Below are 115,343 nucleotides of genomic sequence, written 5' to 3'. Positions count from 1 at the left end.
CGACCTCATGCGCATCATGCGCGGCGAGCCGATCGGCACCCTGGTCGACACGCGCCGCTAGCGGCCCGTGCACTGGCGCGCTGCGGGGCGCTGCTATACTCGCGACCGTTTCCGGCTGCCGTTGCGAACCTCGCCCCATGCTCGACACGATCAAGAAGGATGCGCAGACGCGCATGCACAAGAGCGTCGAATCGCTCCGCCACGAACTCACGCGCCTGCGTACCGGGCGCGCCAGCACCGCGCTGATCGAACCGCTCAAGGTGCCCTACTACGGCACCGACACGCCGATCACCCAGGTTGCGAGCGTGGCGATCGCCGATGCGCGCTCGATCACGATCACGCCGTTCGAGAAGACCATGGTGGGGCCGGTGGAGAAGGCGATCCTGGCCTCGGATCTCGGCCTCACCCCGACCACGGTCGGCCAGGTCATCCGCATCAACCTGCCCGCCCTGACCGAGGAGCGGCGCAAGGAACTGTCCAAGCACGTTGCCCACGAGGGCGAGAACGCCAAGGTCGCCGTGCGCAACGTGCGCCGCGACGCGCTGCACCAGGTCAAGGAGCTGGTCAAGGACAAGCAGATCAGCGAGGACGACGAGCGGCGCGCCGGCGAGGAAATCCAGAAGTTCACCGACAAGTTCATCAAGGACGTGGACGGCGTGGTCAAGGCCAAGGAAGACGAGCTGATGGCGATGTGAGGGGACGCTGATTGGCAATTCGTGACCGGTAGCAGCGGACGCGCGCGGGCACTCGACGAGTGCCGCCGCCAACACCCCTCACGCGTTGCCCACCGCGCCGCCTTGTTGCCGATCACCAATCACGGATCACCATGTCCATCCCTCGCCACATCGCCATCGTCATGGACGGCAACGGCCGCTGGGCCCAGCGTCGCCACCTGCCGCGCAAGTTGGGCCATCGCGAGGGGCAGAAGGCGGTACGCGCGACGGTCGAGCATTGCCGCCAGCGCGGCGTGGCTGCACTCACGCTGTTCGCGTTCTCCAGCGAAAACTGGCAGCGCCCGGGCGATGAAGTGCATGCGCTGATGCAACTGTTCGTGAAGGCGCTCGACAGCGAGGTCGACGAACTGCACCGCAACGGCGTGCGCCTGACGTTCATCGGCGACCTCGACCGCTTCGACGCCGAGCTGTCGGCGCGCATGCGGGCGGCGATGGCGCGCACCGCCGGCAACGACGCACTGCGCCTCAACGTGGCCGTCAACTACGGTGGACGCTGGGACATCGCGCAGGCCGCGCGCGGCATCGCCGGCGCAGCGATGCGTGGCGAGATCGCGCTCGATGCGATCGACGAGCTCACGCTGGCGCCGTGGCTGTGCCTGGCCGACCAGGTGCCAATCGACCTGTTCATCCGCACCGGGGGCGAACTGCGCGTGAGCAACTTCCTGCTGTGGCAGCTCGCCTACGCCGAGCTGTACTTCACCGACACGTTGTGGCCCGATTTCGACGCCGCCGCGCTCGACGCCGCCATCGACGCCTTCGCGCAGCGCGAACGTCGCTACGGCCACACCTCCGCGCAACTGCGCGCCACCGGCTGAGCGACGTGCTCAAGCAACGCACGATCACCGCACTCATCCTCGCGCCGCTGGTGGTCGCCATCATATTGATGGCGCCGAACTGGCTGTTCGCACTGGTCGTCGCCGCGCTGTTCCTTGGCGCGAGCTGGGAGTGGACGCTGCTCGCCGGCATCGGCAGCGCAGCGGCGCGCGGCGGCGCCGTGCTGCTGGTCGCGGCGCTGATCGCGCTGGCCTGGCCATTGCACGGCACTCCCGGCGCCGCCGGCGTGATCGCGGTCGGCCTGCTGTGGTGGACGCTGTCGCTGCTGTGGCTGCGCCACTTCGCCTACGCCGCTGCGCCGACGCGCGAGAACACCGCCCTCAAGTTCGCCGCCTGCATCGTCGCGGTAGTGCCAGCCTGGCTCGCGCTCGTGCAGCTGCACGCGCAGTCGCCGCATGGCCCGTATTGGGCGCTGCTGGCGATCCTGCTGGTGTGGGCCGCCGATACCGGCGCCTACTTTGCCGGCACCCGCTTTGGCCGCCGCAAGCTGGCGCCGCGCATCAGCCCCAACAAGACCTGGGCCGGGGTGTGGGGCGCGTTCGCGCTGGCTGGCGCGGTGGCACTGGTGGGCGGCGGTCTGCTCGGTTGGCGCGACGGCTGGCTGGTCGCCCTGCTCGGCGCGGCCCTGCTCAGCGTCGCCGCTTCGATCGTCGGCGATCTCGTCGAGAGTCTGCTCAAGCGCCACGCCAACGTGAAGGATTCGGGCGCCCTGTTCCCCGGTCATGGTGGCCTGCTCGACCGCGCCGACAGCCTGCTGGCGGCACTGCCGGTGTTCGCCGCCGGCAAGATGCTGCTCGACCTGCTGCGCCAGCCATGAGATCGCTCGCGGTCCTCGGCGCGACCGGCTCGATCGGCGCCAGCACGCTCGATGTGGTCGCGCGTCACCCCGCGCGCTACCGGATCGGCGCACTGGCAGCGCATCGCAACGCCGCCAAGCTGGCCGAACTGTGTGCGCAGTTCCGTCCCGAGCTCGCCGTCATCGCCGATCCAGCCTGCGCCGCGGAGCTGCGCGCGCGCCTGCACGCACTGGGCGCGAGCTGCCGCGTCGAAGCCGGGCCGGCTGCACTGGTCGAGGCTGCCACCGGCGCGCATTGCGACACCGTGGTGGCGGCGATCGTCGGCGCCGCCGGCCTGCCCTCGGTGCTGGCCGCGGCACAGGCGGGCAAGCGCCTGCTGCTGGCCAACAAGGAAGCGATCGTCATGGCCGGCGCCCTGCTCAAGGCCGCGCTGCGCGAGGGCGGCGGCGAGCTGCTGCCGCTCGATTCCGAGCACAACGCGGTGTTCCAGTGCCTGCCGCGCGAGCGCCACTCGCTGGCCGCGGCCGGTGTGCGCCGCATCGTGCTGACGGCCTCGGGCGGCCCGTTCCGTGGCCGCCGCCGCGACGAGCTGGCCGCGATCACGCCGGCGCAGGCCTGCGCCCACCCGAACTGGAGCATGGGCCGCAAGATCTCGGTCGACTCGGCCACGCTCGTCAACAAGGGATTGGAGGTCATCGAGGCCCACCACCTGTTCGATGCCGCGCCCGACCAGATCGAGGTGGTGGTGCACCCGCAGAGCCTCATCCATTCGCTGGTCGAATACGTCGACGGCTCGCTGCTGGCCCAGCTCGGCCTGCCCGACATGCGCACCGCGATCGCCTACGCGCTGGCCTGGCCCGAACGCATCGATGCCGGAGTCGGCGCGCTCGACCTGGCGGGCGCGGCCCGGCTCGACTTCGAAGCGCCCGACCTCGCCACCTTCCGCGGCCTGGCGCTTGCCTATGCCGCGCTGCGCGCGGGCGGCAGCGCGCCGATCGTGCTCAACGCCGCCAACGAGGAAGCAGTGGCGGCCTTCCTCGACGGCAGGCTCGGCTTCCTCGGCATCAGCGAGGTCATCGAGCGCTGCCTCGACGGCCTGCCGCCGCAGCCCGTGACCGACCTCACGGCCGTCCTTGACGCCGATTTAACGGCCCGTCGGCAAGCGGTCCGTATCATTGGCGAACTGTCGGCCTGAGCTGCGCGCATGAGTGAATTTTTCGGTTCGGTCTGGTGGCTCATCGTCACACTCGGACTTCTCATCACCTTCCACGAGTACGGCCACTTCGTGGTCGCGCGCCGCTGCGGGGTCAAGGTGCTGAAGTTCTCGATCGGCTTCGGACCAGCGCTGTGGAAGCGCTACGACCGGCACGGCACCGAATTCGCGATCGCTGCAATCCCGCTCGGCGGCTACGTGAAAATGCTCGACGAGCGCGATCCCGACGCGGTGGTGGCGCCGCAGGAGATCGCCGGCGCCTTCAACCGCAAGTCGCTCGGTGCGCGCATCGCGATCACCGCGGCCGGACCGGCCTTCAACCTCATCTTCACGGTGGCCGCGCTGTGGCTCATGTTCGTGATCGGCAAACCCGATTACCAGCCGGTCATCGGCCACGTCGGCGGCGTCGCGGCCAGCGCAGGGCTCGCCGCGGGCGACCGCATCAGGACCGTCGATGGTCGCCAGATCGACAACTGGACCGATGCCGGCGACCGGCTGGTGGCGGCCGGCATGGCGCACCAGGACGTCACGCTCACGCTGGCCCGGCCCGACCACAGCGAGCGCACGGTGACGTTGGCGCTGTCGAAACTGCCGGCCGACCTCGACCAGCAGGCCATCTACGACCGCATCGGCCTCATCCCGCAACAAATGGCGATCCCGCCCGTGGTCGGCGAGGTCGCACCCGACAGTGCCGCGGCGCAGGCCGGCCTGCGCAAGGGCGACCGCCTCGAAAGCATCGCCGGCGAGCCGATCGGCGACTGGCGCGAGGTGTCGCGCGCGGTCACGGCGCATGCCGCGGCGGACCGGGCGCTCGCGCTCGTGGTGCGGCGCGGCGCGCAGACGCTGACGCTGCAGGCCACGCCGCGCCCCAATCCGGCCGCCGGCACCATCGGCGCGCCGCCGTGGCTGCTCGGCATCGGGCCCGAGCCGATCGAGCCGCATTACGACGCCACGCTGCGCTACAACCCGCTGGCGGCCATTCCGCGGGCGCTGGCCACCACCTGGGAGCAGACGCGGCAGACGCTGGGCATGCTCGGCCGCATGGTCACGGGCCAGGCCTCGCTCAAGAACCTGTCGGGCATCATCACGATCGCCGAGGTCGCCAACGCGTCGGCCCAGCTCGGCCTGGCCTGGTTCCTCAATTTCCTCGCCCTGATCTCGCTCAGCCTGGCCATCCTCAACCTGTTGCCGATTCCCATCTTGGACGGCGGCGCGCTGCTGTATTACCTTATCGAATTGGCAAAGGGCAGTCCGGTCAGCGAACGCGTGCAGATTGCCGGGCAGTATGTCGGACTGGTGCTGCTGGTCGCCCTGATGGGGCTGGCGCTCTACAACGACATCCTGCGGCACGTGTCCTGACCTGCCGCTGCGCCGAGCAATCCCCGCCAACAACAACGATGCACCGGACCACGGCGATCCCGCCGCGGGCCTGCCAATGCCCTGACGGAATGTGACGATGAAGCGTGTTGCCGCCCTGTTTCTCCTGGCCTTTCTGGCCGCCAAGAGCGCTTGCGCGTTCGATACCTTCACGATCTCCGACATCCGCATCGACGGCTTGTCGCGCATCGCGCCCGGCACGGTGTTCACCTACCTGCCGGTCGAGAAGGGCGACACGCTGACGCCCGAACGCGCCGAACAGGCGACCCGCGCGTTGTACAAGACCGGCTTCTTCAACGACATCGCGCTGGCCCGGCAGGGCGACATCCTCGTCATCACGGTCAAGGAGCGGCCGCAGATCAGCAAGATCGCGATCCGCGGCAACAAGGACATCAAGGAAGAGGACCTGCTCAAGGGCCTCAAGGGCATCGGCTTGGCCGAGGGCGAGGCGTTCGATCCGCTCAAGCTCAGTGAAGTGCGCAACGAGCTCACCCACCAGTACTACAACCGCGGCAAGTACAACGTGTCGGTCAAGACCAGCACGGTCAACCTCGACCGCAACCGCGTCGAGATCGCGATCAACATCGCCGAGGGCAAGGCCGCCAAGATCAAGCACCTCAACATCGTCGGCAACACCACCTACAGCGACAAGCAGATCGAGGGCGACTTCGAATCCTCGACCAGCAACTGGACATCCTGGTACAGCAAGGACGACCAGTATTCGCGCGAAAAGCTGTCGGGCGACCTCGAAAAGCTGCAGTCCTACTACATGGACCGCGGCTACGCCGATTTCGACGTGGAGTCGACCCAGGTCAGCATCAGCCCCGACAAGCGCAAGATGTACGTGGTCGCCAGCATCAAGGAAGGCGAGGTCTACAAGATCAGCGACATCAAGCTGACCGGCACCCTCGTGCTGCGCGAGGAAGACCTGCGCAAGCTCATCCAGGTCAAGGATGGCGAGGTGTTCTCGCGCAAGAAGGTCGAGCAGTCGGTCGATGCGATCACGGCCGCGCTGTCGAACATCGGCTACGCGTTCGCCGACGTCAATCCGCTGCCGGCGATCGACAAGGAAACGCGCGAGGTCAGCCTCAATTTCTTCATCAACCCCGGCAAGCGCGTCTATGTGCGCCGCATCGTGTTCAAGGGCAACCTGCGCACCGAAGACGAGGTGCTGCGCCGCGAAATGCGCCAGCTCGAAGGCTCGTGGTACTCGCAGGCCGCGATCGACCGATCGCGCATCCGCCTGCAGCGCCTGGGCTTCTTCAGCAAGGTCGAGATCGACACCCCCAAGGTGCCCGGCAGTGACGACCAGGTCGACGTGACGGTCAACGTCGAGGAGCAGAACTCGGGCCAGTTCACCTTCGGCCTTGGCTACTCGCAGGTGCAGGGTCTCATCATCAGCGCCGGCGTCACCCAGAACAACTTCTTCGGCACCGGTGACCGCGTCTCGGTCAACGCCCAGCGCAGCGCCTATCTGCAGCGCTATTCGCTGTCGTATTACGAGCCGTATCTCACCGACGACGGCATCGGCCTGGGCTACGACATCCAGCACAGCAAGTTCGACGCCGGCCAGAGCAACCTTGCGGCCTACCTCAGCAGCACCGACTCGTTCGACATCTACCTCGGCTTCCCGATCACCGAGGCCGACACGATCAATACCCAGATCGGCGTCAACAAGACGTTGATCACCGGGTCGACCTACCTCGGCACGCCGCAGCCGATGATCGACTACCTCGATAACCTCGGCCACCGCACCTTCCACACCTGGAACATCCAGTTGTCGTGGGCCCATGACACCCGCAACCGCTACTGGAACCCGACGCGTGGCTCGCTGCAGTCGGTGTCGCTCAACGTGACGCTGCCCGGCTCCACGCTGCAGTACTACAAGGCCACCTACCAGTTCGCGCAGTACCTGCGCATGACCGATTCGCTGACGTTCTACGGCCACTTCGCGGTCGGCTACGGCGACACCTACAAGGATCCCAAGAGCGTGCTGGCCAACCCCGACACCATCGGTCACGAGCGCTACATGGCCAACCTCGGCGGCCTGCCGTTCTTCGAGAACTTCTACGCCGGCGGCGTCTCCGACGTGCGCGGCTTCCGCGACAACACGCTCGGCCCCTACTACGCGTGGGCGCCGGACATCTGCCCGCCCAGCGACAAGAACTGCCGCTGGTCGCTCGGCGGCTCGTTCAAGACCACGGCCTCGGCGGAGATCATCTTCCCGACGCCCTTCGTCAAGGAGAGCAACGACAGCACCCGCCTGTCGGCCTTCGTCGACGTCGGCAACGTGTTCAAGAACAACCTGTGCACGGCGACCTACTGCAGCGAGTACCGGAGCTGGAGCGCCGACCAGCTGCGCGCCTCGGTCGGCATCTCGTTCCAATGGCGGGCGCCGGTCGGGCCGATCGTGATCAACATCGCCAAGCCGATCCGCAAGAAGCCCGGCGACGACACCGAAACGATCCAGTTCATGTTCGGCAACACGTTCTGATCGTCGTACCATTGCCCGCAGCGTTGGCAACGAGGACAGACCGGTGGTGCAGTCCGCCCTTACAGCCCGCCGGTTGCGCACAGCCTGCCTCTGCTTGCTGCTGACCGGCCTGTGCAGCGCATGGGCGCAGGCGCCGGCCAGTGCCCGCATCGGCTACGTCGACATGAAGCGCCTGCTCGACAACGCACCGCAGATCGTGGCCGGGCGCAGCAAGCTGGAAAGCGAGTTTGCCGGACGCGACGCGTCGCTCAAGGCCGACGAGAAGCAACTGGCCGAGCTGCGCGCCAAGGCCGCTGCCGCACCGACGCCGGAACAGCAGCGCGAAATGGATGCGCTGGAGCGGTCGATCAAGCGCCAACGCGACAGCCTGCGCAACGAACTCAAGGCGCGCAGCGACCAGGAGCTCGACAACAGCTGGCGCGAGATCAATGACGCCGTGGTCAGCTTCGCGCGCGAACAGGGTTACGATCTCATCGTCGCCAGCCCGGTCGTCTACGCCAGCCCACGTGTGGACGTGACCGAGCGGATCCTCGATCGCCTGCGCCGCCAGTCGGCCAAGGGTGGCGCGCAGTGAGCGTGCAGCCGGCGCTGGGCGAGATCGCCGCGCGATTCGGACTGCGCCTGGTCGGCGGCAGCGCCGAGCAGCCGATCAGCGGCGTCGCCACGCTCGTTGCCGCGGACGCCAGCCAGATCGGCTTTCTTGCCAACCCGCGCTATCGCGCTCAGTTGGCCGCCACGCGCGCCGCAGCCGTGATCCTGCGCGAACCCGATGCCGCCGACTGCCCGCGGCCGTGCCTCGTCGCAGCCGACCCCTACGTCGCCTTCGCCCACGTCGCGACGCTGTTCGAGCCGGTCGCGACGGCGCCGGCCGGCATCCATCCCAGCGCGATCATCGCCGCCGACGCCCACGTCGACACCAGCGCCAGCATCGGCCCGCTGTGCGTGATCGAGGCAGGGGCACGGATCGAGGCTGGCGCGACGCTGGGCCCGCACTGCAGCGTCGGTCCGCGCTGCGTGGTCGGCGCCCAGTCGCGCCTGGTGGCGCGCGTCACCCTGGTGCAGGACGTGCGCCTGGGCCGCCGCGTGCTGATCCACCCCGGTGCCGTGCTCGGCGCCGACGGTTTCGGCCTGGCCTTCGAGGGCGACCACTGGATCAAAGTGCCGCAGCTCGGCGGCGTGGTGATCGGCGACGACTGCGAGATCGGCGCCAACACCACGATCGATCGCGGCGCGCTCGGCGACACCGTGCTCGAAGAGGACGTGCGCCTCGACAACCAGATCCAGATCGCCCACAACGTGCGCATCGGTGCGCACAGCGCGCTGGCCGGCTGCGCCGCCGTGGCCGGCAGCGCCAGCATCGGACGCTACTGCCTGATCGGCGGCGGCGCTGGCATACTCGGCCACTTGAACGTTGCCGATCGGGTCACGGTCACCGCGATGAGCCTGGTCACCCATTCGATCCGCGAACCGGGCGAGTACTCGTCAGGCACGCCGATCCAGCCCAACCGGCAATGGCGCCGTAATGCGGCGCGCTTCAGGCACCTGGATGAGATCGCGCGACGCCTTGGCGTCGGCGCAAAGGACCGTACCGAATGAACAAGTCGCTGGCCCCCGTCGAACTTCCGATCCACGTCGAGCAGATCGCGGCCCTGCTGCCGCACCGCTATCCGTTCCTGCTGGTCGACCGCGTGGTCGGCCTCGAGCCCAACCAGCGCATCAGCGCCCTCAAGAACGTCACGTTCAACGAACCGTTCTTCCAGGGCCACTTCCCGGGTCATCCGGTGATGCCGGGCGTGCTCATCATCGAGGCGATGGCGCAGGCTTCCGGCCTGCTCATCACGCTGTCGGGGCACGAGTCCAAGGGGCCGGTCGTGTTCTACCTGGTCAAGGTCGACAAGGCACGCTTCAACCATACGGTGGTACCGGGTGACCAGCTGCGGCTCGAAGTCGAGCACAAGCGCTCGGTACGCAACATGAGCCAGTTCTGGGGCCGCGCCCTCGTCGATGACAGGGTCGTGGCCGAGGCCGAGATCCTCTGCGCCGAGGTTCCCGCGTGAAGGTCCACCCTAGCGCCCAGGTCGATCCTGGCGCGCGCCTCGACGACGGGGTCGAGATCGGTGCCTACAGCGTGATCGGTGCCGACGTGACGATCGGCGCCGGCACCACGATCGGCGCGCACGTGGTCATCGAAGGGCCCACGCGCATCGGGCGCGACAACCGCATCTTCGCGTTCGTCTCGCTCGGCGCAGCGGCGCAGGACAAGAAATTCGCCGGCGAGCGCACCGAGCTCGTGATCGGTGATCGCAACACGATCCGCGAGTTCGTGACCTGCAACCGCGGCACCGCCGGCGGCGGCGGCGTCACCCGCATCGGCCACGACAACTGGCTGCTCGCCTACAGCCACATCGCCCACGACTGCCAGGTCGGCGACCACTGCGTGTTTTCCAACAACGCCACGCTCGCTGGCCATGTCGAAGTCGGCGACCACGTCATCGTCAGCGGCTTCGCCGGCGTGCACCAGTTCTGCCGCATCGGCGCCCATGCCTTCATCGGCATGGGTGTGCTGCTCAGCGGCGACGTGCCGCCGTTCCTCATGGTCGCGACCGATGCCGATACCCAGGGGCGGCCGCGCGGCATCAACAGCGAAGGACTCAAGCGGCGCGGGTTCGACGCCGCGCGCATCGCCGCGATCAAGCGCGCCTACCGCACGCTGTATGTCGGCGGCACGCCGCTGGCCGAGGCCCGCGCGCAGCTCGCCGAGCTGAGCCGTGACAGCGCCGACGTGGCGCAGATGCTGGCCTTCATCGATGCCGGCCAGCGCGCGCTCGCGCGCTGAAGTGCAGGCGATCCCCAGGCGCACGGCCCGCGCCGTCGCAGGCGCGCGGCCGATGCGCCGATGGCGACGCACGGACGCGGCAACCCGCAGCGCCAGGCACGCGCTGCCTCAGCGCGCGAATGGCAGGCGACCGTCGATGCGGCTGAACCTGCAGTGGGCGAGTTCGCCGCAAACATCGCCATGCCGGTGCGACCGCCTCCCGGCGCAGGCCGCGCGTTCCACCCGCCGTCGCTTCGCCGTTGCCGGTGCGGTCCGTGTTCAGCGATCCGACGGCGCCAGGCGCCCTTGTGCCGTCTTTGCCGCCGACCGCGATGACGCCGCCGGTCCGTCGCTTCGGCGTGGTCCGTTATCATCAGCGGATGCCCGAGTCCGCCCCGCCCGCGACGCCCCGATGCTTTGTCCTCGTCGCCGGCGAGCCTTCCGGCGACCTGCTTGGTGCGGGACTCATTCACGCGCTGCGCGCGCGTTTCCCCGACGCGCGCTTCGCCGGCATCGGTGGCGAACAGATGATCGCGGCCGGGCTGACGAGCTGGCACCCACTGAGCCGGCTGTCGGTGATGGGGTTGGTCGAGGTGCTGCGCCACCTGCCGGGCCTGCTCGCGATCCGTCGCGATGTCATCGCCCGCACGCGCGCGCTGCGGCCCGACGCCTTCATCGGCATCGACGCACCCGACTTCAACCTCGGCGTCGAGCGTCGCCTCAAGCGCGCCGGCATCCGCACCGTCCACTACGTGAGCCCGTCGGTATGGGCCTGGCGTGAGTCGCGCGCGGCGAAGATCGGCGCCAGTGCCGACTGCGTGCTGTGCCTGTTCCCGATGGAACCGCCGATCTACGCACGCCACGGTGTCGATGCGCGCTTCGTCGGCCATCCGTTCGCCGACGCGATGGCGCTCGATCCCGACCGCGGCGCAGCGCGGACCGCACTCGACCTGCCGCCCACCGGACCCGTGCTGGCCCTGCTGCCCGGCAGCCGGGTGGGCGAGATCACGCGCCTCGCGCCCGATTTCCTGCGCGCGGCGCAGCGTCTGTGCACGGCCCATCCCGCGCTGCGCGTCGTCGCGCCGATGGCCAACGCCGCCTGCCGCGCCGCCTTCGAACACGCCCAGCGGCAGGTGTGGCCCGATGCCGGCGCCGCGCTCACGATCCGCGATGGGCACGCCCGCGAGGCGATGATCGCGGCCGATGCGGTGCTGCTCGCCTCGGGCACGGCCACGCTCGAGGCGATGCTGGCCAAGCGGCCGATGGTGGTGGCCTATCGCATCGCCGCGCTCACTTACCGCATCGTGCGCCTGTTCGGCCTGCTCAAGGTCGAGCGCTACGCGCTGCCCAACATTCTCGCCGGGCGCGATCTGGCACCCGAATTCATGCAGGACGACTGCACGCCGGCCGCGCTGGCCGCCGCGCTCGAACCGCTCCTGTCGGGCCAGTGCGACGATGGCGCCCTGCAGGCCCAATACCGCCGCCTGCACCTGGCCCTGCGCGGCGACGCCAGCGCCGGCGCCGCCGACGCCATCGCCGGCCTGCTGGCGGCGCGCTGAACGCGGCGCGGCGCCGGCCGCTTCCGCTGCGCACCGGTTGACGCGGTGCGCGGTCATGGCACGATGCCGCGCATGCCTCGCAGCACCCCATGAACGCGCCCGCCCCGCGCCGCCCGCACGCCCTGCGCGTATTCGCCGCGCTCGCGTTTGCCGCGCTGGTCGTGCTCGGCCCGCTGACCGAGAACACCGGCAGCGAAAAACTGTTCGCGCTGAGCGTGGTGCTGGCCACGCTGCTGCTGCTGCTGTTCGCCTCGGCCCGCATCGCATTCGCGCTGATGTCGGTGAGTCTGCTGTTCGGCGCGATCGAACTGGCCGGTGTGCTCAAGTTCAAATACCTGACCACGCCGCTGCTGGCGCCCGACCTCGAATACTTCGTCAACAGCGGCACGCTCGAAGTGTTCTCGCACTATCCATTGCTGCTCGCGGTCGGCCTGGCGACGCTGGTGCTCGTGCCGCTGCTGCTCGTGATCACGTTCCGTTGCGAACGCGCCGCCCTGCTGCCCGCGCGCCCGCGCGCGGTGCGCGCGCTGGTGCGCGTGGCCGGCGCCGCACTGGCGGCCTGGGGTCTGACGCTCATGCTGTCGGCCGATGGTCCGTTCGCCGGCGTGTTCAACAAGCCGATGTGGATCACGGTCAACGACAAGAGCTTCATCACCGACTTCCTGACCTCGTTCAACGACACCGTCATCAACGAACCGGTGATCCCGCCCGACGTCGACCGCAGCATGAGCTGGAAGCTCGATCGACCGCTGCAGGCACCGGCGCAGGCGCCCGACGTGGTGCTCGTGCTCGAGGAAAGCACGTTCGACCCACGCATCCTCAAACTGTGCACGATCGCCCAGTGCCGGCTGCCGATGTTCGACGCCGACAAGCAGACGCGCGCGCACGGCCTGCTCACCGTGCACACCTTCGGCGGCGGCACCTGGACCAGCGAGTTCTCGGCCTTGACCGGCCTCGCCCACACGCTGTTCGGCAACGCCGGCCTGTATGCGCCCTACAACCTCGCCCCGCGCGTGAGCTACACGCTGCCCAAGGCGTTCCAGCACGCCGGCTACCGCGCGATCGCGCTGTACCCGATGAGCGGCGATTTCCTCAACGCACGCAACGCCTACGACTACTACGGCTTCGACGCGTTCTACGATGGCACCGAGTACGGCCTGGGCTGGGACAGCCACGATGCCGACCTGTTCAAGGTATTCGAGCGCGTGTACGGCGACGAGAAGCGCGCCCATCCCGACACGCCGCTGTTCGTGTTCATGCTGACCCTGCACCAGCACGGTCCGCACATGAAACCGCTGGCCGAGTTGCCGGCGCCGTTCGACCAGCCGCTGTTTCCGGGTCGGTTCAAGCCCAGGGCGCTCGACGACTGGCTCAATCTCAACCTCGGCAACTACCTGCAGCGCCTGGAGGAGTCCAATGCGATGCTCGACCAGTTGCAGAAGCTGCTGTTCGATGGCAAGCGTCCCGCCGTGTTGGCGCATTTCGGCGACCATCAGCCCTCGTTCGACGGCGCCATCAACGAAATCCCCAAGCAGGTGCCCAAGGCGGCCGGTCCGGTCGCGAGCTGGGTCACCTACTACATGATCCGCGCCAACTACCCGGTACGCGCGCGCTACGACTACCCGGTGCTCGACATCGCGTTTCTCGGCTCGCTCGTGCTCGACGTCGCCGGCGTGCCGAAGGATGCGTTCTACCAGGCCAACACGTTGCTGCGCGAACGCTGCAAGGGCCGCTACCTCGACTGCAAGGACAAGCGCACCGTGGCGTCGTACCACGCCTGGATCTTCAGCACGCTGGGCGACCTGCATGAAAACCCCTGAACCGTGTGCGCCGACGCGGGCCACCATGGCGCGCATCGCCGGCGTCGACGAAGCCGGCCGTGGCCCGTTGGCGGGCCCGGTGGTGGTTGCCGCCGTGATCCTCGATCCGAGCCGGCCGATCGCGGGGATCGCCGATTCCAAGGCGCTCGATCCGGCGCAGCGAGCCGCCTTGGCGCCGCTGATCCGCGCCCATGCATTGGCCTGGTCGGTGGCGGTGGTCGACACCGACGAAATCGAACGCCTCAACATCCTCGGTGCCACGCTGGCCGGCATGGCGCGCGCGCTGGCCGCGCTGGCGCCGGCGCCCTCGCTCGCGCTGATCGACGGCAACCGACTGCCCAAGTCGTTGCCGTGTCCTGCCCGCAGCGTCGTCGGCGGCGACGCCAGCGAACCGGCGATCGGCGCCGCCTCGATCCTGGCCAAGACCACGCGCGATGCACTCATGTGCGAACTCGACGCGATTCACCCCGGCTACGGTTTCGCCCAGCACAAGGGCTATCCCACACCCGAGCATCTGGCCGCACTCGAACGCCTTGGCCCGTGCCCGATCCATCGCCGCGGCTTCGCGCCGGTGCGGCGTCTGCTCGCGCCAAGCCTGTTCGCGGAACCACTCCGCTAGATCCGCGTCCGCAGCGCGGCGGCAACCGGCGCGATGCGTGCCGCACATGTGCGATGTGTCACGCCTGCGACGTCACCTGCGCACACACCTGGCCACGCGGCCGACTCTGAACTGTGCCGCGGAGCACGCGCCGCGTCCTCGTGCACCGACCGGCGCGCGTTATGATGCGGGCTGCAGGCTGCAGCGACGCCACGGTGCACGCGTTGTCGCCAGCAGCACACGGTTGCGATGCGTGGAGTGCACTTGGACAAGGAACATTCGCCCGCTCCGGCTTGGCGGCGCCTGCTCGCGGCGGCCATCGCCGCCACCGCGTGCTGGTTCGTCGTGGTGCGCCTGCTCGAACTCGAGCACGACGTGGCTCAACAGGCGTTCTGCCTTGCGGTCATGGTCTGCACCGCGGTCCTGTCGGGCGTTGCCGCGGGCCGTCCGGCCTTCGGGGTGCTGGTCGCCTCGCTTCTGCTTGGCGTGATCTGGCTTGCCAGCTCGCTCAAGGTCGCCTATCTGCGCGAAGCCCTGCTGGCACCGGACCTGCGCTATCTGGCCGCCACCTTCAGCAGCGAGGTGATCGCCCACTATCCGGGCATGCTGCGCAAGAGCCTCATCGCGCTGCTCGGTGGCGGCGCGCTGGCGACCCTGCTGTGGCGCCTGGAATCGCCCGGCCTGTGGCGGGCACGGCGGCGCCGGCGGCGCCTGGGCATGACGTTGCTGGCGAGCCTGCCGCTGGCGGCCTGCCTGTGGCCGCGCGGACCGTTCACCGATGTGTATGCGGTGCCGACGTGGGAGTTCATCAGCAACGGCGCCCGCAACCCGATCACCACCTTCATCAGTTCATTCTCGCGCATGGAGCTTGTGCTGCCGGTGCGCAGCAGCGGCGGCGATCGCGCGCAATGGCAGCTGCCGGCAGCGGTCGCGCCGCAGGCCACCGGCAACGCACCCGACATCGTCGCCGTACTCGAGGAGAGCACGCTCGATCCGCGCCAGTGGGCCGCGTGCACGAGCCCGCGCTGTCGGTTCGACCTGTTCGAACCCGATGCCGCCACGCGCGGCTACGGTGACCTGCGCGTGCACACCTGGGGCGGCGCCACCTGGACCAGTGAATTCGCCTTTTTCGCCGGGCTGCCGCACACGGTGTTCGGCGCCGCCGGCATCTACGCGCCCTACAACATCGTGCCGCGCCTCGCCTACAGCCTGCCGCGCCAGCTCAAGGCACTCGGCTACCGCACGATCGCGATCTATCCGATGGGCAAGGAATTCGTCGGCGCGGCAACCGCCTACCGCGACTACGGCTTCGACGAATTCCACGATGCGAGCGAACTCGGGCTGCACTGGGAGAGCACCGACAGCGACCTCATGCAGCACGTGCAGGCGCTGTACGCGGCCCGCCGTGGCACGGCGACCGGCCCGCTGTTCGTGATGGTGCTGACGATGCGCCAGCATGGTCCGCATGACTACCCGCTGGCCAGGTTGCCGCCGCCGTGGAACGAGCCGCCGGCGCCGCAACTGGACGAGCGCGCCAACCGCAACCTCGGCACCTACCTCTATCGCATGCACCAGTCCGACCTCGCGCTGAGCCAGTTGCGCCAGTTCCTGTTCGCGAGCGGCAACCCGGTGCTGCTGGTGCACTTCGGCGACCATCAGCCCTCGTTCGACGGGCTCGAGCAGACGCTGCGCCGGGCCCGCGTCGCAGCGTCGCCCGCCGCCGCGCTGTACGACACCTATTACCGCATCGACACCAACTTCCCCGCCGCGCCATGGTCGCCGCCGGACGAACTCGACCTGGCCTTCCTCGGCGGCGTCGTGCTGCAGCAGGCCGGCCTGCCACTGGATGACTACTTCCAGGCCAACGCGGTGCTGCGCGAGCGCTGCCGCGGCCTGTTCGACGCTTGCCCCGCACCGGTCCTGGCCGACTACTTCGGCCATGTCTTCGACGCCCTGCACCTGCTGCAATAGTCGCGCCGTCAAGCCTTGTCCGCGGCACGCCGGGAAACTACGCTGGCGATTCCCCCCGGCGCCGCCATGAATCCCTCGTTCGTCCACCTGCATGTCCACAGCGAGTATTCGCTGGTCGACTCGACGATCCGCATTGGCGAGCTCGTCCAGGCCTGCGCGCGCGCGGACATGCCGGCGGTGGCGCTGACCGATCAGAGCAACCTGTTCGCGCTGGTCAAGTTCTACCGCGCGGCCGAAGCCGCCGGCATCAAGCCGATCGCCGGCTGCGACCTGTGGCTGGCCGACCAGGACGATGCGCAACGCCCGCAGCGCCTGCTCGTGCTGTGCCAGGACCACGCCGGGTACCTCGCGCTATCGCAGCTGGTCTCGCGCAGCTACGTCGAGAATCGCCACGGCGAACGCGCGCTGGTCGACCCGCGCTGGTTCGACGAACTCAACGCCGGCCTCATCGCCATCGCCGGCCAGGACAGCGATATCGGTCGCCTGCTGCTGGCCGATCGCGACGCGGCCGCGCTCGAACGCGCCCGATGGTGGCGCACGCGCTTCCCCAACCGCCTGTACCTGCAGGCCACCCGCATCGGCCGCCCCGACGAGGAGGCGTTCCTGGCCGGCGCGCTCGAGCTCGCAGCGCGCCTGGCGCTGCCGGTGGTGGCCAGCAACGAGGTGCGCTTCCTCGCGCGCGAGGACTTCGAGGCCCACGAGGCGCGCGTATGCATCCACGCCGGGCGCGTGCTCGCCGATCCGCGCCGGCCACGCGAGTACACGCCCGAGCAATACCTGAAGTCGCCTGCGCAGATGGCGCAGGCCTTCGCCGACCTGCCCGAGCTGCTGCACAACACGGTCGAGCTGGCCAAGCGCTGCAACCTCGAGCTTGCGTTTGGCACCTACCACCTGCCGGCATTCCCGGTGCCCGAACCACACACGCTCGACAGTCACATCCGCGCGCAGGCCCAGGACGGCCTTGCACGGCGGCTGGCCAGCCATCCGTGTGCACCCGGCTGCAGCGAGGATGCCTATCGCGAGCGGCTCGTGCGCGAACTCGACGTCATCGTGCAGATGGGCTTTGCCGGCTACTTCCTCATCGTCGCCGACTTCATCAACTGGGCCAAGGACAACGGCATCCCGGTCGGCCCGGGCCGCGGCTCGGGCGCCGGCTCGCTGGTGGCCTATGCGCTGGGCATCACCGACCTCGACCCCTTGCGCTACGGCCTGCTGTTCGAACGCTTCCTCAACCCCGAGCGCGTGTCGATGCCCGACTTCGACGTCGACTTCTGCATGGAGCGACGCGACCACGTCATCGACTACGTGAGCCGCAAGTATGGCCGCGACCGGGTCAGCCAGATCATCACCTACGGCACGATGGCGGCCAAGGCCGTGCTGCGCGACACCGGTCGCGTGCTCGGCATGCCCTACGGCCAAGTCGACCGCATCGCCAAGCTGCTGCCGCGCATGCCGCTCGACCTCACGCTCGAGGATGCGCTGGGGCGCTCGGACAAGGCGCAGCGGGAACCCGAGCGAATCGTGGCCGAGTTCCGCGATCTGTACGCCGACGACGAGGAGGCGCGCGAACTCGTCGACCTCGCGCTCAAGCTCGAGGACCTCACCCGCAATGCCGGCAAACACGCCGGCGGCGTGGTCATCGCGCCGGGGCCGCTGCACGAATTCGCGCCGCTGTATTCGGAAGGCGGCGATGGCGTGGTCACGCAATACGACAAGGACGACGTCGAGGCGGTCGGACTGGTCAAGTTCGACTTCCTCGGCCTGCGCACGCTCACGATCATCGACTGGGCCGTCAAGGCGATCAACGCCGCGCGCGCGGCGGCGGGTGGCGCCGAGCCACCGCTCGACATCATGGCGCTGCCGCTCGACGACCGCGCCGTGTTCGACCTGTTCCGCAAGGCCAATACGGTGGCTGTGTTCCAGTTCGAATCGCGCGGCATGCAGCGCCTGCTCACCGATGCGCGCCCCGACTCGTTCGAGGACCTCATCGCGCTGGTGTCGCTGTACCGGCCTGGGCCGATGGAGCTGATCCCGAGCTTCTGCGCGCGCAAGCACGGGCGCGAGGCGATCGAGTATCCCGATCCGCGTGTCGAACCGATCCTGCGCGAGACCTACGGCATCATGGTCTACCAGGAACAGGTCATGCAGATGGCGCAGATCATCGGTGGCTACTCGCTCGGCGGCGCCGATCTGCTGCGCCGCGCGATGGGCAAGAAGAAGGCCGAGGAAATGGCCAAGGAGCGCGTCAAGTTCCGCACCGGCGCCGCCGCCAACGGGCTCGACGAAGCCAAGGCCGACGCGATCTTCGACCTCATGGAGAAGTTCGCCGGCTACGGCTTCAACAAGTCGCACGCGGCCGCCTACGCGCTGGTCGCCTACCAGACCGCGTGGCTCAAGGTGCACCACCCGGCGGCGTTCATGGCCGCGGTGCTGTCGGCGGACATGGACGGCACCGACAAGGTCGTCAATTTCATCCACGAATCGCGCGCGCTGGCGTTGACGGTCACACCACCGCACGTCAACGCCTCGAACTGGATGTTCGAGGCGATCGATGCCCGCACGATCCGCTACGGCCTCGGCGCGGTGAAGGGCGTGGGCCATGCCGCGATCGACAACATCGTCGGCGTCCGCGAGCAGGGCGGCAATTTCCGCGACCTCGCCGATTTCTGCGCACGCGTCGATCCGGGCAAGGTCAACAAGCGCGTGTTCGACGCCCTGCTGCTGGCGGGCGCGCTCGATGGCCTGGGCGCCAACCGCGCCAGCCTGGCCGCGCAGTTGCCCGAAGCCGTGCGCGCCGCCGAGCAGCGCGCGCGCGACGCGCAGAGTGGCCAGTTCGACATCTTCGGCGCGGCGCTCGGCGCCGTCCCGAGCGCGCTGGCGCCGCCGCCCGTGACTGTCGACGAGTGGCCCTTGGCGCAGCGCCTGGCCGGCGAGCGCGACACGCTCGGCCATTACCTGTCGGGCCATCCGACCGATCCCTGGCGCGAGCTGTTCGCTCGCATCGCCACCTGCGCGATCGGCGCCATCGACAAGCACTACCGCCCCCCGCGTGAAGGTCGCCTGCGCGTGTCCGAGATGCCGGTGTTCACGCTCGCCGGCAGCGTCGTCGGCATCCGCAAGCAGGGCGATGCACGGGTGTTCGCCGGCATCGAGGATGCCAGCGGCCATGTCGAGGCCGTGCTGTATGAAGAGGCATGGCTCCAGTTCGGCGCCCTGCTCACGCGCGATGCGATCCTCGTGTTCGAGGGCGCGCTGAGCTTCGACGACTACATCAACGGCTATCTGCTGCGCGTGAACTCGGTGCTGACCATCGACGAGGCCTGCGCGCGGCGCGCGCGCCTGCTGCGGCTGCGCCTCAACGGCATCGATGCCGGCTTTGCCGCGCGCCTGCGCCATGCGCTCGATGCCCATCTCGGCGGCAGCACGCCGGTGCAGTTGCACTACCGCAACGCCAGCGCCGACGTCGACCTCGAACTGGGCCCCGAGTGGCGCGTGCATGCCAGCCACTCGCTCGCCGAATCGCTGCGCAGGCTCGACGGCGTCAGCGACGCGGAACTCGTGTTCGGGTGACCGGCCACCGCGCGGCGCCCCGCGCCGGCGGCCGCGGCCGCCACGCTGCCGGTGTGGCCGGATCGGACCGCGCGCCGTTGCCGAGGATCACCGGCGCCAGGCCCGCCACCGGCAGCAGTCCTGCGCCAAACGGGCAAGTCGTTATACTTGCACCCTTTGCGCGGCCGGCCGACCACCAGCGCCGCCCGTCCACCGCGAACCACGGCGAATGAACCCGAACTTCCTCGATTTCGAACAACCCATCGCCGAACTGGAAGCCAAGCTGCAGGAATTGCGCAGCGCCAGCCGCGGCCACGCGCTCGACATCGACGCCGAGGTCGCCACGCTGCAGGGCAAGCTGCGCGCCAAGACCGCCGAGATCTTCCGCAATCTCACGCCCTGGCAGGTCGCGCAGATGTCGCGCCATCCGGCGCGGCCCTACACGCTCGACTACGTCAAGGTCATGTGCGACGAGTTCCACGAGCTCGCCGGCGACCGCGCCTATGCCAACGACGCCGCCATCGTCGGCGGTCTGGCGCGACTCGGCGGACGCAGCGCCGTGATCATCGGCCACCAGAAGGGGCGCGACACCAAGAGCAAGATCCGCCGCAACTTCGGCATGCCCTATCCCGAGGGCTACCGCAAGGCGCTGCGCCTCATGCAACTGGCCGAACGCTTCCGACTGCCGATCCTCACCTTCATCGACACCCCCGGCGCCTACCCCGGCGTCGGTGCCGAGGAGCGTGGCCAGAGCGAGGCGATCGCACGCAACCTGCTCGAGATGGCGCGCCTGCGCGTGCCGATCATCTGCAGCGTGATCGGCGAAGGCGGCTCGGGCGGCGCGCTCGCGATCGGCGTCGGCGACGTCACCAACATGCTCGAGTACAGCACCTACTCGGTGATCACGCCCGAAGCCTGCTCGTCGATCCTGTTCAAGACACCCGAACGCGCGCGCGATGCCGCCGGCATGCTGGCGATGACCGCGCCGCGGCTCAAGGAGTTCGGCCTCGTCGACAAGGTCATCCGCGAACCGCTCGGCGGCGCCCACCGCAACCCACGCGGCATGGCGATCCGCCTCAAGGCGATCCTGCTCAACCAGCTCGACGAGCTCGCGCGCATCGGCGAGCCGGCCCTCATCGAACGCCGCTACCAGCGCCTGCGCGGCTACGGCGCGGTCACGGGCGGCTGAGCCGCGGTTCTTCACGGCCGACGCATGGCTGCGGCTGCGGGAGGCTTCTCTTGCGCTCGGTGGTCAGCAACGTTTCCGTTACCGGGAAGTAGCCCAGCACCCGCCGGGGCTTGGCAACCCGGCGTCGCGTCGGCGACCGGGCGGGTGACACGATCATCGGCGAGGGGGCGGCGCGGATCGTCACCCTGGTCGAGCGCAAGACCGGCGTCGTGCGTCTGCGCCGGGTGGCCAACGGCGAAGCCGAACCGACGATGCGGGTGATCCTGCACGCGCTGTATCCGCTGCGCGGGCGCGTGCATGCGCTCAGCCGGGACAACGGCCGCGAGTTCGCCGAACACGCCCTGATCGACATCGCGCTGGAGGCGAGAAGCCAGTTCGCCGACCCCTGTTCGTCGTGGCTGCGCGGCAGCAACGAGAATACCCACGGTCTGCGGCGCCAGTGACTGGCCAAAGGCTGCGATCTGGCGGTCGTGACGAACGATCAGCTTCAACCGATCGAACGTCGATTCAGCCACGGGCAGCGCAAGCGGTCAGGCGATCGCAAGCCTCAGGCCATGGTCGAGGCGTCCGTCAAACGTGGGGCACTTCGGCGTTGAATCCGCCTTCTTGCGACGCCGTGGACGGAACCGGCAGGATGCGGCGACGCGCGCGCCCGATGTGGCCGGCTATGATCCGCGCATGCATCCCCTGCCCCATGCCGTGACCGCATTGCTGATCCTCGACCCTGTCGAGTGGGCGCGCGTGGGCGCGCCGGGCCCGGGCAGCGACACCCCCGCTTGGCGCGTGGTCGCACGTGGCGACTGAGGGACACGCCCGCATGCCGGCACGGTCGATGGCGTTGCAATCGCGCGATGCCGAACTCACCGCGCTGACCGGCCTGCGCGGCTTCGCCGCGTTGTGGGTGGTGGTCTACCACGTGTGGGTCGAGGCCACGCCCCGCCTCATCATGCTCGGACCGCTCGATCTCACGCCGCTGTTCTCGGCGGGCTGGGCCGGCGTGGACATCTTCTTCACGCTATCGGCCTTCCTGCTGAGCCTGCCCTACGCGAGCCGTCAGCTTGAAGCGGCACCGCGCCCCTCGCTGCGCACCTACTGGCTGCGCCGCGTGCAGCGCATCCTGCCGGCCTACTACGGGCAGCTCGCCGTGCTCATCGCACTGGCGGCCGTCGCCGGCATCGGCAGCGTGCCGACGCTCGGCCAGTTGCTCGGCAACCTGTTGCTGCTCAACAACCTCGGTCCATTCGGTGCCGCACCGATCAATCCGGTCACCTACACGTTGTCGATCGAGTTCGGGTTCTACCTGCTGCTGCCGCTGCTCGCATACTGGCTGCGGCCCGGGCGCTGGTGGTGGCTGGCGCTGCTGGCGATCCTCGTCACCCAGGCCTGGCGGCAGCTCGTGTTCCCGCTGGTGGCGCACGCCGAGGTGCCGCTGCGCGTGATCGCGCTCGAGCAGATGCCGGGCCGGCTCGACCAGTTCGCCGCCGGCATGCTGGCCGCCTATGCCTATACCTGCGCGGTGGCCCGCGGTCGCCCGCTCCATCCGGGTCGCAACGATGCGTTGTTCGTCGGCGGCATGGCATTGCTCGCGGCCCTGCTGTGGGCGTCGCACTACACGATCGGCAGCTATTGGGAAGGCCACCCACTGCTGTTCACCTGGCACGGCCTGGCCGGGCTTGCCGTCGCGCTCATGCTCTACGCTGCCGCGCGCGGCAGCCGCGTCGCCAGCGCCTTGTTCGACAACGCGCCGCTGCGCAGGCTCGGCCTGATCAGCTTCGGCGTGTACCTGTGGCACTTTCCGGTCCTGCACTGGCTCGGCAACGCGCACGCCTTCGACGCGATCAGCGGTTACCGCCTGCCGTGGATGTTGCCGGTGGTGCTGGGCCTGGCCTGTCTGCTCGCAGCGCTGTCCTACCGCTGGCTCGAACTGCCGGTGCTGCGCCTGGGGCGACCGCGTTCAGCGCGGCCACAGCTCCACACCGAGATGATCGCCGCGCCCGCCGCTGCGCCAGTCGAGGACGCCGCGCGCTCCCGCTGAAGGTCACCGTGTTGCGTTCATCATCGTCCCCGCAGCGCCACCTGCACTGCGTCGCCGCCGCACTCCTGGGCGCGTGGCTCGCCGGCGCGCCGGCGGCAGCGCCCGGCGCGGCCGCAGCCACCGAGGAGGAAGCCGTCGTCGATGCCGCTTCGCTGATCGAGCCGGCGCTGCTGTCAGGGCCGGGCTTCAGCGTCGATCCGCATGTCGAACTGCGCGGCTACATGGCGCACTTCACGCTCGACACGCGCCTGGGCACGCTGCAGGCGCCGAGCGTCGAGATGCTCACCGAGCGTGAAGCCGAGCTGCCGGCACTCGAACGGCTCGATGCGGCCACCCACAGCGAGGCGTTCGTGCGCGCCGCCGGCGATCGCCTCGGCCACACGGTCGAGTCGCTCGTCAACATTGCGCTGCATCCGGTCGACACCGTGACCGGACTGCCAGTGGGCGTCGCGCGCTACCTGCGCGATCGGCTCGTGCGCCAGGCCAACCAGGCGCAGTCGCTGACCGATCGTGCGGCGCGCAAGCTCGGCAACATCGGCGAGCCGTTTCCTGCCGACCAGGGACCGATGACGCAGGCGCGCGACGGCGATGCGACTGACGCGCCTGCCGCGCGCCGCAAGACCTGGTACACCCGCATCGCGCGCGAGGGCGAGCGCTACGTCAAACGCGAACTCAAGTTCAACACGGTCAAGCGCGACATCGCGCGGCGCCTCGGCATCGATCCGTATTCGACCAACCCCCAGGTGCAGGAGCGGCTGGTGGCGTTGGCCTGGGTCGGCAGCGCGGGCAGCTTCAGCGCAGGCGCCGCGCTCGACGCCGTGGGCGGCGTCGGGGCCGACATCCTCGCCAAGGGTGGACAGATCGACGAGATCGTGTGGCGGCTGTCGCCCGACGACCTGCGCGCACGCAACGCAACGCGCCTGCAGGCGCACTGCCGCGATGCGCTGCTGGTGCGCCAGTTCGTGCGCCGCGGCGCGTTCTCGCCGACGCTGCAGACCGCGCTGGTCGATGCACTCGATGCGCTGCAGCCCGCGACCGGTTGCGACGCCTTCCTCGAACTGGCGATGAGCGCACGCAGCGAGCTCGAAGCGCGATTCCTCGTCAATGGCCTGGCGCTCGTGCACAGCGCACTGGGCGCCCACGCGCACGGCGGGCACCTGCTCACGATCGGCGCGGGGTTCGCCTTCAGGGCCGATGACGGCGAACTGCTGCTGCCGCTGGCGGTGGATCGCCTGAGCTGGACCGATGATGCGGCACGCTACTTCGCGCTGGCGCCACTGCGCGAGGGCCGCCGCCGCGTGCTGATCGCGGGCGACGCCACTGCGCTGGCCGCCGAGCGGCTCGCCGAACTGGGCTGGCGCGTCGAGCTGCGGGCACCGCGAGGGCCGAACACGACGCGCGCTGCCGCCACGGCGGACCGCTAGGCCACGCAAGCGCAATGGCCGGCAGCATCACCACGCGGCGCGCAACCGCCGGTACCCGCGATGCGGCCATGGTGGCCGTGCGCGCTGGCGCACGGCATCCACGCGACGCGGCGCTGCCGGCGTGGACTGTCGGCCTTTGCGCCGCCGATGGCAACGGTTTTATGATCCAGCTCACGTTCGATGGTGGGCGGGCGCATTGCGACCTCCAGTACCGGACAGGGGACCACCCGCATCGATCGCACAGCGTCCGGCGCTGCTCCGGTGGGCCATCCGATCCACACACGGAGCTCGTCACGATGCGCCGACCCAACTCGATTGCAGGCCTGTTGTTGTCGCTGACCGGAGCGGCATGCGCCGCGCAAGCCGCGCTGGCAGCGCCTGCGGATACCTGGAACGTGTCGCTCGAGGCGCTGTCGTGGCGCCTCAACGACAGCCCGATCCCGTTCCCGATCATCAGCGACGGCATCATCGGCGCACCCGGCACACAGGTGCTGCTCGGCGACGAAGCGCTGTCGACCGGCACGCACCGCGGCGCACGGCTCGGCATCGGCTACGCGTTCGATGCGCAATGGGGCATCGAGGCCAGCGCGTTCGGCCTGCAGTCGCGCCGCGTCGGCGGCGGTGTGGCATCGTCGGGACAAGTCGGCTCGGTCGACCTCATCCTGCCCTACATCGACGCCATCACCGGCGAGGAAGCCGGCAGCGAGCTGTCGCAGGCGCAGATCTACCGCGGCAGCGCCTACCACGAGGTGCGCGACCGCCTGCGCGGCGCCGAGCTCGACCTGCGCTGGACCGTCGCCGCCGACGAGGCCTGGCAACTCGACCTGCTGGGCGGCCTGCGCCATCTCGATTTCCGCGAGAGCTGGACGCTGGCCACCGAGAGTCCCTACCTGCCCGCCTTCGAGCCCGACGTGTGGCAGACGCTCGACCGTTTCGACAGCCGCAACCGCTACTACGGCGTGCAGGCCGGCCTGCGCGCGCAGGCCGCTGCGGGACGCTGGTTCGGCGTGGCCAGCCTCAAGGCCGCCGCCGGCACGATGCGGCAGTCCACCGACGTGCAGGGCAGCCTGCGGACCAATGATTTCACTGCGTTCGGCGCCACCGAGACCTTCGTCGGCGGCTACTTCGCGCAACCGAGCAACATCGGCCGACACACGCGCAGCCAGTTCGCGCTGGTGGGCGAAGCCGCGCTCGGGCTGGGTCTGCGCCTGGGCGATCACGCCACGCTGGGTCTGGGCTACAGCCTGCTGCAGGCCGACAAGGTGCTGCGCCCGGGCAACCAGGTCGACCGCCGGATCAACCCCACGCAGAGCACCTCGTTCACCGAGGACCCGGCGCCGACGCCGTCGGGTCCGCTGGCACCACAGTTCACCGCCCACAATTCCAGGCTGCGCGCGCAGGGCATCAACCTGCACTTGGCCGTCAGCTTCTGAGGGGGATATCCATGAACACCGCAACGACGCTCAAGCTGGGCCTCGCCCTGGCCATGGTCATGCTGTTGCCTGCAGGCTCGCGTCCGGCCTTCGCCGCGGACGCCGATACCTGCGCCGGCGGCGTGCTGCAGGCCGGCAGCGGCGGCGATCTCGTCGTCACCGCGCCCTGCGCGGTCAAGGCGGGCAACTATCAGTTCCGCGATGTGCATGTACTCGCCGGCGGCACGCTGAGCTTCGAGGATGCGCGCATCGAGTTCTGGGCCGCCAACATCCTCGTCGAGAAGGACGGCAGTCTCGTCGCCGGCTCGCCGAGCGAGCCGATCGGCACTCATGGCGGCCAGCTCGCGATCCACCTGTGGGGCGCCGACCAGACCGGCGGCGACCGCAACCGGCAGGGTCGCGGCGTACCTTGCCTGAGCGATGACAAGGGTCAATGCGGCGTGCCCGACGACATCTGGAACGCCAATCGCGATGCGATGGGCATGCCGGTGCCGGTGAGTCAGGCGCGACCGATCTCGGCTCTGGCCTCGGCGGCGAGCTACCCGCGCTACGGCGACGAAGCGGCCATCGGCAACGACTACTTCTACGCCTACACCCCGCTGCCACTCGATGGCGCCGACAACCCGACGCATGGCAAGGGCTATTTCGGCTACAAGGTGCTCGGCGTATCCTACGGCGGCACGCTGCAGTTGTTCGGCCGCAAGGGCGCCAGCTACGCCAGCCCCGAATGCGCCGCGGCGCCAAGCAGCAGCGGCTCGAGCTGGGCGCGACTGGATGGCTCGACCGCGATCGGCGCCACCCAGATCAAGCTGGATCGACCGCTGCGCCTGCAGGCCGGTGATCACATCGTCGTCACCAGCACCGACTACGTACCGGGTCATTCCGAAGAAGCCGTCGTCGCCAGCGACGTCGAGTGCAGCACGCAGGTTGCGCTGCAGGCGCCGCTCAAGCACGCCCACAATGGCATCCGCTTCGCGCTGTCGACGGTGCCGCAGGGTGTCGGACTCGATGCCACGCTGCATGCCAACGGCGCCGAGGTCCGCGCCGCGGTCGGCGTGCTCACGCGCAGCATCCGCATCGTCTCGGGTGGCGACACGCTCGATGCCGACTTTCCGCCCGAACCGACGCTGGGCTCGAGCGGCCCGGGTTATTCGTTCGGTGGCCACGTGGTGGTGCGGCAGGGCTTCAAGCGCTTCCAGATGCAGGGCGTGGAGCTGCGCCAGCTCGGCCAGGGCGGCCGCATGGGCCACTATCCGCTGCACTTCCACCTGACCCGTTGGGCGCCGTCCGACACCTTCCTGCGCGACTCCTCGGTCAACGAGTCGATGACGCGCTGGATCGTGCTGCATGGCGCGCAGAACCTGCGCCTGGAGCGCAACGTCGGCTGGAAGTCGATCGGCCATGGCTTCTATCTCGAGGACGGCACCGAAACCGACAACAAGTTCATCGCCAACCTCGGCGTGTTTGCGCGCGCGGCGGTCGACAACGTGCAGAACCCGCGGCGCATTCCCGGCATCCTTGCCGCGCCCAACCTGCACCTGAGCATCGGCGAGAACGTGCCGTTCCGTTCCGACTACGACCACCCGACGGTGTTCTGGATCATGAACGGCTGGAATGATTTCGAGGACAACATGGCGGTGGGCGCCGGCACCTGCGGCGTGTGCTACTGGTGGCTGACCAGCATGAACAGCGGCATGTCGCGCAACATGAAATGGACGTCGTACGCATCGATGCAGGCGCCACGCAACGGCGATCCGCATGATCTCAATCGTGCCGGCATGGTTCCACTCAAGTCGTTCACCGGCAACACCTGTGCCGCGGCGATGACCTCGTTCCAGACCGTGACCGGCACCGAAGCCTGCCAGGGCATCGGCCCCGGCGATGCGCCCGAGCCGCACCCGCTCAATCTGGAACCGGTCAAGAACCCGCTGGCCGGCAACCAGGGCGATACCGGCTACTACCCCACGCTCGACCCCGGCGGCGGCCACTTTCCCACCCAATGCACCTCACAGGACTGCAGCACGCAGCCCGCGCGCTGCAGCGCCGGCTCGCCAGCCGATTGCATGGTCACGGTGCTCGACCGCTACACCACCTCGTTCAACTGGGCCGCTTTCAACTTCGCTGCGATCTGGTTGCGGCCACAGTGGTATCTGGTCTCCAACAGCGTCATCACCGACGTGCAGCAGGCGGGCCTGACGATGGTCACCGGCGGCGGCTACAGCGAATCGGATGTCATCCCCGGTCACTGGGCGCTGGTGCACAAGAGCGCGTTCATCGGCCACACCCAGGACGGCAATCCGTATGCATCGAGCGGCAGCGCGTTCAATCCGAACGGCCTGCATTGCGCGATCGATGCCAACGGCAACCGGCCACCCAATTTCTGCCTGTCGATCGACGAGGGCATCTCGGTGCAGACCAGCAATTTCGGCATGTACCAGCGCCTGTTCAGCGTGTATGACGGCCCGGCCTACCAGGACTCCAACGCCTACCTCAACATCAAGACGCTCGACATCGACGACTGCAAGCCGTTCGTCGACCGCGCCAACAAGGTGGGCCGCTGCGATCCCGACATGAGCAACCGCAGGGCGCGCCAGAGCGAATGGCTGGCCGGTTCGCTGCTGGGCCTGCCCAAGGTCGGCAGCGGCGCATCGGCGCGCTGCTACATGCCCAACGCAGCGATCGGCTGGAAGCAGCCCAATGGCTTCTACTATCCGCCCGCGTTCCATTCCAGGAACCTGTACTTCGACAAGGTCGACATCCGTCATTTCGTGGTGACGCCGCTGGTCAAGGAAGGCAGCCTGATGACCGACTTCGATGCGGTCGAACAGCAGTACTGCAGCTACAACTCAAAGTTGTTCGCGGGTTTCGCCGGCAACGACCGCCAGACCGTGCTCAACGACGATGACGGCACGCTGACCGGTTACGTCGACACCACGGTGATCAACAAGGACGACTTCTTCGCCGCGCCGATCGATGCCACCCAGTGCATGTCGGCCAACAGCTCGCGCACCAGTCCGTACCAGTACGTCACCACGGTCCTCTATCCGGCCTGTGCCAACAACGGCACCTGCGCGCTGGCACCGCAGGGCAGCAACATGAACTGGAACTCCGGCGACTGGAATCGCGCCTGCACCAACGAGGACTGCTTCGGCGTGCCGCTGTGGCGGCAGAACCAGATGCCGATCGCCGACCATGGCCTGGCCCGCAGCATCCGCATGATGGGCCAGGAGACCGGCCAGCGCAGTTCGCTCACGGCCAACCACGGCACCTACTACATCGACACCGCGGTGTCGAAGAAGCGGCAGTTGTCCGAGGATGGCTGCCTGCGCCGCAACGACCCGACACCGTGCGTGGTGAACGTGTTCAAGCCCGGTGAGAGCTACTACCTGTTCCTCGTGTTCGCCAAGCCCGACACCGAGCAGACCTACCGCTTCTACGTCGGCGAGAACACCGATTTCGATCCGGCCAGCATCAAGATGGTGAAGGCACGCATTGGCGTCAATCCGATCGTCTTCGACGAGAGCCTCGGCGCGCTGCCACCGGGCCGCGCGCGCTGGCTCAACGGCGACAAGGCCACCGCGCGGGGCGTGGTCGAGGTCAGCCTGCGCATGGACGACCTGCCCGGCGCGGTGGGTCTGTTCGATCAGGGACGCAAGGACAAGTGCCAGCCACGAACCTTCTGCACGCTCGATGCACGGTCGCAATGCGTGGGCGTGGATCGCGCCAACGATGCCGTGTGCGCCTGGGCCGGCGCCGACCAGGACTGCCCTGCCGGCGGCTGTTTCGGCATCAAGTTCACGCTGCCAGCCGGATTCCAGACCCTCGAAGCCGGCGCCACCGATCCGCGGCCACCGGCGCAGTGCGTGCAGAACGCAGCGCCCTGGGATCACCCGTTGCAGCAGCTGGGCCAGCCCTATCCAGGTGATGTCTGCCCGCAACGCGCCGATGACCTGCCGCACGACTTCTGTGCGCGTTGAGATCGCGGCGGACGCGCAGCCGTGACAGCGAAGCGCTCCCGCCGCGACTTCATCAAGGCCGGCGCCGCCGCCCTCGGCGCCGCGCCGCTGGCCGCGCTCGCAGCCGAACCGGCCGACGCCGCGCTGGCCGCGCTCGACCCGGCATCGATCGTGGCGCGTTTCGCCGCCCTGCCCGGCGATGTCGGGTTCGAAATCCGCGTTCCCGCGGTGGCGGGTGGCGACGATTTCGTCGCGCAATTGCAAGCCGATCGGCGCCTGTTCTGCGCCAGCTCGCTCAAGACCTTTGCCCTGTGCGAGGCCTTGCGCCAGCACGACGCACCCGATGTGGTCGCGCAACTCGAACAGCGCGCGCTCATTCTCGATTCGAGCATCTGGTCGTTCGGCAGCCCGATCTACAACCCACCCGACCTCTACGGCATGGTGTCACTGCGCAGCGCGCTCGAAGCGATGATCCTGCGCAGCGACAACACCGCCACCGACATGGTGTTCAAGGCCGCCGGCGTCGCCAACATCCGCCACTTCATCGCCGCCGCGGGCCTGGCCAGGACGTCGGTGCCCGACAGCACACGCGCGTTGACCGGCTACCTGTGTGGCGCGCCCAACTACGCCTCGCTCGACTGGGAACAACTGCTCGCGGTGGCGCAGCAACCGATGATCCATCCCTTCCTCAACGACGTGCAAAGCCTGGCCTCGTCGGCAGGCGACTTCGTGAGCTACTACGCGCGCGCATTGCAGGGTGAATTCTTCGCGCACGCACAGACGCTGCAGGAGTTCCGCCGCATCCTCACGCTGTGCGACTACATCTACCTCATCCCGCTGCCGCTCGGTGCGAGCGCCTGGGGCAAGAGTGGCAACGCCGACATCGAAGGCTTCCACGCACGCTGCTTCGCCGGCGGCATGTACAGCCACGGCCGCTGGATGTATTTCGCCTTCGTCATCAACTGGTATGCCCAGGCGGCGAGCGATCCGGCCACGGTGGACGCCTGGCGGGCGGCGATCGAGCAATCGCTGGCGCAGTTGCAGGGCGCGCTTGGTGGCCAACGGCCGCAGCTGGCGCCACCCCTGCGCGCGCCGCCCACCACCGGCTCTGCGCACCGACCGACCTAGGCACAGGCGATCGCACGCGGCGTGCGGGCCGGGCAGCGATCACTCGCCTCCGGCGGCGGCAGCATCGCAGGCAGCAGTTGGCGCGTCACCATCCGCAGGGACGCGCCGTCATCGCCCGTGCGCACGAAGCGCGGTGCTTGCCTCCGCCGCGCGCGCAACGCTCCGCGCGGCGGTGGAGGCCAGTCCGGTGCGCCCGTGGCAACGGTGCACCTGTCAGTGTCGGGCCGGCGCCTTGGTCTTGGCGCCCGGCGCGGCCAGGCCACGACGTTCGAGCAGCGGCTTGATGTCGGGCTCGCCACCGGTGAAGTCGCGGAACAGGTCGAGCGCATCCTTGCTGCCGCCGCGCGAGAGCAGCGTGTCGCGGAAGCGGTCGCCATTGGCGCGGGTGAGGCCACCGTGCTGCTTGATCCACTCCACGGTGTCGGCATCGAGCACTTCGGACCAGATGTAGGAGTAGTAGCCGGCGGCATAGCCGCTCATGATGTGGCTGAAGTACGGCGTGCGGTAACGCGGTGGCACGGGAGCGTAGGCGATGCCGTCCTTGGCCAGCGCGGCGGCCTCGAACGCCATCACGTCGGCGGCGGCCGGCACCGCCGCAAGCTGCTGGATCTGGTGCCAGTTCTGGTCGAGCATCGCGGCGCCGAGGTACTCGGTGGTGCGGAAGCCCTCGTTGAACTGGGCCGCGGCCATCACCTTGTCGAGCAGGGCCTTGGGCATCGCCGCGCCGGTCTGGTAGTGGCGCGCGTAGTTGGCCAGCACGCTTGGCCAGTCGGCCCACATCTCGTTGACCTGCGACGGGAACTCGACGAAGTCGCGCGGCACGCTGGTGCCGGCAAAGTACGGATAGGTCACGTTGGAGAACATGCCGTGCAGCGCATGGCCGAACTCGTGGAACATCGTGCGCGTCTCGTCCCAGGTCAACAACGTGGGCTCACCCGCGGGTGGCTTGGGTACGTTGAGATGGTTGGCCACGACGGGCTTGGTGCCGAACAGGCGGTTCTGCTGCACGTACGCGTTCATCCATGCGCCGCCACGCTTGGAGGGACGCGCGTACATGTCCTCGATGAAGATCGCCAGTTGCGTGCCGTCCTCGTTGTACACGTCGTAGACGAGCAGGTCCGGCTGGTACACCGGCAGGTCGGTGCGCTGCTTGAAACGCAGGCCGTAGAGCTGGCCGGCGGCGTAGAACACGCCGTTTTCGAGCACGTTCTTCGCCTCGAGGTACGGCTTGAGCTGGGCTTCGTCGAACGCGTACTTGGCCTTGCGCACCTTCTCCGCGTAGTAGGCCCAGTCCCACGGCTCGAGCTTGAAGCTCTTGGTGCCCTTGGCCTTCTGCTCGCGGTCGATCATCTTCTGCAGATCAGCGGCCTCGCGCCTGGCGTTAGCAACGGCTGCCGGCGCAAGTTCGCCGAGCATCTTGTTGACGGCCGCGGTGGTCTTGGCGGTCTGGTTGGCGAGGCTGTAGCTCGCATAGTCGGGATAGCCGAGCATCTGCGCCCGCTCCAGTCGCAGTTTCATGATCTGCGCCACGATCGCGGTGTTGTCGTAGTCGTTGCCGCGACTGTTGCGCGTGACCGACGCCTCGTGGATGCGCTGGCGCAGCGCGCGGTTGCTGAGGTAGGTTTCGGGCGGCTGGCCGGTGGTGTTCTGCAGCGCGAGCACGTATTTGCCGTCGAGCTTGCGCGCCTTGGCCGCCTCGGCCGCGGCGGCGATGGCGTCGGCCGGCAGGCCGTCGAGTTCTTCCCTGCTGTCGACGACGATCGCCGAGGCATTGACCTCGGCCAGCACGTTCTGGCTGAAGCGGGTGCCGAGCCTGGCCAGTTCGGCATTCATCTGCTTGAGGCGTGCCTGTTCGGCCGGCGCGAGCTTGGCGCCGGCGCGCACGAAATCATCGTAGTAGCGCTCGACCAGGCGCGTGCCCTCGGCGTCGAGACCGAGCTGGCTGCGTCGCTCGTAGAGACTGGCCACACGCGCGAACAGCTTCGGATTGAGATAGATCGCGTCGCGATGGGCCGCGAACTTCGGCGAGTAGTCGGCCTGGATCGCCTTGCGCGCGTCGTTGGTGTCGGCACCGACGAGGCTGAAGAACACGGTGGTGGCGCGATTGAGGATCTGCCCGCTCCGCTCCATCGCGATGATGGTGTTGTCGAAGCTCGGCGGCGCCGGGTTATCGACGATGGCGCCAATCTCCTGCAACTGTTCGGCCATGCCGCGATCGAAGGCCGGCCCGAAGTGCACGTCCTCGATCTGGTCGAACTGCGGATATTCCAGCGCCAGCGGACTGGGCGTGAACAGCGGATTGGCTGCCGCTTCCGGCGCAACCGGCACCGTCGCCGCGGCGGCCTGGTCGGGTTTGGTCGGCGCCTGGCACGCAGCCAGCGCGAAAGTGGCGAGCGCTGCCGCCAATGCCACCGAGAGTGCTTGTTTCATGATGCCGAAGTTCCCAGTCGTCAGGAACCGGTGAGCGTACAAGAAGCCCACACCCAAGGCCCGTGACGAAAGGCATGGCCGCCGGGCCGTCCGTGGCCCGGCCTGCCGCAGCGTGCAACGCTGCTAGTCAACGTCGATTTCCAGACCGCCGACGATGCCGGCCACGAGGTTGTACAGCGCCGCGGCGATGATGCCGCCGATGAAGCCCATCACGCCGTACATGATCGGCAGGAAGATCAACGCGCCAATGCCACCGATGAAGCCCATGCCCAGACCGGCTCCGCCGTGATTGCCGGCAGCGCCGAGCACGCCCCCGAACATCGTGCCGAACACCAATGCCATCACCCCGAACAGCAAGCCGAACAAAGCCAGGAAGCAGCCCTGGAAAATGCCGGCCTTGAGTACCCCGATGCGTTTGATGACCATCATGCCCTCCATTCGCCCACGATCGACACGCGGCCGCGTGCCCCAGCCTGCGATAGTGGCTGCCGGCACCGCCGTCGGCAACCGCCGCGGCTGACGTGGCGGCGACGATGGCGGACAATGGCGCCCTCCACTGCTGCCGGAACCACCATGGACTACGCCGCCCGCCCGCGCCTTGAACGCGAACTCGACTCGATCCGCGACCAGGGCCTGTACAAGACCGAGCGCGTGATCACCACGCCGCAGGCGGCGCAGATCCGCACCAACGGCCAGCAGGTGCTCAACTTCTGCGCCAACAACTACCTGGGCCTGGCCGACCATCCCGACATCATCGCGGCGGCCAAGGCCGCGCTCGACAGCCATGGCTTCGGGCTCGCCTCGGTGCGCTTCATTTGCGGCACCCAGGATCTGCACAAGCAGCTCGAGGCAACCATCGCCCGCTTCTTCGGCAGCGACGACGCGATCCTCTACACGAGCTGCTTCGACGCCAACGGCGGCCTGTTCGAGACTCTGCTCGGCGAGGACGACGTGGTCATTTCCGATGCGCTCAACCATGCCTCGATCATCGACGGCATCCGCCTGTGCAAGGCCGAGCGCCGCCGCTATGCCAACAGCGACATGGCGGAGCTGGAACGGCACCTGCAGGAGACGCAAGGCAAGCGCACGCGTCTCATCGCCACCGATGGCGTGTTCTCGATGGATGGCTTCATTGCCCGTCTTGACGAGATCGTCGCGCTGAAGAAGAAATACAACGCCCTGCTGATGGTCGACGATTCGCACGCAACCGGCTTCGTCGGCCCGCACGGGCGCGGTTCGGCCGAGCTGCATGGCGTGATGGACGAGGTCGACGTGTTCACGTCGACGCTGGGCAAGGCGCTCGGCGGCGGCTCGGGCGGCTTCACCACCGGTCGCCAGGCGATCATCGACCTGCTGCGCCAGCGCTCGCGGCCCTACCTGTTCTCGAACACGCTGCCGCCGCCGCTGGTCGCGGCCTCGATCAAGGTTTTCGAGATGCTGTCCACGGGCAGCGCGCTGCGTGATCGCGTCAATGCCAACGCGGCGTATTTCCGCGAGCGCATGAGCGAGGCCGGCTTCGACCTCAAGCCGGGCCGCCATCCGATCGTGCCGGTCATGCTCGGTGACGCCAAGCTCGCGCAGCGGTTCGCCGATGAACTGCTGGCCGAAGGCATCTACGTGATCGGCTTCTTCTACCCCGTGGTACCGCAAGGCCAGGCCCGCATCCGCACCCAGATGAGCGCGGCGCACAGTCGCGAGCAGATCGACCATGCCGTCGCGGCCTTCATCAAGGTCGGGCGCAAGCTCGGCGTGCTCAAGGCCGGCTGAGCGCGAGCCCGGTCCGTCAAAATGTGCGTCAGGCCCGGCCGCTGCGGGCCTGCTTTGCTAGAGTAGGTCCGTCAAGTGCTCGTCAGGGGGGCGAGTCATGGCCAACGCACGGACCCAGTTCGACTATCTGGCCTCATACCTGCAGCGCCGCGATGAGCGTGTGCGGCTCGGGCGCATCGCGATGCACCATGGCCTGCTGTTCGAGCACCATCCCTTCGTGATCCTGTATCGCAACAGCGTCGCCTTCCGCGTCGCCGGGCGCGCGCTCACGCAGGCGCTGGCATTGCCCGGCAGCACCGGCTTCGACCCGCTCAAGCCCGACGAACCACCCCCGGGCAAGCCGGGCTGGGTGCTCGTGCCGGCCGCGCACTGGGCGGCCTGGAACCGCCTTGCGATCGATTCGATGCACTGCCTGCAGCGTGCGCAGGACCATCATGTGTCCTGGCAGGTACCGCCGCCGCCACCCGAGCCGGCACCGACACCGCCGCCCTCCACGCCCAAGTCACTGGCCGAGCGCGTCGCTGCGATCATGAAATCGGGTTTCAGCTTCGGGCTCGCCAAGTCCGATCATTGAAGCGGGCGCGCCGGCGCCGCGGCTCACCGTTCGCTGAACCCGCTGCGCCCGGCCGCGGCAATCTCCTCGGCATCGACCGCAGCGACGCGCGCGGTCGGCGGCCCGTGCTGCAGCCAGTCCGCCAACTGCGCCAGCGCGGCCGCACTGCCTTCGGCGATGACCTCGACGCGGCCATCGGCGAGGTTGCGCGCGTGGCCCGCGATGCCGAGCGCCAGCGCCTGCGCGCGCGTGGCAGCGCGAAAGTGCACGCCCTGCACGCGACCCGCCACGACATAGCGCCGCGCCGCGATCACCGTGTCTTGCCCACCTCGATCACGCCGGCGAGGTCCTTGCCGTCGATCGGCCCGGTGAAGGTCTTGGCCACGCTGCCGTCGGGCGCGATCACGTAGGTGACCGGCAAGCCGCGCGGCGCGGGGAAGTCGGCCGGAGGATGGTCGAGGTCGACCTGCGCCAGCGGATAGACCACCGGATGGCTGGCCACGAATTGCTCCAGTTCGCTGCGCTCGACATCGTCCCAGGCCAGGCCGATCGCGGCCACGTTGTCGTGCGCGGCGACGAAGGCCGACAGGTCGGGCATCTCCTTGATGCAGGGCGAGCACCAGGTGGCCCAGTAGTTGACGATGACCCATTTGCCGCGCTGCGCGGCGAGGTCGAAGCCGTGGCCGTCGAGCGTGGTGATCTTGAGCTGCGGCCGGGCCGCGCCGGCCGCGCCGACTGCAGCCGCGACCAGCAGCGCGCACGGCAGCATGGCACGCAACAGGGATTTCATGTGGACTCCGCGATCGTGGTGGACGGCGATGATGCCACCCCGCGCGGTGGCAGCGGGAACAGCGCCGCCAACGGCACCTGCAGCACCTGGTCGGCGTGCGTGCCCAGCGCGTCCAGCAGCGGCGTCGCCGGACCGGCGACCAGTCCGTTGGGGTCGGCGCCATGCAGCGGCAGGCGATAGCGGCCGTCCTCGTACAGTTCGGCCAGCGTCACCGTGGCCAGGTCGCGTGCCACCACCCACTCGCCGACCTCGCTGCGGCGGATCACGCCGGCGCGCTGCAGATCACCGAGATAGCGCTGCAGCAGGTCATCGGTCAGGAATGGCTCGTTGCGCAGCAGGGCGCTGCGATGCAGGCCGCGCCCGTCACGCTGCGCGGCAGCGAAGTGGCCGAGCACGCGCAGCAGGCCGGCGAATTCCTGCCCGGCGGGCAGGCGCTGTGCCTGCGCGCGGTATTCGAACGCGCCGAGCGAAGCCGTGATCGAGGCCCCCAGCAGCACGACGAGCCACGACAGGTAGATCCACAGGATGAAGATCGGCACCATCGCCAGCGCGCCGTAGATCTGCTGGTAGCTCGCATACTGGGTCGCATACAGCGCAAAGCCGCGCTTGGCCGCCTCGAACAGCACGGCCGCGATGAGCGCGCCGACCACGGCATAACGCAGGCGCACGCTGCGGTTGGGAATGACCACGTAGGCCGAAACGAGCGCGGCGAACACGATCAGGGTCGGCAGTGCCGACAACACGTGGGCCTTGATCGAATACTGCGCCTCGGCGGCGTCGATGAACGGCAGCGCAAACAGGTACGAGCTCACCGCGAGCGCCGCCACCAGCAGCAAAGGGCCGGCCGTCAGCGCGGCCCAGTACACGAGGAAGCGCGCACCCGCGCTGCGCGACCCGGACACCCGCCAGATGCGGTTGAACGCATCCTCGATGCTCATCATCAGTGCGATCGCACTGAACAGCAGCACGAGCACGCCCACCACGGTGGCCTTGCTGGCGTTGTCGGCAAACTCGGTGATGTAGCCCTGCACCGTGCTGCCGGCCGCCGGCACGAAATTGTCGAACACCCACGCCGTCAGGCGCCCGCGCCAGTCGGCAAAGCCCGGAAAGGCGGCGAGGATGCCGAGTCCGGCCGCCGTCAGCGGCACCAGCGCGAACACCGTGGTGTAGGCCAGCGCGCCGGCGGTCTGCATGCAGCCGTCCTCGACGAATCGCGTCCAGGTGAAGCGCAGGAACGCCAGCACGCGCTCGCGATCGCGCAGGGTTCTGGCAAACTGCCGCAGCGGCTCAAGCATGCCGCGAGCCTAGCAGATTGCCGCATGCCGGCCCCAGCGCAGCGCGGGTCGGAGCGCGCCGGCCACCATTGCGCAAGGAGTACCGTCCGTGATCGCCACCACCACCCCGTCGCGCCGCCGTTGCCGCGGCCGGCCGTGCCGTGCCATCGCCGCCGCATCACGCCGGCGGCGGGCATGAAGTCCGAACGACTCGCGCTCGCGGCTTGGCTGGCTCTCATCGTGCTGCAGCCGGCGTGGTACCTGTGGCTGGCGCCGCCGGCCAGCGGGCAGTCCTGGTTTGCGCTGCTGCTGACCCTGCCGCCGCTGCTGCTGCCGTTGTCGGCGCTGCGCCGCAACCTCGGTCGCGCGCTGCTGTGGGCCGGCATCGTCGCGCTGTTCTATTTCTGCCACGGCATCGTCGCGGCGTGGGCGGTGCCGGCCACACGCCTGCCGGCATTGCTCGAGGTGACGCTGTGCTGCCTGCTGATCGCCGCGATCGGCGCCCGCACGCGCGCACTCAAGCGCGCCGCGGCGCTGCGCCGGGCAGTACCGTGAGCCGCCGCGCAGGCGCGACGAATCGCGCTCAGCCACGCGACCGCTTGCGGCGTGGCGGCGGCGCCGCCTCGGCGCATTGCGCCTCCATCTCGCGCACCGCGCGCGGCAGGCGTTCGGCCAGGAATTCGACCAGCGCACGCACGCTCGGCAACTGGCCGCGCCGGCTCGCATAGACGAGGTGCATGATGCCCTGCGGCATGTTCCAGCCCGGCAACACCAGTTCGAGATCGCCGCGCTGAATCGCTGGCGCACAGACGAATTCGGGCAACGTGGCCACACCCATGCCGCGCATGGCGGCCGCCGCCAGCACGGTGAAATCGCCGCAGGCGATGCGCGGCGCCATCGCCACGCTGACCTTGCCGCCACTGCCGTCGGCGAGGTCGAGCGTGTGCGGACCATCCTGCTCGATGCGCGACAGCAGCGGCAGCCGGGCCAGTGCGGCCGGCTCCTGCGGCCGGCCATGACGGGTGAGGAAGTCGGGGCTGGCCACCAGCAGCAGGCGTGACTGGCCGAAGGTGCGCGCCACCAGCGACGGTTCCTCGTCGAGCCGGTCGCGCACGCGCAAGGCCAGGTCATAGCCTTCGCCGATGAGGTCCACGCGGCGGTCGCTGGCGTGGATGCGCACCTGCACCTGCGGATGGGCAGCGAGGAAGTCGGGCAGCACGTGGGCGATGAAGGTCTGCGCAAGCGCCACCGGGCAGCTCATGCGCACGCTGCCGCGCGGTTCGGCACGCAGCTCGTCGACCACGTCCTGCGCCGCCTGCGCCTCGTCGAGCGCGGCGCGGCAGTGGGCATAGAAGCGCTCGCCGATCGCGGTCACCGCAAAACGCCGCGTGGTCCGCTGCAGGAGACGCACCCCGAGGCGCTCCTCCAGTTGCGAGATGCGCTTGGACAGGCGCGACTTGGGCGTATTGAGCGCGCGCCCGGCCGCCGAGAAGCCGCCATGCTCGACCACGGCCGCAAACAGGCGCAGGTCGTTGAGGTCGTGCAGCGCACCTTCGATGCTGTTCATGAGGCTCCTTCGTGACCGCCAACCGGCACGCCACCGCGCCGTCGCGCGACAATTTGACACCCTGGCGTTTGACTCGGATCAAGGCGCCGACCGCACCGAGCGCCGACGATGCCGACATGATCGCACGCTCCCTGCCGCCGATTTTCGACCGCGACCTCGTCGCCCGCTACGACGTCAACGGCCCGCGCTACACCTCCTACCCGACCGCGCCGCAGTTCCGCACCGATTTCGGTGAAGCCGAGCTTCGCGCCGCGATCGCCGCGTCCAACGAGGACCCGATTCCGCGCGACATATCGGTCTACGTGCACCTGCCGTTCTGCCTGTCGCCGTGCTTCTACTGCGGCTGCGCGCGCATCATCACCCACGACAAGAGCAAGGCCGGCACCTACCTCGCCCGGCTGTATCGCGAGATCGAGACGGTGGCGGCGCTGTTCGCGCGCGACCGCAGCCTGGCGCAACTGCATTTCGGCGGTGGCACGCCCAACTTCCTCGACGGCGACCAGCTCGCCGAACTCATCGAGATGATCGCGCGCTGCTTCAGCTTCAGTCGCCGCCCCGACCGCGAGTTCGCGGTCGAGCTCGACCCGCGCTTCTGCGACGGCGACTACGTGCGCAAGATCGCCGCCGCCGGCATCAACCGCCTGTCGATCGGCGTGCAGGATTTCGACCCCGACGTGCAGCGCGCGATCAACCGCATCCAGAGCGTGGAGCAGACGCGCGCGGTGATGGAGGGCGGACGTGACGCGGGCATCCGCTCGGTCAACCTCGACCTCATCTACGGCCTGCCGCGGCAGAGCGCCGACTCGTTCCGGCGCACGCTCGATCAGGTCATCGCCCTGCGCCCGGAGCGCATCGCGGCCTACGGTTATGCCCACCTGCCCGAGCGCTTCCCGGCGCAGAAGCAGATCGACAAGTTCGACCTGCCCGATGCCAATGTGCGGCTGGGCCTGCTGCAACTGGCGGTGGAGACGCTGACCGCGGCGGGCTACCGCTACATCGGCGTCGATCATTTCGCGCTGCCCGACGACGACCTGTCGCTGGCCGCCGAGGCCGGCACGCTGCAGCGCAATTTCCAGGGCTATTCGACCCATGCCGCCTGCGACCTCGTTGGCTTCGGCATGAGCGCGATCAGCCATGTCGGCGCCACCTTCAGCCAGAACCCGCGCGACCTGACCGGCTACTACGCCGCGCTCGACAACGCACGCCTGCCGACCGCGCGCGGCCTGCGCCTGAGCGAGGACGACGCGCTGCGCGCCGACGCCATCCAGCAGCTCATGTGCCTGGGCAGCCTCGACATCCCTGCCTTCGAGGCGCGCCATCTCGTATACTTCGCCGAGTATTTCCGGAGTTCACTCGACCGTCTGGCGCCGTTGGCCGACGACGGACTGGTCGAAGCCACTCCCGAGCGCATCATCGTCACGCCGCGCGGCCAGTTCCTGCTGCGCAACATCGCGATGTGCTTCGATGCATACCTTGGCGCCGACACGGGTACCCGTTATTCGCGCGCCGTCTAGGAGACTGCCTGGCGCATGGGTAAGGTCGTACCACCGGGGCGCATCGCCCCACCGGACCCGATTGCCGACGATGGCGACGAGTACACGTTCTGCTCGACCTGCGCCTTCGGCGCAGTGTGCCTGAGCGGCGGTGTCGACAAGATCGGCCTGCATGACCTGCACTGCCTCGTCGAGCATGTCGACACCTACCGCAACGGCGACGCGATCTTCCGCAGTGGCGACCGCTTCAACGCGATCTATGCCGTGCGCAAGGGCACGGTCAAGACGCGCCAGGTCGATCTCGACGGCCGCGAACTGATCCTCGGCTTCCATCTGCCGGGTGAACTGGTCGGCCTCAACGCGATCGACCCCGAAACCTACCCGTGCGACGCGATCGCGCTGGGTCGGGTCGAGGTCTGCCGCTTCGCGTTTCCCGCCCTCGTCACGCTGGCCGCGCGCATCCCCTCGGTGCAGCAGGAACTGTTCCGGCGCCTGAGCCGCGACATCGGCAATGCGGCGCTGCTGGCTGGCGACTATTCGGCCGACGAGCGGCTGGCTGCCTTCCTCATCAACCTCGGGCGGCGTTACGCCGAACGCGGCTTCCCGCGGCACACGCTCACGCTGGCGATGTCGCGCGGCGACATCGCCAACTACCTGCGACTGGCAGCCGAGACGGTCAGCCGCGTGCTGCGCCGCTTTCAGGATCGTGGCCTGATCGCGGTCGACGGCCGTCAGGTCACGCTCGCCGATCCGGCCGCGCTGTCCGAGGTCGCGCGCGCGATCCTGCAGCGCTGAGGCGCCGCGCAACGCAAGACGTGACGCGGGTCGCAACATGCGCCGTATCACGCGGCCATGCTCGGTGGCGCGACGTGGGGGGCCACCGAGCGAGGATCACGACATGCCCATGCCGATACCGTGCCGGATGCTGCTGGCGGCAGGCGCCGCTCTCGCCACCGCGCCTGCGCAGGCGGCGTTCCCCGCCTGCAGCCTCGGCAACACCGTCATCCCGACCTCCGGCGCCGCGGTCGGCTTCGTGCGCATGGCGTTGCGCGCCGATGGCCGCCCGCTGCTCGTGTACAGCACCGATCAGTCCAACGACACCCAGTTGTTCGTGCATGACTGCGCCAACCTCGCCTGCAGCAGCGGCAGTTCGCAATCGTTTGGCTACATCAGCGGTCGGTTCGGCGATTCGGGCGTGGCGATCCGCGCTGACAACCGCCCCCTCGTCACCACCTCGTACTACGGCGCGCTGCGCCTGTACGACTGCAGCGATGCGGGCTGCCTGGGCGCAACCTCGACCGACCTCTTCGCCATGGCCAGCGGCATCGGCGGCGATCTGCCACTGCTGCTGCAGGCCAGCGGCAACCCGCTGCTGCTGTACACGGCCCCATACAACGCGGCCGCGCCGGGCGCGCTGGTCGCACACTTCTGCGACGACGTGCAGTGCACGGGCACCGGCCGCGATGTGGTCCTCGCCACGCCGCCGGCGCAGGCGCAGTTCGCCGCGTATTCGCTCGCGATGGACGCCCAAGGCAACCCGGTGATTGCGTACCTGCGCAGTGCCGGCGCGAGCAACAGCTACGGCAACATGATCAGTGTGTGCTCAGGCAGCCCGACCTGCTCGAGCGTGACCACCACCGCGTTGTCGAGTCCGATCGGCCGCTTCATGCCCTGGCACACGGCACTGGCCATCCGCAGCGACGGGCGACCGCTCGTGCTCGACAATCGCCCCGACGACCCGGCCCTGCTCGACTGCGCCACGCCGGCCTGCACCAGCGCGACGCGGCGCAGCCTGCCGCCGGCCGCCGGCCAGCCGCTCGGACTGGCGCTGCTGGCTGGCGATCGGCCCGCGTTCGCGCGCTACCGCGACTCGGTGATGTCGGCCTGGGCCTGCGACGACGCCGCCTGCACGGGCGGCGCCGAGGTCGCGGTGACGGTCAGCCACAGCGGCCTGCGTGACGGCGATTTCAAGCTCGACGCGAGCCAGCGCCCGGTGATCGCGTGGATCGACGGCGGCACGCGCGTGCTGTCGCTCGCGCGCTGCCTGTCCGATGCGCTGTTCGCCGACGGCTTCGACTGATCGTCACGCCTCAATCGGCCGCCTTCGCGTACACGCGCCGGCCGCCGACCCAGGTCTGCAGCACCTGGGTCGACCAGATGCGCGCAGGAGGATCGGCGAACACATCATGGTCGATCAGGATGAAATCGGCCCAGTGTCCCGGCTCGAGCGTGCCCATGCGGTCTTCGGCATGACGCGCCCAGGCCGCGCCCCAGGTGAACGCGCGCAGCGCCTCGACCAGGGTCATCTTCTGCTGCGCGTACCAGCCGCCGGGCGGGCGGCCCTCGTGGTCCTGGCGCGTCACTGCCGAATACAGGCCGTAGAACGGGTTGGGTGATTCGACCGGAAAATCCGAGCCGCCGGCGATCACGGTGCCCTGCTTGAGGAAGCTGCGCCAGGCGTAGGCGCCGCGCATGCGCGCCGTGCCGATGCGCGCCTCGGCCATGTTCATGTCCGAGGTTGCGTGGGTCGGCTGCATCGAGGCGACCAGGCCCAGGCGCGGGAAACGTGCGATGTCGGCCGGCGCCAGCACCTGCGCATGCTCGATGCGGTTGCGCAGCGCCTTGGCCTTGGCGCCGCGCACGCGATACACCTGCGCGTAGGCGTCGAGCACCTCGCGGTTGGCGGCATCGCCGATCGCGTGTACACCGACCTGGTAGCCGCGGGCGATCGCCTTGTCGATCATCGCCTGCAACTGCGCCGGGGTCTCGAACAGCAGGCCGGTATCGTGCGGCGCGTCGCTGTAGGGCGCGAGCAAGGCCGCGCCACGACTGCCCAGGGCGCCGTCGGCAAACAGCTTGACCGCGCGCACGTCGAGCATGTCGTTGCCGTAGCGCTCGATCAGGCCAGCGGCGGCGATGTGATCGAACGCCTCGCCGGTTCCGCCGATCATCGCGTAGATGCGCGCGGTGAGCCGGCCCGCGTCGGCATGGCGCCGGTACAGCGCCACCGTGGCCGCGTCGACGCCGGCATCGTGCACGCCGGTCAGGCCCACGCGCGCGAGCTCGGCCAGCGCCGCATCGAGCGCCGCCTCGGCTTCGGCGGCGTCGGGCGGCGGAATCTTCGCCTCCACCAGGCTCATGGCGGCATCCACGAACACGCCGTTCGGATTGCCGTCGGCATCGCGCTCGATGCGGCCACCGGCCGGATCGGGCGTGTTGCGGTCGATGCCGGCCAGCTTCATCGCCGCACTGTTGGCCCAGGCCGCATGACCATCGACGCGCCCGAGCCAGACCGGGCGCTCGGCCACCACGCGATCGAGTTCGGCGGCGCGCGGAAAGCGCCCGAGGTGCCACACTTCCTGGTTCCATCCGCGGCCCTGGATCCACGCCGTCTGCGGATGCGCGGCCGCATAGCTGCCGACCTTCGCCACCGCGGCGTCGAGTGAAGCGGTGTCGCGCAGATCGATCTGGCGCAGCGCGATGCCGAGCCCCATCACATGCCCGTGCGCATCGATCAGACCCGGCAGCAGGGTGCGGCCACCGCCATCGAGATGCTGCGCGGTACCGGCGCGCGGCGCGAGTTCGGCATGCGAGCCGATCGCGACGACCTTGCCCTGCTCGACCAGCATCGACTCGAAACGCCTGAGCTTGCCGGCCGCGTCGAGCGTGTAGCCGTTGACGTGATCGACGAACAGGTCGGCAGCCGCGGCCGGCAGGGTGCAGCACGCGGCCAGGATGAGCGCCGCCAGGCGCGGCAGGATCGGGTTCATGACGAGGTCACCTCGGATGACGATGGGAGACGGCCGCCACCAGCGCGGCTGCGGCAAACCGCGAGCATAGCGCGCGATCATCCTCTGGCGCGGCGCCGGTCAGCGGGGTGGCGGGTCGGCGTGCTCGCCCGCGCCGGCCGCGAGCAGCCCGCGCAGCTCGCGCGCCTGCTGCTGCAGCGCAAGCCACGCAGCCTGCCACTGGCCCTCACGCGGCGTGGCGTGCTCGAAGCGCAGCAGCCGTTGCGACACGATCTCGAGCTGCTGGCGCAGTTGCGCCACCTGCGCCAGCGCGGCCTCGTGCTCGCGCTTGCCGATGAAGTACACCTTGCGGTCGCGGCACACGCCGATGCAGGTCTGCGGCGCCTCGATCTTGCCGCAGCCGATGCACTGCCAGGCCGCGATGTACTCGGTCATGTCGCCCTCGCCCCGCGCCGGGCGCAACGCAGGCGCGTCACGCCCGCGCCGCAATCAATGTTGGTGATCGGCTGCGGCCGGCGTGGCTGCGGGCCAGGCCGGATCGTCGAACTGCCGCGGATACGGCGCCACCGCATCGCGCATCGCCGCCACCGCGGCCTTGTCGGCCGGATCCTTGTCGAGCCGCTGCGCCGCGGCGAGCAGCGGCACGAGGATCGCGTGCAGGCCCGCGTCGGGTTCGGCCGGCAGCTTGCAGTTGGCGAACATGAACTTGACCGCGTCCTCGATCGCGACCGCGAACTCGCGCGCCTGCTCGTTGCTCATGTGGCCCATCTCGTGGTGGCTGAGGTCGCTCAGCGCGGCGCGCACGCGCGCCATGCCTTCGCGCAGCGGGGCATCGGTGGCCCAGCGCTGGGCCGGCGTCGTGACCGCCGCGGCAGCGTGCGCGGCGTGGGCGGCATGGTCGTGCTGGGCGTGCTCCTGCGCGGCGGCGGGCAGTGCGGCGCAGGTCAAAGTCGCCGCGAGCGCGGCGGCGAGCGGGTATGGACGCATCATGGTGTCTCCACAACGTACGGAACCGGCGCAGTATCGCGCAGCGCAACCGAACCGCCCTTGACCCGCGTCACCGGCGCCTGCGGCACTTGCGCGCAGGTCCGCGCGGTTTGATCGGGATCAGCGCAACCACATCGGCTAGGCTGCACGCTGCCCGCCACGTTCCCAGCCCCCTGCCGCCGTGCCTGCCGAACCCACCGCGCCCCCGTTCCAGCACGACCACGTGCTCGACGCCTGTTTCCTCGGCCCCTATGGCGAGAACGACGCGCTGCTCGAGCGCATCCTCGTCGAATTCCTGCGCGATCACGTCTATTGGCGGCGCAACTTCCACCCCGAGGATCCGCCGGCGATCGGCACCGCGGCCTCGCTGCATCCCGACTACCAGGCCTTCGAGGCGCGCATGCGCCGCGAGCTGCACCAGCTGTCGGCGGCGCTCAAGCGCTCGATGCCGTTCCACAGTCCGCGCTACATCGGCCACATGGCCTCCGACCTGCTGCTGCCGGGACTGGCGGCGCAGATGCTGGCGCTGCCCTACAACCCCAACAACGTCACCGACGAAGCCGCGCCGGTGACGGTCGATCTCGAGGTCAAGGTCGGCCTGCAGCTCGCGCGCATGCTCGGCTACCCGAGCGACCCGGCGCGAGCCGACTGCGCCTTCGGCCACCTGACCTCGGGCGGCACGCTGGCCAACTATCAGGCGCTGCGCCTCGCGCTCGCGCTCAAGGCGTTTCCGCTCGCGCTGCGCGCGGCCGGCGCGCCCGGGCTCGACCTGCCCGACGACGACTGGGCGGCGTTCAACCTCGGCAACGCGGCGACGATCGACCTGCTCGGGCGCTGGCAGGCCTGGCTTGCCGCGCAGCCGCCACGCGAGCGCGCGCAGTGGCATGCGCGCGTGGAGGCGCAGCGCATCGAGCAGCTCGGCATCGCGGGCTTCTTCGCCGCGCACCCGCAGTTGCGCCTGCCGCGCGTGCTGGCGCCGATCACCGCGCACTACTCGTGGAGCAAGGGCGTCAAGATGCTCGGCCTGGGCCGCGCCCAGCTCGACCTGCTGCCGACGCACGGCATGCGTCTGGATGCCGATGCGCTGGCCGAACACGTGCAGCGCTGCGCCCGCGAGCGCATTCCCGTGCTGCTCGCGGTCGCGGTGCTCGGCAGCACCGAGTACGGCACGATCGACCCGGTCGACGGCGTGCTCGCCGCACGCGAGGCCACGCGCGCGCAGGGCCTCGACTTCGCGGTGCACGTCGACGCGGCCTGGGGCGGCTACCTGGCGACGATCTTCCGCCACGAGGACGGCTCGCTGCGCGAGCGCGAGGCGATCGCCGCCGAGTTCAAGTACTTTCCCTCGCCGCCGCTGTACCGCGCCTTCGCCGCGCTGGCCGACACCGATTCGGTCACGGTCGATCCGCACAAGCTCGGCTATCTGCCGTTCGGCAGCGGCGCCTTCGTCTGCCGCGACCATCGCGCGATGGACCTGCTCGCCGAGCGCGCCGACTACATCTTCCATGGCGAGGCGCCACGCGATTACCTGCAGCGCTTCCGCAGCCTCGGCCAGTTCATCCCCGAGGGCTCCAAGTCCGGAGCGGCCGCCGCCGGCGTCTACGTCGCGCACCAGGTGCTGCCGCTCGACCACCGCAACTTCGGCCGCATGCCGCGCTCGACCGTGCGCTGCACCGAGCTGTTCTACGAGCGCGCGCAGCGCTTCGCTGCCCAGGTCGCCGGCTACCTGCACGCGCGCGTGCCGTTCGAGCCCGACAGCAACCTCGTCTGCCTGGCCTTCAACCCGCGCGGCAACCGCTCGCTGGCACAGGCCAACGCATTCCTGTGGCGCCTGTACGAGCGCCTGCGCCCTGACGTGCACCAGCCGCTGCAGGTGAAGGAATTCTTCGGCTCGGTGACGACGCTGCGGCCCGAGCTGGTCGGTGCCGGACCCGCCCGCGAGATCCTCACCTCGCTCGGCATCGATGCCGACGCCGATGCCGACAGCGACGGCGGCGCGCTGGTCGTGCTGCGCCACACGCTGATGAATCCCTGGCTCATCGACCGCGAAAACGGCATAAGCTACATCGACCGATACTTCGACTTCCTCATGCGCTGCACGGCAGCGCTGCTCGACCGGAATCCACCCGCATGAGCCACACCCACGCCGGCGACCGCGCCTGGCTGCACGCCGCGATCGATGCGCTCGAGCGCGAGGCCGCGCGCTCGGCCGACACCCACCTGCTCAAGATCGAGCTGCCGGGCTATGCCGGCATCGATTTCTATTTCAAGGACGAAGCCGCCCACCCGACCGGCAGCCTCAAGCATCGCCTGGCCCGCTCGCTGTACCTGTACGCGCTGTGCAACGGTCGCCTGCGCCAGGGCCAACCCGTGGTCGATGCGTCCTCGGGCAGCACCGCGATCGCGGAAGCCTGGTTCGCGCGCCTGCTCGGCCTGCAGTTCACGGCGGTGATGCCGGCCAACACGGCGCCGGCCAAGATCCGCGCGGTGGAGGCGCTGGGCGGCCGTTGCGACCTCGTCGACGACCCGGACGCGGTGTGTGCACGCGCCGCCGACCACGCCCGGCGCGGTGCCTGCCACCTCGACCAGTTCGGCCTCGCCGAGCGCGCCACCGACTGGCGCGGCAACAACAACATCGCCGAGTCGATCCTCGGCCAGCTTGCGCGCGAACCGCACGCGCAGCCGGCCTGGATCGTTTGCGGTGCCGGCACCGGCGGCACCTCGGCGACGATCGGCCGCTACCTGCGCTATCGCCGCCTGCCGACGCAGTTATGCGTGGCCGAGCCGTGCGGACGCAGCTTCGCCCAGGGCTGGCGCACGCGCTGCGAGGATGCCAGCGCCTGCACGCCGACGCTGATCGAGGGCATCGGCCGCACGCATGTCGAGCCCTGCTTCCTGTTCGCGGTGGTCGATGCCGTGCTCGAAGTGCCCGATGCCGCCTCGATCGCGGCCACCTGGATGCTCGAGGACATCTTCGCGCGACGCTACGGCGGTTCCTCGGGCACCAACTTCGTGGCCTGCCTCGAACTGGCCGCCGGCATGCGCGCGCGCGGCGAGCGCGGCAGCATCGTCACGCTGCTGTGCGACCGCGGCGAGCGCTATGCCGAGACGCTGTTCGATGCCGACTGGCTCAAGGCGCACGGCATCGATCCGCGCGACTGGCAGGCGCGACTCGCCCAGTGCCTTGCCCACGGCAACGCGCCGCTGTCCGCAGACACATGACGCCAGCCCCGGTCGCACTGTTCGGTTACGGCCGGTTCGGACAGGCCTTCGCCACGCTGTTGCGCGCGGCCGGCCATCGCGTGCACGTGGTCGACCCGGTCGCGGCGGTGCCGGCGGAACTGGCCGGCACGACCGCAGCGGCGCTCGCCGATGCCGCGTGGGTCGTGCTGGCGATGCCGCTGCGTCACATGCGCGCCGCGCTGCTCGAACTGCGGCCGCAGCTCACCGCGCAGCACGCGGTGATCGATGTCGGCAGCGTCAAGCTCCATCCGCAGCAGTGGCTCGACGAAATCCTCGGCACCGACATTCCTCACGCGGGCACCCATCCGCTGTTCGGCCCGCTGAGCCTCGCGCGTGGCGAACGCCCGTTGCGCGTCGTGGTCTGCCCGAGCGCATTGCATCCGGACCTGGTGCCGCGCGTGCGCGCACTGCTCGAAGGACTCGGCTGCGAGGTCATCGAGCGCGACGCCGCCGCGCACGACGAGGCGATGGCACAGACCCACGCGCTCGCGTTCTACATCGCCAAGGCGCTGGTCGAGATGGGGATCGGCGAGGATCTGTCGATGGCGCCGCCCTCGTTCCTCGGCCTGACCAGCATGCTCGCCGCGGTGCGCGGCGACGCCGGTCACCTGTTTGCCTCGATCCAACAGGAAAACCCCTACTCGGCCCTTGCGCGCGAGCGTTTCATCGCCACCTTGCGCGATATCCACGAGCGCCTGCAGCGTGAGTCCGACGCGCGGGCGCTCGCGATTCCCGCCGCAGGCGGAACCGGGCCGGAGCCGACCTGACCGTGCGAGCCACGTTGCGCCAACGCTGCCAGCACCGCGCCATCGCCTGGGCCGGTCTTGTCGCGATCGGGCTGGCCGCGCTCGCGCCGGTGGTGTCGCAGACGCTCGCCGCATCGCGCCTGCAGGCGCAGCGCGAGGCGGCCGCGCAGTGGCAGCCCACGTCGCCGCACGCACGGCACTTGGTCGCGGCGCCGCCCGCCAGCGACGTCACCAACGTCACCGACGCGCACGCCGCGCATGGTCATGGCGGACACGCCGCGATGGCCAGCAGCCATGCCCACGACGCGGCCACGCCCGCGGGACCGGCTCCACCCACCCCTGGCCACGCGCACGCGCATGGCGGCGCGCACGGCGAGGATCCGCTCGCCGCCTGCGGCTACTGCGACCTGTTTCTGCACAGCCCGGTCGTGTTCGCGCTTGCCGCGCTGCCGCCGGCTCCCGCGCCCGCCGCGCCGCCACCGCCCTGCCTGCCGCAGTTGCCGGTGCGGCCCACGCTGACGCTGCTGACAGCCGCGCCGCGCGGCCCGCCCGCGATGCCGCGGGTCGCCTGATTCCCCGCCCGGCTGCGCCACGCGCGCAGTCCCCGTCCCGTGCGCCCGACCGCGGCGCGCCGCTCACCTGCCGTGGGCGGCGTGCGGTGCGCGCCGGCGTCGCTGCGGAGCGGCGGCCCGATGAGACCTGCCTCGCGCCGGCGCGCTGCGCCGCGCATCCAAACCATTGCGACATTCGAGGTTCCTCATGTACATGCAGCATCACCATGCGCGCGGCATCGACCACGCGCCCGCAGCACCACCGGCCGCCAACGATGGCGCCGCCTGCCCACTGTCCGGCCCGGCCACGCCATGCGCACGCCGGCCCGCGCGCAACCACGCGGCAACACGGCGCCTGCACGCGAGCTTGCGCTTGCTCGCGCTGTGCATGCTCGGCGCATTGCCGTCACTGCAGGCCAGCGAACCGGCCACGGTCGAGCTCGATCCAATCGTCGTCACCGAGTCGCCACCGGCCACGCCGCTGACGGTCGAGATCGACCCCAAGGCGCCGCGCCAACCGGTGCCGGCCAGCGACGGCGCCGACCTGCTCAAGTCGGTCCCCGGCTTCAGCGTGATCCGCAAAGGCGGCAGCAACGGCGATGCCATGCTGCGCGGCATGGCCGGCTCGCGCCTGGGCCTGGCGATCGACGGCGCCCAGCTCGGCGGCGGCTGTCCCTCGCGCATGGATCCGGCCACCGCCTACGTGGCGCCGGCGCTGTTCGACCGCGTCACGATCATCAAGGGGCCGCAGACCGTGTTGTACGGACCGGTCGGCTCGGCCGGCACGGTGCTGTTCGCGCGCGACGTGCCGCATTACGCCGCGGCGGGCTTCGCCGCGCAGGGTGACCTTCTGTTCGGCAGTCATGCGCGCGCCGACCAGAGCATGGACCTGCGCGCCGGCAACCCGCACGGCTATGTCGGTCTGACCGCCGACCACACGCGCAGTGGCGACTATGCCGACGGCGACGGGCAGCGCGTGCATTCGTCATGGGACCGCTGGAGCGCCGATGCGCGGCTGGGCTGGACACCCGATGCACGCACGCGCCTCGAACTCAGTGCCGGCAAGGGCGACGGCCAGGCCGCCTATGCGTTCAGCGGCATGGATGGCGCGCAGTTCCTGCGCGAGAGCGTGGGCCTGAGCATCGAGCACAAGCCGGTCAGCGGCCGCCTGCAGTCGATCGCCGCAAGCGTGTACTCCAACTACGCCGACCACGTGATGGACAACTACACGCTACGCCAGCCCGATCCGCACGGCATGATGCCGATGCCGATGGCCAGCAACGTCGCCCGTCGCACCAACGGCGGCCGCCTCGCCGCCACGCTCGATTGGGATGGCGCGGTACAGCTCGCAAGCGGCATCGACGTGTCGAACAATGCACACACCAGCCGCATGGGCGGTCCGCCTGGCAGCATGGCCGGCGACTGGCGCAGCAAGCCGCGCCGGCGCGACGCGCGTTTCGAGCAGGCCGGTGCATTCGGCGAACTCACCTGGAGTCTCGACGCACGGCGCCGTCTCGTCGCCGGCGCGCGCGTGGATCGCCATCGCGTCGATGGCTACGGCCTCACCGCGATGTCGGCTGCCGGCGGCGTGGACAAGGGCATGGGTGATCCGGTCGCAACGGTTAGCGCAGACCGCAGCCGCACGCTGCCGAGCGCCTTCCTGCGCTGGGAGCACGACCTCGACGCCGCCACCACGCTGCAGGTCGGCCTTGGCCATGCGCAGCGCTTTCCCGACTACTGGGAGCTGTTCGGCCGCTACGCCCAGCACAGCGTGGCGGCGTTCCAGGCGCTCGCGCCCGAACGCACCACCCAGCTCGATGCCGGCGTCGTGCATCGCGGCGAGCGCTTCGAGAGCTGGCTGTCGGCGTATGCCGGCAGCGTGAACGACTACATCATCATCGACCGCAGCGGCGGCATGCAGCCGACCAGCCGGGCGCGCAACATCGATGCGCGCATCGCGGGCGCCGAAGCCGGCGCGAAGTGGCGCCTCGGCGAACTGTGGTCGACCGACGCGAGCCTGGCCTGGGCCTGGGGCGAGGACCACACGCGCCACCGCGCATTGCCGCAAATGCCGCCGCTCGAGGCGCGCTTCGGACTCGTGCGCGACAACGGCCGCTGGTCGCTCGGCGCGCTCGCGCGCGTGGTCGCCGCCCAGCATCGCGTGGCGATCGGCTCGGGCAACATCATCGGCCAGGATCTCGGGCCGAGCGCGGGCTTTGCCGTGTTCTCGCTCAACGGCGGCTGGCGCATCGACGAGCGCATCAAACTCGCCGCCGGCATCGACAACCTGTTCGACCGCAGCTACGCCGAGCACGTCAACGCCGCCAGCGCCGAACTGGCCGGCTACGTCAACACGCTGCGCGTCAACGAACCGGGCCGCTCGGCGTGGGCCGAGTTGCGGGTTTCGTTCTGATCCAAATCAAGTGCTGCGCACGCAACGCACGGTAGCGTGCGCAGCACACGCACCACATGCGGCGTCGGTGCGTTCGCGTCCTTGCACGAGACATCGACATGAGCGAGCGACAACCATTGCCGACCCACAGCATCGTGCTCGGCGCTTGGCGCTGGCGGCGGCACTGGCAGCTTCGGATCGCGAGCGTCGCGCTGGCTTGCGCGTGCGCGTGGGTGGCGGCGGCAGCTCCGACCGGCGGCGCTGCCGGCGCTGCCGCCACGCCCGGCCAGCCGCCCGACTATGCAGACCCGCAATCGTGGCTGGCCCTGCCGGCCCACCCTTCGGCAGCGATGCGCACACCGCGCGAGGCCGGGATGTCCGACCTGCAATCGCTCGCGGTCGCCGACGTGTTCTACATCCACCCGACCACCAGCATGCGTGGCGACTTGCGCAATGCGCCAATCGATGACCCCGAGGCCAGGCGTACCGCCGAGCTCATGCTCATGACCCAGGCCAGCGCGTTCAACGCGGTGGCGCGCATCTACGCGCCGCGCTATCGCCAGATCACGCTGCCGACCTACGCGCTGGGCGCCGACGCGCTGCAGGAACCCGCCGCGATCGCGTACGCCGACGTGCTGGCGGCGTTCCGTTACTACATCGAGCATTACAACCACGGGCGACCGTTCTTCGTGCTCGGCCACAGCCAGGGCACCAATCACGCCCAGCGCCTGCTCAGCGATGCAATCCAGGACAGCCCGCTGCGAGGCCTGCTGGTGGCGGCATATCTCCCGGGCCAGCCGATACCACGCGCCGTGTTTGCTGCCGACCTCACCCGGCTCGCACCCTGCCGGCGACCCGCGCAAACGGGCTGCGTTGCGGTCTGGGGCACGTTCGGGGAAGGCGGCGGCGACGATCTGGCTGCCTGGCAGCACGACAACCTGTACTGGGACCGCGCGCTGCGGCTTTGGGCCGACTCGCGCGGCATGCCGCTGGTCAACATCAACCCGGTGAGCTGGGACGTGCGCATGCGACGCACCCCACCGCGCCTGCACCGTGGTGCAGTGCCGTTCGGAACCGACACGACGTTCGGCACGGTGATACCGCGGCTGCTCGCGGTGCGTGACGCCGGCAACTATGTCTTCGTCGGACCCGAACCGCTTTCCACGCGCTGGTTCGACGATGGCGGCGTCTTCGGTGGCCGCAATTACCACGTGTTCGATGTCGCGCTGTTCTGGCTCGACCTGCGCGAAAACGCGCACCTGCGCCTCAATGCATGGCGCAGGCAGCATGGCGCACGCGAACCACTGCTGGATACCACGGCCACCGCATCCGCACAGGTCGGTCGACCCTGGAGCTACCGGATCCGCGCCAGCGCGCGCGCCGACCGCTATGCGGTTGAGGGCCTGCCAGCCGGTCTCGCGCTGGATGCGCGGCGCGGCGTGATCAGCGGCACGCCTACCGCCGTGGGCGTGTACGCACTGCGCTTGAGCGCGCGCAATGCGCACGGCAGCACGCACGCCGAGCTGGCATTGAGCGTGACCGCGGCCGACGCCGGCGACGGCCGCTGATCGGGCCGCCGCGCACGCGCTGCATCACGCCGGCGGCAACCGCAGTTGCGGCTGCGGCTCGCGCAGCACGAATTCGCGCTGCACGTGCGCGATGAGGTCACGCTGGCTGCCGAACGGCAGTTCGCGCGCCGCGCGCGTGAGCGTGACCCAGCGGAAGGCCGAGTGCTCGCGGTTGAGCCGCACCTCGGCGGCGTTGCCGACCCGCGCGACGAAGGCCGGCACGAGCTGGATGCAGTCGTGTGCGGCGTCGTAGAACTGTTCGCAGAAGCTGGTGGCGTGGAGCGTGTCCGCGACGAGGCCGGTTTCCTCGGCCAGTTCGCGTCGCGCCGCCTGCGCGCCCGTCTCGCCGGCTTCGACATGCCCGGCCACATAGCTCCACACGCCGTCGAGGTAGGCCGAGTGGCGGTGCAGCACGAGCATGCGCGTGCGCGCGCCGCGCCCGCGCAGGACCACGATCGACACCATGCTGCAGCGTACCGGCACTTGGGCCACGGGCTTGCCCACATCGGAACCTGCCGCATTGTGGCATGCGTGCCGGCGGCGCGGCTCAATCGAAGCCGTCGCGGAAAATCACGTCGTTGCCACTGATCACGAGCAGGCTCGCCGACATCGCCGGCAGCGCGGTGAGGCTCAGGCTGGTGCCGGCCAGCGTGCCGCTCGCGATCTCGTGCACGGGCTGGCTAGCGTCGAAGCCGTACAGCGTCCACTGGGCGCCGGGCGAAGCGGCAAAGGCGACGTTGACGTCCTGCGCCGAGGCGGTCTTGTTGGTGAGCAGCAGCAACGTGCGCGCACCGCTGCTGAAGGCGTAGGCGCCAACCTGGTCGACGTTGGCGCTGACCGCACGCACGCTGCTGCCCTGCACGCGGCCGCCAGCGCCGTCATAGTCGAGGAACAACTGGAAGGCCCGCTCCACGCGCGTGTTGGCCTCGGGCGCGACCCAGCGCGTGGCCATGTCGACGCCCTCGCGCGCGAAGAGGCCGAACAGCTCGGCCTGCGCCACCGCGCCGCTGGCCGTGCCATCGTTGCCCCAACGGTATTCGGTGATCGCCAGCCGCGTGCCCGGGCAGTACTGGTCGATCCACGCGCGTGCGCGGCGGATCAGCTGGGGCTTGCTGTAGTGGTTGGCATCGAAGTCGCCGAGATCGGCGAGCCACGACTCGGACACCCACGCCGGGTCGTACAGCTCCTTGAGCGCGCGCAGGCGCCGCGCCGCGGTGGCGCTGGAGTCGTCGTCGCTCATCGACACGTTCTGGCCCTGCGGGTAGTAGTGCAGGTCGAGGTAGTCGACCACGCGCGCGCCACCGGGCAGCGGATTGGCGCAGACCTGCTGCAGATACCAGGCCACGAAGGCGAGCCCGCCGTGCGCGCTGCGGTCGCTGCCATCCATGCAGTCGTCGGCGGCCGAGCCGAACAGGTCGCAGTAGCCCCAGGTGACGGGACCGAGGACCTGGGCGGCCGGATCCTGCTGCTTGATCGCACTGCCGTAGGCGAGCGCCTTGGCCCAGGTTTCGTCATAAGTCGTCGGTGCCGGATGCACGTCGCGGTGGGTGGAGTTCCACAGCATCACTTCGTTGTCGAGCGCATAGAAGCGCACGCCACCACTGGCGGCGGTGCCGAAGCTGGCCTGCAGATGGGCGATCCACGGCGTCCAAAACGCGGGCGTGACTGCGCTGGAGGTGTCGTGCGGATCGTTGCCGGTGATCAGGGTGCCATTGCTGCGCACGCCATTGCCGGCGTCGGGATCCCATGGGTCGGTCGACTGCTGCGCGCCGTACTTGGCCACCGAGAACCCGGCGAAATACGGATGCGACTGCGGGCTGTCGGCGCGCGGTGTCCAGCCGATGGTCGGGATCGTCAGCAGCACCTCGCCGCCCCAGCCGCGGGTGGCGCTCACGAACGCATCGGCGGCGTTGCCCAGCGGCGGCACCTGGCTGCGGTCGCTGGCACCGGGAATGTTCTCGTAGTACCAGTCGTCGGCCGTGCTGTGCACGTCGACCTGCCAGTTGTAGCGCGTGGTGGAGTTGCCGCCCCAGCGCCGCAGCGGATAGCCGATTACCGCATTGCGCGCGGCGTCGCCGTAGTTGATGCCGAAGATGAGGGGACTGAACGGACGCACGTCGGCGGCCGCGTCGACACTGACGTTGACCGCGGCGGCGGCGGAACCGGCACAGCCAGCGACAAGCAGGCACAGCAGCGGACGATGATGGCGGCAAGGCATGGTGTTTTCCCCGTCGACCGCGCTCTTCGCGGCCTCCCGTCACGCTACTACGCGGATGTCGCCGCAAACCCATCACGCCGTCACATTCGCCAGCCTGCGGCGACGCAGGCATCATGCGCGCTTTGCCCCGCCGCCGCGCGCATGTCGACACCCGCCCCCACTGCCCTGCTCGCCTACTGCCGACCCGGCTTCGAGGCCGAACTGGCCCAGGAACTGGCCGCACACGACCTCGGCCACGGCGGTGGCGGCTACGCGCGCAGCGAACGTGGCAGCGGATTCGTCGAGTTCGTGAGTGCGCATGCGGCCACGCTGGCCGCCGACTGGCATCGGTTCGTGTTCGCGCGCCAGGCGCTGGTGGTGCTCGGCCGCGCGCGCGACATGCCGGCGCAGGACCGCATCAGCGCCCTGCTGCCGTTGCTCGAGGCCGACCCGCGACGCTGGTGCGACGTCGTGGTCGAAGCACCCGACAACGACGCGGCGCGCGAACTCGCCGCACTGTGCCGCGGCCTCAATGCGGCGCTGCTGGGCACGCTGCGCCAGCGCCACCTGCTCGAGCGCGACTCGCGCTGGCGCCTGCATGTGTGCCTGGAGTCGGGGCGCGATGCCTTTGTCTGCGCCGCCGACGTGGCCCGCAGCTCACCCTGGCCCGGCGGCATCCCGCGCCTGAAGTTCCCGCCCGGCGCGCCGAGCCGCTCGACGCTCAAGCTGGAGGAAGCCCTGCTCGTGCTGCTCGATGCCGACGAGCGCGCGCGCTGGCTGCGCGAGGGCATGCGCGCGGTCGACCTCGGCGCGGCGCCAGGCGGGTGGACCTGGCAGCTCGTGCGGCGCCGGCTGCACGTCACCGCGGTCGACAATGGGCCGATGGATGCCGGGCTGATGGCCTCGGGCCTGGTCGAGCACCTGCGCGCGGACGGCTTTGCCTGGCAGCCGCGCAAGAGTGTCGACTGGCTCGTCTGCGACATGGTCGAGCAGCCGCGGCGGGTTGCCGCGCGCATCGCGCACTGGCTCGCGCAAGGCTGGTGCCGCTACACGATCTTCAATCTCAAGCTGCCGATGAAGAAGCGCTACGCCGAGGTGGAGCTGTGCCTGGACCTGCTGCGCAACGAAGTCGCCGCGCCGCTCGACCTGCGCGCGCGCCAGCTCTACCACGACCGCGAGGAAATCACCGTGTTCGCGCGGCCGACCTGAGCGCGCGGGTCGCCAGCCGCCACGACCGGCGGCGCCGGCACTGGTGCCGCCGTGGCGTCCGCGGGACAATCGCCGCCGGGGCTGCGGGCTGCCTGCGGCATGAACGCAGGCGTTCGCCGCGCACGCAATCACGACGATGGGGGCGACGATGAAGGCAACGAGAATGCTCGCCGGCGCAGCGCTTGCGCTGGTGCTGGGGTGTGCAGCGCCGCTGGCGGGCGCCAGCAGCAGTGGCGTGGTGATCAGCCAGGCCTATGGCGGCGGCGGCAACAGCGGCGCCACCTACAGGAACGATTTCATCGAACTGTTCAACGCCGGCAGTACGCCCGTATCGATCGGCGGCTGGTCGGTGCAATACTCGAGCGCGACCGGCACCTCCTGGCAGGTCACGCCGCTCGGCGCCTCGGTGACGTTGCAGCCGGGCCAGTATTTCCTCATCCAGCAGGCAGCCGGCAGCGGCGGCACCGTCGACCTGCCCACGCCCGATGCGAGCGGCACGATCGCGATGGCGGGAAGCGGCGGCAAGCTCGCGCTGGTGAGCAATACCACCGCGCTCAGCGGCAACTGCCCAAGCGGCACCGCGATCGTCGACTTCCTCGGCTTCGCGACCACCGCCAACTGCTACGAGGGCAGCGGCCCCGCGCCGGCGCCGAGCAATACCACGGCCAGCCTGCGCAAGGCCGACGGCTGCACCGACACCGATGACAACGCCGCCGACTTCCTCGCCGGCGCGCCGACGCCGCGCAACAGCGGTGCCACGCTCAATGCCTGCGGCGGTGGCGGCCCGACCAACCCCAGCGCGACCGGCAGTGCGAGTCCGGCAGCGGTGGCGCCCGGCGCCGGCACCACGCTGACCGTCGTCGTCACGCCGGGCACCAGCCCGGCCAGTGCGAGCTACACGGTCAGCGCCAATCTCAGCGCGATCGGCGGCGCCAATCCGGCCACGTTCAGCGACGCCGGCCCCGACGGCAGCGGCCATCAGCTGTTCACCTACGCGGCCACCGTGGACGGCGCGACCACGCCGGGCAGCAAGTCGTTGCCGGTGAGCGTCGTCGACGACCAGAGCCGCACGGCCAGCACTACGATCGCGCTCACGGTCACGGCACCGCCGCTCACGATCATGCAGATCCAGGGCCACGGCGCGACCTCGCCGCTGGTCGGCCAGATCGTCACCACGGCCGGCAATGTGGTCACCGCGGTCGGACCCAAGGGCTTCTTCATGCAGGATCCGGTCGGCGATGGCGACACCACGACCTCGGACGGCATCTACGTCTACACCGTGACCGCACCGAGCGTGACGGTCGGCAACCAGGTGACGGTGACGGGCAAGGTCACCGAATACTTCGGCATCACCGAACTGACCACGGCGACGGTCGCGGTAACCGCCGCGACCGGCCCGACCGTCGCGCCCTGGGTGCTCGACGACCACCCGCCGAGCAGCGACCCGACCACCGGCATCTGCATGGCGGCTGGCAGTACGGTCGATCCCGTGACCGATGGCTACCAGGCCAGCAACTTCACCTGTCTCGACGGCATGCTGGTGCGGATGAACGAGGCCCGCGTGACCGGCGGCACCTACAGCTCGGGCGGTGGCGATGCGATCCACACCGGCAATCCGGCCGGCTTCTACGCCGCGCTGGCCAGCCAGCCGCGCCCGGCGCGTGGCCCCGGCGTGCAGTTCCCCGGCGTCAGCGGCCATCCGGAAATCCCGGTGTGGGGCGGCGCGCCGCAGGTGCTGACCGTGTTCTACAACGGCCTGGGCTTCGCCGCCGGCAGCGACGATCCGGGCCACGACAATCCCGACTACGACGATCCGTCCGACTTCGTCTACCACGCCGGCACCACCTTCGCGGTCACCGGCGTGATTCAGGCCTACAAGCCTGCATCGGCCACCACGCCGATCTACGAGCTGTATCCGCGCGACATGACCACACTGGTGCGCAAGACGCCGGCCGATGCGGTGCAGCCGGTGGCCACGCCGGTGGCCGGCACGCTGACGATCGGCTCGCAGAACTTCCTGCACCTTTTCAACAACGTCGCCGACGGCAGCGCCAACAACGGCGCCTACAACGACACCTGCGCCGGCACCGGCGCCAACGACACCTGCCCGACCGCTGCGCAATACCAGATCCGCCGCGACAAGTGGTCGCGCCAGATCTGCGACGTGCTCAAATCACCCGTGCTGCTGGCGGTGCAGGAAATCGAGAACCGCAACGTGCTGGCCGATCTCGCCGCCAGCGTGCAGACGCGCTGCGGCACCGCCTACGTGCCCTATCTCATCCAGGGCAACGATCCCGGCGGCATCAACCTCGGCATCCTCGCGCGCGACGACGTGACAGTCGATTCGGTCACGCAGTTGTTCCGTACCACGCTGACCGTCAACTGCTCCAGTGGCAGCTCGTGCAAACTCAATGACCGGCCGCCGCTGCTGATGCGGGCGAGCTGGAACGGCTACCCCTTCGCGTTCCTGTCGATGTACAACCGTTCGATGAGTGGCCTGCCGAGCAAGCCCTATGTCGGACCCAAGCGCGCCGAACAGGCCGCCCAGGTGGCGCAGATCGTGCAGGCGTGGCAGAGCGGCGCCACGCTGGTCGGCGCCGGCACCACGCGCCAGGCCGCCGACGGTACGCTCACGGCCGGCCCGTTCGACCTCGTCGGCGACGCCGATGTGCCGCTGATCGTCGCCGGCGATTTCAACGCCTACCAGTTCAGTGACGGCTACGCCGACGTCACCGGCATGATCATGGGCACGGCCGACCAGGGCAGCAACCTGTACTGGTTCACGGGCAACGCCGCCAACACCGACACGCCCACCTACGTGGCGCCGGCGCCGGCACTGCTCGATACCGGCAGCGCGGCCGACCCGGCCAGCCACTACTCGTTCACGTTCAGCGGCCTCACCCAGGAGATCGATCACATCCTGCTGTCGCGGCTCGCCTGGCGCGACTTCATCGGCGTGTCCAACGCGCATGGCAACGCCGATGTCGCCGAGGCCAGCGGCGTGATCCTCAACGACCTCACCGCCGCGCGCAGCGGCGATCACGACGGCAAGGTCGTCACCCTGGTGGTCGACCGCATCTTCGCCGACGGCTTCGACATGACGCCGTAAGCGGCTATCCTTGCGGGCGACCGCTGCTCGACGGGGCCGGACAACCGGCCCCGTTTTCATTGCCGATGCACAGACTCAAATCCCTGCTGCCGCTGCTGGCGCTCGTCGCGCTCGGTCTTGGCCTGTTCCTTGCGGGCGCATTCGACCATTTCGACCCGCACCACATCGTCGAGGAAGAAGTGACGCTGCATGCCCGCATCGTCGCCCACCCGCTGCTGGCGCGGCTGCTGCATGTCGGTGCGATGACGCTGGCGATCGCCACCGGCCTGCCCGGTGCCGTCCTGGTGGTGTTCGCGGGCGGCATCCTGTTCGGTGTCGTCGAGGGCACCGTGCTGTCGTCGCTGGGCACCTGCCTGGGCGCGCTGGCGCTGTTCCTGGCCAGCCGCCGCGCGTTTGCCGACGGCAGCGGCCATGCACCGGCGCTGGTCGAGCGGCTGCGTGCGGGCTACCACGCCTACCCGGTCAGCTACACGATGTTCCTGCGGCTGGTGCCGTTCTTCCCGTTTGGCGCGGTCACGGTGGCGCTGGCCTGGCTGCGTTGCCCACTGTGGCTGTTCATGCTCGCCACCGTGAGCGGCGGCAGCGTGATGATCGCGTTCGAGACCGCGCTCGGCGCCGGCCTCGCCGACACGATCGTGCGCGACGGCCACGTTTCGCTCAACATCCTCGGCCATCCGCAGGTACTGCTGCCGCTGCTCGGCATGGCGATGTTCGCGCTGACGCCGATCCTCGTCGGGCGACTGCGCCGCCGGCACGCCGGCGCGGCGCCACCGCCCTGACCCGGCCACCGCTCGCTGCGGTGCACACGCCACCGCCTGGCGCAATTGAGCGTGCGCGCGGCCTTCGGCTATGCTGCGCTGCGCTGTTCACGCACCTTGGCCTGCGAGCACCACCTTGACCGTCGTTACCGCGCCCGTCGTGCGCAAATCACTGTGGCGCGCGATCGCCGTGACCGTGCTGGTGGCAGCCGCCAACATCGCGCTGTGGGCGTTCCTCAACCGGCCGGCCCACATCGCCGACTGGCGTGGCGACATCGGCGGCCTCGCCTACAACCCCTCGCAGCGCTACCAGGATCCGACCAAGCTGATCTTTCCGAGCGAAGCCGAGCTCGACAGCGACATTCGCCTGCTGTCGCACTACACACATCGGCTGCGCACCTATTCCTCGTACGAGAACCCGCAGATCCCGCGCATCGCACGCTTCTATGGCATGAGCGTGATGGCCGGCGCGTGGATCGAAGGCCGCGCCGAGCGCAACGAGCGCGAGCTGGCCGCACTGATCGCGCTTGCGCGCAACAACGACAACATCGACCGCGTCATCGTCGGCAATGAGGTGATCCTGCGCGGCGACCTGCCGGTGCGCAAGCTGATCCAGTATCTGGACCGTGCGCGGGCCCAGCTCCACGTTCCGGTATCGACCGCCGAGCCGCTCGATTCGTGGCAGCGCAATCCCGAACTGATCCGCCATGTCGATTTCGTCACCGTGCACGTGTTGCCGTACTGGGAACGCGTGCCGCGCAAGGATGCGGTCGGCTTCGTGCTCGGCCAGCTCAAGTCGCTGCGCGAGATCGTCGACCAGGTTTCGCCGGGCAAGCCGATCGTGCTCGGCGAAGTCGGCTGGCCATCCAACGGCGACCGCCGCGAGCATGCGCAACCCTCGATCGCCGACGAGGCCCACTTCCTGCGCGACTGGTTCAACGTCGCCGCCCGCGAGCACATCGACTACTACGTGATGGAGGCGATCGACCAGCCGTGGAAGGAACAGATCGGCGGGCGCGTGGAGGCGTACTGGGGCGTGTTCAACGCCGCGCGCGAGCCCAAGTTCGCCCTCACCGGCACCGTGATCGAGGATCCGCTGTGGCCGTGGAAGGCCGCCGCCGCTTCGCTGCTGGCGCTGCTGCCGATGTTCTGGTTTGCCCGCCATTTCATCCGCTTCCGCGTCACCGGCCTGTTCTTCTTCCTGCTGCTGGTGCAGCTGTCGGCGTCGATCCTGGTGTGGATGGCCACCCTCCCCTACGATTTCTACCTGTCGCCGCTCGACTGGACCATGCTGCTGCTGCTGTTCCCGGCGCAGCTGGCGATCATCCTGATCCTGCTCATCAACGGGTTCGAGTTCACCGAGGTGATCTGGCGCCCGTTCTGGCTGCGCGAGTTCAAGCTGCTCACGCCGGCGCCGGACGAACCGCAGCCGTTCGTGTCGATCCACCTGGCCTGCTACAACGAGCCACCCGAGATGGTGATCCTCACGCTCGACTCGCTGGCGGCGCTCGACTACGACAACTACGAGGTCATCGTCCTCGACAACAACACCAGGAACCCGGAGATCTGGCAGCCGGTGCAGGCCCATTGCGAACGGCTCGGGGCGAAGTTCCGCTTCTACCACCTCGAACCCTGGCCCGGATTCAAGGCCGGCGCGCTCAATTACGGGCTCGAGGTCACCGATCCGCGCGCCGAAGTGGTGGCCGTGATCGATGCCGACTACGAGGTGCGCAGCGACTGGCTGCGCGCGCTGACCGGCTATTTCCACAATCCCCGCGTCGCCGTGGTGCAGTGTCCGCAGGCGCACCGCGAATGGCAGCACAATGCATTCCGCCGCATGACCAACTGGGAATACGACGGTTTCTTCCGCATCGGCATGCACCATCGCAACGAGCGCAACGCGATCATCCAGCACGGCACGATGACGATGGTGCGGCGCAGTGCGCTGGTCGACACCGGCGGCTGGTCGGAGTGGACGATCTGCGAGGACGCCGAGCTCGGCCTGCGCCTCATGCATGCCGGCCACGAGCTCGTCTACGTCGATGAGCTGATGGGCAAGGGCCTCACGCCGGCCGACTTCAAGGCCTACAAGTCGCAGCGCACGCGCTGGGCCTTCGGGGCGATGCAGATCATGAAGGCACGGTTGGGCTGGATGGTTTCGCGCCGTTCGCCGCTGAGCCGCGGCCAGCGCTTCCACTTCCTCACCGGCTGGTTCTCGTGGTTCGGCGATGCGCTGCACCTGGTGTTCACGCTGATGGCGATGCTGTGGACGCTGGGCATGGTGCTGGCACCGCAGTACTTCATGCTGCCGATGTACCTGTTCCTCGTGCCGCTGATCGGCTTTTTCCTGTTCAAGGCCGCGTTCGGCATCATCCTCTACCGCGTGCGCGTGCCCTGTTCGTGGCGCGACACGATCGCGGCCTCGGTCGCCAGCATGGGACTGTCGCATGCGATCGCCAACGGCATCTTCCAGGGCCTGTGGCGCCGGAAGGGCGAGTTCGTGCGCACCGCCAAGAGCCGCCGCATCGGCAAGAAACCCAACCCGTTCATGGCCGTGAGCGAGGAACTGCTGCTGTTCCTGGCGCTCATCGCCTGCATCGTCGGCATGATCAACTCCAGCGGCATCAACTACATCGAGGGCCGGCTGTGGATCGCGATCCTCGCCGCGCAGGCGATCCCCTACGGTTCGGCGCTGATCGGAGCGTGGGTGGCGCATCGCTCGGGCGACGCGGCCGGTTGAAGCCAACCGTGCGGCGCGCGGATGTCGCCTCGCCGTTGCGCGATCGACCGGGCTGTCCCTAGCGCCGCCGACCGAACCAGGAGCGGCCGCTGCGTTCGCTGTCGACCGGAGTCGACAGGCGCGATTCGATCAGGCCGATCGCGTCGTAGGCGTTCACGACGTCGAACACATCCGCCATCTTGGCGCCCGAAGCCGCGGCGATCTCGTGCAGCCGCAGCGGCTGCAACAGCGTCGAGGCGATGCGATGGACCCAGGCGTAGCCGGCCTCGGCCACGGCGGGTTCGGTGAGACGGTAGGTCGCCTTCGGGTCGAGGTGGCGCGCAAGGTGGCCCGCCGAATGCAGCAGCACGTCGAGCCAGGCCAGTCGCACATACGGCACGGCGACGAGGGTATCGCGTGCCTGCGCCAGCTCGCTGCTGCGCAGTGGCACCCAGTCGCACAGGCGCCAGCGCGCACGCACGTATGCCTCGGCCGCATGCAGGCCACCGGCGATATGGGCCAGGCGGTGCTTGGGATCGAGCACGATCGGCAGTGCCCCTTCGAGCTCGAAGCGCGCCGGACCGCGCAGCAGTCCGCCGCTGAGGTATTCACGCAGCGGGCGTGGCGCGGTTTCCTCGAGCATGGCCTCGCGCGAGGCCCACACGCGCGGCGTTGCCGCGGTTTTCACGCGCAATGCGCCCAGCGCCTGCCGATCCTGCTCGCGCTGCAGGGCGAGCAGGTCATCGAGTGCCGGCGCCACCCCGGCGCGTGCGCTCGCGGGACGCGCCTCGGCCATGCCGATGCCGAGGTCGTGGACGCGGAACTCATTGCTCTCGACCTGCAGGCCCAGCGGTTTGCCGCCGCCGCTGACGACACGATTGAGCAACTCGATCAGCGTGGCACGCTGCAGCGGTCGCTGCAGCACCAGTTCGGCATCGGGCACGGGCACGTCGGAGAAGATCGCGCAGCGCAGGCCGCTGCAGCGTGCGCGCGCCTGGGCCATCTCGCCGGCGAAGTCGCGCACGTCGACCACCAGCAGGTCGGCGCCGTCCTCCTCGCCGAGTCGCCACGGTACCGACAGCTCGTCGGCGCAGGCGCGCAGCAGCAGGCGCAGGTGGGCCAGTTCAGCCTCACCCAAGCCGGCGCATGCGATGACCCGTTCGCGGTCCACGATCTGCCCGGAATCCAGCCCCTGTGCAGCGCGATCCTACGGGGTTTGCCCCGCTGGCCGCAATCGCCCCGGGGCCCGGCCTCAGCGCGTGCGGCCCGGCGCCGGGCGGCGCGGCCGCTTGGGCTTGAGCAGGGTGCCGCTGCAGTTGCGGGCGCCGCAGCGACAGGCCCAGATCGCCTTGAGGCGCGGCGTCAGGCGCTCCTCGAGCACGATGCCGTAGTCGTAGGTGAGTTCCTCGCCCGCGTGCAGCGCGCGCAGCGTCTCGATGATGACGCGGTCCTTGCGCGGGTCGCCGCCCGGATCCTCGTGGATGAACGCCTTGCAGTTGGGCGCGCAGCTGTGGTTGATCCAGCGCGCGATGCTGCCATCGGTATTGGCATCGATGACGTATCGCTCATTGAGCGTGAACAGGAAGGTGTGGCCGCTATCGCTGGAATTGGCGTACTTGCGGTCGGCCTGCGCCACGGTCAGCAGCTTGCCGCGGTATTCGATCAGCTCGACGCCCTTGGCGATGTCGACAAGGGCGAACACGCCATTGCCATGGATGGGGGAACGGCGGGCGGCAATGCGTCGGGTCATGCGTCTGGATCGATGGGAAAGTCGCGCATGATAGCGCGCGCCGCGACCGCGAACCGCATCGCCGGCTCGTGCTAGCGTGCGCGCACCCCCATCTGCCGGAGCGCGTCATGCGTCGAGCCTGTGTCCTCGTGCTGCTGCTCGCGGTCGGTGCCTCGTCACTGGCGCTGGCCCGTCATCCCCACCAGCCCGCGCGCGACGCAGCCAAGACATCGGCTTCACGCGAGGCGCCCGCTACCGGCTTCGACTACTACGTGATGGCGCTGTCGTGGTCGCCAAGCTATTGCCGCAGCCACCCCGACGACGACGAGCAGTGCGCCCGCCGCGGCTTCGGCTTCGTGCTGCATGGCCTGTGGCCGCAGTACGAGACCGGCAACGGCCCGCAGCGCTGCGCGAGCAGCGCCGAGGTCGATCGCCGGACCGCCGAGGCGGCGCTCGCCTTCATGCCGAGCCGGCGCCTCATCAACCACGAATGGCGCGCGCACGGAACCTGCTCGGGCCTGACCCCGGCCGCCTATTTCGCCAGCGCCGACCGCGCCTTCGCCAGCGTGCAGGCGCCGCCGCAGCTCAAGGCGCCGACCCGTGATCTGACGATGACGGCCGAGCAGTTGCGCGCCGCGCTGCGTGGCGCCAACCCGGCGCTGACCGATGCGATGTTCAAGCTCAACTGCAGTCGCGGCGAACTGGTCGAGGTGCGCGTGTGCCTCGACCGCAACCTCGCACCGCGCGAGTGCGGCCAGCGCCTGCGCAACGCCTGCCCATCGCGCGACACCTTCAACATACCGGCCAGCCGCTGAGTGGCGGGCAAGGCAAGCCGACCATGCAACCCCGCAGCGGCGCGAGCCTCGTTACAACCGCCCTGCCCAGCCAAGGATCCCCACATGCGCGCACCCAAGCTCCGCTTTGCCTGCGTTGTCGCCCTGCTTGCCGCCTGCAGCGCGCTCCACGCCCAGACCGTGGTGCCGCCCCCGCTCGAAGCCTGGCGTGGCTGGGTGCTCAAGGACCAGGAATTCCGCAGCTGTCCGCTGCTGGCCGGACGCAGCGGCGGCGGCGCCGGCGACTTCGTGTGTGCCTGGCCCGGCACGCTCGCGCTGACGGCCGGCGCTGACGGCGCCGACTTCAGCCAACGCTGGCGGCTCGACGCCGACGGCTGGATCGCGCTGCCGGGCAGTGCCGCCCACTGGCCGCAGCAGGTCATGCTCGATGGCAAGCCGGCCAGCGTGCTCGATCAACGCGGTCCCGCACTGTGGTTGACGGCCGGCACGCACGAGGTCCGCGGCCACATTCCCTGGCGCGAGCGGCCACAGACGCTGCGCGTGCCGCAGTCGAGCGGCCTCGTCGCGCTCGATGTCGACGGCAAGCGCATCGCGCCACTGCAGCGCAACGGCGACGAGCTCACGCTCGGCCGCGGTGCGACCACCGCACCCGAGGCCGACAGTCTTGACCTGCGCGTGCACCGCCGCCTGGCCGACGGCGTGCCGGCGATGCTGAGCACGCAGGTCCAGTTGCGCGTGGCCGGCCAGGCGCGCGAGGAAATCCTGGGGCCCGTGCTGCCCGCCGGTTTCGTGCCGACCGCGCTGGCCGGAAACTGGCCGGCGCGCCTCGACGGCGAGGGTCACCTGCACGTGCTCGTGCAGCCGGGCACGAGCACGCTGACGTTCAACGCGCGCGCGAGTACGCCGCTCGAGCGTGTCGCCGCCCGCATCGCGCCGGCGCCGTGGCCGCCGCAGGAAATCTGGAGTTATGCCGCCGATCCGGCCTGGCGCGTCAGCGTCGCCAACGGCGCCACCGCGGTCGACCCGCGTCAGAACGGCGTGCCCGACGCATGGCTCGATCTGCCGGCGTTCGCACTCGGCGCCGATGCCGCGCTCACGATCGAACAGCGTTCGCGTGGCATGGCTGCGGACGAAGGCAACCGCCTGCGCCTGCAGCGCGAGATGTGGCTCGATTTCGACGGCGGCGGCTGGTTCGCCCACGATCGGCTGAGCGGCAGCATGCTGCGTGGCTGGCGCTTCGACGCCGCCCAGCCATGGACACTCGAACGCGCCACTGCCGATGCCGACGACGCGGCGCTGCTGGTCACGACCGGCGCCGGCAGCGGGCTCAGCGGCGTCGAGTGGCGCCTGCCGGCGGTCGATCTCGATGCCGGCCTGCGCGTCCCCAACAGTGCACGGCTACCGGTGACGGGCTGGCAGGACAACTTCGACCACGTCGCCACCGTACTGCACCTGCCCAACGGCTATCGCCTCGTCGCCGCCCCTGGCGCCGACCGCGCCGATGGCAGTTGGCTGTCGCTGTGGACCCTGCTCGACGTGTTTCTCGCCGCGATCCTCGTCCTCGTGGCATGGCGCGGCCTCGGCATGGCCGGCGGCCTCGCCGCGCTTGGCTATCTGCTGCTGGGCTACCAGGAACCGGGCGCACCCGTGTGGCTCCTGCTCGCCGCCATCGTGTTCGCCATCATCGCGCGCGAGCTGCCCGGCGGCGGACACCTCGCGCGCGCCGCGATCTGGCTGCGCCGCGCGGCGCTGGCGGCCCTGGTGCTGGTGGCGCTGCCGTTCGCGACCGCGCAGTTGCGTCAGGCCCTGCACCCGCAACTGGAGCCGAGCGACGCGCCGGCGCCAGCGGCGCAAGGCTACGCATACGACATGCCGACGCCGACGCTCGCCGAACCGCCCCACGAGGAGGCCGCCGACGCGGTGCGCCGCAAGAGCATGGCAATGCCGTTGCCGGCGCCGGCACCGGCAACGGCAGCGGCAGCGGCAGCGACCGGCAGCATGGCACTCGAATCGGTGACCGCCACCGGCTCGCGCATCGACGACAGCGCCCACACGCGCAACGATCCGGCCGCCGTCATGCAGACGGGCAGCGGCGAACCGCACTGGCAGCTCGGCCACCGCTACGAACTCGCCTGGGACGGCCCGGTGCTGCCCAGCCAGCAGGTGCGCCTCGTGATCGCGCCGCCGTGGCTGGTGCGGCCACTGCGCGTGCTACTGACCGGCCTGCTCGCGCTGCTGGTCGTGCTGATCCTCAAGCCGAAGTGGCGCGGCCTGCCCGGGCGCACCACCGCGTCGCTGCTCGGCGCGCTCGCCGTGGGCCTGGCGACGCTGCTGCCGGCCACGCCGGCGCAGGCCCAGGCCTTGCCCGGCAACGAGCTGCTCGACCAGTTGCGGGCGCGTCTGGTCGAAGCGCCCAGATGCATCCCCAACTGCGCGCTCATCGCCCAGGCCGAAGTCAGCGCGCGCGGCGACCGCGTCGACGTCGCGCTGCAGGTCAATGCCGGTGCACGCGTCGCGGTGCCGCTGCCGGGCGACGACGAGGATCTGGTACTGCGTGGCGTGCGCGTCGACGGCGTGGCGCAGGATGCGTTCGCGCGCAGTGGCGACAGGCTGCATGCCGCGCTCGATCGCGGCGTGCATCGGCTCGAACTGAGCTTCGAGGCCAGCGGCGACAAGGTCGCGCTGGCGTTTCCGCTGCGGCCGCAGCGCGTGCGCTTCGCCGGCGAGGCCTGGGAAGCGAGCGGCCTCGTCGACGACCGCCTGCAGACCGACACGCTGAGCCTGGCGCGCGCGCGCAGCGGCGATGCGGCACCCGCGCGTGACGCAGGCCAGCAGTTCCCGCCCTTCGTGCGCGTCACACGCACGCTCAGGCTCGGCATGGACTGGACTGTCGACACCAAGGTCGAACGGCTGGCGCCCGATCTGGGTGCCTTCACCGTGGGCGTTCCACTGCTGACCGGCGAACATGTCACCAGCGCCGGCCACAAGGTCGTCGATGGTCATGTCACGGCGGCCTTCGCCGCCCGCGAACGGCAGGTCGAGTGGACCTCGACGCTGGACAAGGATGCGAGCCTGCACCTGCTCGCGCCGGCGCTGGATTCACGCGCCGAGCGCTGGCTCGTCGCGGTCGGCCCGATGTGGCATGCGCAATTCGCCGGGGTGCCGCAGTCGAACAGCGCGGACGACGCCGATGCCGCGAAGCACGATTTCCAGTTCCAGCCGCTGCCGGGCGAAACGCTCACGCTGACGATGACCCGACCCGCCGCAGTGGCCGGCGCCACGCGCGCGATCGACGCCGTGGCGTTGACGCAGGAGCTCGCTCAACGCGCCGCCACGACGACGCTCGCGCTGACGCTGCGCGCGAGCCAGGGCGGTGAGCATGCGCTGACGCTGCCGGCCGGCGCCGAGGTGCTCGGCGTGGAACGTGACGGCGAACCGCTGAACCTGCGTCCGCAGGATGGCAAGCTCAGCTTGCCGCTGACGCCGGGCAGCCAGCAGTTTCGCATCCGCTGGCGCGACGACACGCCAGTGGCCGGCGTCGCCGCCACGCCGACGGTGGCACTCGGCCTGCCGGCCGCCAACATCACGCTCGAGCAGAGCCTGCCGCAGGACCGCTGGCTGCTCGCCACCAGCGGTCCGCCCACGGGTCCGGCCGTGCTGTACTGGAGCGAGCTGCTCGTCATGCTGCTGGTGGCGTTCGCGCTCGCCCGCCTGCCGCGTTCGCCGCTCAAGGCTTGGCAATGGGCTCTGCTCGGCATCGGCTTCTCGACCTGGTCATGGCCGGCCCTGCTCATCGTCGTCGGCTGGCTGTACGCGCTCGACTGGCGCGCGCGCGGACCGCTGCCGCGTTCGCCGGTGGCGTTCAACTTCGCCCAGGTCGGACTTGCGCTGCTGACCGTGTATGCGCTGGCCTGCCTGTTCGACTCGATCCGCCATGGCCTGCTCGGCGCACCCGAGATGCATGTGGCCGGCAACGGCTCCAGCGAGCACCTGCTGCAATGGTTTGCCGACCGCAGCAGCGACCTGCTGCCCGTGGCCAAGGCGATCAGCCTGCCGCTGTGGAGCTACCAGCTCGCCATGCTGGCGTGGTCGCTGTGGCTGGCCAGTGCACTCGTGCGCTGGTTGCGCCGCGGTTTCGCGGCCTGGACCCAGGGCGGCTACTGGCGGCAGCGCCCCAAGCCCGTGCGGGTCGAGCTGCCCCAGGTCGAGGCGCCACCGGCGCCGTGAGCAGCGCCGGCGCCCGCAGGCCTCATCGGCTGCGTGCGCCGGCCTCGATCCAGCGCAACGTCAGGTTGATGCGTGGCGCCAGCACGCGCCGGCGGCGTGGCAGCGCATGCTGGTACAGCGCCTGCGTGCGTCCCGCCATCAGCAGCAGACTGCCATGGCCCAGTTCGATCGCGAGCCGCGTGGCATTGCCGCGCTCGCGCGCGCGCAGGCGGAACGTGCGCGCGGCGCCGAAGCTCAGCGAAGCGATCAGCGGTGCCGGCCCGAGCTCGGGCTCATCGTCGCTGTGCCAGCCCATCGCGTCGTTGCCATCGCGATACAGGTTGGCCAGCACGCTGTTGCAGGCAATCCCGAGCCGCGCGGCCAGCTCGTCGCGCAACCATGCCGTGGTGGCTGTCCACGGCAGCGGCGCGAAGCGCGTGCCCGAATAGCGGTACACCGCATCGGCATCGCCGATCCAGCACGCCAGCCGAGGCGCCAGTACCTCGCGGCCGAACAAGCGCAGCCGCAGCGGCTGCCAGTCGATCTCGGCGCGCAGGCGTGCGAACAGTGCATCGGCGCGCGGCGCGGGCCAGGCCTGCTCCTGCACGAACAGCGCGGCACCGGGCAATTCGAGTTCGCGCAGGCCGGCGGCCAGCCAGCGCGGGCGCTGCCGTGCGAGCGCTTCGGCCGCATGCGTGGCGCAGTCGTTCATGCCGCGATCCTGCGCGCGGGCGGTGCCGGCGGCAAGGTCCAGGCAGGCGGCATCAACCCAGCGCGCGTGCGAGCACGTGCTGGGTCTTGTCGCTGGCAAAGCCTTCGCGCAGGTAGAAATGCCGCGCGCGTTCGCGCTCCACGCGGCTGCGCACGCAGACGCTGTCGCAGCCGCGCTCGCGCGCCCACTGCCCGGCACGCTCGACGAGCTCATGGCCGACGCCACTGCCGCGCGCCCGGGCCGCGACCACGAGGCCGAAGATCTCGGCCCGCGCGTCGCCGAGCAGTTGGGCGCAGCAGCCGACGTGGATCCAACCGACGACGTCGCCGGCATCGTCCTCGGCAACCCATACCACGGCCTCGGCGGCCTCGATCGCGGCCAGCCGCACCAGTACCTGCTGGCGCGTCGCCGGATAACCGAGCTCGCCGCACAGTCTGGCGATGGCGACGGCATCGTAGCTGCGCGCGGTGCGAATCATGCCCATGCAGGCCTCCTTGTCGCGAGCCAGCATCGCGCCACGCCGTGGCCGCATCCGGGCCGCGGCATGGCACATCGCGGGCAGGCGCTCAGCCGCAGCAGCCGTCCTCACCCTTGACCGTGTGCGCCGCGCTCGCCGCCACGCCGCGCGTGAGGCCCTTGCCGCTGGCGACGAAATGGTCGGCGACCACCTGCGCCACGCACAGCGACACGCGCTTGCCGGTCGGGATGTGCAGGAACTCGTTGGGACCATGCGCGTTGGAATGCGGGCCGAGCACGCCGGTGATGAGGAACTGCGCGCCCGGATACTTCTCGCCGAGCATGCCCATGAACGGGATCGAGCCGCCCTCGCCGTTGTAGGCGACCGGCATGCCGAAGTAGGTGCGCGAGGCCTGCTCCACCGAGTGTTCGAGCCACGGCGCGAGCGCGGGCGAATCCCAGCCGCTGCCGGCCTTCTCGAGCTCGAAACTGACCTTGGCGCCATACGGCGGATCGGCCTCGAGCAGGCGCTTGACGAATTCGCCGCCGGCCTTGGCATCGAGCGTCGGCGGCACGCGCAGCGACAGCTTGACCGCCGTGTACGGGCGCAGCACGTTGCCGGCCGAATCGAGCGCCGGCATGCCGCCGATGCCGGTCACCGACAGCGCCGGGCGCCAGGTGCGGTTGAGCACCAGTTCGGTGGTGTCGGCCAGTACCGGCTGCATGCCGGCCACGAACGGAAACTTGTCGTAGACCGCATTGCCGAGCACCTGCGCGGTGCGCCGCGCCTGCGCCAGGCGTGCCTCGGGCACATCCACGTAGAGCTCCTGCGGCACGATGCGGCCGCTGCTCTCGTCCTCCAGCCGCGACAGGATGCGGCGCAGGATGCGGAAGCTCGACGCCACGATGCCGGACGCATCGCCCGAGTGCACGCCTTCCTCGAGCACCTTGACCACGAGATTGCCGCCGGTCAGGCCGCGCAGGCTCGTGGTCAGCCAGAGCTGGTCGTAATTGCCGCAGCCCGAGTCCAGGCACACGATCAGCGACGGCTTGCCGATGCGCGCCGCCAGATGGTCGACGTAGTACGGCAGGTCGTAGCTGCCCGACTCCTCGCAGGCCTCGATCATCACCACGCAGCGCGCGTAGGGCACACCCTGTTCGTGCAGGGCACGGATCGCGGCCAGCGCACCGAACATCGCATAACCGTCGTCGGCACCGCCGCGGCCATACAGGCGATCGCCCTCGAGCACGGGCTGCCATGGTCCCAGGTGCGCGGCCCAGCCGGTCATCTCGGGCTGCTTGTCGAGGTGACCGTACAGCAGCACGGTGTCCTCACCCTGCCCCGGGATCTCGATGAAGATGAGCGGCGTGCGCCCGGGCAGGCGCACGACCTCGAGCTGCAGGCCCGGAATCGGCTGCGTGCGCGCCCACTTCTCCAACAGAGCGACCGCCTGGTCCATGTAACCATGCTTGGCCCAGTCGGCGTCGAACATCGGTGACTTGTTCGGAATGCGGATGTATTCAGTCAGCTGCGGCACGATCTCGTCGTCCCACAATGCGCCAACGAATGTGTCGAGGGCCTTGGTGTCCATCGCGCCGTCTCCGGTTGTGTGCATGTGCGGTCATCGATCTTATCGGATCGGCGCCCGCGTGTAGGAGATTTCCTACACCGCGGGGCGGCAAATGCCTGCAAATGGACGCGCACGATGCGCTCGTGCGGCTCCGCGGCGCATGCGATGCTGGCCGCCATGGATCGCCTTCTTCCACCGCTCATGCACGCGCTGCGCGCGCTGCTGCTCGCCGTTGGCATCGCGCTGGCGCTGCCGGCCCACGCCCATGCCCAGGTCGACATCAATCACGCCGACGCCAAGGCGCTGGCCGCGGCGCTCAACGGCGTCGGCCTGGTCAAGGCCGAGGCGATCGTGGCCTGGCGCGAGCAGCATGGCCCATTCCGGTCGCTCGATGACCTGGCCAAGGTGCGCGGCATCGGCCCGCGCACGATCGAGGCCAATCGCGCCGTCGTCGTGATCGGCCCGATCATGCCGCCGCGCGACAAATCAGGCTGAAACCGGGCCGGCGCGACCGCCGCGCCGGCGGCCGAAGTTGCCCTGCGGGCCAATTGCACTAGAATCGCGCCCCGCCTGCCTGGGCGCGCCCATGATCCTCCCCCGCTACCACATCGGTCCCTCGACCATCGAGGGCGCTGGACAAGGCTTGTTCCTCGACGAGCCGGTTGCGCGTGGGCGTGTCATCACCGCGCCCGACGACATTGCGCGCGTGCACTCGATCGACGACATCCTCGCGCGCCCCGATGCGGCGGCGCTGCTGCCAGCCACCGTGCGCTGGTTCGAGGATCGCTACACGATCACCCCCGAGTGGCCCGACGAGTGCTACATCAATCACGCCTTCGTGCCGAGCGGGCTGTGGCATCTGGGCTTTGTGTTTGCCAGTGCCGATCTCGCCGCCGGCACCGAGGTCACGGTCGACTACCGCCACCTGCTTGCGCCGGGCCAGAGCGAGGATTTCCGCGACGCGCACAGTGGCCAGGCCATCGTCGGCTACACCTGGCTGGACAGCCTGCGCGCCTCGACGCAGGCACTGGCCGCCCTGCTTGCCTGAGCCTGCAATGTCCGCGATCCCTACCCTCACCACCGCCCGCCTGCGGCTCACCGCGCTCGCGGAGCGGCATTTCGAAGCCTACGCGGCCATGCTGGCCGATGCCGACAACACGCGCTACATCGGCGATGGCCAACCGCTCGACCGCATGAATGCGTGGCGCTCGATGGCGATGCTGCTCGGCCACTGGACACTGCGCGGCTTCGGCATGTGGGCGGTGGAGCTCAAGGACAGCGGCGAGTTCGTCGGCCGCGTCGGCCTGCACCAGCCCGAAGGCTGGCCTGATCTCGAACTGGGCTGGATGCTGATGCCCGCGCAGCGCCATCACGGCTACGCCACCGAAGCGGCCCGCGCCGCGCTCGGCTTCGCCTTCAATGCGCTGCAGGCGCCGCGCGCGATCAGTCTCATCCGCAACGGCAACGTCGCGTCCGAACGCCTCGCCCGTCGACTCGGCGCACGCCAGGCGACCACGATCGACTTCCTCGGTGCGGCCACCCTCGTCTACGTTTACCATCCAGCCGACGCCGACCACTGAGGGGCTCCGTCGATGCGCGTGATCCCGGCCAGCGAACAGCGCCGCCTGCGCTGGAAGAACGATGGCGGCTGGACCACCGAAATCGCGCGCGACCCGCTTGCCGGCGACGCCTTCCGCTGGCGCATCAGCATCGCCGACATCGAACGCGACGGCCCGTTCTCGCCATTCCCCGGCATCGACCGCCACCTGCTGCTGCTCAGCGGCAACGGCATCGAGCTCGACATCGACGGCGCGCCGCCGCGGCGCCTCGTGCAGCGCTTCGGGTGCGTGCGCTTCGCCGGCGAAGCGACCGTGGACTGCCGCCTGCTGGGCGGCCCCACGCGTGATTTCAACCTGATGGTGCAGCGCGCCACGCTGCGCGCCGAGGTGGTCGCCCGACCCCTGATCGGCTCGATGCTGATCTTTGCGCGAGAGGGCGTGGAATGGCTGATCCACGTGCTCGCCGGCCACCTGCAGGCCCAGGGCGAAGGACGCGCGCTGGACGCGGCCACCGGCGACACCCTCCACATCGATCGGCGCGGCGCCAGCGGCACCAGCCGCATCGCACTCGACGGCGGCGGCGAACTCGTGCTGGTGCAATTGCTGCCGCCCGACTGAGGCAGCCAGGTTCACATGAAGACTCGCTGCACGAATTCGCCAGTGGCGCGATCATTGCCGCAGGCTGGCCGATAGAATGGGGCCGACATGCGCATCCTCATCATTGAAGACGATGCCGCGATCGGCGAGGCGATCGGCGCGGCGCTGGCCCATGCCGGCCACGCGGTCGACCGCCTCGACGACGGCCGCCTCGCCGATGCGGCGCTGCGCAACCATCCCTACGACCTCGTCGTACTCGACCTGGGCCTGCCCCATGTCGACGGCATCGAGCTGTTGCGCCGCCTGCGCAGCCGCGCCGACGCGGTACCGGTGCTGGTCGCCACCGCGCGCGAGGAGCTCGAGGAACGCGTGCGCGCGCTCGATCTCGGCGCCGACGACTATCTCGTCAAACCGTTCGCGCTGCGCGAGTTCGAGGCGCGCGCACGCGCCCTGCTGCGACGGCGCACGAGTCAGGGCGTGCCCGAGCTGCAGCTTGGCCGCATGCGGCTCGACCTGCCGCGGCGGCGCGCCCAGGTCGACGGCGAAACGCTCGAACTCACGCCGCGCGAATTCGGCCTGCTCGAAGCCCTGGCGACGCGACTCGACCGCGTGGTGAGCCGCGAGCAGCTCATCGAGGCGCTGTGCAGCTGGGACACCACGCTCACCGACAACGGCCTCGACATCGCGGTGTATCGCCTGCGCCGCAAGCTCGAAGGCAGCGGCGTGCGCGTGCGCACCGTGCGCGGCCTGGGCTACCTGCTGGAAGAGGACGATGCTGCGCGCGCCTAGCCTGCGGCGACGCCTGCTGACGATCCTCGCGGTGCCGCTGGCACTGGCCTGGATCGGCAGTGGTGCCCTCATCTACGTGCTGGCCCTGCACTACGCCAACGTCAACTACGACCGTTCGCTGATCGAGACCGCGCGCGCCCTCGAGCGCATGGCGCGCAGCGACGCCGGCGGCGCCGCGCTGAGCCCGCAGGTGCGCATCCTCATGGAGTCGGAGGCCGACGATCCGACCTGGTACAGCGTGCGCAGCCTCAGCCACGGTGTGCTCGCCGCCAACCGCGACCTGCCGATGCCGCCACTGACGCCGGTACCCGGCGCCGCGCCGCGGCTGGATTCGGTCGCTGCCAATGGGCAGCACCTGCGCATGGCCTCGCTGGCCCTGCATGACGACTCGTCTGACGCGACCATCGTGATCTCGGTCGCCGAAGGCCTGCGCGAGCGACGCGCGCTCGCCCGCGAGATCCTGATCGGCACCTTGCCGGTGGTACTTCTGCTCATCGCGATCGTGCTGATCCTGGTGTGGGTCGGCGTGACGCGCGGCCTGCGCCTGCTCGACCCGCTCGTCGAGCAGCTCGAGCAACGCCGCGCGCGCGACCTGGATCCGCTCGACCAGAGCCGCGTGCCGAGCGAGATCCGCCCGCTCACGCAGACCATCGATGCATTGCTGCAGCGCCTGCGCGCCCAGCTCGAGCTGCAGGAGCGCTTCATCGCCGACGCCGCGCACCAGTTGCGCACGCCGCTGGCCGGGTTGCGCCTGCAGGCCGAACGCGCGCTGGCCGATCCGCGTCCCGACAGCGTGCGCGAGGCGCTGGCCCACGTCGAACGACTGTCGGCCGGCGCCGGGCGTGCCGCCGGCCAGCTGCTGACGCTCGCACGCACGCAGGCCGAGGACCAGCCGCGGTTCGCACGCGTGGATCTGGCGCCGCTGGCACGCGACTACGTGGCCGAACGCGTGCCCGAGGCGCTGGCCCTGCACATCGACCTCGGTTACGAGGGCCGCGTCAGCGGCGCCGAAGTCGAGGGCGACGCGGTCATGCTGCGCGAGGCGCTGGTCAACCTCGTCGACAACGCACTCAACCATGCCGGCGAGCACGGCACCGTCACGGTCGCGGTCGCCCACGAGCTGCGCACGGTCATCATCGAGGTCGAGGATTCCGGCCCGGGCGTGGCCGAGGAATACTGGCCACGACTCGGCGAACGCTTCTTTCGGCCGCCCGGCGCCCGCCGCGATGGCTCGGGGCTCGGCTTGGCGATCGTGCGTCGCATCGCCGAACGCCATGGCGGCGCACTCGCGTTCGGCCACGGCCGCGACGGGCGCGGCCTGCGCGTCACGATCCGCCTGCCGGCGGCATGAAGCTCAGTCGCAGCGGTCGTCCCGCGTGTAGACGATCCCGTCCTCGACCTTGACCGGAAATGTCGCGATCGGCACCGTGGCCGGCGGCCGCAGCACGGCGCCCGTCATGATGTCGAAGCGCGCGCCATGCCGCGGACATTCGATCTGACGACCCTCGATCACGCCCCCCGTGAGCTCGCCGCCATCGTGCGTGCAGACATCCTCGATCGCATACAGGTCGCCATCGAGGTTGACGACAGCGATTGGCGTGTCGCCATCCCAGGCCACCTGGTATTCGCCCGGCAGCAACTCACCCAACGTGCATACGCGCACCCACTCCATCACGTCACCTCGATGCCAATGACCAATGCGACGGCCGGGCCGCGCCGGTGCCGCAGGCCCACGCCCGCAGCATGCCGCAGGCGCGGCTCACAACGGTTTCTCCAGCCATTCGAAGCGCAGGTCATCGCGCCTGGGCAGACCGAAGCGCGCGTCGCCATACGGAAATGGCTGGTACTGGCCGCTGCGGCGGTAGCCGCGCCGTTCGTACCAGGCGATGAGTTCGTCGCGCAGGCTGATCACGGTCATGCGCACCTGCCGGCAGTGCCAGTCCTCGCGCGCGCGCCGCTCGCACTCGGCCAGCAGCGCATCGCCGATGCCGCCGCCCTGCAACTGCGGCCGCACGGCGAACATGCCGAAGTAGGCGCCTGCGCCGTCCGGCTGCCGCTGCAGATGCGCGCAGGCGAGGATCGCACCCTCCGCCAGCGCAAGCACGATCTGGCTGTCGTGCGCCGCCAGCAACGCGCCGATGCCGGCGGCATCGATACGCTGGCCATCGAGCAGGTCGGCTTCGGTGGTCCAGCCGGCACGGCTGGCCTCGCCGCGATAGGCCGACTCCACCAACCCGACCAGAACGGCAACGTCACCCGTCTGCGCGCTGCGGAACGCCAGCGGCGGCCGCGCGCTTGCGCCCGGCGCGGTCATGCCAGCAGGCGCCGCACGCGCACCAGCGCCGCCACGAACTGCTCGATCTCCTCGTGCGTGTTGTAGAACGCGAGCGAGGCCCGCAACGTGGCCGGCACGCCCAGATGCTGCATGAGCGGATGCGCGCAGTGATGCCCCGAACGCACGGCGACGCCTTCGTGATCGAGCAAGGTCGCCAGATCGTGCGCGTGCGCACCCTCGACGAGAAACGACACCAGCGCCACCTTGTGCGCCGCCTCGCCGCAGATGTGCAGCCCCGGCACGCCGCGCAGCGCGCGGCTCAAGTGATCGAGCAACGCCGCCTCGTGCGCCTGCACGCGCGCCGCACCGAGCGCTTCGAGGTAGTCGAGCGCGGCGGCCAGGCCGACGAAACCGGCGATGTTGGGGGTACCGGCCTCGAAACGATGCGGCGGATCGGCAAAGGTCGTGCCGGTGAAACGCACCTCGCGGATCATCTCGCCGCCACCGAACATCGGCGGCATCGCGGCCAGGATCTCCTTGCGCGCCCACAGCGCGCCGGTGCCGGTCGGGCCGAACAGCTTGTGGCCGGTCAGCGCGTAGAAATCGCAGCCCAGCGCGCGCACGTCGACCGGCAGGTGGGGTGCGCCCTGCGAACCATCGACCAGCAGCGGGATGCCGCGCCGGCGCGCCGCGCGCGCGAGTTCGGCAATCGGATTGATCGTGCCGAGCACGTTCGACACATGGGTCACCGCCGCGAGCTTGACGCTGGGCGTGAGCGCGGCGACGAAATCGGCGACCACGAGCTCGCCGCGTGCATCGATCGGCGCCACCTTGAGGCGCGCCCCCGTGCGCTCGCACACGAGCTGCCAAGGCACGATGTTGGCGTGATGCTCCATCGTGGTGACGAGGATCTCGTCGCCGGGCCCGAGTCGCGGCAGCGCAAAGCTCCATGCGACCAGATTGATCGCCTGCGTGGTGCCGCTCGTGAGCACGATCTCGTCGCGCGAGGACGCATTGACGAAGCGCGCGAGGCGGTCGCGGGCGCCTTCGTAGGCGCTGGTGGCCTCGCTGCCGAGCTGGTGCACGGCACGCGCCACATTGGCATTGAACTGGCGGTAGTAGCGGTCGACCGCCTCGATCACCACGGCCGGCTTCTGCGCCGTGTTGGCGCTGTCGAAATAGATGAGTGGCTTGTCGTGCACGCGCCGCGCGAGCAGCGGAAAATCGGCGCGCACGCGGGCCGCGTCGAACGCCGCCGAAGCCGCGTCGGCTGCGCTCATGGCGCGCCCTCGGGCGCAGGCAGGCGCGCCGCGGCCAGCGCCTCGATGCGCTCGCGCAACGCCGCGTCGTCGATGCCGGCCAGGGCTTCCGCGCAGAACGCCGCCACCAGCATGCGCCGCGCCGCGGCCAGCGCGATGCCGCGCGAACGCAGGTAGAACAGCGCGCGTTCGTCGATCTGACCGACCGTTGCGCCATGCGCGGCCTTGACCTCGTCGGCATGGATGACGAGCGCCGGTTTGGTGTCGATCTCGGCATGCGGCGACAGCAGCACGTTCTTGTTCGACAGGCCGGCGTCGCTGCCGTCGGCGCCGGGCTCGACCGTGATGCCGCCATGGAAGATCGCCCGCGCGCGCTGATCGGCCACGCCGCGCCACAGGATGTCGCAGGCGCTGTCGCGCGCGGCATGGCTGATGTCGAGCTGGATGTCGGCGTGCTCACGTCCGCGCAGCACGAACACGCCGCGCGATTCCAGTCGCGCCTGCTCGCCGCGGATGGCGACGCCAAGCTCGAGTCGCTGCAGGCGACCGCCGAACACCGCATGCGTGCTGCGCAGTTGCGCCTGGCGTGCCAGCGACACGGTGGCGCGGCGCACGAGCGAGGTGGTGGCCGGAAGGTCGGCAAGCGAAACCCATTCGAGCCGCGCCTGCGGCGCCAGCGCGAGCCCGATGTCGAGCACGCCGAGCACGTCGGCGCCGCTGGCACCGACCTGGTGTTCGACGAGACAGGCCCGCGGCGCCGCCACCTCGACCTCGAGCCGCGCCTGCCAACGCGTCGCCGTCGCGCCGGGCACGGCGACATGCACAAGGTGGACGAGGCCCGCGGTGGGGCCCAGGCGCAGCGTGCAGACGCCGGTAGTGGGGGTTGCGACCGAGGCGTCGGCGTCGACCAGATCCGACAGCGCCGGCGCCAGCCGGCCGTTGACGAACACCAGGCGTCGGCCCCGCGTCTGCGGCCATTCGAACTGCTCGCGCAGGGGCGCGTCGAACACCGCATCGCCGGCCGCCGGCGCAAAGTCGAGCTGCGACAGTGCGCGGATCGCGTTGCGGCTGTATCGCCACGACTCGGCGCGCTGCACGGCATCGCCGCAACCGAGCTCATCGAGCAGGGCGGTGGCCATCACGCCGCTCCGGCCACGCGGCGCTCGGCGATCCAGGCGTAGCCGTGTTCCTCGAGCTTGTGCGCGAGGCTGGCATCGCCCGATTCAACGATGCGTCCGTCGGCAAGCACGTGGACGACGTCGGGCACGATGTAGTCGAGCAGGCGCTGGTAGTGGGTGACCACGATGAAGGCGCGGCCGGGATCGCGCATCGAGTTGACGCCTTCGGCCACCATCTTGAGCGCGTCGATGTCGAGCCCCGAATCGGTTTCGTCGAGGATCGCCAGCTTCGGTTCGAGCAGCGCGAGCTGAAAGATCTCGTTGCGCTTCTTCTCGCCACCGGAAAAACCCGCGTTGACGGCGCGATGCAGCAGTTCGTCCTTCAGATGCAGCACCGCGAGCTTCTCGCGCACGCGCTTGAGGAACTGCATGGTGTCGAGCTCGCCCTCGCCGCGCGCCTTGCGCTGGGCGTTGAGCGCGGCACGCAGGAAGTAGGTGTTGTTGACGCCCGGAATCTCGACCGGGTACTGGAAGGCGAGGAACACGCCGGCCGCCGCGCGCGCCTCGGGTTCGAGTTCGAGCAGGTTGCGCCCGTCGTAGGTCACGCTGCCCTGGCTGACCTCGTAGCCGTCGCGCCCGGCCAGCACGTTGCCGAGCGTGGACTTGCCGGCGCCGTTGGGCCCCATGATCGCGTGCACCTCGCCCGCATTCACCTGCAGCGACAGGCCCTTGAGGATTTCCTTGCCGGCGACGCGGACGTGGAGGTTTTCGATCTTGAGCATTGCAGTGTTCGCCTATGGTGCTTGCAGCATCTCGATGTCGGCCAGGTCCCGCAGCCGGCCCGTGGCACGTTGGTTGCCGATCACGTCGTCGCGCGCAATGAGCGGCGCCACCACCTGACCCGGTGCAATGTCGCCGCCACGTGCGAAGCGATCATCGAACGCCACGCCGCGCGCGGGTGCGCGCAGCTCGATCGTGTTCGGCTCCGCGCCGGTCGCGGGCATGGCGCGCGGCTTGCCCAAGTCCGGCAGCGGCACTTCGATGTGGCCGAAAGCGGAATCACGCGGCGCAGCCACCCACCGCCCGGCGTTGCCGAGGCGGCCGCCGAACCATGCGTCGATGTCGCGGGTGCAGTGGGCGTGGCCGGGTGCGTCCAGCGCCGGCCCACGTTCGCTCATGTGCCGACCCCCGCGGCCCGCGGGCACACGCGGGGAATCCTGCCCGTCGTCATGGATGCTCATCCGATCGCCCCTTCCAGGCTCACTTCGAGCAGTTTCTTGGCTTCCACCGCAAACTCCATCGGCAGTTCGCGGAACACCTGCTTGCAGAAGCCGTCGACGATCATCGACACCGCGTCCTCCTCGCGGATGCCGCGCGAGCGGCAATAGAACATCTGGTCGTCGGAGATCTTCGAGGTGGTGGCCTCGTGCTCGACGATCGCGGCCGGGTTCTTGACCTCGATGTAGGGGAACGTGTGCGCGCCGCATTTCTTGCCGATCAGCAGCGAATCGCACTGGGTGTGGTTGCGTGCGCCGTCGGCCCCCTTCTCGACCTTGACCAGACCGCGGTAGGTGTTCTGGCCATGGCCGGCGCTGATGCCCTTGGAGACGATCTTCGACTTGGTGTTGCGGCCGATGTGGATCATCTTGGTGCCGGTGTCGGCCTGCTGGAAGTGGTGGGTCAGGGCCACCGAATGGAACTCGCCGACCGAATCATCGCCACGCAGCACGCAGCTGGGATACTTCCAGGTGATCGCCGAGCCGGTTTCGACCTGGGTCCACACGATGCGCGAACGGGCGCCGCGGCATTCGCCGCGCTTGGTGACGAAGTTGTAGATGCCGCCGATGCCGTTCTCGTCGCCTGGATACCAGTTCTGCACGGTCGAATACTTGATGCTGGCATCGTCGAGCGCGACCAGCTCGACCACCGCGGCGTGGAGCTGGTTCTCGTCGCGCATCGGCGCGGTGCAGCCTTCCAGGTACGACACGCTGGCACCTTCCTCGGCGATGATCAGCGTGCGTTCGAACTGGCCGGTATGACCGGCGTTGATGCGAAAGTAGGTGGACAGCTCCATCGGGCACTTGACGCCCTTGGGGATGAACACGAACGAGCCGTCGGAAAACACCGCCGAATTGAGCGCGGCGAAGTAGTTGTCGCCCTGCGGCACCACCGAACCCAGATACTGGCGCACGAGTTCGGGATGGCTGCGGATCGCTTCACTCATCGAGGTAAAGATCACGCCGACGGCTGCAAGCTCCTTCTGGAACGTGGTGCCGACCGACACCGAGTCGAACACCGCATCGACCGCGACGCCGGCGAGCTTGGCGCGCTCATGCAGCGGCACGCCGAGCTTGTCGTAGGTCTCGAGCAGCTTGGGATCGACTTCGGCCAGCGACTTGGGCTGCTTCTTCGGGCGCGAAAAGTAGCTGATCGCCTGGAAGTCGATCGGCCCGAGCCTGAGCTTGGCCCACTGTGGCGCCGCCATCGTCAGCCAGTGGCGGTAGGCCTGCAGGCGCCACTGCGTCATCCACTCGGGCTCGCCCTTGCGCTGCGAAATCGCGCGCACGGTGCCCTCGTCCAGCCCCGGCGGCAGGCTCTCGCTTTCGATGTCGGTGACGAAGCCGGCGTCGTAGCGACGGCTCAATGCCGCCTCGACCGCCGCGTTGTCGCCGGCGACAGCGGTTGCGGGCGGCGGCGTCGGCAGCGGCAAGTCGGCAGGTTGGATGGCCATGTGCGGGTGGATTCCGGCTGAGGATCAGGCGCCGACGGCATGCAGCGCGCTGGCGCTGCGCCGCGGCGGCGGTTGCCGCGCCATGTCGGCCAGGCTCACGCCCTGCAGCGCCTCGACGATGACGCGATTGATGCGCTGCCAATTCACGCGCGTACCGCAGTGCGGCTCATGGTCGCAGCCACCGGCGCGCGCACCGCACTCGGTCATGCCGATCGGGCCTTCCATTGCGACCACGATGTCGGCGACCGAGATCGCACTCGCCGCGCGCGCGAGCCGATAGCCACCGCTGCTGCCGCGCGTGGCGACCACGAGGCCGGCCTGGGCGAGCTGCTTGAGCAGCTTGCTCACGGTGGTCGGCTCCAGGCGCGTGCGCTCGGCCAGGGCCTGCGCACTGAGTACGCCGTCCTCGACATCGATGAGGCTGGTCATGACGACGGTGGCGTAGTCGGTGAGTTTGCTGACGCGGAGCATGACCTGGCCGTGGCGCTGGGTCGCAAAGAGGACCAAAATTGTACTGTTTGGCCGCGACAGGGTCAACGCAGGCTCGCCTGACGCGTTATGCACGGACACGCTTGCCCACGCCTGGAACAGACATGCCGCGCCAGCTCGTGAGCCGCATCGCCGGCGGCGCGCAGGCGACGCTGCCCGACTACGCGCGCGTACTGGCGATGCTGCTCGGGCATGGTGTCGGCAACGGCCGGCGCATCCTGTCGCCGGCCGCGCTGGTCCTGCTCGGCAGCGACCAGACCGCCGGCGCGGCGCTCGGCTATTCGCCGCCCGGCGCCGATGGCCGCCACGCCTACAGCATCGGCGCCTGGATCGAAACCTTCCCGGCCGCACCGGCGCAGCCCGCCATCTCGAGCATCGGCAAGTTCGGCTACGCGCCGTGGGTCGACTTCGATGGCGGCTTGTTCGGCGTCATCATGATCGAGCAACGCAACACGACGTTCCCGCCGATGGGCGCGCTCTCGCATGCCGCGATCGTCGACATCGACGCGCTCGCGCGCGCCGCCAGCGACGGCCACTGCGCCTTCGTCGAGACCTACGACGCGATCTTCCGCGACGGTCTCGACGGCGGGTGATGCCACCGAGGTGATGGCTTCGTTGCAGGCGCGGGAGCGGCCGAAGGCGGAGCAAGCTGCGCTCGACACGGCGCCCCGTCGCCACAACGATGCGCCCACGCGGCGAATGCGGCCCCCTCGCGCGCCGGCGCCAACGCCAACCCCTGCCCGCATCGCGCGGCGACGCCGGCCTCGCTAGACTGGCGCGCTCCCGCCAGCGGCCGCACCATGAGCACGACCACGCCACGCACCCAGGCCCGGCAGCGATTCGTCGCCGCCACGCTCGGCACGCCCGCGCGCAGCATCGAGCCGGCTTCGGCCGACGCGAGCTTTCGCAGCTACTGGCGCGTGACGCTGGCCGACGGCGGCACGCGCGTGCTGATGGATGCGCCGCCCGCGCAGGAAGACAGCGCGCCATGGCTCGACATCGGCGCGCGCCTGCGCAATGCCGGCCTGCACGTGCCGGCGGTCGATGGTGCCGACCTCGCGCAGGGCTTCATCCTCATGGAGGACCTCGGCACGCAGTCCTATCTGTCGCAACTGGATTCGACCAGCGCCGACGCGCTGTATGCCGATGCGCTCGATGCGTTGCTGCGCATGCAGAAGCAGGTCGACACGCGCGGCCTCGCCCGCTTCGACCACGAGTTCGCCACGCGCGAGCTCGAACTGATGCCCGAATGGTTCCTGCGCCGGCACCTGGGCCACAGCATCGAATGCGAGGAATGGGATGTCATCGAGCTGGCCTTCACGCGCCTCATCGAGGCAATCACGGCGCAGCCGCAGGCATTCATGCACCGCGACTACCACAGCCGCAACCTCATGGTGGTGGCACCATCGGCCGCGCCCACGGCGGCGCTGCCACACCCCAATCCCGGCATCATCGACTTCCAGGGCGCCCTGGTCGGACCACTCAGCTACGACCTCGCCTCGCTGCTGCGCGACTGCTACATCCAGTGGGACGCCGAGCGCGTCGCCGGCTGGCTCGAGGACTACCGCCTGCGACTGGTCGACGCGCATCTGCTCGACGTACACACCGACGCCGCCCGCTTCGGGCGCTGGTTCGATCTCACCGGCCTGCAGCGCCACCTCAAGGTGCTCGGCATCTTCTGCCGCCTGCACTACCGCGACGGCAAGTCGCAATATCTCGCCGACCTGCCGCTGGTGTGGCACTACGTCATCGAGGTCGCGCGCCGCTACCGCGATCTTGCGCCGCTGGCCGAACTGCTCCAACGCGTGCGCGGCGACCGCGACCTGACCCGCCCGCGCGACACGGTGACCTGAACATGCGCCGCGCAATGATCCTCGCCGCCGGCCGCGGCGAACGCATGCGACCGCTGACCGACGTCACGCCCAAACCGCTGCTGCGCGTGGGCGGCGCGATGCTGATCGAGCATCACCTGCGCAAGCTCGCCGCGATCGGCGTCACCGAGGTCGTCATCAACATCTCGCATCTGGCGGCGCAATTCCGCCCGGCGCTCGGCGATGGCGCGCGCTGGGGTCTGCGCATCCACTACAGCGAGGAAGGACCGCAGCCGCTGGAAACCGGCGGCGGCATCCATCGCGCGCTGTCACTCCTGGGCAGCGCGCCGTTCATCGTGGTGAGCGCCGACATCCTCAGCGACTACGACTACGCGCGCCTGCCGTGCGAACCACGGGGCCTCGCGCACCTGGTGATGGTGCCCAACCCCGACTTCCATCCGCGCGGCGATTTCTGGCTCGATGGCACGCGCCTCAACGAAGACGGCGAGGGTGAGCGGCTCACCTTCGCGAACATCGGCGTGTATCGGGCCGAACTGCTGTCGGACCAACCCGCGGGTCGCTTCAAGCTGTTGCCGCTGTTCCAGCGCGCGATGCGCATGCGGCAACTCGACGGCGAGCGTCACGACGGCGCGTGGTGCAACCTCGGCACACCGGCGCAACTGGCCGCGGCGGCGCTGCCCGGTCACGCCCCAGCCTGCTGATGCGCGCCGCGGGCGCGTCGCCTCGCTGCTGCTGCCAAGGCGGGGATTGCCACGCGGCGTGGCAATCCCCGTCCGGCCGCGTTGGCGGGCGAACCAGGCCAACCGTGTTTACTGCGTATCGGCCCAGGTCGAATCCTTGGCGCGGTCGTAATGCAGCGTGAGCTTGGACAGCTCACACAGGTCCAGCCGATCCCACACGGCCTCGTCGTCGTCCTCGTAGGTGACCTTGAGGTCCCACAGGCAATCCTGCTCGCCACGATCGAACTTGATGTGGACGCTCTCGCCGTTGGCCAGCGCATCGCGGCCCATGACGTCCTCTTCCCAGCTCTTGCGGCCTGAAGCACTGACGTGGATCTGTTCGATCGTGTAGCCGGTCTTGTTGACGAGCGTGAAGTCGAGGTTCTCGGCTCGCGCCGGCGTCGCCGTGCCGAGCACGGCCGTGGTGGCGACCATCGCGATCGCGATGGCCTGATTGATGACACTACGCATGTGGACTTTCCCCTGAATGATGTCGCAAGTGATGTTGGAAATGATGCAGCGCCGCGGCGCAGGCACACGCCCCGTCGCGGGCAGCGACGCCATGCCCGGCGCCGCTGCCGAGTCTAGCCGGCAGCCGATGGCCTGCCCATGCTTGACAGACGCATGGGCGTGCGTTCCACGGCACGCTCTTGACGTGCCATGCCGGGCATCACAGGCGATCGTGATGGGCGAGGGCGTTGAGCAGCAGCGCATAGCTGCCGATCGTGGTGCCGCGCCACACCGGATTGCTCGCGAACAACAGCACGTGACCGTTGCCGTAACGCGCATCGACGACCGCGGCACGGCCGGCCAGTTCCTTGCCGTGATCGAGCAGGCCCGCGCGCAACAGGTTGGGTTCGTCACCCCATCGCACGATCACGCGGGGCCGCAGCTCGGCTGGGATCAGGTTCGGATTGTTGCGCTCCTGCTCGGCATTGAGCGGCAGCGCCTGCCACGGCTTGGCGAACGGCAGTGGCGGCGGCGCCTCGAAGCCGCGCCCTTCGGGCACGTCCTCGTCGTGCAGGCCACCGCGACCGGTCGGCCGCTTGTAGTCGCGTGCATTGGGCAGGCCCTGGTCGCCGCCGACGAGGTTGCTGACCTCGAACGACAGCCCGTCGTTGCTGTACATCGCGAACGGCGCGTCGTAACCATTCGCGATCGGACTGTCGGCGGCGACGCGCACCGCTTCGAGGATGCTGCCGACCACGCGCAGCTCCTTGCGCGGCGTCACCGTGACGCCCGGCGCGAATCCCTGCTCGATCGCCCACTGCGCGGTGTCCTCGCTCGTCACCAGCAGGCCACCGTCGGCGACGAAACGCTTGAGGTTGTCGACGCCGCGCGCGCCGAGTCCTGGCCGCATGTCGTCGGTGGCATCGATGCGGCCGAGGTTGGGCGTGAGCGCGGTCTTCTTCCACGGCAGCGCGTTGCCATACATCGGCAGGCCATCGACGATCTGGCGCGTGTCGCGCGCACCGACCGGCGCGAACACGATCACGTCGTAGTTGCGACGCAGCTTGTCCAGGCGCGCGACGTCCTGCGTGCTGAGGTAGTCGTACTTGACGCCGAGCCGGTCGAGCGCCATGCGCCACCAGCCTTCGGTCTGCGTCGACAGCCAAGTGTGCATGATCGCGATGCGCGGCATGCGACCGGCGACGCCAAGGGCGGCCGGCGTGAACGGCGTGTCGATCTGGCCGACGCGCTGCATCGGCACCGCGAGCACCGCGGCGTCGGTGACGCGGGCGAGGTCCACGCCGAAACTGTCGCCGAGCGACCAGCCGGTATCGTCGTAGGGCTTCTTCTGCGGATCGGTCGGCGCCCAGTACTGGCGATCGAGCAGGGTGTCGGCGATGCGCGAATAGGGCTGGTCCATGCGCACGATCCAACTGCCGGCCGCGAACGTGCGCGGCGCCAGTCGCGGCTGCTCCGGCTGGTGCATCGCGGGATCGGCATTGGGCGACTTCACCCACGGCTGCGGCACCTGCACGGTGAATGCGCGATCGGCGCGGTGGATCTCGACGTGCTGCGCGAGCAACGCGCGCAGCAGCTCGGCCTGCGCACCGCTGCGGCTGTCGTCACCCGCGAGCACGTAGGCCGCCGGGCCGGCGGCCTTGGGTTTCTCCACCGAGCGCTTGCTCTTGAGGTAGAAGTTGCGCAGGAAGGTGCCGCGGTTGGCGACGAAGTAGTCGAGCGCAGTCAGCAGGCCACTCTGTTCGTAGTTGTTGTTGTTGCGCTGTGACCACAGCACCTTCGGCAGCGGCGGATTGGGGCGGTACCAGGTGCGGTCGTACTGCGCCGGCGTGAGGACGCGCTCGAGCGTGTCGGCGCCGGCATTGCCGAAGGTCTCGTACAGGCGGCTGATGCCGTTGTGCATCGCCGCCATGAACATCATGTAGCCCGGGCTCCAGGTGTCGAAGCCGCCATGCGTGTACACGCCGGGCAAGCCGAGCCGGGTCAGCTGCTCGACGTTGTTCCAGCCCAGTTGCTGCCATTCGCTGACGAGGATCGGGTCGATCCAGGCGTTGTAGGGGCCGTCACCCACGGTGTTGTCGTAGAGGAACGGCACCGACTCGTGCAGGTCGTGCAGAACCTGCGCATGCCAGCCGACGAAGGTATCGAGCACGTTGCGCGACAGGTTGAGCGTGAGCGCCATCGCATCGCGGTTGTTGTCGTGGGCGACGTAGTGACCCCAGTAGACCAGGCGCGGATACTGCTTGCCGGGATTGGCCTTGTGCCAGCGGTAGAGGTCGACCATGCGCTCGCGGCCATCGACTTCGACCACGGGCGTGATCAGCGTGATGACGCTGGAGCGGATGCGGCGGATGTAGGGCGCATCATCCACCGCAAGGCGATAGGCCAGTTCCATCAGCGCAGTCGGCGCGCCGGTCTCGGTCGAGTGCATGGTGCCGGTGATGTAGTAGACCGGCGTGGTCTGCGCGAGCAGTGCGTCGGCCTTCGCGTCGTCGAGGCCGATCGTGCGCGGATCGGCAAGCTGCGCGAGGCGCGCGCGATTGGCGTCCAGGTCGTCGAGCAGGCGCTCGTCGGCGACCGCCACCGCGATCATCTCGCGGCCCTCCTCGGACTTGCCGATGCTGACCACGCGCACGCGCGGCGTGGCCGCCGCGAGCAGGCGGAAATAGCGATGCACGTCGGCGGTGTAGGGCAGCATATCGGGCGCACCGGCCACGTCGCCGAGCACCACGGCCGGGGTCGGCACCGTGCTCGAGGCCGGCAGGTAGTCGGTCAGTGCGGTGTTGAAGCGCGGCGCGGTGGTGTACTGCGCGATCTTCGCGCCGTAGGCCGCATCGACCGCCTGCGCGGGATCGCGCGCGAACGGATCGGCCTGCTGCGCCGCCGCCGTCGCGCAGGCCGCGGCCAACGCCACCACCGCGGCAAGCATCTTGAGGTGCATGTCGTGACTCCCCGACTGGTCAGGTCGCCACCATAGCCGAGCCGCGCACCGCGCCGCACCTGCTGTCGGTCATGCCCGCCCGGTTCAGGTTCCGCCCGTGTCGAAGCCATCGGCGAAGATCAGGTCGCGCCACTCGAATGCACCGAGGTCGGGCGCGGCACCGTCGTAGCTGTCGTTGATCCCCGGCAGCACGACGCCGGCATCGCGCGCGGGGCTGTCGGGCAACAGGCGCAGATCGCCCGTGGCCGGTGCGACGAGCCGCGGCGGCGTGGCGAGCCCATGCAGCTCGATCCCGAGCGCGGCGCGCAGCGCGGCGAGATCCGGATAGTTGCTGCCGAGCCAGCGCACGAACCGCGTGGCATCGCTGGTGTGGAGCAGGTCGTAGTCGGCATCGACCGCGATCGTGTTGACCTTGGCCCACACGTAGCGCGTGGCCACGTAGAGGTTGTTGCGGCTGCGCAGCGTCGAGGTCACGCCCGGATCGAGCAGGTACATCGCCTCGGTGGCCGGCGCCGCGGTGACGATGCTGTTGTGGTAGAGCAGCAGCGGGCCGACCATCTCGGGATAGCCGCTGTTGACCTTGAGGAAGCTCGAAATGTAGCCATCGACCTGGCTCGTGCGCGTGTTGCCGAGGTTCCAGGCGCTGTTGCGCACGATCCACACCGGCCCCGGCCAGGCCGGCGCCACCGACACGCCCATGTGCGAATCGGCAAGCACGTTGCCGAAGATGCGCAGATTGGCGCAGTAGCCATCGGGTTCGAGCGCATCGTCATTGTGATGGCGCAGCTCGTTGTCGTAGACGTCGGTCTCGGTGGTGAGCTCGCCGCCGGGTGGCGCCGCGTCGCCGCAGGGCGCGATGCCGTTGAAGTGGCCGTCGCTGCGGTTGCGGCGGACAACGTTGCCGCGGCCGACCGCATCGGTGAACAGGATCGCGCTGTCCTCGGCGTAGCTGCCCTTGGTCACCGGCCATGGCCAGCCGACGATCGAGCTGTCGCTGAACTCGTTGTCCTCGATGCGGTTGCGCGCGCCACCCTTGACCCACACGCCGACGCTGCCGAGGTCGACGAAGCGGTTGCCGCGCACGATGCAGTCGTCGCTGTAGCGCAGGTACACGCCCTTGCCGTACTCGTCCACGCCGTAGTGGCGGATCAGGAAACCCTCGACGCGCACGAAGGCGCGGCCATCGAGCGTGAAGCCCGCGGCGAGGTCGGCCACCTCGAGCAGGTGCGCGCCCGGTGCCGAGCCGTCGGCGAACTTGACGCTGAGCTGCTGGCTCGACGCATCGAACCAGAAGCCGCCCGGTGCCCCGGCCGCCAGCGCCTGCAACGCCGCCGCGCTCGCGTAGCGGAACAGCCGGCCCTGCTCGCTCGCCACCAGGCCCGTGGCATGGCCGAGGCTGGTGCGGTAGACGCCGTTGCCGAGCGCACTCCATGTCGTACCGGCCGGCAGTGGGCTGGCTCCGTCGAGCACCACGCCGGCACCATCGGCGCGGAACACGATCGGCTGCACCGCGCTACCCGAGCGCGGCACGCTCACCGCCTCGTGGTAGCGGCCCGGCGCCACCCGCACGAGATCGCCCGCCTGCGCGAGCTGGGCCGCGCGCTGGATGCTGCGCAGCGCGCTGGTTGGGCTCAGGCCGTCGTTGGCGTCGTTGCCGCCGGGCGCGACGAACAGGGTCCGCAGCGTCGGCTCGACCAGCAGATCCGCGCGCGTGGCACCGCTCGCGCTACGCAGCGCCGGCCCGCCGACGCCATCGGGATCGGCCAGTGTCGCGCGGATCTCGTAGGCGGTGCCCGGCGCAAGATCGAACAGGCTGCCGACCAGGTGCGTCGCATCGACCCGCAGCAGCGGGTGGCCCGCGCGATAGGCCGCCTCGCCCACGCGGCGCCATTCGAGCGTCACGCTCGCGTTGCGGTTGGCGTCTCCCGTGAGCGTCGCCGTCACGCCCGCAGTCTCGAGGTTGCCGTACAGCGACAGGTCCGCCCAGCTTGCCGCGTTCTGGCCTGCCGCCGGCAGCGCGATGCCCAGCCACGCGGGCAGCCACCAGCACGCACGCATGAGCCGCACGACAGGAATCCGCGGCGTCGGCAGCAACGCGGCGCCGCGCGCGCCCATCGCGACGGGATGCCCGTCGTGGCCAGCCACTCGTCGACGCCACTGCATGTGGAATTCCTCGCCCGCCGCGCAGCGCGAGCGTAACGCCGCGAGCCGCTCCGCACCATGCCCGTGGACACGGTGCGCGCCGGTCCGCTGACCGCGATTGGCCCCTTGACATCCGCACCGTCTTAATGGACAGTATTTACGTCACTTCAACTGTCGTTATGAAACTCAACCTGCACCAGCTCAGCGAACAGTCGGGCGTCCCGGCCCGCACCATCCGCTACTACATCCAGCTTGGCCTGCTCGCCGCGCCCGAGGGCAGCAAGCGTGGCGCGTCGTATGGCACTTCGCACCTGGCCGACGCGCTGCGCATCCGCCAGTGGCAGGAGACCGGCCTGTCGCTCGATGCGATCGCCGGCCTGCTGCAGGCGAGGCATGACCCACCGGTCGCGCCCGCGCGCCCCGGGGCGGTCGAGGTGCGTTCGCACCTGATCATCGCCGACGGGCTCGAACTGGTGGTCGCGCCCGAGCGCGCCCGCCTCACCCAGGCACAGTTGCGCAGCCTGTTCCGCACCGTGCAGCAGGCCTACGCCGCACTCGCCACCGACCGCACGCATCCACAGGGGGATCCGTCATGACCGCGCCACGCCAACACGCCGCAGCGGCGACACCGCTCGCACACTCCAACCTGCTCGTCACGATCACCGACCTCATCGCCGAGTACGAGCTGCGCCACGAGTTCCGCAACGACGGCGACGAGCCGATCGAAGCGATCTGGTCGTTTCCGATCCCGCTCGACGCGGCCTTCCTCGGCATGCAGGCGCGCCTCGCGGGCGTCACGCGCGTCGCTCAGGTGCAGACTGCCGCGCGCGCGACCGCCGCCTACGACGATGCGATCGCGAGTGGCGATAGCGCGGTGCTGCTGGAGCAGCTCGAGCCGGGCCTGCTGTGCGTCAACCTCGGCAACCTCGGCCCACACGAAGACGGCGAGATCGTGCTGCGCTTCGCCGCACCGCTCGCGGTCGCGGCCCATGGCGCGCGCTTCAGCCTGCCGCTCGCGTACCGGCCGCGCTACGGCCGCAGTCTCCTCGACCCGCTCGCCGAGCCCTCCCACGACTTCGCGGTGGAGCATCCACTCGACGCGCGCATCCGCATCCACGGCCTGCTCGCCGCCGCACCCATCCACTGTGCCAGCCACCCTGCCCAGTTCCGCCGCGAGGGCGAGACCGCGTGCATCGACATCGACAGCGCCCTGCTCGATCGCGACCTCGTGCTCAACTTCGCGCTGCACGACGCGATCGCGCCCAAGCTGCACGTGATCGCCGACGGGGAACGCGCTATCGGCATGCTCACCGCGATCATGCCCGCCGCAAACGGCGTGCAGCCGCGGCCCTGCGACATCTGCCTGGTCCTCGATGGCTCGGGATCCATGGAAGGCGATGCGATCCGCCAGTCGCGTCTCGCGCTCATCGCGCTGGCCAATGCGCTCGGCGACGAGGATCGCATCCAGGTCCTGCGTTTCGGCAGCACGCACAACGCACTGTTCCGCCGTCCGCTGCACGCCACGCTGCGCGTGCGCGCGGCATTGCACGAGCTTTCCCCGACCGTGCAGGCCGATCTCGGCGGCACCGAAATGGATGCGGCACTCGAAGCGGCGATCGCGACGCTCGGTCGGCCCGACGACGAGGCACGCAACCGCGTGATCATCCTCGTGACCGATGGCGCGGTGCACGCGCATGCGCTCGCTGCCGCGCGCGAACGCGCGCTCGCCTGTGGCGTCCGCATCTTCGTCGTCGCGGTCGGCAGCAGCGCGGGCGCCGACGTGCTCGAGCCGCTCGCACTCGCCACCGGCGGCACGCTCGAACGCGCGGTGCCCGCCGAACCGATCGCCGACGGCGTGCTGCGCCAACTGCAGCGCGCGCGCCTCTCGCCCGTCGAACCGCGGGTGTGCTGGGGACGCGGCGCCACCGCGCTGCCGCTCCGTCCGCTCTATGCGGGCGATGCGCTGATCGCGCTCGCGCTGCTGCCTGCGACTGCGCAACCGCGCACGGTGCGCCTGCAGTTCGAACGCACGGGCCCGGCGCAGGCGCTCACGACCGGGGCCGTCGAAACCGCGCCCGCATGGCGGGCCTGGGCAGGCCTGCAGCGCTACCGCGCGGCGCCTTCGGACGCGCGCCGCAAGACCCTCGCGCTGCACTACGGCCTCATCAGCGCGCAGACCTCGGCGGTCCTCGTCCACGAACGCGCCGCCGATGCGCGTGGCGGATCACTGCCGCGGATCGTGCAGGTTCCACAGATGGTGCCGGCGGGATTCGGGTTTGCCGCACATTCGTTGCCGCTCGCGGCGCGCTTGGTATCCACCAGCGGCGTGTATTCGTCCCTGATGTGCGCGCCCACGTACGACCCGGGCGCCGCCGACGACCACGATCTCGCGGAACTGCCGCCGTCCACGCCGCAGCCCGCCGCGCCGCCGCCGCTGACGGCTGAGCGCCGCGCCGTGCTCGACGCCGCACTGCTGCGCGTTCTTCGCACGGTGCTGTTCGTGCAGCGGCGCACCTCGATCGAGTTCGACGAACTCGTCAACCTGCTCGACCCGCGGTTGCGCGCCGACGCCAAGCGCCGCCTCGCCGAGCTGCGTTGCTTCGACGGCGATGTGCACAGTCTGCTGCGCACCTTCCTGCACCTGGAGGCGAACTGCCCGCCCGGCGCGGCGCCGCCGCTCGAGGATGACCAAGAACTCACCCTCGCGCGGCTGCAACAGGGCGTGGCCAGGGTCGCGGCATCGGTCGGATGATTCGACGCGGGAAGCACCACGCGCGCTCCCGATCCGCACCGGGAGCGCGCACGTGATCAACATCGGACGGGCGCGGCGAGACCCCGGCACGCGGGCACCAGCGACGTCACAATGAACAATCCTGAGGTGCGGGCAACACGCGCTCGAGCCCGACCGTTTCACTGCGACCCGCGTATTCGCCTGCCGTGAAGCGGTAACTCATCGTGGTGTGCTGTTTCAGCAAGTCCTCCTCGCGCACACTGGCCCTGCCCCGCCACCAAAGCCCTGCCCCGTCGGCGCATCACAGTCGATGCCGGCGCACATCCGAATACGACATTCGTCGTACATTATCGATCTTCGCGGCGCGTCAGGGCAGCCCGACGCAACGCGACGCGGCGGCAATCCCGAACCCGCTGCGCTGGTCTTGGCGAGAGCCCCGTTCGCCGGCGGACACGTACCCGGGTGGCAGGCCGCCGCACCGCCCGCCATCGACCGCCCCGGGCTCGCGGCCCGCCACGATGCGGCCGCACCCGCGGCCGGCACTGACCGCGCCGCGCTACACGACGATGTTGACGATCTTGCCGGGCACCACGATGAGCTTCTTCGGCGTCGCGCCGGCCACGAACTCGGCCACCCGCGGTTCGCCGAGCGCGCGGCGTTCGATCTCCTCGCGTGATGCGTTGACCGCAACCTCGATCGTGCCGCGCAGCTTGCCGTTGACCTGCACCGCGAGCGTGACCGCATCGCGCGCCAGCGCATCCGCATCGACCTTGGGCCAGGGCAGGTCCTCGATGAGCGTTTCAGCGTGGCCGAGCGCCTGCCACAGCGCATGCGCGGTGTGCGGCACGATCGGGTTGAGCAGCAGCACCATCGCCGTCAGCGCCTCGTGGCGTACCGCGCGCCCCTGGTCGCTCGAGTCGGTGAACTTGCCGAGCGCGTTGAGCAGTTCCATCACCGCGGCGATCGCGGTGTTGAACGCATAGCGCTCGCCGATGTCGCAGCTGACCTTCTGGATCGTCTCGTGGGTTTGCCGGCGCAGCGCCTTCTGGGCTGCATCGAGACGGCCCACATCGAGCGCGGCCGGCGCGCCCGCGCCGACGTGGGTGGCCACTTCGCGCCAGAAGCGGCGCAGGAAGCGCGCCATGCCTTCCACGCCCGCCTCGTTCCATTCCAGCGATTGCTCGGGCGGCGCCGCGAACATCGAGAACAGGCGCACCGTGTCGGCACCATGGCGCGCGATCATTGCCTGCGGGTCGACGCCATTGTTCTTGGACTTGGACATCTTCTCGATGCCACCGATCGCGACCGGCTGGCCGTCGCTCCTGAGCGTCGCGCCGACGATGCGCGCCTTGTCGTCGCGCTGGATCTCGACATCGGCAGGATTGAACCAGTCGCGATTGCCGCTGGCTGATTCGCGATAGTAGGTCTCGGCGATGACCATGCCCTGGCACAGCAGGCGCGTCGCCGGCTCGTCCGACTGCACGAGCCCGGCGTCGCGCATGAGCTTGTGATAGAAGCGGAAGTACAGCAGGTGCAGGATCGCGTGCTCGATGCCGCCGATGTACTGGTCGACCGGCAGCCAATGGTTGGCGCGCGCATCGACCTGGGTGGCTGCGCCCGGCGAGGTGTAGCGCGCGTAGTACCAGCTCGACTCCATGAACGTGTCGAAGGTGTCGGTCTCGCGCTCGGCCGGACCACCGCACTGCGGGCAGCTGCACTGGCGCCATTGCGGATCGGCCTTGAGCGGCGACTGCACGCCCATGAAGGCGACGTCCTCGGGCAGCAGCACCGGCAGCTGGTCCTCGGGCACCGGCACCGCTTCGCACCTGGGGCAATAGATGATCGGGATCGGGCAGCCCCAGTAGCGCTGGCGCGACACGCCCCAGTCGCGCAGGCGGAAGTTGACGCGCCGCGCTCCCTTGCCCTCGCGCTCCAGGCGCGCCGCCAGCGCGTCGAACGCGTGGCGATAGTCAAGGCCGTCGTATTCCCCCGAGTTGACCAGCCAGCCGTATTCGGTGAACGCACCCTCCTCGATGATCGAGCGCTCGAACTGCGCGACGACGTCCGCGGCCGCCGCCGGCTCGAACACATCGATCGCACGCATCTCGCCGAGCGCCGCGCTCATCGCGTCGCTGTTGCGCGTCGCGTCGCGCGCCAGTTCCATGATCGCCGCGCGCACCGCATCGCTGACCACCACCATCTTGATCAGCAGGTCGTACTTGGTCGCAAACTCCCAGTCGCGCTGGTCGTGGCCGGGCACGGCCATCACCGCGCCGGTGCCATAGCCCATCAGCACGAAGTTGGCGATCCAGATCGGCAGGCGCTCACCGCTGATCGGATGCAATGCAGTCAAGCCGGTGTCGATGCCCTTCTTCTCGGCGGTGTCGATGTCGGCCTGAGCGGTGCCGCCATGACGGCATTCGTCGATGAAGGCCGCCACCAGCGGCTTGCTGCGCGCGGCCTCGAGCGCGAGCGGATGCTCGGCCGCGATCGCCAGGTAGGTCGCGCCGAGCAGGGTGTCGGGGCGCGTCGTGAACACGGTCAGCGGCTCGGCCTGGCCCTCGACCGCGAACTGGATCTCGAGGCCTTCCGAACGGCCGATCCAGTTGCGCTGCATGGTCTTGACCGAGTCGGGCCAGCCCGGCAGTCGGTCGAGTCCGGCCAGCAGCTCGTCGGCGTAGTCGGTGATCTTGAGGAACCACTGCGGGATCTCGCGCTTCTCGACCACCGCGCCGGTGCGCCAACCGCGCCCATCGACGACCTGCTCGTTGGCGAGCACGGTCTGGTCGACCGGATCCCAGTTGACGACCGAGTTGCGGCGATAGGCCAGCCCCTGCTTGAACAGGCGCACGAACATGCGCTGCTCGTGCGCGTAGTACTCGGGCCGACAGGTGGCGAACTCGCGCGACCAGTCGATCGCGTAGCCCATCGCCTTGAGCTGGGCCCGCATGTGCTCGATGTTGGCGTAGGTCCACTTGGCCGGCGCGGTCCGATGCTTGATCGCGGCGTTCTCGGCCGGCAGGCCGAACGCGTCCCAGCCCATCGGCTGCAGCACGTTGCGGCCCTGCATGCGCTGATAGCGACTGATCACGTCGCCGATCGTGTAGTTGCGCACGTGGCCCATGTGCAGCGCGCCCGACGGATACGGCAGCATCGACAGGCAGTAGTACTTGGGCTTGCCGGCGTCTTCCTTCACCTCGAAGGCGCGCGTCTGGTTCCAGAATTTCTGCGCGGCGGTCTCGACCGCCTGGGCGTCGTAGGTCTCTTGCATCGGTGTCTTGGCGCGCCGCGAGGCCACGCCACCCATGGATTGCCGGAATCGGGCAGCGTATCGCAGCGCAGCATCGGCGCCAACCGCGGCCGTGCGGAAGGCATTCACGCGCGACTGCGACGGCGCGATGTCCCCTGCCTGTGCGGTCGTGCGTTGGCGTGGGCGGGAAGAGCGTTCTTCCCGCTCACCGATCGAGGAGAGGAGCATGAGACAGCTTGTACTGTGCGCGGCACTCGCGGCCACGCTGGGACTGGGCCTGGCAGCGCCGGCTGCCGCCACCAGCTTCACCTATCACGGCCAGTTGCAAGATGCCGGGCAACCCGCCAACGGCAACTACGACCTGCAGCTCACGCTGTACTCGGCGCCGACCGGCGGCACGGTCGTGGCCGGGCCGGTGACGCTCTATGGGGTCAACGTCAAGGATGGCAACTTCGCCACCACGGCCGATTTCGGTGCCACGGCACCGCTCACCGCGCAGGGCTGGCTCGACGTCAAGGTCAAGGCCGCGGGTGGCGATTTCATCGCACTGGATGCGCGATCGCCGGTCGCGCCCGAAGCCGGCGCCTGCCCGGGTGCCTGGGCGCTCGATGGCAATGCGGGCAACCCCGCCGGCAGCTACCTGGGCACGGCCGACAACCAAGCCGTGTGGATCAGGGCCAACGGCGCCAGCGTCGCCACATTCAAGCCCAATTCTTCGGTTGGCCTGGCCTTCCCCTACGACACGGCTGGCGCATTTTCGACTGCGATCGGCTACAACGCCGGCACCGTCAACGGCGGCTCGATCGTCACCGGCGGCTGGAACGACGCGACCTTCGGCAACACCATTCGCGATACCGCGACCAACCAGGTCATCCTCGTCGCCGAGCACGGCGTGGGCATCAACACCGCCAAGGCGGTTGACGGCAATCCCCTGCGCGACGAGCTCACGATCGCGCCATCGGCGGGTCTGCCCGCTTCCAGCGCCGATCTGACGCTCATGACCGGGACGCCTGCGGCCAATGGCTACCACGGCTTCAACATCAATGCCGCGCCGAACGGCTATCTCAATATCTCGGGCCTGCACTACGACACAGGCGGCTCGGTCCTGAGCTACGACCCGATCCTGGCCATCAGTCACTACCACAACGCGCTGACAGCCAGCTTTGCATTCAACGGTGCCTCATTCGGCCACCCGATGACGGTCGGCAACAACACCAGCAACGGCAACGGCGCCTTTGTCAGCTCGACCGGAGTCTGGACCAATGCCTCCAGTCGCAGCTTCAAGGACTCGTTCGCCGCGATCGACCCGGTGACGGTCCTCGACCGCCTCGTCGCGCTGCCGATCCAGACTTGGTACTACAAGGGCAATCGCGACGATGGCATGCATCTGGGCCCGGTGGCCGAGGAGTTCGCGAGTGCGTTCGGCCTGGGCAGCAACGAACGCTACATCGGCACGGTCGACGAGAGCGGCGTGGCGCTGGCGGCGATCCAGGGCCTCAACCGCAAGGTTGAACGTGAGAACGCCAGGCTCAAGGTCGACAACGCCGACCTGCGCCAACGGCTCGACCGGCTGGCAGCGCGGCTGGAGAAGCTCGAGATAGGGCGGAGGCCGTGACATGGACGCGATCATGCGCTTGCGCGCCAGCGGCCCTCCGCTGCTGGCGCTCGCCCTCGCCCTCGTCGCCGCGCCCGTCCTCGCCGCCGGCAAGACCCAGGCGCGCTTGCCCGCGACCGCCACCAGCGCGCGCTTCGCGCTCAGCGGCAGTCTGGCGCCGCTGCCATCGCCACCCGCGCAAGGGGGTTCCGTGCAGCTCGCGGCACGCCTCCAGGCCGCGCGCGTCGACCTGCCGGTGCAGCAAGGTGGCGGGCTCGCCGTCATTGCGCGGCTGGCGGTGTCACCGCTGACCTGCTATGACGACACGATCTTCCGGGACGGCTTCAACGAGTTCTGGCCGTGAGCACGGCGCGGCGGCTGCGGTCAGTCTGACCCGCAGCCGCCGCGCCGCCGGGACCGGTACCGCGGCTGTCGGCATCGGCAACGCGGCCAGCGATCGCCAGCACGGGCCGATCACGGCCACAGGCGGCGCCAGCGCATCCGCGTCGCCGCGTCGCCGCGCTGCCGCATGCCCGCGCCATCGCCTTCAGCCACACCAGGACGCAGCGCCCCAACCGTTGGCGCTGCCTTGCGGTCACCGGCTCGATATCGCCAACGGCACGCGCATCAAGTCGGTGCAGGTCGGTCGCGGCGACGTCGCCATCGCGCGGGTGCCGGCATCATCGAGGGTACCCACGATGCGTGGGAGGCCGCGTGCCAGCGCGGCGGTTCACGCCCACCGGCTGGTAGGCGCGAAGCACGCCCGACCTGCGGGGCGAGCGATCCATGCGGCTACGCCTTGCTCGTTGCGATGATTCGTGGGCGCAGCGCACCGATGCCGCAAGCGCCCTGCTAGCATGTGCGTCCATTTCCGGGGAGCCATGCCGATGAAGCTTCGCGCCGCCACTGCATCGATTCTCGCCATCGCCGCCGCCGGCGCCTCCAGCGCGCACGCCGCGGACGCGCCCGCGTCGGCGGCGCAACCCGTTGTCCTGCATTGCGCGCACCTGCTCGACCCGGTCAACGGCAAGCTGCTGGGCGAAACGACGATCGTCACCGACGGCACGCGCATCAAGTCGGTGCAGGCCGGCCGCGGCGACGTCGCCGGTGCGCGCGTGATCGACCTCGGCAGCGCCACTTGCCTGCCCGGCCTCATCGACAGCCATACCCACCTGACCAGCGAAACCAGCCCCACCGGCTATACCGACCAGTTCCGCTGGAACACCGCCGATTATGCGATCCGCTCGACCGTCTACGCGCGGCGCACGCTCGAAGCCGGTTTCACCACCGTGCGCAACCTCGGCGACGGCGCCAATGCCTCGATCGCCCTTCGCAATGCGATCAACGCGGGCGTGATTCCGGGCCCACGCATCTTTACCGCCGGCGGCGCGATCGGCTCCACCGGCGGCCACGCCGACGACACCGATGGCTACCGTGCCGACCTGCAGGGCGACCCGCACGCGAAGGACGGCATCATCAATGGCAGCGATGATGCATGGAAGGCCGTGCGCCAGCACTACAAGGACGGTGCCGACCTCATCAAGATCATGCCCTCGGGCGGGGTACTCGACGAAAGCACGAGCGCCGACAACCCGCAGCTCACGATCGACGAAATCAAGGCCGTCGTCGCCGCCGCGCATGACTACGGCTTCACCGTGGCCGCGCATGCCCATGGCGCCGAAGGCATCCGTCGCGCCGTGGTCGGCGGCGTCGACTCGATCGAACACGGCACCTTCATGGACGATGCCGACATCAAGCTCATGAAGGAGCACGGCACCTGGTACGTGCCGACCATCATCGCCGGCAAGTACGTGCAGGAAATGGCCGCGAAGCCGGGCTACTACCCGCCACAGGTGGCGGCGAAGGCCAGGCTGGTCGGCCCGATCATCCAGCAGACGGCGGCCAGGGCCTACAAGGCCGGCGTCAAGATCGCTTTCGGCACCGACGCGGCCGTGTATCCACATGGGCAGAACGCCAAGGAGTTCCAGTACATGGTCGAGGCCGGCATCCCGCCGATGTACGCGCTGCAGGCGGCCACCACGCACGCGGCCGAACTGCTGCGCCGGAGCAAGGACCTCGGCAGCGTGGAAGCCGGCAAACTGGCCGACGTCATCGCGGTCGACGGCAATCCGCTGCAGGACATCACGCTCATGCAGCAGGTGTCGTTCGTGATGAAGGACGGCACGGTCTACAAGCAGGCCGGCAAGGCCACCCAGCCCTGAACCGCGCGCCGGCGCGCGACGTCCGCTCGCGCGCGGCCTCGCCCTCGATGAATCCGCACTGGCTCGGCAGCGTCGCCGCCACCTTGACCACGGTCTCGTTCGTGCCGCAGGCGCTGCGCGCGATCCGCACGCGCGACACGCGCGGCATCTCGGCATGGATGTATGGCCTGTTCACGCTCGGCATCGCCTGTTGGCTCGGTTATGGCGTCCTGCTCGACTCCTGGCCGATGATCATTTCCAACACGGTCACGTTCGCGCTGGCCGCGACGATCCTCGCACTCAAGCTGCGCTATGGCTGAAGCGCGGCCTTGCGCGTGGTCATGTGGCGCAGGTAGTCGAGCAGTGCGTCGAGATCGGCATCGGGCAGGCTGCGCGCGTCGAAGCCGGGCATGCGTGCGCGCGGCCAGTGCCGCAGCGATTGCGGCTGGCGGATATACGCCCGCAGCAGATCCGCGCGCAGATATTCGGTCGGCCCGTAGGGCAGGTTGAGATCGGGACCGACCTCGGCTGCGCCTGCGCCGTTGAGCGTGTGGCAGGCCATGCAGGTGGCCTGGAACACCGCGAAGCCGCGCCGGATCGGGCTGTCGGGTGCAAGCTCGGCGGCCGGCAGCAGCGCCGGGTAGCGTTCGGCCACGCCCGGCAACCTGCGGATCGTGGCCAACTGGTAGGGCCAGCGCTCGGTACCGATACCGGCCGCCTGCGGCTGGGTCCACACCAGGTAGAACGGTCCCGCACTCGTCGCCTTGCCCGGCAGGCGCGGCCAAGGCGCGCGCCGATCCTCGATCGCGAGCCAAGCGGTGCTGCCGGCCGTGTTCCACAGCAGCGCCGCCGGCAGTTCCGCGACAAAGCCGTCGGTCGCCACCAGTTGCAGATGGTCGACCGGCCCGACGCCGGCCAGAAGTGCACGCAGCGGCAGCGCGCGGTAGCGCATGTCGCGCCGGTAGGCGACGTCGTCGGGAATGTCGATGCGGCGCACTTCGGCGCGCCGAAGCAGGCTGGCGTCGTCGAACACGCGCGGCGTCCCATCGAGTTCGAGCGTCAGCTGCGCCGCCGCAACCGGCAGCGCGATCCAGCCCATCAGCAACAACAACCAGCAGCGCATCGCCGCTCCCGCCGTGGTCGACGCGCGATTGTAGCCCGCGCACGCCGCGCACCGGCCTGGCCCGTGCACCGCCCGGGCCAAGCCCCTGCCGCGTCGAGCCGGGCCAGCGCCGCCACGGCCCGGCGGACTCGATGCACGGCGGCATGGCGCAACCGCGCCGCGGATGGCGTTACTCGCACTACGCCGACCCGACGCCGACGCCGACGCCGACCCGACGCCGACCCGACGCCGAGCCGCGTCGCTGCGGCGCGCCCAACTGCCACGAGGAACCCGACATGCGACCCATCGTTGCGCTCATCATCGCCGCTGGCGCGGCCTTGACGCCTGCCGTCGCACCGGCACAGAACCTGCTGCTGAACCCTGGCTTCGACTCCAATCTCGCCGATTGGGACCTGTTCGAAGCCTTCGGCGTCACCGCGGCGTGGAATGCCGCCGACGAACACGCCGCTCCCGGCTCAGGCTCGCTGCGCGGCAACCTGCCTGCGAGCGGCACGTTCCGCATCCCGATCTACGCCTCGCAATGCGTTGCCGTGCAAGGCGGCACCAGCTACCGGTTTGGTGGCAGCGTGCTGCTGCCCGCGGCCACCAGTCCCGACAATGCGTACGCGACGGTGTTCGCCAATCTTTATGCCGAGGCGGCGTGCAGCGGCAATTCCAGTGCGCATCTGGCCGCGCCGAACGTCACCCTGCGCGACACCTGGGTCCGTACGCAGGACACCCTCGTCGCCGCCGCGACCGATCGGTCCCTGCGCATCCACCTGCGCGTTTTTGCGCCGACCGGTACCGAGCTGAGCTCGAATTTCGACAATGTCTTCGTCGAAGCACTGGCCGATGCCCTCTTCAGCGACGGCTTCGAATGAGGTGCGAGGTGGCAACGTACGGTTGGAATCGGCTGCCGGTGGCACAATCTGCGATCGACGTGATCCAGGAGCCACCGCATGTCCGCCAACCCGCCGTCCCCGTACGTGTTCGACGCCACCGAAGCCAACTTCCAGGGCGAGGTGATCGATGCCTCGTTCGAGCAGCCGATCCTCGTCGACCTGTGGGCGACCTGGTGCGGCCCGTGCAAGACCCTCGGCCCGATCCTCGAGAAGGTGGTCGATGCCTTCAATGGCGCCGTGCGCCTGGCGAAGATCGATGTCGACAAGGAGCAGGCGTTGGCTGCCGCGTTCGGCGTGCGCAGCATCCCCACCGTGGTGCTGATCCGCGATGGCCAGGCCGTCGATGGCTTCAACGGTGCGCTGCCCGAGGGCGGTGTACGTGAGTTCCTGCAGCGTCATGTGCAACCGGCGCCGGCGCCGGCCGAAGCCAGCGAACCGCCCGTGCGCGAGGAAACGCCGGCACAGGCGATCGCGCGCATCGAGCAGGAAATCGCCGCCGAGCCTGACAAGGCCGAGCTCAGGCTCGACCTCGCGGTGGCGCAGATGCAGGCCGGCAACGCTGCCGCCGCCGAAGCCGAACTCGATGCACTGCCGGCCAATCTCGCCAGCGATGACCGCGCGCGCCGCCTGCGCGGCCGCCTCGACTTCGCGCATTCGCTCAAGGATGCGCCAGCGATCGGCGAGCTGCGTGCGCGCATCGAGCGCAACGGCGCCGACTACGAGGCGCATGACCTGCTCGGCGTGCGCCTGCTGGTCGATGGCCAGGTCGCGGCCGGCCTCGAGCAGTTCCTCGGCGTGCTCAAGGCCGACCGCAACTGGAACGAAGGGCAGGCGCGCAAGCGCCTGGTCGCCGCCTTCAGTGTCGTCGACGATGAGGAACTGGTCGGCAGCTACCGGCGCAAGATGTCCTCGCTGCTGTTCTGAGGCGCAGGGCGCGGCGCCGCCGGGACCGCCACCACGCCGGCACGAGGCACTGCCGCCGGCGCCACGCCCTATGCTTGCCATGACGACCACCGAGGATCCAGCCACGTGACCACCGCGCACGACGCCAGTGCCGAATCGATGTCGATGCGCACGGCCACGCCGGGCCGGTTCGATTACGTGATCGACTGGCCGCAGGTCACGGCGCCCGCCGGCGCGGCGATCAAGGCATTCTGGCGCAGTGAAGGTGCGCTCGCCGACGAGACCGCGATGGATGCGCGGCTCGGTCAGGTCGTCATGCATGCCTGCGATGCCAGTGGCGCGGTCGCCGGGGTCTGCACCGCGCTGGCCGTCACGCCGCCGCGGCTGGGCCAGCCGCTGTACTACTGGCGCACCTTCGTCGGCGCACGCTGGCGTTCGAGTCCGCTCGTCATGGCCCTGCTCAAACGCTCCTGCGCGCTGCTCGAGGAACATGCCCGCAATCACGGCTACCCCTGCATCGGCGTGCTGCTCGAACTCGAAAACCAGCGCTTCCGAGAACGCGGCCGGATGGCGACATGGGTCAATCCGCGGTTTGTCTACATCGGCCGCAGCGAGCGCGGCCTCGATCTGCGCGTGCTGTATTTCAAGGGTGCGCGGCTCAAGCCGCCCGCGTAAGCTGCCCGCCTGCCCGCCTGCCCCGCATCCACCATGAGCGCCGACAGTCCCGCCCCCGCCCCCGCCGGCGCCACGCCCGATCCGGACAACCGTATCGCCGAGATGCTCGGCAGCGTGCACACCACGAACTTCCCCGACTTGCTGCGCCAGCTCGGCGGTTGTCTCGTGATCAGCACCTACCAGGCCGGCAAGCTCGTGATCCTGCGACCCGACGGTGCGACCATCAACACCCACTACCGCAGCTTCAACCGCCCGATGGGGATGGCCGCCGACGCCGAGCGCTTGGCGCTGGGCACGGCGCTGGAGATTGCCGAGTTCCGCAACATGCCGGCCGTGGCCAAGCGGATGCAGGATCCGCCACGCCACGACGCGGTGTACATGGCGCGACGCGTCCACATCACCGGCGCCATCGACATCCACGAAATGGCTTGGGACAAGCACGGCGACCTGTGGTTCGTGAACACGCTGTTCTCGTGCCTGTGCACGCTCGATGCCAAATCGAGTTTCGTGCCCCGCTGGCGCCCGCGCTTCGTGCGCCACTACGCGCCCGAGGATCGCTGCCACCTCAATGGGCTGGCGATGCGCGACGGCAAGCCGCGCTACCTGACCGCGCTGGGCGAATGCGACGAACCGCAGGGTTGGCGCAACAACAAGCGCGATGGCGGCATCGTCATCGACCTCGTCGGCGACAAGGTGATCGCGCGTGGCCTGTCGATGCCGCATTCGCCGCGCTGGCACGCGGGCAAGCTGTGGGTGCTCGAGTCAGGCCGCGGCAAGCTGGTCACGATCGATCCCGCCACCGGCGCCAAGACCGACGTCGCCAGCGTGCCGGGCTTCGCGCGCGGACTCGACTTTCTCGGTCCGGTGGCGTTCATCGGCCTGTCGCAGTTGCGCGAAACCAATGCCTTCACCGACATCGAGATCACCGACGACAACCGCGATCGGCAAAGTGGCGTGTGGGTGGTGCACCTGGACACCGGCAACACGATTGCACTGCTCAAGTTCACCGGCGGCGTGCAGGAGATCTTCGCGGTGCAGGCGATTCCGGGCGTGCTGTTTCCCGAGATCATCAGCGACGGCGAATACCTCACCAATTCCTACGCGCTACCCGACGAGGCGCTGCGCGAGGTCGGCTTCACGCCGCAGCCCACGCCCGCGACGCCCGGCGCCGGCTACGGCAATGGCGCCGATGGCTCGGGCGCGGGCTGAGCTCGCGACGCGCGGCCGTTGCGCCAGGCGCCGACCGCAAGCAGTGCCTGCGCACACATCTGGGCCGCCGGGGCCTCGCCATCGATGCGCAGGCTGCCCTCCGGCGGCGCATCGAAGCGCGTCACCATCGCGTCCACCAGCGCGGGCAAGCGGTCACCGGCCGGGTGACTGCCGCGCGCGACGTCGCGCTCGATGCGCAGCCGCGCCAGCGAGGGCCGGCACTCGACCAGCAGCGGCAGCACCGCATGACCGTGCTGCCGGGCGCAGTCCGCCACCGCATCGAAGTCCTTGCGCCGCGCAAAGGTCATGCCGTCGAGCACGCTCGATGCGCCGAGCACGCAGTTGATTTCGAGCGCCATCAGCACGCCGCGAAACGCCGCGCGCTTTTCCATGCGCGTATAGCTGCAGACGGGAAACATCGCGGCGCGGATCGCATCGCGGCAGATGCGGCGCAACGCGAGCTCGCGCTCGAGCGCGCGGGCAATCGTCGTCTTGCCGGCACCGGGCAGGCCCATCACGACCACCACCACGCGATCGGCTGCTGTGCTCATCGCCGCCCCCGCGGTGGCGGCCGGCGTTGCCACACGCAGGCGCCGCCGGCATGAGGCGTGCGCACGGGTGAGTTCGGTCCTGCCATCGACTCGTCCTGCGTCCGCTAGAATCAACCGGCCGTCATCGCCCACCACCGGGCGCCACGACGACCCACCGGAAAACCATGCGCTCCCTGCACCTGCAACGTTACCTGTTCACGGGCCTGCTCACGATCATCCCGTTGTGGCTGACCTGGATCGTGTTCAAGTGGATCTTCGCACTGCTGTCGGAGGTCAACCTGCCGTGGATCACGGCACTCGTCAATGCCTACCCCGATACGCTCGGCCACCTGCAGCAGGAATGGCTGCTGTCGCCACTGGCCTTCCTCATCACGCTGGTGCTGCTGTACGTGGTCGGCTTCGCCGCCTCGCGCGTGCTCGGCCAGCGTGTGCTGGCGATCTTCGAGCGCCTGATCGAGCACATTCCGATCGCCCACAGCATCTACGGCGGCGCCAAGAAGCTGATGGCGATGCTGCAGAACAAGCCCGGCGGCACCCAGCGCGTGGTGCTCATCGCCTTCCCCTCGCCGCAGCTCAGGACGATCGGCTTCGTCACGCGCGTGTTCGAGGATGCCGACGGCGTGGAGTACGCGGCCGTGTACGTGCCGACCACGCCCAACCCCACCGGTGGTTACCTGGAGATCGTCCCGGTGACCGAACTCGTCGCGACCGACTGGAGCGTCGACCAGGCGATGGCCTTCATCCTTTCGGTTGGTGCGACTTCGCCCGACCGCTTGCCGTTCCCGCTGGCGAGGAAACCCTGATGCTGCGCCGGCCGCGCCCGCCGGCCGCATGCTTGCGCATAACTACCTGTACCGCAACGAAAACGACGCCTCCGACGTGACCTTTGACACAGGCTTGCGGCGGCCGCGAGCGGGTAGCCTCGGCGATTGAGCGAACGGGCTGGGCAAACGCCTGGTCATGCGCCGCGATGCCGGCGGCGCGCACGGCTTCGCCTTCACTTCCCGACCTGGACCTCCCCATGAAAACACTGTTCCGCAAACACTTGCCGCTGGCGATCTGCGCCGCGATCTCGACCAGCGCCGTGGCCGCGTCGTTCGACGTCGGCGATCTCGACGCCAAGATCAGTCCCTGCGCCGACTTCAACGGCTTCGTCAACGCCAAGTGGGTCGCGGCGAATCCGATCCCGGCCGACAAGACGCGCTGGGGCGCGTTCGACGCACTGCGCGAACAGAGCCTCAAGGTCCAGCACGAGATCGTCGATGCCGCCGCGCGTGACGCCGATCAGGCCAAGGCCGGTTCGATCGAACAGAAGATCGGCTGGTTCTATCGCGCCGGCATGGACGAGGCCGCGATCGAGAAAGCCGGCCTGACGCCGCTCAAGCCCGAGCTCGAACGCATCGCCGCGCTCAAGACGCCGGCCGACATCGCCGGCTACATCACCGACGCGATGGTGCGCGGACAGGGCGACGTGTTCATGTTCGGTGCCGGCCCCGACTTCAAGAACTCCAAGATCCAGATCGCGTTCGCGATGCAAGGCGGCCTCGCCCTGCCGACCGCCGAGTATTACAGCAAGCCCGAATACAAGGACATCCGCCAGGCCTACAAGGACCACGTGGCGAAGATGCTCGAACTGGCCGGCAGCAACAAGGCCGATGCCAAGCGCGATGCCGATCGCGTGCTGGCCTTCGAAACACGGCTGGCCTCCGCGTCGCTGACGCCGGTCGAGTGGCGCAAGCCCGAGAACCAGTACCACTTCGTGACCGTCGCCGCGGCCGACGCGGCCTCGCCCAACTTCTCGTGGAGCAAGTTCCTCGCCGCGCAGAAGGCTGACATCAAGGGCGGTTTCTCGTTGTCGCAGCCCAAGTTCTTCGCCGAACTGGACAAGATGCTGGTCGACGTGCCGGTCGACCACTGGCAGGCCTACCTGCGTGCGCACGCCATCGACGGCGCCGCCCCCTACCTGTCGCGTCCCTTCGTCGAGGAGTCGTTCGCGTTCTACAAGAAGACGCTCGGCGGCCAGAAGGAACAGGAGGCGCGCTGGAAGCGCGTGCTCGGCGCCACCAATGCCGGCATGGGCATGGCACTGGGCGAGCTGTACGTGGCCAAGGCCTTCCCGCCGGCCGCCAAGGAGCGCGCGCAGGAACTGGTGACCCATGTGGTGGCCGCGCTCAAGACGCGCATCGAGCATCTGGACTGGATGAGCGATGCGACCAAGACCAAGGCACTGGAAAAGTGGGCGACCTTCCTGCCCAAGATCGGCTACCCCGACAAGTGGCGCGACTGGACGGGCCTGACCGTCAAGCCCGATGACTACTACGGCAATGTCATGGCGGCCGCACGGTTCAACAATGCCTGGGACATCGCCAAGATCGGCCAGCCGACCGACCGCCTCGAATGGGGCATGACGCCGCAGACGGTCAATGCCTACTACAACCCCAGCGACAACACGATCAACTTCCCGGCCGCGATCCTGCAGCCGCCGTTCTTCGACTTCAAGGCCGACGATGCGCTCAACTACGGCGGCATCGGCGCCGTGATCGGCCACGAGGCCACCCACGGCTTCGACGACGAGGGCAGCCAGTTCGACGCGCAGGGCAACAACGTCAACTGGTGGACGCAGGACGATCGCAACAAGTTCGATGCGCGCACCGACAAGCTCGTCAAGCAGTTCGACGCCTATGAACCGCTGCCGGGCAAGCATGTCAACGGCCAGCTCACGCTGGGCGAGAACATCGCCGATCTCGGTGGCATCAACGTGGCCTGGGATGCGTTCCAGAAGGTGCTCAAGGCGCATCCGGCCGAGAACCACAAGATCGACGGCTACACGCCCGACCAGCGCTTCTTCCTCAACTGGGCCCGCGTGTGGCGCGGCGCGATCCGCCCCGAGCATCTGCAAGTGCTGCTCAATGCCGATCCGCATGCACCGGCGCAGTACCGCGCGATCGCGGCCCCGTCGAACATGCCGCAGTTCGCGCAGGCGTTCGCCTGCAAGGCCGGCGACGCGATGGTGCGCAGCGGCGAGCAGCAGGTGAAGATCTGGTGATGCCGGCGCGGCGCCCGCATCGCCGAAACGGCGCGGGCGCTCACGGTTCAAGGTTCCGTCATTCGATGCACGAGGTTACCGCCATGCCCCGCACCACGCCCCGCCTTCTGGTGTCCGCCCTTGCCCTGGCCGTGAGCATCCAGCTCGCGGCGGCGCCGGTGTTCGACATCGGCGATCTCGACAAGTCGGTGTCGCCCTGCACCGACTTCAACGCCTATGCCAATGGCAAGTGGATCGCGGCCAACCCGATCCCGGCCGACAAGACGCGCTGGGGTGCCTTCGACGAATTGCGCGAAAAGAGCCTTGCCGCCCAGCACACCCTCGTCGAACGCGCCGACAAGTCCGCCGACACGGCGACGGCCGGTTCGATCGAGCAGAAGATCGGCTGGCTGTACCGCTCGGGCATGGACGAGACCGCCATCGACAAGGCCGGCTACGCACCGATCAAGCACGATCTGGCCGAGATCGCCCGCCTGCATGACGCGCGTCAGATCGCGGCCTGGCTCGGACAGGCCTTTGCGCGTGGCGACGGCATCGGCTTCCGCTTCGGCCCCGGTGCCGACTTCAAGGACGCGCGACGCCAGATCGCCTTCGCGCACCAGGGCGGTCTGGGCCTGCCCACGCCTGACTACTACAGCCAGGATGAGCACAAGGACATCCGCGCCGCCTACGTCACCTATCTGACCCGGCTGTTCGAGCTCACCGGCGTCAAGGCCAAGCTCGCCGCGCGCAAGGCACAGGACGTGCTGGCCTTCGAGACGCGGCTGGCCAAGGCCTCGCTGTCGCGCGTGGAGCTGCGCGATCCGGCCAACCAGTACCACTTCATGACGCTTGCCGAGGCCGACAAGGTCACGCCGCATTTGGACTGGGCCGCGTTCTTCAAGGCCCTCCGCGTCGCGCCGGGTGACGGCTTCTCGCTGTCGCAGCCGAAGTTTTTCGCCGAGTTCGACGCCATGCTGGCCAGTGTGCCGGCCGCGCAGTGGCGCGACTATCTTGCCGCCCACGCGATCGACGAGGCCGCGCCGTTCCTATCGCAGCCGTTCCAGCAGGCCAGCTTCGAGTTCCACGAGCACACGCTCAACGGCCAGCCCGAGCAGCGCGCACGCTGGAAGCGCGTGCTCGACGCGGTGAACTTCAGCATGGGCATGGCGCTGGGCGAGCTCTACGTGAAGGACTACTTCCCGCCCGCCGCCAAGGCGCGTGCGCAGCAGCTCGTCGACAACGTCAACAACGCGATGAAGGCGCGGCTGGAGAAGCTCGACTGGATGAGCCAGGCCACGCGCGAAAAGGCGCTCGCCAAGTGGTCCACCTTCCTGCCCAAGATCGGCTATCCCGACAAGTGGCGGCAGTGGGACGGCCTCGCGATCGTGCCCAACGACTATTTCGCCAACCTGCGTGCGGCGGCGGCATTCAACTACCGCTACCAGCTCGACAAGATCGGCAAGCCGACCGACCGCTACGAGTGGTTCATGACGCCGCAGACGGTCAATGCCTACTACAGCGCAGCCACCAACACGATCAACTTCCCGGCCGCGATCCTGCAGCCGCCGTTCTTCTACGCCGACGGCGATGACGCGATCAACTACGGCGGCATCGGTGCCGTGATCGGCCACGAATCCGGTCACGGCTTCGACGACAAGGGCAGCCAGTTCGATGGCGCCGGCAACAACGAGAACTGGTGGACCAAGGAAGATCGCGACCGCTTCAACGAGCGCACCGCCAAGCTCGTCGCGCAATTCGACGCCTACGTGCCGCTGGCCGACCACCCTGACCAGCACGTCAACGGCAAGCTGACGTTGGGCGAGAACATCGGCGACCTCGGCGGGCTGGCGTTCGCCTACGATGCCCTGCAGGCAGCCGACGGCAACAAGCCCGACCCGATGATCGACGGGCTCACGCGCGACCAGCGCTTCTTCCTCAACTGGGCCCGCGTCTGGCGCGGCAACATCCGCGACAAGGCCCAGCTCGTGCTGCTCAACACCGACCCGCACGCGCCGGCCCGGTTCCGGGCGGTCGGCGCGCCGTCGAACATGCCTGCCTTCGCCAAGGCCTTCGACTGCAAGGCTGGCGACGCGATGGTGCGCAGCGGCGATCAGCAGGTGAAGATCTGGTGACGTGATCGGCCCGGCGCCACGCCAGCGGCGCCGGATCGGCGGGGACGCATCGGCGTCCCCTGCCCGCTTCAGAACGACCAGGTCACCGCGGCGACGAAGCGGCTGTCGGCCTGGTCCATGCTGCCCATCGATTCCTCGAACGCGTCGTTGAAGCCGAAGGTCTTGTAGTAGCCGGCTTCCACGTTGAAGCGGTCGCTGAGCTTGTAGTAGGCGCCGAGGTAGCCGTACTGGTAGCTGTCGCCGGCAAGGCGGTCGAGGTCGTACCAACCGGCGGTGGCCTTGATGCCCCACGGCGTGTCACCGATCGGCCAGTCGGCATTGAACTCGTAGTCGATCGCGCTGGCGCCCATGCGGTAGAGGTCGTCCGAGTAGGCGATCGCGAACTCGTAGTAGTCGGCGAAGCCGAGCTTCAACGCCAGCTCGTTGTAGTTGATGTTGTAGCCGGCGTTGGCGCCCGGATAGATCGCGCGCAGCAGCGACACGTCGAAGCTGGCGTGTTCGCCGAGGTCCGTCTTCCAGCCCACCACGAAGTCGAATTCGGAATGGATGCCGTCGCCCGGCACGCCGAAATCCATGCGGCCGGCCCACAGCTGCCCGTAAAAGCCGCTGCGATGGTTGAGGTCGAGCTCGGCCTGGATGCCGATGCCATGGTCGGTCTGCGATACGCCACGCCAGATGTAGTCGCTGCCGAGCGTGACATAGCCTTCGGTGGTCCAGCTCGCCTCGTCGGCGGCGGCCTCGTCGGCCGCGAGCGCGGGAGCGGCAGCCACGAGCAGCGCGAGCAGCGCGCAGGAATGGATGGTCTTCACGGATGATTCCCCAGTCGAGCCGATGCCGGCTGCGCGCATTGTAGGGGCAGCCACCGCCGGATTGGGTGGGCCGATGGTCGAACGGGGATTGCTCCGGCGGCGCATTGGCCCGATGCTACGGCCCTGCCTGCACGCCAGCCGCCGCCGGCACGCTCCCGCCAACGCATCCTGGGGAAAACCGATGACGCTTCGCCTTGGCCCTGCCAGCCTGCTCCTGCCGCTCGTGCTCGCCGCCTGCGGCGGCACCGCCACCGACGGCACCGCGCCCGCTTCGACCGCGGCCGACACGTCGGCGGCGAGCCAGCCTGCCGCACCGGCCGCCGACAACAGGCTCAACGTCTACAACTGGTCCGACTACATCGCCGAATCGACGATTCCCGACTTCGAGCGCGACACCGGCATCAAGGTCACCTACGACGTCTACAGCGAGAACGAGGTGCTCGACGCCAAGCTCAAGGTCGGCAACTCCGGCTACGACGTGGTGTTCCCGACCGCGCGCCCGTTCGCGCAGCGCCAACTCGCGGCCGGGCTGTACGCGCCGCTCGACAAGGCCAAGCTCGGCAACTGGGACAAGCTCGATCCGGCGATCCTGGCGAGCCTCGCCACGATCGACCCCGGCAACGCCCACCTCGTGCCCTACATGTGGCACACCACCGGCATCGGCTACAACCCGGCCAAGCTCAAGGCCGCGCTCGGCGCCGACTTCGTGCTCGATTCGTGGGCGCAACTGTTCAACCCCAAGGTCGCCGAAAAACTCAAGTCGTGCGGCATCGCCATGCTCGACGACGACCAGGAAGGCTTCGCCGCGGCGCTGTTCGCGCTCGGCAAGGATCCCAACTCGACCAACCCGGCCGACCTCGAGGCGGCGGCCAACCTGTTCGCGGGCATCCGCCCGTACGTGCGCTACTTCAACAACAGCCAGTACATCAACGACCTCGCCAATGGTGACGTGTGCATCGCGCACGGCTACTCGGGCGACGTGGTGCAGGCGCGCGACCGCGCGGCGGAAGCGGGCAACGGCATCGAGGTCGCCTATGTGGTGCCCAGCGAAGGCAGCCTGCGCCAGCTCGACGTGATCGCGATTCCGGCTGACGCGACCCACAAGGACAACGCTCACCGCTTCATCAACTACCTGCTCGAACCCAAGGTGTCGGCCGCGATCACCGATTTCGTGAACTACGCGAGTCCCAACCTCGAGGCCAAGGCGCTCGTCGAGCCCGCGATCGCGAGCGACCCGGCGGTGTTCCCGAGCGCGGCGACGATGGCCAAGCTGGTTGACCCGGCGACGCTCCCCGACGAGGCGCAGCGCGAGCGCGTGCGCACCTGGACGCGCATCAAGTCCGGGCGCTGACGCGCGCCGCCCCGCCCACGCAGCCGAGCCCGGAGATCCGACGATGGCGCAACCCGGTCGCCGCCAGGCCCCGATCGAACCATGGCAGCAACCCGGTGCGCAGCCGTTCCTGCGCATCTGCAACGTCACCAAGACCTTTGGCCAGACCTACGCGGTCGATGACGTCAGCGCCGAGGTCTACCAGGGCGAGTTCTTCTCGCTGCTCGGCGGCTCGGGCTGCGGCAAGAGCACGCTGCTGCGCATCCTCGCCGGGCTCGAAACGCCCGATCGCGGGCGCATCGTGCTCGGCGGCGAGGACATCACCGACCTGCCGCCCTACGAGCGCCCGGTCAACATGATGTTCCAGAGCTACGCCCTGTTCCCGCACCTCAACGTCGCCCAGAACGTCGCCTTCGGCCTGCACCAGGAACGCATGGCGCGCGGCGAGATCGCCGACCGCGTCGCCGCGATGCTCGATCTCGTGCAGCTCAAGGATTACGGCCGGCGCAAG

At 69.4% G+C, this 115,343-nt stretch carries 97 protein-coding genes (2 of these 97 cut by a window edge); 66 read left to right on the top strand and 31 right to left on the bottom strand.

Annotation, left to right across the window (positions count from 1 at the left end; genetic code table 11):
- The 24 genes from pyrH to KF903_RS00595 all read left to right on the top strand — a co-directional run.
- Positions 1-61, top strand: the 3' end of a protein-coding gene (pyrH, locus tag KF903_RS00710; RefSeq protein ID WP_291209790.1) for a UMP kinase. Its footprint begins 665 nt before the window's first position; 61 of the gene's 726 nt are visible here — the last part of the coding sequence; its start codon lies off the left edge, out of view; the stop codon is at positions 59-61.
- A 76-nt stretch (positions 62-137) separates the two neighbouring features.
- Complete coding sequence (frr, locus tag KF903_RS00705; RefSeq protein ID WP_291209789.1) at positions 138-695, top strand: ribosome recycling factor; 558 nt, start codon at positions 138-140, stop codon at positions 693-695.
- Between the two features lie 131 nt (positions 696-826).
- A complete protein-coding gene (gene uppS, locus KF903_RS00700; RefSeq protein ID WP_291209787.1) occupies positions 827-1,549 on the top strand; it encodes a polyprenyl diphosphate synthase in 723 nt (240 codons plus the stop codon).
- Between the two features lie 5 nt (positions 1,550-1,554).
- Positions 1,555-2,385 carry a phosphatidate cytidylyltransferase gene (locus KF903_RS00695; RefSeq protein WP_291209785.1) on the top strand — a complete coding sequence of 277 codons (831 nt, stop codon included), beginning with the start codon at positions 1,555-1,557 and terminating at the stop codon, positions 2,383-2,385.
- Positions 2,382-3,560, top strand: coding sequence for a 1-deoxy-D-xylulose-5-phosphate reductoisomerase (locus KF903_RS00690; protein ID WP_291209783.1), 1,179 nt, complete (start codon positions 2,382-2,384; stop codon positions 3,558-3,560). Before KF903_RS00695 ends, KF903_RS00690 begins: the two co-directional genes overlap by 4 nt.
- Positions 3,561-3,569: 9 nt before the next feature.
- Positions 3,570-4,937, top strand: coding sequence for an RIP metalloprotease RseP (gene rseP, locus KF903_RS00685; protein WP_291209782.1), 1,368 nt, complete (start codon positions 3,570-3,572; stop codon positions 4,935-4,937).
- A gap of 97 nt (positions 4,938-5,034) precedes the next feature.
- Positions 5,035-7,449 (top strand): outer membrane protein assembly factor BamA, encoded by a 2,415-nt coding sequence (gene bamA, locus KF903_RS00680; protein WP_291209780.1) that lies wholly within the window; start codon positions 5,035-5,037, stop codon positions 7,447-7,449.
- A 94-nt stretch (positions 7,450-7,543) separates the two neighbouring features.
- Positions 7,544-8,023, top strand: coding sequence for an OmpH family outer membrane protein (locus tag KF903_RS00675; RefSeq protein ID WP_291209778.1), 480 nt, complete (start codon positions 7,544-7,546; stop codon positions 8,021-8,023).
- Complete coding sequence (gene lpxD, locus KF903_RS00670) at positions 8,020-9,045, top strand: UDP-3-O-(3-hydroxymyristoyl)glucosamine N-acyltransferase (protein WP_291209776.1); 1,026 nt, start codon at positions 8,020-8,022, stop codon at positions 9,043-9,045. The genes KF903_RS00675 and lpxD overlap by 4 nt, the downstream gene beginning before the upstream one ends.
- On the top strand, positions 9,042-9,506 hold the full coding sequence (gene fabZ / locus KF903_RS00665; RefSeq protein WP_291209775.1) for a 3-hydroxyacyl-ACP dehydratase FabZ: 465 nt from the start codon (positions 9,042-9,044) through the stop codon (positions 9,504-9,506). Before lpxD ends, fabZ begins: the two co-directional genes overlap by 4 nt.
- Entirely contained in the window at positions 9,503-10,285 is a 783-nt protein-coding gene (gene lpxA / locus KF903_RS00660) for an acyl-ACP--UDP-N-acetylglucosamine O-acyltransferase (protein WP_291209774.1), read from the top strand. Before fabZ ends, lpxA begins: the two co-directional genes overlap by 4 nt.
- A 359-nt stretch (positions 10,286-10,644) precedes the next feature.
- Positions 10,645-11,823: a lipid-A-disaccharide synthase gene (lpxB, locus tag KF903_RS00655; protein ID WP_291209772.1), complete on the top strand. Its 1,179-nt coding sequence runs from the start codon at positions 10,645-10,647 to the stop codon at positions 11,821-11,823.
- 89 nt (positions 11,824-11,912) lie between these two features.
- Complete coding sequence (locus KF903_RS00650; protein WP_291209770.1) at positions 11,913-13,643, top strand: LTA synthase family protein; 1,731 nt, start codon at positions 11,913-11,915, stop codon at positions 13,641-13,643.
- Complete coding sequence (locus tag KF903_RS00645) at positions 13,630-14,262, top strand: ribonuclease HII (RefSeq protein WP_291209769.1); 633 nt, start codon at positions 13,630-13,632, stop codon at positions 14,260-14,262. Before KF903_RS00650 ends, KF903_RS00645 begins: the two co-directional genes overlap by 14 nt.
- A 243-nt stretch (positions 14,263-14,505) precedes the next feature.
- Positions 14,506-16,212: a sulfatase-like hydrolase/transferase gene (locus KF903_RS00640; protein WP_291209768.1), complete on the top strand. Its 1,707-nt coding sequence runs from the start codon at positions 14,506-14,508 to the stop codon at positions 16,210-16,212.
- A 66-nt stretch (positions 16,213-16,278) separates the two neighbouring features.
- Positions 16,279-19,782, top strand: coding sequence for a DNA polymerase III subunit alpha (gene dnaE, locus KF903_RS00635; protein WP_291209766.1), 3,504 nt, complete (start codon positions 16,279-16,281; stop codon positions 19,780-19,782).
- A gap of 208 nt (positions 19,783-19,990) precedes the next feature.
- The gene (locus KF903_RS00630; protein WP_291209764.1) at positions 19,991-20,950 is read left to right on the top strand and encodes an acetyl-CoA carboxylase carboxyltransferase subunit alpha; all 960 of its coding nucleotides are present in this window, start codon (positions 19,991-19,993) and stop codon (positions 20,948-20,950) included.
- Positions 20,951-21,060: 110 nt separating this feature from the next.
- Positions 21,061-21,393, top strand: coding sequence for an IS30 family transposase (locus KF903_RS00625; RefSeq protein WP_291209763.1), 333 nt, complete (start codon positions 21,061-21,063; stop codon positions 21,391-21,393).
- Positions 21,394-21,628: 235 nt separating this feature from the next.
- Complete coding sequence (locus KF903_RS00620) at positions 21,629-21,754, top strand: hypothetical protein (protein ID WP_291209761.1); 126 nt, start codon at positions 21,629-21,631, stop codon at positions 21,752-21,754.
- Between the two features lie 28 nt (positions 21,755-21,782).
- Positions 21,783-22,985: an acyltransferase gene (locus KF903_RS00615; protein WP_291209759.1), complete on the top strand. Its 1,203-nt coding sequence runs from the start codon at positions 21,783-21,785 to the stop codon at positions 22,983-22,985.
- Positions 22,986-22,993: 8 nt separating this feature from the next.
- On the top strand, positions 22,994-24,409 hold the full coding sequence (locus KF903_RS00610; protein WP_291209757.1) for a hypothetical protein: 1,416 nt from the start codon (positions 22,994-22,996) through the stop codon (positions 24,407-24,409).
- 296 nt (positions 24,410-24,705) lie between these two features.
- Entirely contained in the window at positions 24,706-25,842 is a 1,137-nt protein-coding gene (locus KF903_RS00605; RefSeq protein WP_291209755.1) for a BBP7 family outer membrane beta-barrel protein, read from the top strand.
- Positions 25,843-25,853: 11 nt separating this feature from the next.
- Positions 25,854-29,819 (top strand): G8 domain-containing protein, encoded by a 3,966-nt coding sequence (locus KF903_RS00600; RefSeq protein WP_291209753.1) that lies wholly within the window; start codon positions 25,854-25,856, stop codon positions 29,817-29,819.
- A gap of 21 nt (positions 29,820-29,840) precedes the next feature.
- Positions 29,841-30,926: a serine hydrolase gene (locus KF903_RS00595; RefSeq protein WP_291209752.1), complete on the top strand. Its 1,086-nt coding sequence runs from the start codon at positions 29,841-29,843 to the stop codon at positions 30,924-30,926.
- Between the two features lie 213 nt (positions 30,927-31,139).
- On the opposite strand, the gene KF903_RS00590 is transcribed toward KF903_RS00595, so the two are convergent.
- On the bottom strand, positions 31,140-33,356 hold the full coding sequence (locus KF903_RS00590) for a M3 family metallopeptidase (protein WP_291209750.1): 2,217 nt from the start codon (positions 33,354-33,356) through the stop codon (positions 31,140-31,142).
- A 123-nt stretch (positions 33,357-33,479) separates the two neighbouring features.
- Positions 33,480-33,785, bottom strand: coding sequence for a hypothetical protein (locus KF903_RS00585; RefSeq protein ID WP_291209749.1), 306 nt, complete (start codon positions 33,783-33,785; stop codon positions 33,480-33,482).
- A gap of 144 nt (positions 33,786-33,929) precedes the next feature.
- Between KF903_RS00585 and kbl the strand changes: the two genes are divergently transcribed.
- Both kbl and KF903_RS00575 read left to right on the top strand, forming a co-directional pair.
- The gene (gene kbl, locus KF903_RS00580; protein ID WP_291209747.1) at positions 33,930-35,123 is read left to right on the top strand and encodes a glycine C-acetyltransferase; all 1,194 of its coding nucleotides are present in this window, start codon (positions 33,930-33,932) and stop codon (positions 35,121-35,123) included.
- Positions 35,124-35,220: 97 nt separating this feature from the next.
- Complete coding sequence (locus KF903_RS00575; protein ID WP_291209745.1) at positions 35,221-35,697, top strand: hypothetical protein; 477 nt, start codon at positions 35,221-35,223, stop codon at positions 35,695-35,697.
- Positions 35,698-35,720: 23 nt separating this feature from the next.
- Here the strand turns inward: KF903_RS00575 and KF903_RS00570 are convergent, their stop codons facing one another.
- The 3 genes from KF903_RS00570 to KF903_RS00560 are packed head-to-tail and all read right to left on the bottom strand — an operon-like array spanning position 35,721 to position 37,761.
- On the bottom strand, positions 35,721-35,987 hold the full coding sequence (locus KF903_RS00570) for an acylphosphatase (RefSeq protein WP_291210033.1): 267 nt from the start codon (positions 35,985-35,987) through the stop codon (positions 35,721-35,723).
- Positions 35,987-36,466 (bottom strand): TlpA disulfide reductase family protein, encoded by a 480-nt coding sequence (locus KF903_RS00565; protein WP_291209743.1) that lies wholly within the window; start codon positions 36,464-36,466, stop codon positions 35,987-35,989. The genes KF903_RS00570 and KF903_RS00565 overlap by 1 nt, the downstream gene beginning before the upstream one ends.
- Positions 36,463-37,761, bottom strand: coding sequence for a YihY family inner membrane protein (locus tag KF903_RS00560; protein ID WP_291209741.1), 1,299 nt, complete (start codon positions 37,759-37,761; stop codon positions 36,463-36,465). Before KF903_RS00560 ends, KF903_RS00565 begins: the two co-directional genes overlap by 4 nt.
- 174 nt (positions 37,762-37,935) lie before the next feature.
- Here KF903_RS00560 and KF903_RS00555 point away from each other — a divergent pair, with 174 nt between their 5' ends.
- A complete protein-coding gene (locus KF903_RS00555) occupies positions 37,936-38,295 on the top strand; it encodes a DUF2069 domain-containing protein (RefSeq protein ID WP_291209739.1) in 360 nt (119 codons plus the stop codon).
- Positions 38,296-38,323: 28 nt separating this feature from the next.
- Here the strand turns inward: KF903_RS00555 and KF903_RS00550 are convergent, their stop codons facing one another.
- On the bottom strand, positions 38,324-39,307 hold the full coding sequence (locus tag KF903_RS00550) for a LysR substrate-binding domain-containing protein (RefSeq protein ID WP_291209737.1): 984 nt from the start codon (positions 39,305-39,307) through the stop codon (positions 38,324-38,326).
- 116 nt (positions 39,308-39,423) lie between these two features.
- Here KF903_RS00550 and hemN point away from each other — a divergent pair, with 116 nt between their 5' ends.
- The 3 genes from hemN to KF903_RS00535 all read left to right on the top strand — a co-directional run bounded on the left by hemN (position 39,424) and on the right by KF903_RS00535 (position 42,880).
- Complete coding sequence (hemN, locus tag KF903_RS00545) at positions 39,424-40,821, top strand: oxygen-independent coproporphyrinogen III oxidase (protein WP_291209735.1); 1,398 nt, start codon at positions 39,424-39,426, stop codon at positions 40,819-40,821.
- A gap of 15 nt (positions 40,822-40,836) precedes the next feature.
- A complete protein-coding gene (locus KF903_RS00540) occupies positions 40,837-41,595 on the top strand; it encodes a helix-turn-helix domain-containing protein (protein ID WP_291209733.1) in 759 nt (252 codons plus the stop codon).
- A 103-nt stretch (positions 41,596-41,698) separates the two neighbouring features.
- Positions 41,699-42,880 (top strand): hypothetical protein, encoded by a 1,182-nt coding sequence (locus KF903_RS00535; RefSeq protein ID WP_291209731.1) that lies wholly within the window; start codon positions 41,699-41,701, stop codon positions 42,878-42,880.
- A gap of 10 nt (positions 42,881-42,890) precedes the next feature.
- Here KF903_RS00535 and KF903_RS00530 read toward each other — a convergent pair whose 3' ends face one another.
- From KF903_RS00530 to KF903_RS00520, 3 genes are all read right to left on the bottom strand, one after another.
- Positions 42,891-44,570, bottom strand: a complete 1,680-nt coding sequence (locus tag KF903_RS00530; protein WP_291209729.1) for an amidohydrolase — start codon at positions 44,568-44,570, stop codon at positions 42,891-42,893.
- Positions 44,571-44,669: 99 nt separating this feature from the next.
- A complete protein-coding gene (locus KF903_RS00525; protein WP_291209727.1) occupies positions 44,670-44,984 on the bottom strand; it encodes a hypothetical protein in 315 nt (104 codons plus the stop codon).
- 54 nt (positions 44,985-45,038) lie between these two features.
- Complete coding sequence (locus KF903_RS00520; protein ID WP_291209725.1) at positions 45,039-45,539, bottom strand: DnrO protein; 501 nt, start codon at positions 45,537-45,539, stop codon at positions 45,039-45,041.
- 178 nt (positions 45,540-45,717) lie between these two features.
- On the opposite strand from KF903_RS00520, the gene KF903_RS00515 reads away from it, so the two are divergent.
- The 6 genes from KF903_RS00515 to KF903_RS00490 all read left to right on the top strand — a co-directional run bounded on the left by KF903_RS00515 (position 45,718) and on the right by KF903_RS00490 (position 54,036).
- Positions 45,718-47,670, top strand: coding sequence for a pyridoxal-dependent decarboxylase (locus KF903_RS00515; protein WP_291209723.1), 1,953 nt, complete (start codon positions 45,718-45,720; stop codon positions 47,668-47,670).
- Entirely contained in the window at positions 47,667-48,758 is a 1,092-nt protein-coding gene (locus KF903_RS00510) for a PLP-dependent cysteine synthase family protein (protein WP_291209721.1), read from the top strand. Before KF903_RS00515 ends, KF903_RS00510 begins: the two co-directional genes overlap by 4 nt.
- Complete coding sequence (locus tag KF903_RS00505) at positions 48,755-49,546, top strand: prephenate dehydrogenase/arogenate dehydrogenase family protein (protein ID WP_291209719.1); 792 nt, start codon at positions 48,755-48,757, stop codon at positions 49,544-49,546. The genes KF903_RS00510 and KF903_RS00505 overlap by 4 nt, the downstream gene beginning before the upstream one ends.
- A gap of 2 nt (positions 49,547-49,548) precedes the next feature.
- Complete coding sequence (locus KF903_RS00500; RefSeq protein ID WP_291209717.1) at positions 49,549-50,097, top strand: hypothetical protein; 549 nt, start codon at positions 49,549-49,551, stop codon at positions 50,095-50,097.
- A gap of 187 nt (positions 50,098-50,284) precedes the next feature.
- The gene (locus tag KF903_RS00495) at positions 50,285-52,489 is read left to right on the top strand and encodes a TonB-dependent copper receptor (protein ID WP_291209716.1); all 2,205 of its coding nucleotides are present in this window, start codon (positions 50,285-50,287) and stop codon (positions 52,487-52,489) included.
- Between the two features lie 98 nt (positions 52,490-52,587).
- Complete coding sequence (locus tag KF903_RS00490; RefSeq protein ID WP_291209714.1) at positions 52,588-54,036, top strand: DUF3089 domain-containing protein; 1,449 nt, start codon at positions 52,588-52,590, stop codon at positions 54,034-54,036.
- A gap of 24 nt (positions 54,037-54,060) precedes the next feature.
- On the opposite strand, the gene KF903_RS00485 is transcribed toward KF903_RS00490, so the two are convergent.
- On the bottom strand, positions 54,061-54,540 hold the full coding sequence (locus tag KF903_RS00485; protein ID WP_291209712.1) for an NUDIX domain-containing protein: 480 nt from the start codon (positions 54,538-54,540) through the stop codon (positions 54,061-54,063).
- Between the two features lie 43 nt (positions 54,541-54,583).
- Complete coding sequence (locus tag KF903_RS00480; RefSeq protein WP_291209710.1) at positions 54,584-56,254, bottom strand: glycoside hydrolase family 44 protein; 1,671 nt, start codon at positions 56,252-56,254, stop codon at positions 54,584-54,586.
- A gap of 141 nt (positions 56,255-56,395) precedes the next feature.
- Here KF903_RS00480 and rlmM point away from each other — a divergent pair, with 141 nt between their 5' ends.
- The 4 genes from rlmM (at position 56,396) to KF903_RS00460 (ending at position 64,049) form a co-directional block, all read left to right on the top strand.
- A complete protein-coding gene (rlmM, locus tag KF903_RS00475) occupies positions 56,396-57,442 on the top strand; it encodes a 23S rRNA (cytidine(2498)-2'-O)-methyltransferase RlmM (protein ID WP_291209709.1) in 1,047 nt (348 codons plus the stop codon).
- A gap of 148 nt (positions 57,443-57,590) precedes the next feature.
- Positions 57,591-60,551 (top strand): lamin tail domain-containing protein, encoded by a 2,961-nt coding sequence (locus KF903_RS00470; protein WP_291209708.1) that lies wholly within the window; start codon positions 57,591-57,593, stop codon positions 60,549-60,551.
- A gap of 65 nt (positions 60,552-60,616) precedes the next feature.
- Positions 60,617-61,330, top strand: coding sequence for a VTT domain-containing protein (locus KF903_RS00465; RefSeq protein WP_291209707.1), 714 nt, complete (start codon positions 60,617-60,619; stop codon positions 61,328-61,330).
- A 139-nt stretch (positions 61,331-61,469) separates the two neighbouring features.
- On the top strand, positions 61,470-64,049 hold the full coding sequence (locus tag KF903_RS00460; protein WP_291209705.1) for a glycosyltransferase: 2,580 nt from the start codon (positions 61,470-61,472) through the stop codon (positions 64,047-64,049).
- Between the two features lie 58 nt (positions 64,050-64,107).
- Here the strand turns inward: KF903_RS00460 and KF903_RS00455 are convergent, their stop codons facing one another.
- Together KF903_RS00455 and KF903_RS00450 are read right to left on the bottom strand one after the other, a co-directional pair.
- A complete protein-coding gene (locus KF903_RS00455; protein ID WP_291209703.1) occupies positions 64,108-65,166 on the bottom strand; it encodes a hypothetical protein in 1,059 nt (352 codons plus the stop codon).
- Between the two features lie 114 nt (positions 65,167-65,280).
- Positions 65,281-65,778 carry an SET domain-containing protein-lysine N-methyltransferase gene (locus KF903_RS00450; RefSeq protein WP_291209701.1) on the bottom strand — a complete coding sequence of 166 codons (498 nt, stop codon included), beginning with the start codon at positions 65,776-65,778 and terminating at the stop codon, positions 65,281-65,283.
- 107 nt (positions 65,779-65,885) lie between these two features.
- Here KF903_RS00450 and KF903_RS00445 point away from each other — a divergent pair, with 107 nt between their 5' ends.
- Positions 65,886-66,572, top strand: coding sequence for a ribonuclease T2 (locus KF903_RS00445; RefSeq protein ID WP_291209700.1), 687 nt, complete (start codon positions 65,886-65,888; stop codon positions 66,570-66,572).
- A gap of 84 nt (positions 66,573-66,656) precedes the next feature.
- Positions 66,657-70,778 (top strand): hypothetical protein, encoded by a 4,122-nt coding sequence (locus KF903_RS00440; RefSeq protein WP_291209699.1) that lies wholly within the window; start codon positions 66,657-66,659, stop codon positions 70,776-70,778.
- Between the two features lie 22 nt (positions 70,779-70,800).
- Here the strand turns inward: KF903_RS00440 and KF903_RS00435 are convergent, their stop codons facing one another.
- The 3 genes from KF903_RS00435 to KF903_RS00425 form a co-directional block, all read right to left on the bottom strand.
- On the bottom strand, positions 70,801-71,469 hold the full coding sequence (locus tag KF903_RS00435) for an alpha-ketoglutarate-dependent dioxygenase AlkB (protein WP_291209698.1): 669 nt from the start codon (positions 71,467-71,469) through the stop codon (positions 70,801-70,803).
- Positions 71,470-71,521: 52 nt separating this feature from the next.
- Positions 71,522-71,953 (bottom strand): GNAT family N-acetyltransferase, encoded by a 432-nt coding sequence (locus tag KF903_RS00430; RefSeq protein WP_291209697.1) that lies wholly within the window; start codon positions 71,951-71,953, stop codon positions 71,522-71,524.
- An 82-nt stretch (positions 71,954-72,035) separates the two neighbouring features.
- Positions 72,036-73,517, bottom strand: a complete 1,482-nt coding sequence (locus KF903_RS00425; RefSeq protein ID WP_291209695.1) for a M20 family metallopeptidase — start codon at positions 73,515-73,517, stop codon at positions 72,036-72,038.
- A 180-nt stretch (positions 73,518-73,697) separates the two neighbouring features.
- Between KF903_RS00425 and KF903_RS00420 the strand changes: the two genes are divergently transcribed.
- The 6 genes from KF903_RS00420 (at position 73,698) to KF903_RS00395 (ending at position 77,792) form a co-directional block, all read left to right on the top strand.
- Entirely contained in the window at positions 73,698-73,991 is a 294-nt protein-coding gene (locus tag KF903_RS00420; RefSeq protein ID WP_291209693.1) for a helix-hairpin-helix domain-containing protein, read from the top strand.
- A gap of 91 nt (positions 73,992-74,082) precedes the next feature.
- Positions 74,083-74,544, top strand: a complete 462-nt coding sequence (locus tag KF903_RS00415) for an SET domain-containing protein (RefSeq protein WP_291209691.1) — start codon at positions 74,083-74,085, stop codon at positions 74,542-74,544.
- Between the two features lie 7 nt (positions 74,545-74,551).
- Positions 74,552-75,076, top strand: coding sequence for a GNAT family N-acetyltransferase (locus KF903_RS00410; protein ID WP_291209690.1), 525 nt, complete (start codon positions 74,552-74,554; stop codon positions 75,074-75,076).
- Positions 75,077-75,088: 12 nt separating this feature from the next.
- The gene (locus KF903_RS00405; RefSeq protein WP_291209688.1) at positions 75,089-75,673 is read left to right on the top strand and encodes a HutD family protein; all 585 of its coding nucleotides are present in this window, start codon (positions 75,089-75,091) and stop codon (positions 75,671-75,673) included.
- An 87-nt stretch (positions 75,674-75,760) separates the two neighbouring features.
- Entirely contained in the window at positions 75,761-76,441 is a 681-nt protein-coding gene (locus tag KF903_RS00400; protein WP_291209686.1) for a response regulator transcription factor, read from the top strand.
- Positions 76,425-77,792, top strand: coding sequence for a sensor histidine kinase (locus KF903_RS00395; RefSeq protein ID WP_291209684.1), 1,368 nt, complete (start codon positions 76,425-76,427; stop codon positions 77,790-77,792). Before KF903_RS00400 ends, KF903_RS00395 begins: the two co-directional genes overlap by 17 nt.
- A 3-nt stretch (positions 77,793-77,795) precedes the next feature.
- Here KF903_RS00395 and KF903_RS00390 read toward each other — a convergent pair whose 3' ends face one another.
- The 8 genes from KF903_RS00390 to KF903_RS00355 all read right to left on the bottom strand — a co-directional run bounded on the left by KF903_RS00390 (position 77,796) and on the right by KF903_RS00355 (position 84,295).
- Complete coding sequence (locus KF903_RS00390; protein ID WP_291209683.1) at positions 77,796-78,116, bottom strand: non-heme iron oxygenase ferredoxin subunit; 321 nt, start codon at positions 78,114-78,116, stop codon at positions 77,796-77,798.
- An 84-nt stretch (positions 78,117-78,200) separates the two neighbouring features.
- Positions 78,201-78,755: a GNAT family N-acetyltransferase gene (locus KF903_RS00385; protein ID WP_291209681.1), complete on the bottom strand. Its 555-nt coding sequence runs from the start codon at positions 78,753-78,755 to the stop codon at positions 78,201-78,203.
- On the bottom strand, positions 78,752-79,996 hold the full coding sequence (locus KF903_RS00380) for a SufS family cysteine desulfurase (protein WP_291209679.1): 1,245 nt from the start codon (positions 79,994-79,996) through the stop codon (positions 78,752-78,754). The genes KF903_RS00385 and KF903_RS00380 overlap by 4 nt, the downstream gene beginning before the upstream one ends.
- Positions 79,993-81,114 (bottom strand): Fe-S cluster assembly protein SufD, encoded by a 1,122-nt coding sequence (gene sufD, locus KF903_RS00375; protein WP_291209678.1) that lies wholly within the window; start codon positions 81,112-81,114, stop codon positions 79,993-79,995. The genes KF903_RS00380 and sufD overlap by 4 nt, the downstream gene beginning before the upstream one ends.
- Positions 81,114-81,875: a Fe-S cluster assembly ATPase SufC gene (sufC, locus tag KF903_RS00370; RefSeq protein ID WP_291209676.1), complete on the bottom strand. Its 762-nt coding sequence runs from the start codon at positions 81,873-81,875 to the stop codon at positions 81,114-81,116. Before sufC ends, sufD begins: the two co-directional genes overlap by 1 nt.
- 12 nt (positions 81,876-81,887) lie before the next feature.
- Positions 81,888-82,334: a hypothetical protein gene (locus KF903_RS00365; RefSeq protein WP_291209675.1), complete on the bottom strand. Its 447-nt coding sequence runs from the start codon at positions 82,332-82,334 to the stop codon at positions 81,888-81,890.
- On the bottom strand, positions 82,331-83,824 hold the full coding sequence (gene sufB / locus KF903_RS00360) for a Fe-S cluster assembly protein SufB (protein ID WP_291209674.1): 1,494 nt from the start codon (positions 83,822-83,824) through the stop codon (positions 82,331-82,333). The genes KF903_RS00365 and sufB overlap by 4 nt, the downstream gene beginning before the upstream one ends.
- A 24-nt stretch (positions 83,825-83,848) precedes the next feature.
- Positions 83,849-84,295 carry an SUF system Fe-S cluster assembly regulator gene (locus KF903_RS00355; protein WP_291209672.1) on the bottom strand — a complete coding sequence of 149 codons (447 nt, stop codon included), beginning with the start codon at positions 84,293-84,295 and terminating at the stop codon, positions 83,849-83,851.
- A gap of 122 nt (positions 84,296-84,417) precedes the next feature.
- On the opposite strand from KF903_RS00355, the gene KF903_RS00350 reads away from it, so the two are divergent.
- From KF903_RS00350 to murU, 3 genes are all read left to right on the top strand, one after another.
- On the top strand, positions 84,418-84,906 hold the full coding sequence (locus KF903_RS00350) for a hypothetical protein (RefSeq protein ID WP_291209670.1): 489 nt from the start codon (positions 84,418-84,420) through the stop codon (positions 84,904-84,906).
- A gap of 207 nt (positions 84,907-85,113) precedes the next feature.
- Positions 85,114-86,166, top strand: a complete 1,053-nt coding sequence (locus KF903_RS00345; protein ID WP_291209668.1) for a phosphotransferase — start codon at positions 85,114-85,116, stop codon at positions 86,164-86,166.
- Between the two features lie 2 nt (positions 86,167-86,168).
- The gene (murU, locus tag KF903_RS00340) at positions 86,169-86,846 is read left to right on the top strand and encodes an N-acetylmuramate alpha-1-phosphate uridylyltransferase MurU (RefSeq protein WP_291209666.1); all 678 of its coding nucleotides are present in this window, start codon (positions 86,169-86,171) and stop codon (positions 86,844-86,846) included.
- 108 nt (positions 86,847-86,954) lie between these two features.
- On the opposite strand, the gene KF903_RS00335 is transcribed toward murU, so the two are convergent.
- The 3 genes from KF903_RS00335 to KF903_RS00325 all read right to left on the bottom strand — a co-directional run bounded on the left by KF903_RS00335 (position 86,955) and on the right by KF903_RS00325 (position 92,331).
- Positions 86,955-87,335: a hypothetical protein gene (locus tag KF903_RS00335; RefSeq protein WP_291209664.1), complete on the bottom strand. Its 381-nt coding sequence runs from the start codon at positions 87,333-87,335 to the stop codon at positions 86,955-86,957.
- Positions 87,336-87,534: 199 nt separating this feature from the next.
- Positions 87,535-90,273 (bottom strand): M14 family zinc carboxypeptidase, encoded by a 2,739-nt coding sequence (locus KF903_RS00330; RefSeq protein WP_291209662.1) that lies wholly within the window; start codon positions 90,271-90,273, stop codon positions 87,535-87,537.
- Between the two features lie 84 nt (positions 90,274-90,357).
- Positions 90,358-92,331, bottom strand: coding sequence for a right-handed parallel beta-helix repeat-containing protein (locus tag KF903_RS00325; protein WP_291209661.1), 1,974 nt, complete (start codon positions 92,329-92,331; stop codon positions 90,358-90,360).
- A 263-nt stretch (positions 92,332-92,594) separates the two neighbouring features.
- On the opposite strand from KF903_RS00325, the gene KF903_RS00320 reads away from it, so the two are divergent.
- Together KF903_RS00320 and KF903_RS00315 are read left to right on the top strand one after the other, a co-directional pair.
- A complete protein-coding gene (locus KF903_RS00320) occupies positions 92,595-93,011 on the top strand; it encodes a MerR family transcriptional regulator (RefSeq protein WP_291209659.1) in 417 nt (138 codons plus the stop codon).
- Positions 93,008-95,167 (top strand): VIT domain-containing protein, encoded by a 2,160-nt coding sequence (locus KF903_RS00315; RefSeq protein WP_291209657.1) that lies wholly within the window; start codon positions 93,008-93,010, stop codon positions 95,165-95,167. The genes KF903_RS00320 and KF903_RS00315 overlap by 4 nt, the downstream gene beginning before the upstream one ends.
- 535 nt (positions 95,168-95,702) lie before the next feature.
- On the opposite strand, the gene leuS is transcribed toward KF903_RS00315, so the two are convergent.
- Entirely contained in the window at positions 95,703-98,417 is a 2,715-nt protein-coding gene (gene leuS / locus KF903_RS00310; RefSeq protein ID WP_291209655.1) for a leucine--tRNA ligase, read from the bottom strand.
- 205 nt (positions 98,418-98,622) lie between these two features.
- Between leuS and KF903_RS00305 the strand changes: the two genes are divergently transcribed.
- The 4 genes from KF903_RS00305 (at position 98,623) to KF903_RS00290 (ending at position 102,511) form a co-directional block, all read left to right on the top strand.
- Positions 98,623-100,011 (top strand): tail fiber domain-containing protein, encoded by a 1,389-nt coding sequence (locus KF903_RS00305; RefSeq protein ID WP_291209653.1) that lies wholly within the window; start codon positions 98,623-98,625, stop codon positions 100,009-100,011.
- A gap of 1 nt (position 100,012) precedes the next feature.
- On the top strand, positions 100,013-100,354 hold the full coding sequence (locus tag KF903_RS00300) for a hypothetical protein (RefSeq protein WP_291209651.1): 342 nt from the start codon (positions 100,013-100,015) through the stop codon (positions 100,352-100,354).
- Between the two features lie 523 nt (positions 100,355-100,877).
- Positions 100,878-102,212 carry an amidohydrolase family protein gene (locus KF903_RS00295; protein WP_291209649.1) on the top strand — a complete coding sequence of 445 codons (1,335 nt, stop codon included), beginning with the start codon at positions 100,878-100,880 and terminating at the stop codon, positions 102,210-102,212.
- 47 nt (positions 102,213-102,259) lie between these two features.
- A complete protein-coding gene (locus KF903_RS00290; protein ID WP_291209648.1) occupies positions 102,260-102,511 on the top strand; it encodes a SemiSWEET transporter in 252 nt (83 codons plus the stop codon).
- Here the strand turns inward: KF903_RS00290 and KF903_RS00285 are convergent.
- On the bottom strand, positions 102,502-103,314 hold the full coding sequence (locus KF903_RS00285) for a cytochrome c (protein WP_291209647.1): 813 nt from the start codon (positions 103,312-103,314) through the stop codon (positions 102,502-102,504). The genes KF903_RS00290 and KF903_RS00285 overlap by 10 nt on opposite strands.
- A gap of 275 nt (positions 103,315-103,589) precedes the next feature.
- Between KF903_RS00285 and KF903_RS00280 the strand changes: the two genes are divergently transcribed.
- The 4 genes from KF903_RS00280 to KF903_RS00265 all read left to right on the top strand — a co-directional run bounded on the left by KF903_RS00280 (position 103,590) and on the right by KF903_RS00265 (position 106,982).
- Positions 103,590-104,174, top strand: a complete 585-nt coding sequence (locus KF903_RS00280) for a hypothetical protein (protein WP_291209645.1) — start codon at positions 103,590-103,592, stop codon at positions 104,172-104,174.
- 78 nt (positions 104,175-104,252) lie between these two features.
- Positions 104,253-105,119: a thioredoxin gene (trxA, locus tag KF903_RS00275; RefSeq protein WP_291209644.1), complete on the top strand. Its 867-nt coding sequence runs from the start codon at positions 104,253-104,255 to the stop codon at positions 105,117-105,119.
- Between the two features lie 105 nt (positions 105,120-105,224).
- The gene (locus tag KF903_RS00270) at positions 105,225-105,773 is read left to right on the top strand and encodes a hypothetical protein (protein ID WP_291209642.1); all 549 of its coding nucleotides are present in this window, start codon (positions 105,225-105,227) and stop codon (positions 105,771-105,773) included.
- 33 nt (positions 105,774-105,806) lie between these two features.
- A complete protein-coding gene (locus KF903_RS00265; protein ID WP_291209640.1) occupies positions 105,807-106,982 on the top strand; it encodes a TIGR03032 family protein in 1,176 nt (391 codons plus the stop codon).
- Here KF903_RS00265 and KF903_RS00260 read toward each other — a convergent pair.
- A complete protein-coding gene (locus tag KF903_RS00260; RefSeq protein WP_291209639.1) occupies positions 106,946-107,533 on the bottom strand; it encodes an AAA family ATPase in 588 nt (195 codons plus the stop codon). The two genes, KF903_RS00265 and KF903_RS00260, sit on opposite strands and share 37 nt — an antisense overlap.
- 164 nt (positions 107,534-107,697) lie before the next feature.
- Between KF903_RS00260 and KF903_RS00255 the strand changes: the two genes are divergently transcribed.
- From KF903_RS00255 to KF903_RS00245, 3 genes are all read left to right on the top strand, one after another.
- Positions 107,698-108,336: a DUF502 domain-containing protein gene (locus KF903_RS00255; RefSeq protein ID WP_291209638.1), complete on the top strand. Its 639-nt coding sequence runs from the start codon at positions 107,698-107,700 to the stop codon at positions 108,334-108,336.
- Positions 108,337-108,554: 218 nt separating this feature from the next.
- Complete coding sequence (locus tag KF903_RS00250) at positions 108,555-110,579, top strand: M13 family metallopeptidase (RefSeq protein WP_291209637.1); 2,025 nt, start codon at positions 108,555-108,557, stop codon at positions 110,577-110,579.
- A gap of 110 nt (positions 110,580-110,689) precedes the next feature.
- Positions 110,690-112,693 carry a M13 family metallopeptidase gene (locus tag KF903_RS00245; RefSeq protein ID WP_291209636.1) on the top strand — a complete coding sequence of 668 codons (2,004 nt, stop codon included), beginning with the start codon at positions 110,690-110,692 and terminating at the stop codon, positions 112,691-112,693.
- A 68-nt stretch (positions 112,694-112,761) separates the two neighbouring features.
- Here KF903_RS00245 and KF903_RS00240 read toward each other — a convergent pair whose 3' ends face one another.
- Positions 112,762-113,502, bottom strand: coding sequence for a TorF family putative porin (locus KF903_RS00240; RefSeq protein ID WP_291209635.1), 741 nt, complete (start codon positions 113,500-113,502; stop codon positions 112,762-112,764).
- 181 nt (positions 113,503-113,683) lie between these two features.
- Here KF903_RS00240 and KF903_RS00235 point away from each other — a divergent pair, with 181 nt between their 5' ends.
- Both KF903_RS00235 and KF903_RS00230 read left to right on the top strand, forming a co-directional pair.
- Positions 113,684-114,853, top strand: a complete 1,170-nt coding sequence (locus KF903_RS00235) for a polyamine ABC transporter substrate-binding protein (protein ID WP_291209634.1) — start codon at positions 113,684-113,686, stop codon at positions 114,851-114,853.
- A 43-nt stretch (positions 114,854-114,896) separates the two neighbouring features.
- Positions 114,897-115,343: the beginning of an ABC transporter ATP-binding protein gene (locus KF903_RS00230; RefSeq protein ID WP_291209633.1), read on the top strand. 696 nt of this gene lie beyond the right edge of the window; only the first 447 of its 1,143 coding nucleotides appear in the window; the start codon lies at positions 114,897-114,899; the stop codon falls past the right edge of the window.

The organism is Dokdonella sp., assembly GCF_019634845.1.
In the GTDB taxonomy this organism is placed as follows: Bacteria; Pseudomonadota; Gammaproteobacteria; order Xanthomonadales; family Rhodanobacteraceae; genus Dokdonella_A.
The sequence above is the reverse complement of the archived record's forward strand: the minus strand, read 5'-3'. Positions and strand labels throughout refer to the sequence as shown.

Excerpts from the sequence above, each read along its gene's own strand:
- KF903_RS00435 (WP_291209698.1), bottom strand. The coding sequence starts at position 71,469 with ATGAACGACTGCGCCACGCATGCGGCCGAAGCGCTCGCACGGCAGCGC.
- lpxB (WP_291209772.1), top strand. The coding sequence starts at position 10,645 with ATGCCCGAGTCCGCCCCGCCCGCGACGCCCCGATGCTTTGTCCTCGTC.
- KF903_RS00520 (WP_291209725.1), bottom strand. The coding sequence starts at position 45,539 with ATGATGCGTCCATACCCGCTCGCCGCCGCGCTCGCGGCGACTTTGACC.
- sufD (WP_291209678.1), bottom strand. The coding sequence starts at position 81,114 with ATGGCCACCGCCCTGCTCGATGAGCTCGGTTGCGGCGATGCCGTGCAG.
- KF903_RS00250 (WP_291209637.1), top strand. The coding sequence starts at position 108,555 with ATGAAAACACTGTTCCGCAAACACTTGCCGCTGGCGATCTGCGCCGCG.
- KF903_RS00540 (WP_291209733.1), top strand. The coding sequence starts at position 40,837 with ATGGGTAAGGTCGTACCACCGGGGCGCATCGCCCCACCGGACCCGATT.
- KF903_RS00690 (WP_291209783.1), top strand. The coding sequence starts at position 2,382 with ATGAGATCGCTCGCGGTCCTCGGCGCGACCGGCTCGATCGGCGCCAGC.
- KF903_RS00550 (WP_291209737.1), bottom strand. The coding sequence starts at position 39,307 with ATGAACAGCATCGAAGGTGCGCTGCACGACCTCAACGACCTGCGCCTG.
- KF903_RS00425 (WP_291209695.1), bottom strand. The coding sequence starts at position 73,517 with ATGGACACCAAGGCCCTCGACACATTCGTTGGCGCATTGTGGGACGAC.
- KF903_RS00465 (WP_291209707.1), top strand. The coding sequence starts at position 60,617 with ATGCACAGACTCAAATCCCTGCTGCCGCTGCTGGCGCTCGTCGCGCTC.
- rseP (WP_291209782.1), top strand. The coding sequence starts at position 3,570 with ATGAGTGAATTTTTCGGTTCGGTCTGGTGGCTCATCGTCACACTCGGA.
- fabZ (WP_291209775.1), top strand. The coding sequence starts at position 9,042 with ATGAACAAGTCGCTGGCCCCCGTCGAACTTCCGATCCACGTCGAGCAG.
- KF903_RS00395 (WP_291209684.1), top strand. The coding sequence starts at position 76,425 with ATGCTGCGCGCGCCTAGCCTGCGGCGACGCCTGCTGACGATCCTCGCG.
- sufB (WP_291209674.1), bottom strand. The coding sequence starts at position 83,824 with ATGGCCATCCAACCTGCCGACTTGCCGCTGCCGACGCCGCCGCCCGCA.
- KF903_RS00645 (WP_291209769.1), top strand. The coding sequence starts at position 13,630 with ATGAAAACCCCTGAACCGTGTGCGCCGACGCGGGCCACCATGGCGCGC.
- trxA (WP_291209644.1), top strand. The coding sequence starts at position 104,253 with ATGTCCGCCAACCCGCCGTCCCCGTACGTGTTCGACGCCACCGAAGCC.
- KF903_RS00495 (WP_291209716.1), top strand. The coding sequence starts at position 50,285 with ATGTACATGCAGCATCACCATGCGCGCGGCATCGACCACGCGCCCGCA.
- KF903_RS00415 (WP_291209691.1), top strand. The coding sequence starts at position 74,083 with ATGATCCTCCCCCGCTACCACATCGGTCCCTCGACCATCGAGGGCGCT.
- KF903_RS00575 (WP_291209745.1), top strand. The coding sequence starts at position 35,221 with ATGGCCAACGCACGGACCCAGTTCGACTATCTGGCCTCATACCTGCAG.
- KF903_RS00405 (WP_291209688.1), top strand. The coding sequence starts at position 75,089 with ATGCGCGTGATCCCGGCCAGCGAACAGCGCCGCCTGCGCTGGAAGAAC.
- KF903_RS00590 (WP_291209750.1), bottom strand. The coding sequence starts at position 33,356 with ATGAAACAAGCACTCTCGGTGGCATTGGCGGCAGCGCTCGCCACTTTC.
- rlmM (WP_291209709.1), top strand. The coding sequence starts at position 56,396 with ATGTCGACACCCGCCCCCACTGCCCTGCTCGCCTACTGCCGACCCGGC.
- KF903_RS00335 (WP_291209664.1), bottom strand. The coding sequence starts at position 87,335 with ATGCGTAGTGTCATCAATCAGGCCATCGCGATCGCGATGGTCGCCACC.
- KF903_RS00535 (WP_291209731.1), top strand. The coding sequence starts at position 41,699 with ATGCCCATGCCGATACCGTGCCGGATGCTGCTGGCGGCAGGCGCCGCT.
- KF903_RS00430 (WP_291209697.1), bottom strand. The coding sequence starts at position 71,953 with ATGGGCATGATTCGCACCGCGCGCAGCTACGATGCCGTCGCCATCGCC.
- KF903_RS00295 (WP_291209649.1), top strand. The coding sequence starts at position 100,878 with ATGAAGCTTCGCGCCGCCACTGCATCGATTCTCGCCATCGCCGCCGCC.
- dnaE (WP_291209766.1), top strand. The coding sequence starts at position 16,279 with ATGAATCCCTCGTTCGTCCACCTGCATGTCCACAGCGAGTATTCGCTG.
- KF903_RS00470 (WP_291209708.1), top strand. The coding sequence starts at position 57,591 with ATGAAGGCAACGAGAATGCTCGCCGGCGCAGCGCTTGCGCTGGTGCTG.
- bamA (WP_291209780.1), top strand. The coding sequence starts at position 5,035 with ATGAAGCGTGTTGCCGCCCTGTTTCTCCTGGCCTTTCTGGCCGCCAAG.
- KF903_RS00440 (WP_291209699.1), top strand. The coding sequence starts at position 66,657 with ATGCGCGCACCCAAGCTCCGCTTTGCCTGCGTTGTCGCCCTGCTTGCC.
- KF903_RS00605 (WP_291209755.1), top strand. The coding sequence starts at position 24,706 with ATGCGCCGACCCAACTCGATTGCAGGCCTGTTGTTGTCGCTGACCGGA.
- KF903_RS00280 (WP_291209645.1), top strand. The coding sequence starts at position 103,590 with ATGCGACCCATCGTTGCGCTCATCATCGCCGCTGGCGCGGCCTTGACG.
- KF903_RS00650 (WP_291209770.1), top strand. The coding sequence starts at position 11,913 with ATGAACGCGCCCGCCCCGCGCCGCCCGCACGCCCTGCGCGTATTCGCC.
- frr (WP_291209789.1), top strand. The coding sequence starts at position 138 with ATGCTCGACACGATCAAGAAGGATGCGCAGACGCGCATGCACAAGAGC.
- KF903_RS00480 (WP_291209710.1), bottom strand. The coding sequence starts at position 56,254 with ATGCCTTGCCGCCATCATCGTCCGCTGCTGTGCCTGCTTGTCGCTGGC.
- KF903_RS00265 (WP_291209640.1), top strand. The coding sequence starts at position 105,807 with ATGAGCGCCGACAGTCCCGCCCCCGCCCCCGCCGGCGCCACGCCCGAT.
- uppS (WP_291209787.1), top strand. The coding sequence starts at position 827 with ATGTCCATCCCTCGCCACATCGCCATCGTCATGGACGGCAACGGCCGC.
- KF903_RS00585 (WP_291209749.1), bottom strand. The coding sequence starts at position 33,785 with ATGATGGTCATCAAACGCATCGGGGTACTCAAGGCCGGCATTTTCCAG.
- hemN (WP_291209735.1), top strand. The coding sequence starts at position 39,424 with ATGATCGCACGCTCCCTGCCGCCGATTTTCGACCGCGACCTCGTCGCC.
- KF903_RS00560 (WP_291209741.1), bottom strand. The coding sequence starts at position 37,761 with ATGCTTGAGCCGCTGCGGCAGTTTGCCAGAACCCTGCGCGATCGCGAG.
- KF903_RS00385 (WP_291209681.1), bottom strand. The coding sequence starts at position 78,755 with ATGACCGCGCCGGGCGCAAGCGCGCGGCCGCCGCTGGCGTTCCGCAGC.
- KF903_RS00505 (WP_291209719.1), top strand. The coding sequence starts at position 48,755 with ATGACGCCAGCCCCGGTCGCACTGTTCGGTTACGGCCGGTTCGGACAG.
- KF903_RS00315 (WP_291209657.1), top strand. The coding sequence starts at position 93,008 with ATGACCGCGCCACGCCAACACGCCGCAGCGGCGACACCGCTCGCACAC.
- KF903_RS00510 (WP_291209721.1), top strand. The coding sequence starts at position 47,667 with ATGAGCCACACCCACGCCGGCGACCGCGCCTGGCTGCACGCCGCGATC.
- KF903_RS00255 (WP_291209638.1), top strand. The coding sequence starts at position 107,698 with ATGCGCTCCCTGCACCTGCAACGTTACCTGTTCACGGGCCTGCTCACG.
- KF903_RS00320 (WP_291209659.1), top strand. The coding sequence starts at position 92,595 with ATGAAACTCAACCTGCACCAGCTCAGCGAACAGTCGGGCGTCCCGGCC.
- KF903_RS00555 (WP_291209739.1), top strand. The coding sequence starts at position 37,936 with ATGAAGTCCGAACGACTCGCGCTCGCGGCTTGGCTGGCTCTCATCGTG.
- KF903_RS00450 (WP_291209701.1), bottom strand. The coding sequence starts at position 65,778 with ATGACCCGACGCATTGCCGCCCGCCGTTCCCCCATCCATGGCAATGGC.
- sufC (WP_291209676.1), bottom strand. The coding sequence starts at position 81,875 with ATGCTCAAGATCGAAAACCTCCACGTCCGCGTCGCCGGCAAGGAAATC.
- KF903_RS00285 (WP_291209647.1), bottom strand. The coding sequence starts at position 103,314 with ATGCGCTGCTGGTTGTTGTTGCTGATGGGCTGGATCGCGCTGCCGGTT.
- KF903_RS00290 (WP_291209648.1), top strand. The coding sequence starts at position 102,260 with ATGAATCCGCACTGGCTCGGCAGCGTCGCCGCCACCTTGACCACGGTC.
- KF903_RS00565 (WP_291209743.1), bottom strand. The coding sequence starts at position 36,466 with ATGAAATCCCTGTTGCGTGCCATGCTGCCGTGCGCGCTGCTGGTCGCG.
- kbl (WP_291209747.1), top strand. The coding sequence starts at position 33,930 with ATGGACTACGCCGCCCGCCCGCGCCTTGAACGCGAACTCGACTCGATC.
- KF903_RS00365 (WP_291209675.1), bottom strand. The coding sequence starts at position 82,334 with ATGAGCATCCATGACGACGGGCAGGATTCCCCGCGTGTGCCCGCGGGC.
- KF903_RS00600 (WP_291209753.1), top strand. The coding sequence starts at position 25,854 with ATGAACACCGCAACGACGCTCAAGCTGGGCCTCGCCCTGGCCATGGTC.
- KF903_RS00300 (WP_291209651.1), top strand. The coding sequence starts at position 100,013 with ATGGACGCGATCATGCGCTTGCGCGCCAGCGGCCCTCCGCTGCTGGCG.
- murU (WP_291209666.1), top strand. The coding sequence starts at position 86,169 with ATGCGCCGCGCAATGATCCTCGCCGCCGGCCGCGGCGAACGCATGCGA.
- KF903_RS00615 (WP_291209759.1), top strand. The coding sequence starts at position 21,783 with ATGGCGTTGCAATCGCGCGATGCCGAACTCACCGCGCTGACCGGCCTG.
- KF903_RS00330 (WP_291209662.1), bottom strand. The coding sequence starts at position 90,273 with ATGCACCTCAAGATGCTTGCCGCGGTGGTGGCGTTGGCCGCGGCCTGC.
- KF903_RS00530 (WP_291209729.1), bottom strand. The coding sequence starts at position 44,570 with ATGAACCCGATCCTGCCGCGCCTGGCGGCGCTCATCCTGGCCGCGTGC.
- KF903_RS00490 (WP_291209714.1), top strand. The coding sequence starts at position 52,588 with ATGAGCGAGCGACAACCATTGCCGACCCACAGCATCGTGCTCGGCGCT.
- KF903_RS00525 (WP_291209727.1), bottom strand. The coding sequence starts at position 44,984 with ATGACCGAGTACATCGCGGCCTGGCAGTGCATCGGCTGCGGCAAGATC.
- KF903_RS00260 (WP_291209639.1), bottom strand. The coding sequence starts at position 107,533 with ATGAGCACAGCAGCCGATCGCGTGGTGGTGGTCGTGATGGGCCTGCCC.
- KF903_RS00350 (WP_291209670.1), top strand. The coding sequence starts at position 84,418 with ATGCCGCGCCAGCTCGTGAGCCGCATCGCCGGCGGCGCGCAGGCGACG.
- KF903_RS00420 (WP_291209693.1), top strand. The coding sequence starts at position 73,698 with ATGCACGCGCTGCGCGCGCTGCTGCTCGCCGTTGGCATCGCGCTGGCG.
- KF903_RS00355 (WP_291209672.1), bottom strand. The coding sequence starts at position 84,295 with ATGCTCCGCGTCAGCAAACTCACCGACTACGCCACCGTCGTCATGACC.
- KF903_RS00410 (WP_291209690.1), top strand. The coding sequence starts at position 74,552 with ATGTCCGCGATCCCTACCCTCACCACCGCCCGCCTGCGGCTCACCGCG.
- KF903_RS00380 (WP_291209679.1), bottom strand. The coding sequence starts at position 79,996 with ATGAGCGCAGCCGACGCGGCTTCGGCGGCGTTCGACGCGGCCCGCGTG.
- KF903_RS00305 (WP_291209653.1), top strand. The coding sequence starts at position 98,623 with ATGAGACAGCTTGTACTGTGCGCGGCACTCGCGGCCACGCTGGGACTG.
- KF903_RS00400 (WP_291209686.1), top strand. The coding sequence starts at position 75,761 with ATGCGCATCCTCATCATTGAAGACGATGCCGCGATCGGCGAGGCGATC.
- leuS (WP_291209655.1), bottom strand. The coding sequence starts at position 98,417 with ATGCAAGAGACCTACGACGCCCAGGCGGTCGAGACCGCCGCGCAGAAA.
- KF903_RS00325 (WP_291209661.1), bottom strand. The coding sequence starts at position 92,331 with ATGCGTGCGTGCTGGTGGCTGCCCGCGTGGCTGGGCATCGCGCTGCCG.
- KF903_RS00445 (WP_291209700.1), top strand. The coding sequence starts at position 65,886 with ATGCGTCGAGCCTGTGTCCTCGTGCTGCTGCTCGCGGTCGGTGCCTCG.
- KF903_RS00620 (WP_291209761.1), top strand. The coding sequence starts at position 21,629 with ATGCATCCCCTGCCCCATGCCGTGACCGCATTGCTGATCCTCGACCCT.
- KF903_RS00630 (WP_291209764.1), top strand. The coding sequence starts at position 19,991 with ATGAACCCGAACTTCCTCGATTTCGAACAACCCATCGCCGAACTGGAA.
- KF903_RS00345 (WP_291209668.1), top strand. The coding sequence starts at position 85,114 with ATGAGCACGACCACGCCACGCACCCAGGCCCGGCAGCGATTCGTCGCC.
- KF903_RS00235 (WP_291209634.1), top strand. The coding sequence starts at position 113,684 with ATGACGCTTCGCCTTGGCCCTGCCAGCCTGCTCCTGCCGCTCGTGCTC.